The sequence below is a fragment of the Streptomyces sp. NPDC049954 genome (assembly GCF_040656295.1).
In the GTDB taxonomy this organism is placed as follows: Bacteria; Actinomycetota; Actinomycetes; order Streptomycetales; family Streptomycetaceae; genus Streptomyces.
The window spans coordinates 1-115,343 of sequence record NZ_JBFALS010000006.1 but is presented as its reverse complement, the minus strand read 5'-3'; the positions used below and the strand labels follow the sequence as shown (position 1 = coordinate 115,343).

The window sequence follows — 115,343 nt, the reverse complement described above, 5'->3', positions numbered from 1 at the left end:
ATGGCTGAACGTCGCGTCAACGTCGGCTGGGCAGAGGGCCTCCACGCCCGTCCCGCCTCCATCTTCGTCCGCGCGGCCACGGCCGCCGGGTTCCCGGTGACCATCGCGAAGGACGGGGGGCAGCCGGTCAACGCCGCTTCGATGCTCGCCGTCCTCGGCCTCGGCGTCGAGGGCGGCCAGGAGATCACGCTCCACGCCGACGCGGAGGGCGCCGAGGCCGCCCTCGACCGGCTCGCCAGGCTCGTCACCGAGGGGCTGGACGAACTGCCCGAGACGGTCTGAGCGGGCGGCTCCCCCTCTCGGGCGACGCTGCGGCGGACGCGGGCCCCCCGCGTCCGCCGCAGCGTTTTCCGTGCACGTTCCGCGCAGGGGTTTCCGTACGGCGTTTCCGCGCGGCGGCGGGACACTTTCCGGAAGAATTCGGGCACCGGCGACCACCACCCCGCACAAGAAGTCCGGGAAACACGGAAGAGCCCCCCGAAACCCCTTCGCATTCATCTCCGGAATTGCGGGCACAACAAAGAGACCCCCGCATTGCTCACCTTTGTATACGGCGCCATTGTTAATGTCGGCCGCCCACCGTGTTTACGGCATGTTGCGAAGACCTCACACGCTCCGTGCCGCGCAGCCGGTGGGCCTGCCGGGCCCGTTCCCCGTGCTGCGCGGTCAGCGTCCTGGCCCGCTCGGCGTCCCCGCGGGCCACCGCGTCGACGATCGCGCCGTGCTCCGCCCAGGACTCCTGGGGGCGGGCCGGGGAATCGACGGTCCACATCCAGACGATCTTGTGCCGGAGCTGGGTCAGCAGCGTGGTGAGCGCCTCGCTCCCGGAGGACTGCACGAGGGTCTCGTGGAACCAGCCGCCCAGGGACCGCAGATCCTCGTCCTGGCCGCGCCTGGCCCGCTCCTGACCGAGTCTGACCAGTCCGCGCAGCACCTTGAGGTGGGCGTCGGTGCGGCGCTGGGCGGCACGCGCCGCGCACAGCGGTTCCAGCAGCAGCCGCATCTCCAGCAGGTCGACGGCCTCCTGCTCGGAGGGCTCGGCCACGTGCGCGCCCGCGTGCCTGCGGGTCACGACGAAACCCTCGGCCTCCAAGGTGCGCAGCGACTCCCGCACCGGGACGCGCGAGACGCCGTACCGGCGGGCGAGCAATTCCTCGGTGAGCCGGCTGCCGCGCTCGTACACACCGGAGACGATGTCGTCCCGGATGGCGGTGCATACCGAGTGCGCCGGAATGCTCATGGACCGACCTCCGCTTTAATCCCCGCGAAACGTCGTCGATTGACGCCCGTTCAGTGACTCTATTAGAACAGGCGTGAATTTCCGATGGGAGACGGCATTCCATGGATATCTTTTGGCCGGAAAGCCACCCCGCGCACGCCGAAGGCCCCCGGGGTGACCGGGGGCCTTCGGCGGACGCGGGCTGTTGGTGGCGCCCTCGTCTCAGACGTTGACGCCGTGGGCGCGGAGGTAGGCGACGGGGTCCATGTCGGAGCCGTACTCCGGGCTCGTACGGGCCTCGAAGTGCAGGTGCGGTCCGGTCGAGTTGCCCGTCGAGCCGGAGATCGCGATCTGCCGGCCGGGGCCGACGCGCTGCCCGACGGAGACGGTCGCGGAGGTCAGGTGCCCGTACTGGGTGTAGGTGCCGTCGTCCATGCGCAGGACGACCTCGTTGCCGTAGGCCCCGCCCCAGTCGACCGCGACGACGGTGCCCGCGCCCACGGCGTGCACGCTGGTGCCGCTCGCCGCGTGGAAGTCGATACCGGTGTGGCTGCCGGAGGACCACAGCGAGCCGCCGGACTGGTACCCCGTGGACACGTACGAGCCGTCGACCGGCGCCACGAAGGCGTTGAGGCGCTCGCGCTCGGCGGCGCGGGCGGCGCGGGCGGCGCGCTCCTTGGCCTCGCGCTCCCGCTTGGCCCTGGCCTCCGCCTTGCGCTTGGCCTCCTCGGCTTCCTTCTTGGCCTGCGTGGCCGCCTTCTCCTGAGCCTCGGCCTGTTCGGCGGCGGCGTGCTGGAGGGCGGCCTGGGTGGCGATCTCCTCGGCGAGACCGTCGCCGAGGGTGATCGCGCGGGTCAGCCCGGTGTCGTGGGCGGCCGGGGCCTCGACGGCGGACGCGGAGGCGGCGAGACCGCCGACGACGCCGGTCGTGGTGAGAGCGGCGACCGAGGCGACCCGGGCGCCGGCCCGGCTCCCGCGGCGGGGACGACGGTGCTTGCCGGAGGGGCGCGTGAACGCCATGGAGTGGGTGATCCTTTCCTTCCCTCTCGCCTACCGGGTTAGCTGACGGGTTCGGAGCAGGAAGGTCTCCTACGGTCACCGCCGGGCGGTGGCCGATTCACCCCAGTGAAACCTGGGTCCCCGGCTCCCTCGGCTCGCGCCTCGGGACTCGGCGATGACTGCCCGGTGCCGCTGGTGCGACGGGTACCTGACGAACAGCCGGACCGACGCTAAACGGGACATCCGGGCCGCAACAAACGGAACCGGCGTTTTGTCGCGCATGCCACAGCGCAGACAGGGCGTCATACGGCATTCGGGACAAAGGTGGGAGAGGAGGGGAACGGAGGGAGGGCCGCCGGGGACGGAAGGGAGCCTGCGGCGGACGGCCCGTCACGCGGACGCGCCAGGGCCCCGGTGTCCCTCCGTCTTCGGAAGGCGCACCGGGGCCCTGAGACCGCGTCAGCGGGTTCGGCTCGCGCCGGGCGGGCCTCAGCCCTCGACGACGGTGACCTCGCCGATACCGAGGGCTCGGACCGGTTCGGCGATCTGCGCGGCGTCCCCGACCAGGACCGTCACGAGGTGGTCGACCGGGAAGGCGCTGACCACGGCGGCGGTGGCCTCGACGGTGCCGGTCTCGGCGAGCCGGCGGTACAGCTGGGCCTGGAAGTCGTCGGGCAGTTGCTGCTCCACCTGGTCGGCCAGGGTGCCCGCGACGGCGGCGGCCGTCTCGTACTTGAGCGGGGCGACGCCCACGAGGTTCTGCTCGGCGGTCTCGCGCTCGGCGTCGGTGAGCCCGTCCGCGGCGAGCACCCGCAGGACGTTCCACAGGTCCTCCAGCGCGGGACCGGTGGACTCGGTGTCCACCGAGCCGCTGATGGCGAGCATCGCGGCGCCGGGCGCGACCGAGCTGCCCGCGGCCGGAGCGGCCGAGCGCAGCACCTGGCCGAAGGCGCGCACCCCGTAGGTGTAGCCCTTCTCCTCGCGCAGGACCCGGTCCAGCCGCGAGGTCAGGGTGCCGCCGAGGCAGTACGTGCCGAGGACCTGCGCGGGCCAGACCCGGTCGTGCCGGTCCGCGCCGATCCGGCCGATGAGCAGCTGGGTCTGCACGGAACCGGGACGGTCGACGATGTAGACGCGGCCGGTGTCGTCGGCGGTGATCGGCGGCACGGGCAGCGGCTGCGCGGTGTTCCCGGTCCACGCGCCGAGGGTCTCGGCGAGCAGGGCGTCGAGGTCGACACCGGTGAGGTCACCGACCACGACGGCGGTCGAGGTGGCCGGGCGGACATGCCTCTCGTACAGCGCGCGGACGGCCGAGGAGTCGATCGCGGAGACCGTCTCCTCGGTGCCCTGGCGGGGGCGGGACATCCTGCTGTCGGCGGGGAAGAGCCGCTTCGACAGCTCCTTCGCCGCGCGCCGCGCCGGGTTCGCCGCCTCGTGCGGGATCTCGTCGAGACGGTTGGCCACGAGCCGCTCGATCTCGGCGTCCGCGAAGGCCGGGGAGCGCAGGGCGTCGGCGAGCAGGCCGAGCGCCTTGGGCAGCCGGGAGACCGGGACCTCCAGCGAGATGCGGACGCCGGGGTGGTCGGCGTGCGCGTCGAGGGACGCCCCGCAGCGCTCCAGCTCGGCCGCGTAGTCCTCGGCGGAGTGCTTGTCGGTGCCCTCGGTGAAGGCGCGGGCCATGATCGTGGCGACCCCGTCGAGACCGGCCGGTTCGGCGTCCAGCGGGACGTCGAGCAACACCTCCACGGCGACGATCTGCTGGCCGGGGCGGTCGCAGCGCAGCACGGTCAGCCCGTTGGGCAGGGTGCCGCGTTCGGGCGCGGGGAAGGCCCAGGGCTTCGCGGTGCCGGGCTGGGGCTGCGGGTGGAACTCCATGGTGCTCTGCACGGCGTCGCTCACTTCTGTGCCGCCTCCTCGTCCTGGTCGGTGTCCGCGGCGTCGTCCCGCGCGGCGGGGTCGCCCTCGGGGGCGGTGGGCTCGTAGACGAGGACGGCGCGGTTGTCGGGCCGCAGTCGGGCCGCCGCGATCTCGCGGACCTCGTCGGCGGTGATGTCGAGGACCCGCCCGACGGCGGTGAGCGCGAGCTGCGGGTCGCCGAAGAGGACGGCGTAGCGGCACAGTTCGTCGGCGCGGCCGGCCACGGTGCCGAGCCGGTCGAGCCACTCGCGCTCCAGCTGGGCCTGGGCGCGCTCCATCTCCTCGGCGGTGGGGCCCTCCTCGGCGAAGCGGGCCAGCTCCTCGTCGACGGCGGCCTCGATGGTGGGGATCTCGACGTCGGCGGAGGTCTTGACGTCGAGCCAGCCCAGCGAGGGGGCGCCGGCGAGCCGCAGCATGCCGAATCCGGCGGCCACGGCCGAACGGTCCCGGCGCACCAGGCGGTTGTAGAGCCGCGAGGACTCGCCGCCGCCGAGCACGGTGAGCGCGACATCGGCGGCGTCGGCGGCGCGACCGCCGTCCTCGGGCAGGCGGTAGGCGGCCATGAGGGCGCGGGCGGGCACCTCCTCGCGGACGACCTCGCGCAGTTCCTCGCCGATCACCTCGGGCAGCGAGCCGTCCCTCGGGGGCTGCTTGCCGTCGTGCGAGGGGAGGGAACCGAAGTACTTCTCGACCCAGGCCAGCGTCTGCTCAGGGTCGATGTCGCCGACGACGGAGAGCACCGCGTTGTTCGGCGCGTAGTACGTGCGGAAGAAGGCGCGGGCGTCCTCAAGGGTCGCGGCGTCCAGGTCGGCCATCGAGCCGATGGGGGTGTGGTGGTAGGGGTGGCCCTCCGGGTAGGAGAGCGCGGTGAGCTTCTCGAAGGCGGTGCCGTAGGGCACGTTGTCGTAACGCTGGCGGCGCTCGTTCTTCACGACCGCCCGCTGGTTGTCCAGGGACTCCAGGTCGAGGGCGGTGAGCAGGGAGCCCATCCGGTCGGCCTCCAGCCACAGGGCCAGTTCGAGCTGGTTGGAGGGCATCGTCTCGAAGTAGTTGGTGCGCTCGAAGCTCGTCGTGCCGTTGAGGGAGCCGCCGGCGCCCTGCACGAGTTCGAAGTGCCCGTTGCCCTTGACCTGGGCGGAGCCCTGGAACATCAGGTGCTCGAAGAGGTGGGCGAGACCGGTGCGGCCCTTCACCTCGTGGCGCGAGCCCACGTCGTACCAGAGGCAGACCGCGGCGACCGGGGTCAGATGGTCCTCGGAGAGCACCACCCGCAGGCCGTTGGCCAACCGGTGCTCGGTCGCTGTGAGGCCGCCGGAGCCGGCCCGGTCGGTGGCCGTGTGACCCATGGGCATGTACGTCCCTTCGCTCACCGGACCCCTCGCCGGCTGTCGCGCGGCGCCGGCGGGGGCGGCCGGTGATGTCCGTCGATGGTTGTCCGTCGATTCGTGCTGTCACTGTATGCAACCGCACGGACATCTGGCGAAGTTCCCCGTACTCCGAAGGTCTCGCGGCGTGCGCGGGCACCGGGCCGGTAGCCCGCCGACGGTCCCGCGATCACCCCTTGCGGGGCCTCGCGGCGGGCCGCGTCGGACGGGTCGAGGTCGGGCTTGTCGGTACGGCGGTCCACAATGGTCCGCGTCAGAAGCAGCCGATGCCGTGATCCACACGCGAAGGAGCCGCAGCAGCGATGGCCCGCCGCAGCACGAAATCCCCGTCTCGGGGCACCTCCCGGGCTGACGAAGGCGATTTCGAGGAGAAGATCCTCGACATCGACGTCGTCGACGAGATGCAGGCCTCCTACCTGGAGTACGCGTACTCCGTCATCTACTCCCGGGCCCTCCCCGACGCGCGGGACGGCATGAAGCCCGTGCAGCGCCGCATCGTCTACCAGATGAACGAGATGGGCCTGCGCCCCGACCGGGGCCACGTCAAGTGCGCCCGCGTCGTCGGCGAGGTCATGGGCAAGCTCCACCCGCACGGCGACGCGTCGATCTACGACGCGCTGGTGCGCATGGCGCAGCCGTTCTCCATGCGGGTCCCGCTGGTCGACGGCCACGGCAACTTCGGCTCGCTGGGCAACGACGACCCGCCTGCCGCGATGCGGTACACCGAGGCCAGGATGGCCGACGCGGCCTCCTTGATGACGGAGTCCATCGACGAGGACACCGTCGACTTCGCCGCGAACTACGACGGCCAGGAGCAGGAGCCGCTGACCCTCCCGGCGGCCTACCCGAACCTGCTGGTCAACGGCGCCTCGGGGATCGCGGTCGGCATGGCCACCAACATGGCCCCGCACAACCTGGCCGAGGTCGTCGCGGCGGCCCGCCACCTCATCAGGCACCCGGGCGCCGACCTGGAGACGCTGATGAAGTTCGTCCCGGGCCCCGATCTGCCCACCGGGGGGCGCATCGTGGGCCTCGCGGGCGTGCGGGACGCGTACGCGACGGGGCGCGGCAGCTTCAAGACCCGGGCGACCGTGGCGATCGAGAGCGTCACGCCCCGCCGCAAGGGCCTCGTGGTGACGGAACTGCCGTTCACCGTCGGCCCCGAGAAGGTCGTCGCCAAGATCAAGGACCTGGTCGGCTCGAAGAAGCTCCAGGGCATCGCGGACGTCAAGGACCTCACCGACCGCGAGCACGGTCTGCGGCTCGTCATCGAGATCAAGAACGGCTTCGTGCCCGAGGCCGTCCTGGAGCAGCTGTACAAACTGACGCCGATGGAGGAGTCCTTCGGCATCAACAACGTCGCGCTGGTCGACGGGCAGCCCCTGACCCTGGGTCTCAAGGAGATGCTGGAGGTCTACCTCGACCATCGCTTCTCCGTGGTGCGGCGGCGCAGCGCCTTCCGGCGCGGCAAGCGCAAGGACCGGCTGCACCTGGTCGAGGGCCTGCTCGTCGCGCTGCTCGACATCGACGAGGTCATCCGCATCATCCGCTCCAGCGACAACTCGGCGCAGGCCAAGGAGCGGCTCATCGCGCACTTCTCGCTCAGCGAGATCCAGACGCAGTACATCCTGGACACCCCGCTGCGCCGGCTCACCCGGTTCGACCGGATCGAGCTGGAGAGCGAGCGGGACCGGCTCAGCACCGAGATCGAGGAGCTGACCCGCATCCTGGACTCGGACGCGGAGCTGCGGAAGCTGGTCTCCTCCGAACTGGCCGCGGTGTCGAAGAAGTACGGGACCGAGCGGCGTACGGTGCTGCTGGAGTCGGCGGGCGCCCCGGTCGCGGCGGTGCCGCTCCAGGTGGCGGACGACCCCTGTCGTGTCCTGCTCTCCTCGACCGGTCTGGTGGCCCGTACCGCCAACGACGCCCCCTTCCAGGAGGGCGAGGACAAGCGCGCCAAGCACGACGTGATCGTCTCGGCGGTGCCGGCCACGGCCCGGGGCGAGGTCGGCGCCGTCACCTCCGCGGGCCGGCTGCTGCGTGTCGCGGTGGTCGACCTCCCGCAGCTGCCGGACACCAACTCCGCGCCCTCGCTGGCCGGAGGGGCCCCGGTGGCCGAGTTCGTCCGGCTGGAGGGGGACGAGTCCCTGGTGGGCCTGTGCACCCTCGACGAGTCCTCCCCCGGCCTCGCGCTCGGTACGGCGCACGGCGTGGTGAAGCGGGTCGTGCCGGACTATCCGGCCAACCGTGAGGAGCTGGAGGTCATCACCCTCAGGGACGGCGACCGCATCGTGGGCGCCGCCGAGTTGCGCACGGGCGAGGAGGACCTCGTGTTCATCACCGACGACGCCCAACTGCTGCGTTTCCAGGCGTCCGTGGTCCGCCCGCAGGGCCGTCCCGCGGGCGGGATGACGGGGGTGAAGCTCGCTCAGGGCGCGAAGGTGCTGTCCTTCCACGTGGTGGACCCGGCCGTCGAGGCCGCCGTGTTCACCGTCGCGGGCTCGCGGGGCACCCTGGACGACTCGGTGCAGACCACGGCGAAGATCACCCCGTTCGACCAGTTCCCGCGCAAGGGGCGGGCGACCGGTGGCGTGCGCTGCCAGCGGTTCCTGAAGGGCGAGGACTGCCTGAGCTTCGCGTGGGCCGGCCCCACCCCGGCGCGCGCCGCCCAGCGGACCGGGGTCCCGGCCGCCCTGCCCGAGCCCGACCCGCGCCGGGACGGCTCCGGTGTCTCCCTGGACAAGCCGGTCGCGGCGGTGGCGGGCCCGGCGGCCTAGGAACCCGGCGCCCCGGGGACGCGGGGGCGGTCCCGGCCGGGACCGCCCCCATGAGGTATTTCCTAGGAGAGGGCGGCGTCCCGCCGTTCGTCCGTCTCCTGCTCCTGCTCGGCCTCCGGCGGTGTCGACGGCTCCTGGACGTAGCGCAGGACGCCCCACATCCGGCGCTGGCCGTCCGCGTCGGCACCGCCGAGCAGGGCGGTCGCGTCAGCGGGGGCGACGGAGTCGGCGCGGCACCCGTCGAGGGCCGCGCGCAGCCCCTCGGCGTCGATTCCGGCGCCGATCAGGACCAGTTGGGTGCCGGGCACACCGCCGCTCGGCGGCCAGGGCTCCGGGTAGAACCGGAGGAACCGTCCTACGGCGTGCACGGCGTACCGGTTGAGGGGGTCGGCGGGGCCGAAGTCGACGTACCCCTTGATCCGGTAGAGCCCTTCGGGCCTGCGGTCGAGGAAGGACATCAGCCGCACCGGATCGAGCGGCTCCGCGCAGGCGAAGGACACGCTGTCGTAGCCGTCGTGCAGGTGGGAGTGGGGGCGCTTCGGCGAGCCCGCGCCGGCCGCGGCCTCCTCCCCCTCCGTCCGCTCGGCGCGCAGGTCGTCGAAGGACAGCTGTCCGACGCGCTCACGGGCGGGCCTGCGGTCGAACAGCAGGTCCGGGTCGATACGGCCGTGGGAGGCGGGTACGACGGCGGCGCCTCGTGCGGACGCCGTGATCTCGGCGAGGAGTCCGGCCCGGTCGGCGGGGGTCAGCCGGTCGGTCTTGTTGAGGACGACGAGATCGGCCACGCCGAGGTGCCGCTCGATCTCGGGGTGCCGCTGCCGGGTCGCGCGGAACTCGACCCCGTCCACGACCTCGACGAGCCCGCCGTAGACCAGGCCGGGGTTCTCACTCGCCAGGACCATGCGGACCAGCTCGGCGGGTTCGGCCAGCCCGCTGGCCTCGATCACGATGAGGTCGACGCGGTGCGCGGGCCGGGTGAGCAGGGCGAGCTGCTCGTCCAGCTCCTCGATGTCCACGGCGCAGCACAGGCAGCCGTTGCCGAGGGACACGGCGGAGCCGACCTGTCCGGCCACCGTCATGGCGTCGATCTCGATACTGCCGAAGTCGTTGACCAGCACGGCGATACGGCTGCCCCGGCTGCTGTGCAGCAGGTGGTTGAGCAAGGTCGTCTTACCCGCCCCGAGGAACCCGGCGAGGATCACGACCGGGATCTGCTGCCCGCGCAAGGATGGCCTTCCTCCCGTGACCGCCGGCCCTCCGCTCGGGCCGGTGAACCGGGCCAGCGTACTGGTCGCGGGCCGGCGGGGACGGCGCGGCCGGCGCGCCGCGAGCCGCGGCCGGGCGGGCGGACGGCGCGAGGCGGGCGCTACCGGGGGCGGGCGGACGGCCGCCGGACCGCGTACACCGTGACCGGCCCGCCGTCGAGGGTGTCCTGCCGCAACGGCGTGAAACCGAGCCGTTCGGCGACGCGCACCGAGGGGTCGTTGCCCGGTTTCATGAGCGCGGTGACGTGGTCGACCGGCAGGGTGGCGAAGCCCCACTCCAGACAGGCGCGGGCCGCCTCCGTCGCGTATCCGCGCCCCCAGTGCTCGGCCCGCAGGGTCCACCCCAGCTCGACCTCGTCGAACCGCTCCCAGTACTGGAGTCCGCTGCGGCCGACGAAGGTGCCGCTGTCGGCGAGTTCGACCGCGCACAGGCCGTGCCCGCGCTCGGCCCACTGCCGTTCGGCCTCGGTGAGGCGCGCCGTTGCCTGCTCCCGGGACCAGGCTCCGACGAACCGGTTGACACGGGGATCGGCGTGCAGTGCGACGCAGGCGTCGAGGTCGCAGAGGCCGAGGGGGCGCAGGAGCAGCCGTTGGGTCCGTAACACGCGCGGCAGCCTAACCGCCCCCGCGGCGGGGCCGGGAGGGCCGCGAGCGGACGCCAGCTCAGGACAGCGCCGGGACCGGGGCGGGGGCGGTGGGTCCGACGTAGCGCGCGCTGGGGCGGATGATCTTCGGATCGGCGGACTGCTCCAGGACCTGTGCGCTCCAGCCGACGACCCTGGCGCACGCGAAGGTCGGAGTGAACATCGCTCGGGGCAGCCCGCACAGTTCCATGACCACCCCGGCGTAGAACTCGACGTTGATGTGCAGCCGCCGCCCCGGCTTCAGTTCGGCGAGCAGTGCCTCGGTACGCCGCTCGACCTCCTTGGCGAACTCCACGCGCTCCCCGCCGAACTCCTCGGCGATCCGGCGCAGCAGACGGGACCTGGGGTCCTCGGTGCGGTAGACGGGGTGGCCGAACCCCATGATCCGGCCGCCCGCCGCGACCTGTTCGCGCACCCAGTCGTCGATCCGCCCGGCCGTGCCGATCGCGTCCAGCGTGTCCAGCGCCCGGCTCGGCGCCCCGCCGTGCAGCGGCCCGGACAGGGCGCCGACCCCGCCCACCAGGCACGCGGCGGCGTCCGCTCCCGTGGAGGCGATGACGCGGGAGGTGAAGGTCGAGGCGTTGAACCCGTGGTCGACGGTGGAGATCAGGTACCGCTCCACGGCGCGGGTCTCGCGCGGGCCGGGTTCCGCACCGGTCACCATGTGGAGGTAGTTGGCCGCGTGCGGCAGGTCCGCGCGCGGCTCGACCGGTTCCAGGCCCTGGCCGAGCCGGTACAGGGCGGCCACGAGAGTCGGCACCACGGCGACGGCAGCGAGCAGATCGGCGCGCCGCTCCTCGGGAGCGAGGTCGTACAGCGGACGGAAACCGCGAGCCGCGCCGAACAGGGACAGGGCGGTGCGCAGCCCGGCGAGCGGGCCCGAGGCCGAGGTCGCCCGGGCGAGGGCCGGCAGCGCGGCGGCCACCTCGTCGGGAAGGGTGCGCAGTCGGGCCGTCCCGGCGGTGAACCGCGCGCGTTCCTCCGCGTCCGGCAGCGCACCGAACAGCATCAGGTGGGCGACGTCCTCGAAGCCGCGGCTGTCCGCGAGTTCGACGGCCGAGTACTGCCGGTAGTGGTAGAACCCCTCCTCTCCCCGCACTTCGCCGAGGTGCGTGTCGGCCACGACCACCCCGGACAGGCCGCGCGGCGCGGCCGGGGACCCGGGAGTCGTGGTGGGGGCCGCTGCCGGTTCGGCCGGCTTCGTGCGGAAGTGCTCGGGCGGGACGGTACTCATGGCGACTCCTTTGCCGGATGGCCGGACACAGTGCGGCCACCCTCGACGGCCCGCCGAGTTCCGGGGACTCGATCAAGCAGGCCGGGAAAGCGGAAGTGGTGGAGGACGAACCTGACACGATCGACCGTGCATCATTGATCGATCATTAGTCAATGTTGATCGAATCAATATTGATAGCCTGGCCGCATGATCTCAGACGGGCCCGAGGACCAACGGCCGACGACGGCGAACGGGCGGCTCACGGCAACGGACGGACGACTCACGACGCGGGAGACCGCCGCCCGGCTCGGCGTGAAGCCCGCGACGGTCTACGCGTACGTGAGCCGGGGCCAGCTCACCCGCCTGCGGGGCCCGGGCGGCCGGGGCAGCACCTTCGACCCGGTGGAGGTGGACGCCCTGGCGGCCCGGTCCCGCCGCGAGGCGGCCACACCCGAAGGCGCCCTCGGCCGGTTGCGGACGGGGATCACGCTTCTCACTGAGGACGCCTGCTGCTACCGGGGCGTCGACAGCCGGGCGCTCGCCGGGCGGTACGGGTACGAGGAGGTCGCCGACTGGCTGTGGACCGGCGAGCTGCGGCCCGGTCTCCGGTTCCCCGCCCCTCCCCGCCTCCTGGCGGAGGCCCGCCGGTCCGTCGAGGCGCTGTCGGCGCACGCCGGGCCGACCGACCGGCTCCGGGCGGCGGTGGTCGCCGCGGGCGCGGCCGATCCCCTGCGCTTCCACCTGTCCCCCTCCGACGTGACCGGCACGGCACGCGAGCTGCTCGCCACCCTCGTGGACGTACTGCCGCTCCGTGGCCGCGAAAGGCCCGATCCGCAGGACGAACGAGGCGGTGAGGCCCGCAAACGCGGGAGCGACAGCCGCCCGGCCGCCGAGGCGGCCACGACCGGCACCGCGCCCGCTCCCCTCGCCGAGCGCCTGTGGACGCGGCTCACGGACCGGGAGCCCGATCCTGCGGGCGTCCGGGCGCTGGACACCGCTCTCGTGCTGCTGCTCGACCACGACCTGGCCGCCTCGACCCTGGCGGCCCGGGTCGCCGCCTCCGCACGCGCCCACCCCTACGCGGTGGTCTCGGCCGGGCTCGGCGCCCTGGACAGCCCGCTGCACGGCGCGGCGAGCGGCCTCGCGCACCGGATGCTGAGAGAGGTACTCGACCGGGGCGAGGCCGCGCCGGTCGTCGCCGGCCACCTGAGGGCCGGTCAGCAGGTCCCGGGCCTCGGGCACCGGCTCTACCGCGTCGGGGACCCCCGCGCGCAGGCCCTGTTCACCGCCCTGGCCCCGCTGCCGTACGCGCACGCGGCGCTGGAGGCGGCCCGCGCGGTGTCGCGGACGGCGGCGACCGAGGCCAACGTGGACCTGGCGCTCGCCGTCCTCTCCGTCGCCACGGGGATGCCGGCCGACGCCGGGGAGACCGTCTTCGCCGTGGCCCGCACGGGCGGCTGGATCGCCCACGCCCTGGAGGAGTACGCGGAGGCTCCGCTGCGGCTGCGGCCCCGGGGCACGTACACGGGGCCGGAGGCGGGTCAGCCGGTGCCGGAGCCGCGATGACCGTTCCCGTGGCGTCGGCCGGACCATGAGACGCGGCAGGATCGCAAAAATCCGCCAAGAAACGCAAAGAACGGACAACGGCGGAGCAGAGACGGACGGCCAGGACGCGGGACCGACGGCTCCGGCGGATCATCACCAGCCGTGCGGCTCCCTCGACCGACCGCGGCGGGGCTTCCGGCTGTTACGCGGAGGCCGTCCCCTCGGCGTACCGGGGGGCCTGGCCGGTGGAGCCGCGGACGACGAGTTCCGGTTCGAAGAGCAGTTCCTCGGAGGCGGCCGCACCGCCGCCGATCTGGACCGCGAGCAGGTCCACGGCCGCCCGCCCCATCGCCTCGATCGGCTGCCGCACCGTCGTGAGCGGCGGCTCGGTGCAGTTCATGAACGCCGAGTCGTCGAAGCCGACCACGGACACGTCCCCCGGAACCGAGAGCCCGCGCCGCTTCGCCGCCCTGACCACGCCGAGGGCGTACGGATCGCTCGCGCACACGAACCCGGTCACGCCCTGGTCGAGCAGCCGGGCCGCCGCGGCCTGACCGCCCTCCAGGGAGTACATCGCCCGCACCACACGGGAGTCGGGGAGTTCGCCTCCCGAGGCGGCCACCACGGCGCGAGCGGCGGCCAGCTTGCGCTGCGAGGGGATGTGGTCGGCGGGGCCGAGCACCAGACCGATGCGTTCGTGTCCGAGTGAGGCCAGATGCCGCCACGCCTGTTCGACGGCCACCGCGTCGTCGCAGGACACCCCGGGGAAGCCGAGCTGTTCTATGGCGGCGTTGATCAGCACCACCGGAATCCGGCGCTCCGCCAGGCGGCGGTAGTGGTCGTGCGGCGCCTCGGCCTGGGCGTAGAGCCCGCCGGCGAAGACCACCCCGGAGACCTGCTGCTGGAGCAGGAGATCCACGTAGTCGGCCTCCGACACCCCGCCCTTGGTCTGGGTGCACAGCACCGGGGTCAGCCCCTGCTGCGCCAGCGCTCCCCCGATGACCTCGGCGAACGCCGGGAAGATCGGGTTCTGCAGTTCCGGCAGGACCAGCCCGACCAGGCGGGCGCGTTCGCCGCGCAGCTGGGTGGGGCGCTCGTAGCCGAGGACGTCGAGCGCGGAGAGCACGGCCTGCCGGGTGCTCTCCGAGACCCCGGGCTTGCCGTTGAGGACCCGGCTGACCGTGGCCTCGCTGACTCCGACCTTCTGGGCCACTTGGGCGAGTCGACGCGTCATGTCTGCAAGATTAGCGCAAGGGGTGCAAGCGGCTTGCGATCCTCCGGAAATCCGCTGCCTGCCCGGTGTTCCGCAGCGCCCTCCCGCGAAGCGCATGGAACCCTCTCGGCGCGTACGAGGCCCCCTGACGTGTCCACGGCCGCCGTCAAGGAGTGGGCGCACGTCCCGGCCGGTGCCGTCGGCGCGGGCGCACGTCCCGGCCGGTGCAGTCGGCGCCGATCGGGCCGGTCCCGTCCCGGCCGGACCAACTCGCCCAAGCCCGCCGTTTCCGCTGCGGTTAGGCTCACCTGTGTGAGTACCTGCACCTCCGTCTCGCGGACCCTGGCCGAGCCGCTCGCCGGGACCGCGGCCACCGCCCGTACCTGGCTCCTGGTGGAACAGCCGGGCCCCTGGGGTGCCAAGGCGCTGACCGCCAGCCGCCTCGACCCCGGACTCGGGCGGGCCCTGGAGGAAGCGGCCAAGGGCACCGGCGTACGCGTGGCCCTGATCCGTCGTCCCGGGCGCAACGACCCGGCGGCAGCCCCGGCTCGACGTCGCGTCTACGCGGCGCACACGGTGCCCGGCCGGGCCTGGCTGCACACGGCGCTCGTGACCGATCCGGAACGCCTGCGCGCCCTCGACCTGGAGGCGCTGGGCGCGGGCGCCCCCGACTCCTTCGACACGGTGCTGCACGGCGCGCCGCACACCGGTGGCCCGCTCGTCTGCGTGTGCGCCAACGGCAAACGCGACCAGTGCTGCGCCCTTCTGGGACGCCCGCTGGCCGCCGACCTCGCGGCCCGGGGCACCGAGGACGTCTGGGAGACCACCCATCTGGGAGGCCACCGGTTCTCCCCCACCCTGCTCGTCCTGCCCCACGGGTACGCGTACGGGCGGGCGGACACCGCCTCGGTGCGCGCCGTGCTCGACGCGGCACGGTCCGGCCGCGTCCTGACGGACGGCTGCCGGGGTCTTTCCGCCTGGGAGCGGCCGGGCCAGGCCGCCGAACTCGCGGTGCGCGAGGCGAGTGGGGAGGACCGGGCCGGAGTGCTCAGCGTGGCCTCCGCCCCACCCGGTGAGGACCCGGCCCTGCACCACTTCACCGTCCGGCACGTGGACGGCGGGAGCTGGCACGTGGAGGTCGCACAGAGTATGCCGGGCCCCCCGCGCCCCGAGAGCTGCGGCGCCGCGCTCGGCACGCCGGCGCGCATGGAGGTCAGAAGCGTCACCCCGCAACCGCCGACCGCTGTGTAGGGCCCGGCCGGGCCTCGGCACACGTACGGCCGCCGGGCCACCAGGGCTCGGAGGGCTGGAACCGGTGCCGTACCTGCTGCTGGGACCACGGGGCGCTCAGACGGCGCCCGCCCCGGTGAGGGAACGCACCTCCGCCTCGGCGTGCTTCGTCTCGTCGGCGGTCTCCCGGGAGGTGACCGTGCCGAGCCAGCCCAGGAGGAACCCGAGCGGAATGGACACCAGTCCCGGGTTCTCCAAGGGGAACCAGTGGAAGTCGACGCCCGTCACGATGGCGCCGGGGCCGCCGGAGACCACGGGCGAGAAGACCACCAGCACGAGAGCCGGGATCAGCCCGCCGTAGACCGACCACACCGCGCCCCGCAGGGTGAAGCGACGCCAGAACAGCGAGTACAACAGCACCGGCAGATTGGCCGAAGCCGCCACGGCGAAGGCGAGACCCACCAGGAAGGCGACGTTGAGGTCACTGACCAGCAGGCTGAGCCCGATGGCGAGCACCCCGATGCCGACAGCCGCCCACCGTGCCACGGAGACCTCGCTGCGCCGGGTGCGCCCCGGTCGCCGCAGCGTCGCGTACAGGTCGTGGGCCACGGAGGCCGAGGAGGCCAGGGTGATGCCCGCGACCACCGCCAGGATCGTCGCGAAGGCCACGGCGGCGACCACGGCGAAGAGAACGGCGCCTCCGGTGGAGCCCGCACCGCCGCCGAGGTCGAGGGCAAGGAGCGGGATCGCCGTGTTGCCCGCCGCGTTGGAGCCGCGCACCGCGTCCGAGCCGACGATCGCGGCGGCCCCGAAGCCCAGCACGATCGTCATGAGGTAGAAGGCGCCGATGAGGCCGATCGACCAGACGACCGAGCGCCGGGCCGCCCGCGCCGTCGGTACGGTGTAGAAGCGCGACAGGATGTGCGGCAGGCCCGCCGTGCCCAGGACGAGCGCGAGCCCGAGGCTGACGAAGTCGAACCGCGCCGTCCAGGAACCGCCGTACTTGAGACCGGGGTTCAGGAAGTCGAGGCCGTGCCCACTGCGTTCGGCGGCCGATTTCAGCAGCAGGTTGACGTCCCCGTGGAAGCGGACCAGGACGAGAACGGTGAGCGCGAGAGCCCCGGCCATCAGCAGGACCGCCTTGACGATCTGGATCCAGGTCGTGGCCCGCATCCCGCCCATCGACACGTAGACGACCATGAGGGCGCCGACCCCGACAACCGTCCACGTCCGGGCCGCCGGTCCCGTCCCGCCGAGGAGCAGGGCGACCAGCGACCCGGCCCCCACCATCTGCGCGACCAGGTACAGCACCGAGACCGTGACCGAGGCGGTACCCGTGGCGATCCGCAGCCTCGGCTCACCCATCCGCGCCGCGACGACGTCCGCGAGGGTGAACCGGCCGCAGTTGCGGACCAGTTCGGCCACCAGCAGCAGGACGACCAGCCAGGCGACCAGGAAGCCCACCGAGTAGAGCAGGCCGTCGTAGCCGAACAGCGCGATGAGCCCGGCGATACCGAGGAAGGAGGCCGCGGACATGTAGTCGCCCGCGATGGCGAAACCATTCTCCATCGGGGAGAAGAGACGGCCGCCGGCATAGAACTCCTCGGCCGAGCCGTGCCGGTTGCGGCTCACCCAGGTGGTGATGGCGAGGGTGACGGCGACGAACGCGCTGAACAGCAGCAGCGCCAGCGTCTGGTGGTTGCCGCTCAAGGCCGCGCTCCCCGGGTCATTTCCTGTGTGTCCCAACGCAGTTCGAGCGCCGCGCGGTCCCTGCGCAGCCGGGCGTGCCGGGCATAGGCCCAGGTGAGCAGGAAAGTGGTGAGGAACTGGGCCAGCCCGGCGATCATCGCCACGTTGACCACTCCGGCCACCGGCCGGGCCATGAGGGCGGGCGCCATGGTGGCGGCGATGACATAGGCCACGTACCAGGTGAAGAAGGCCGCGCCGGCAGGCAGTACGAAGCGACGGTAACGGCGGCGCACCTCCTGGAAGGCGGCGCTGCGCTGGACCTCCAGGTAGATGTCGGCTGCGCGCGGGCCCGGCTCCGGCTCGGTGGCGGGCGCCGGAAGGGTGGGCACGGGCGCTCCGCTGCCGTCCCCTTCGCCCCAGCCGGAGGCGAGGGGGTCGCGCCAGGGGTCGTCGAGCCGGACCTGCCCGGCATCGGGACCGTCGTACTTCTTCACCGAACTCTCCTTGTCCGCGGTGAGATTGACCGCGCGCACAAGGATGGGCAGAAGGGGAAGATCCCCGACTCTTCACCCCAGGAACTTCACCCCTTCAGGTGATAGGCGGCCCTGGTGGCGTAACTATGCCGTGCTGATAGGCGTATCGGACGGCCTGGGCACGGTCCTTGAGACCCGCCTTCGCGAAGAGGTTGTTGATGTGGGTCTTCACGGTGGCCGCCGAGATGTGGAGGACGGAGGCGATCTCCTGGTTGGTCATGCCCTGACCGATCAGGGCCAGCACCTCCGTCTCGCGCGCCGTGAGTCCGTCCGGTGGCTCAGCCGCACGGGGCCCCTCGCCGCCGAACCCCTGCCCCTGCGGCTCCGACCCGGCGAGTCTCCGGGGGATCCCGGTGCCTTCGGTTACTCCGCCCGTAGCGCCGGTTCCACCTGCTCCGGACAAGCGGTCGAGCAGACGCCGCTGGATGGCCGGGGCGAGTCCGGCGGCTCCGGACATCACGTCCTCGACGGCGCGGACGATCTCTTCACCGCTGACATCCTTGGTGAGGTACCCCCGGGCACCTGCCTGGATCGCGGGGAAGAGGTCCTCGTCGTCCGCGTAGGTCGTGAGGACGACGACCTGGGTGCCCGGATACTGGTCCCGGACGCGACGGGTGGCCTCCACGCCGTCGCACCGCGGCATCCGCAGGTCCATGAGCACGACATCGGGAGCGAGTTCGGCGACGAGCCGGACAGCTTCCTCACCGTCCTTCGCCGCACCCACCACCTCGATCCCGGGCAGCAGACCGAGCAGCATGACGATGCCCTCACGCACCACGGACTGGTCGTCCGCCACCACCACACGCGCCGTCACGCCGGCACCCGCAGTCTCACCACGAACCCTCCCTCGCCCTCTCCCGGCGGCCCCGCCGTCAGTGCCCCGCCCAGCAACTCCGCCCTTTCCCGCATCCCCCGCAAACCGTATCCCGCACCGCTGCCCGCCAGTTCGGGCCGGGTCCCATTGGCGGGGCCGTTGTGCACCTCCAGCTCACAGACACCGGACAGGTAACTGAACCGGACCAGCACTTCGGCACCCGGGGCGTGCTTGCGCACGTTCGTCAACGCCTCCTGCGCGACGCGGCGCACGGTCTGCCCCGCCTCCGCCGACAGTGGCCGGGGATCGCCGTGGATCTCCAGGCGCGCGCCCTCCGTGTGCGCCAGGTCCTGGAGCACCTCGGCCACAGGGGCCATGTCGCCGCGCAGAGCGGACAGCGCCTGCCGGGTCTCGGCGAGACCGTCCTTGGCCATCCCTCTGGCAGCCACCACCCGCTCCAGGATCGTGGCCCGGTCGGCCCCCTGCTCGATCTGGAGGCGGGCGGCCTCCAGATGCACGAGCTGGGCCGAGAGGCTGTGGGCGAGCACGTCGTGGATCTCCCGCGCGATACGCGCCCGCTCCATGAGCGCCGCCGACTCCGCCCGGGCCGCGTGGGCCGCCCTTTCCTGGACCAGAAGACGCTGCGCGCCTCCGCGAGCCTCCGCGTCCAGCCGCAGCACGAACCCGGCCAGGGCGAGCCCCGCGCAGGTCGCCAGCGTCGCCAGCCAGTTCCCGTCGGCGAACAGTGCGTACGAGCCGAGCCCTCCGACGGCGAACGGTGCTCCCCAGGCCAAGGGCAGCCGCTCCAGTCCTATGACTGCCACCCCGCACCACATGACGAAGGAGAGGGTCGACCAGCCCAGCAGGAAGCTGAGGTACCCGCAGGCCAGGGCAGTGAGCAGGGCTCCCGTCGCGCCGAGAAGCCCACGGCGCCGGGTCGTCCGGAAGAAGTGGCGCACCGCCAGGACGCCGACCAGCACCGCGAGCAGGCCGCCGAGGAGGCTGAGGACCCCGGCCCGGGGGTGTTTGTGGAGGCTTCCCCACAGCAGAAGCAGCAGGAGAAAGAGACGCACTCCCCGGGTGGAGGCGGTCCTGGCCCTGCTCTGCACCGGCTTCCTGCTTTCCCGGGCGAGCGCTTCCCAGGAGGGCCAGGCGGTCCAGACGTCCTTGGTCACACACGGTCCTTCCACACCGACGGAGCCACCGCGGCGGCAGGGTCACCGTATGCCGGAGCAAGGAGTGCCGCGCGCCGGGACAGGACCGCGCCGCGAGCGAGCAGGGTGACGGCGAGGGCGAGGAGCAGAGTGGAGCTGTCCTGATGCAGGCCCAGCACCTCTCCAACTCCGAAAAGGGCTGCCCGGACCAGAATGCCCCCACCCCAGACGCCCGCGGAAGCGCTGGTGCCCTTCGCCCAGATCGTGCCGTCCTCGTCCGCCCAGACACGTGAGGTCCAGGCCCAGCCGGCGCCTATGCCGAGTCCCACCACCACCTCGGTCGCGAGCAGGGCGAGGGAAGCGCTCTCGTGGTGCGCGTCGACGAGGCCGGGTTTCCGCAGAGCGAGAAACGCGAGGACGACGGGCACGATCCACCACCGGCTCCCTCCCCCGACGGGCTGGGCGCGTAGAAGCCGCGTGGCGACGAGGACGACGGCCACGCCGACCAGCAGGATCTCGGTGAGCCCTGACATGAACTGCCTCCGCAGGTCGAAAGTGTTTGACGCCTTCGAAGCTACGGAGAATCGGGCCGGCGGACATCGGAGCACGGGTGGATCGCGGGTGGATTCCCCGTCTCCACCCTGGGGTGGAGAACCCCGAGAGCAGAACCCCGAGAGCGCCCCGGGAAGGCCTAGGAAGGCTCAAAAGACAAGGCTCTCCGAGCGGATCCGGACGAAATGCCCACGCCCTGCCTCGTTCCGCCGCTCAGGAGGCCGCGATGCGGCCCGGGCCACCCGCCGCGACCGCCGAACCGCTGCACGCACGCGGCGCATACGCAGAGGTCAGGAGGTCAGGCGGTCAGGCGGTCAGGCGGTCAGGCGGTCAGGCGGTCAGGCGGTCAGGCGGTCAGGCGGTCAGCGAGCAACACCGCATCGGCAGCGAGGCCTGGCGGCACGTAGGCGCACCACGGTACGGGCAGGGCGCCCGCGCCGTCTCAGGCGTCGATGCGCGAACGGTCCAGGGTCGCCGCCGAGCTGGTGATGAACTCCTTGCGCGGGGCCACCTCATTGCCCATGAGCAGGTCGAACACCTGCTCGGCCGAGTCCAGGTCGGTCATGTTGATCCGGCGCAGGGTGCGGTGACGCGGGTCCATCGTGGTCTCCGCGAGCTGGTCGGCGTCCATCTCCCCCAGGCCCTTGTAGCGCTGAATGGAGTCCTTGTAGCGGACGTTCTTGCGCTCGAACTCCAGCAGCGTCTCGCGCAGCTCCCGGTCGGAGTACGTGTAGACGTACTTCTCCTGCCCCTTCTTCGGCTGGGTCAGCTCGATGCGGTGCAGCGGCGGGACGGCAGCGAAGACCCGTCCGGCCTCGACCATGGGCCGCATGTACCGCTGGAAGAGGGTCAGCAACAGGCAGCGGATGTGCGCACCGTCCACATCGGCGTCGACGAGCAGGATGATCTTCCCGTAGCGGGCGGCGGCGATGTCGAAGGTCCGGCCCGAACCCGCCCCTATGACCTGGATGATCGCTCCGCACTCGGCGTTCTTGAGCATGTCCGAGACCGAGGACTTCTGCACATTGAGGATCTTGCCCCGGATCGGCAGCAGCGCCTGGAACTCGGAGTTGCGAGCGAGCTTCGCCGTGCCGAGCGCGGAGTCCCCCTCGACGATGAACAGCTCGCTGCGGTCCACTTCGTCGCTGCGGCAGTCGGCGAGCTTGGCGGGCAGGGAGGAGGACTCCAGCGCCGTCTTGCGCCGCTGGGCCTCCTTGTGCTGGCGGGCCGCGATGCGCGTGCGGGCAGCGGCGACGGCCTTGTCGAGCACTGCTCTGGCCTGGGCCTTGGCGTCCCTCTTGGTCGAGGTCAGGAACGCCTTGAGCTCCTTGGAGACGACGTTGGCCACGATCCGGTTGGCCGCCGAGGTGCCCAGCACCTCCTTGGTCTGCCCTTCGAACTGCGGCTCGGCCAGCCGGACGGTCACGACAGCCGTCATGCCCTCCAGGGCGTCGTCCTTGACGATGTCGTCCTCCGCCACACGCAGGAGCTTGGTGCTACGCAGGACCTCGTTGACCGTGCGGGTGACGGCCCGCTCGAAGCCCGAGACGTGGGTGCCGCCCTTGGGGGTGGCGATGATGTTGACGAAGGAGCGCAGCGTCGTGTCGTAGCCGGTGCCCCAGCGCAGGGCGATGTCGACGCCCAGATCCCGGGTGACCTCGGTGGGAGTCATCTGCCCCACCTCGTCGAGCACCGGCACCGTCTCCTTGAACGAGCCCTGACCGCTCAGCCGCACGACGTCGCACACCGGCTTGTCGTGGGCCAGGTACTCGCAGAACTCGCTGATGCCCCCGTCGAAGCGGAAGGACTCCTCCCCCTTGCTGCCGCCCTCCCCGAGGCCGTACTCGTCGCGGACGACGAGCGTGAGCCCGGGGACGAGGAACGCGGTCTGGCGGGCACGCTGGTGCAGGAAGTCCAGGGAGAGCTTGGCGTCCTTGAGGAAGATCTGCCGGTCCGCCCAGTAACGGATACGCGTACCGGTGCGGCCCTTCGGCACGCGCTTGCCCTTGCGCAGCCCGACGGAGGGGCGGAACGCGGCGTCGGGGCCCTCGCCGTCGAACTGGCCGGGGGTACCACGCCGGAAGCTGACCGAGTGGACGGTGTTGCGGTCCACCTCGACGTCGAGCCGGGCGGAGAGCGCGTTCACCACCGAGGCCCCGACACCGTGCAGACCGCCGGAGGCGGCGTAGGAGCCCCCACCGAACTTGCCGCCGGCGTGCAGTTTGGTCATGACGACCTCGACGCCGGACAGTCCGGTCTTCGGTTCGACGTCGACGGGGATGCCGCGCCCGTTGTCGCGGACCTCGACCGAGCCGTCCTCGTGGAGGATGACCTCGATGTGGTCGCAGTACCCGCCCAGGGCCTCGTCGACGGAGTTGTCGATGATCTCCCACAGGCAGTGCATGAGGCCGCGGCTGTCGGTCGACCCGATGTACATGCCAGGGCGCTTGCGAACTGCTTCGAGCCCCTCCAGGACGAGCAGGTGCCGCGCGGTGTAATTGGAGTCGTCGCGGTCTGCTCCTGCCAGCAGAGCTGTCGACGACACGGACGTCTCGGCGGTCACGCGGTTCGCTCCTCGCTGAATTTCTTGTGGGGCCTGAGAGCCCCCGGGCCCGGATCGGGTTGCCGCTCAGAGGGTACCGAGGCCAGGTAGAGCCGTTGTTACGCCACCCTCGCTTCAAACCCACCCTAGTGCAAAATCACACAGGCGTTCGAACATCGGGGGCGGTGCCTCCAATGTCACGTTCCCTTTCGCGCATGAACCATTTAGGCTCCGGGCACGTCCTCATGAACAACCGGCAAGCCAGCCGGGAGGACCACCCGACCCTGCACATCACGCGAAACCGTAAAGCACGCACGCTGTAATACGGCACATTCGCCGCCAACCGGCAACGGACAGCCCCCTCGTAAAGAACTTTTTTCGAGGAAAGGCCACGAGCGGGAACGTTTTGGGCCTGGTTGGATGTTGACCCTGGTACGACAGCTCGTCGAGCTAGAGAAGAGGCGACGTGACTACTGTTCTGACACCCGCGAGCCAGCTGACGGCCGCTGACCGCTGCGACCGGTGCGGCGCCCAGGCCTATCTGCGCGTTGTCCTGATCAGCGGCGGTGAACTGCTCTTCTGCGCCCACCACGGACGCAAGTTCGAGCCGGAACTCAAGAAGATCGCCGCTGAGATACAGGACGAGACGGAGCGGCTGACCGCTCCGAGCCCCGTAAGTGACGAGGACCGCTGACGCCTCGCACCCCTACGACGAGCCGGCACCGGTGAGACACCGGAAAGCGGGCGCCGCTCCCGATCCGTGGGCGCGGCGCCCGCTTTCGCTTGCTCGCCCTTCCTCCGCCCCTCCTTCCGGGGGAGCTGCCCCGTAGGGGCCCGCAACCACCAGAGGGCGGGTGCGAGGCGTGTGGAGGGCCTGAGAGGGCTCTGGCGAGCTTCTCAGTGCTCCCGCAGGCCCTCGGTGTCGGCGACACCGGAGATGCGGGTGTAGACGCCCGGGCTGCCCGCCTGGGCGCAGCCGCTGCCCCAGGAGACGAGGCCGATGAGCTTCCCCGCGGCGACCAGCGGACCTCCGCTGTCGCCCTGGCAGGCGTCCCGCCCTCCCTCCTTCTCCCCCGCGCACAGCATCGTCGCGGGCTGGTACGCGCCGTCCTTGTTGCCGGGATACGCCCGTGCGCAGTCGGTGTCGGGCAGCACGCTCACCGTGGCCGCGCGCAGCGTACGGGAGTAGGCGCCCGCCCCCGTCGTGTCTCCCCAGCCGTACACCTCCGCCTTGGTGCCGGGCTCATAGGCCGGGTCACCCGCCTGGGCCAGCGGCAGTACGTCGCTCTGTGGCAGAGCCTTGTCCAGGGTGAGGGTCGCGACGTCCCCGGCGTTGCTGCCCGGCTCGTACCCGGGGTTGATCCAGGTGTCCGCGATCGTGGCCTCGGTGCCACCCCGAGCCCCCAGATCGTCCCGCCCCACGAGCACCCGTAGATCACGCACTTGGTCCAGTGGAGCGCCCAGCACCCGGTTGCTGAGGCAGTGCGCCGCGGTGGCGACGGTCCTGGGGCCGATCAGCACGGCCCCGCAGTACTGGCCGGAACGCTCGGAGCCGAAGCGCTCGCGGCTCGCGAGGGCCACCACCCACGGATGGTCGCTCACGCTCACGGGCCGGCCGCCGACGACCACTCCGTCGGCCGATGCGGGCGCGGCGGCGAGGACGGGGACCAGTGCGGAGGCGGTGGCGAGAGCTCCTGCGCACAGCCGGGAGCGGAGGCTGCGAAGCGGCATGGATGTGCTCCTTCACTCAGAGTGTCGGTCTCCCACTCAGAGTCGTTCAGCGCGCAGTCACCCGCACGCCCAGACGGCGGCGGGCGCCCAGTCGGCGCAACCGGACACAGGAAGGGCCCGCCCCTCGACGGGGCGGGCCCTTCCCTCGGGCTCGAAACGAGCGGCCGCAGCGGGAGCCGGATGAGTCCAGGTACCGCGGCGGGAGCCGGATCAGTCCAGGTAGTCGCGCAGCACCTGGGACCGGGACGGGTGACGCAGCTTGGACATGGTCTTCGACTCGATCTGGCGGATGCGCTCACGCGTCACGCCGTAGACCTTGCCGATCTCGTCGAGGGTCTTCGGCTGACCGTCGGTGAGACCGAAACGCATGGAGACCACGCCCGCCTCACGCTCGGAGAGCGTGTCGAGCACGGAGTGCAGCTGCTCCTGGAGCAGGGTGAAGCTGACCGCGTCCGCCGGGACGACCGCCTCGGAGTCCTCGATGAGGTCACCGAACTCGCTGTCCCCGTCCTCACCGAGCGGGGTGTGCAGCGAGATGGGCTCGCGGCCGTACTTCTGGACCTCGATGACCTTCTCCGGGGTCATGTCGAGTTCCTTGGCCAGTTCCTCCGGGGTGGGCTCGCGGCCCAGGTCCTGGAGCATCTGCCGCTGCACACGGGCGAGCTTGTTGATGACCTCGACCATGTGCACCGGGATACGGATCGTGCGGGCCTGGTCCGCCATGGCACGGGTGATCGCCTGCCGGATCCACCAGGTCGCGTACGTCGAGAACTTGTAGCCCTTGGTGTAGTCGAACTTCTCGACCGCGCGGATCAGACCGAGGTTGCCCTCCTGGATCAGGTCCAGGAACAGCATGCCGCGGCCCGTGTAGCGCTTGGCCAGCGAGACCACGAGCCGGAGGTTGGCCTCCAGCAGGTGGTTCTTGGCCCGCCGGCCGTCCTCGGCGATGATCTCCAGCTCGCGCTGGAGCTTCGGGGCCAGCTTGTCGCTGCCCGCGAGCTTGTCCTCGGCGAAGAGACCGGCCTCGATGCGCTTGGCCAGCTCGACCTCCTGCTCCGCGTTGAGGAGCGGGACCTTGCCGATCTGCTTGAGGTAGTCCTTGACCGGGTCGGCGGTGGCGCCGGCCGCCGCGACCTGCTGCGCGGGGGCGTCGTCCTCGTCGTCGTCGGACAGGACGAATCCCTGGCTCTCGCCGCCGGTGCCCTCGGCGCCTTCCTCGGGCTTGCCCGCGGGACCGGTCTCCTCGGTCTCCTCGTCGACCAGGTCGTCGGCGCCCTTCTTGCCCGCCGCCTTCTTGGCCGCGGTCTTCTTCACCGCGGTCTTCTTGGCGGTGGCCTTGCGGGCCGTGGTCTTCTTGGCGGCGGTCTTCTTGTCCGCCTCGTCGTCCTCGCCGAGAAGCTCGGTCGCGGGGGCCGACGAGACCGCTGCGGCTGTGGTCGTCTTCTTCACCGTGGCGGTCTTCGCCGCGACGGTCTTGCTGGCGGTGCGCTTGACCGGGCTCTTCGCCGCGACGCTCTTACGCGTGCGCTTCGGCTCCGCGGCACTGACCATCAGCGTCACACCCTCTTCCTCGAGGATCTGATTGAGGCTGCGCAGAACGTTCTTCCACTGAGTGGCCGGAATCTGGTCAGCTTCGAAGGCCCGACGCACATCGTCACCGGCGATCTGCCCATTAGCCTTTCCCCGCTCGATGAGCGCCATGACAGACTCGGACTCGGCGATCTCCGGCGGGAGCGTACGGGATGTGCTGGCCGACACGAACAACCTCTCGGAACGTTGGAAAACGGCTTCCGGCCCCGTCCTGGACGGACCGGAGCCGACGACCGTCGGCTGGGGATGACCGACGACGCGGGCGGGTGTCGCAGGGGATCACAGCGCCGGACATGGCTGCCGTATTCCCTTCTCGACTCTCACCTCTTAGGTCATCGCACTGTTCCCCCGAGCGTTACGCGCAATCTGCGTGGCCCGAGTCACACCCCGAAAAGACGCGAGAGAAGACGTATCCGAGCATACGCGGACAGATCACGGAACGACGTGGTCGTCCGCAGGCCCCAGGACGCTCACGATCGCTCGTCCGGATGAGCGCACGCCCGGCGCACTGGCCGGTTCGCGCACGCCCTGCCCGTGCGACTCCCACGCCGTGCGCCGCGCTGCACCGCGCCCGCGTTCCCCGCGGCCCCGGCCCGTGCCCGGCGGGAGCGAACCGGGGGCAGCCGCGTGACCCGCACCCGGTGCCCGACGCGGGGGCACCCGCGGTCAGTGCTCGCGGGGCGCGGGCACCACGCGCTCCACCTCGGGGTGCACGGTGAGCAGCTGGCGCATGGCCGACTCCGCCCCCGCCTCGTCCCCCGAGGCCAGCGCGTCGACGATCCTGGCGTGGTGGGCGACCGCGGCCTCCGTGGGGCGCTCACAGCCGTTGGCCGGCCCTCCGGAGACCTGCAGGGCCGCCGCGACGATGCCCGAGAGATGCTCCAGCATGCGGTTGCCCGCGACCTGGATGAGCAGGGAGTGGAACTCGGAGTCGGCGCGGGAGAAGGTGATGCCGTCCCCCTGAGCGAGGGCGTGGCCCATGATCTCCACCATGTCGACCAGCCGCTGCTGGACGTCCTCGCGGCCGTGCCCCGCGGCGAGGCGCGCGGCCAGCGGTTCGATGGTCCAGCGCAACTCGTTCAGCTCCCTGCGCTGGTCGTCACGCTGCGGCCCGAAAGCACGCCATTCGATGATGTCGGGGTCCAGCAGATTCCAGTCACTCACCGGTCGCACCCGGGTCCCGACGTTCGGGCGGGCACTGACCAGACCCTTCGCCTCCAACACCCGCAGAGACTCACGTACGACGGTGCGGGAGACCTCGAAACGCTGCCCGATCTCCTCGGGCACGAGCGGACGATCCGCTCCCAGGTCTCCGGAGACGATCATCTGGCCGAGCTGCTGGACGAGTTGGCCGTGCAGTCCGCGGCCCCGGCTGCCGCCTGCCCGGCGTGACACCCTCCCTAGATCTGGTTCCGCGGCACTCCAGGAGGAAGGAGCCATCCGGCCCTGGGGGGTTTCCGCGTAGGGGTAGCGATCGATATCGCCCGAGCCGGCGAGACCGGAGTCGGTGGGGCGGGCGGTGGTCATCATGGTGTGCGCAACGGTACTCACGGAACCTTTGTCGGCGTCCCTCCCAACACCCTTGAGGTCTTTGGTGAAAAGCACACGAAAGGGTGATCGCCTACTTGTAGAGAATTGACGCCTTATCGGAAATACCCGGACGCCGCAGGGGTAGTTGTGCACATTTACCAGTCGAAAGAGATCGCGCCCTCTCGACCGGCCGCACCTCCACCAGAAGCCGCCCGCCTTTCGGCCACCCCGTGACGAGCACGTCAACTCGCTTGCAAGGAAGGCCGATTCACGCACCGCCCCGCACGACCAGGGCGTACTGTCGCCGCCGGTTCCGGCTTCACAGAGGGGCGAACGAGACCCCCTTCCCCCTTCCGCGCATGATCAGACTTCGGGACGCAACATGGGCGGGTTGAGCAGAGTTGCCCCACCGGCCCTGAACAACTGTGCGGGCCTGCCGCCCTGGCGGGTGGTGGTGCCGCCCGTGGGAACGAGGAACCCAGGGGTACCGGTCACCTTGCGATGAAAGTTGCGGGGGTCGAGCACGACGTCCCACACCGCCTCGTAAACCCGGCGCAGTTCCCCCACGGTGAACTCGGGTGGGCAGAACGCTGTCGCCAGTGAGGAGTACTCGATCTTCGAGCGGGCGCGTTCCACCCCGTCCGACAGGATCACGGAGTGGTCGAAGGCGAGCGGAACCGCCTGTTCACTGCCACGTCCGCGCCCGTCCCGGTCCAGGAGTTCGTCCACCGGAGCCCACCGGGCCCCGCTGGCGTCCCCACCAGGCCGCGGGCTGGGCAGATCGGGAGCCAGGGCGAGGTGCGCGACGCTCACGACACGCATCCGCGGGTCACGGCCCGGGGCTCCGTACGTCGCGAGCTGTTCGAGGTGGGCTCCGCCGCCCTCGCGGTGCTCCACAACCCCTGAGTCGACGGCCTGGGCGCACAGGCCGGTTTCCTCGCCGAGCTCCCGGGCGGCCGCCTCCGCCAAGTCCTCGCCCTCTCGCACGAACCCCCCGGGCAGGGCCCACCGCCCCTGATAGGGCGGCTCCCCCCGGCGGACCACCAGCGCCCAGAGCCCCTGCCGTCGCACGGTCAGCACGACCAGATCGACGGTGACGGCGAAGGGCGGGAAAGCGGAGGGGTTGTAGGGAGGCATGGGACAGATCATAGTCGTCTGCCTGACGATAAACACTCCCTTCGAGAGAAGCCGCACGGTGGACCGGCACCGGTGCTCGCTGCTCAGGCCCCCAGCTGAAGGGCCGGGGACGCCTCCTCCACCATCGCGACCCCTAGGCGGCTGACCCGCACCGCGAAAGCGTGCTCGGCCACCACGAGCCCGGTGAGCCCGAGCTCGCCGAGCGGAGCGCCACGCAGGGGGCACAGCGTCACGGACCGGGCGGGGACGTCGGGCCGGAGGCCGGCGAGGGCGACGAGGAGGTGGACGGCGGCCGCCGCGGGAAGAGCCGCCGGGCGGCAGGCGGCGGGGTGCGGCCACGGCAGGGCGCCCTCGGTTCGCTGTTCACCGGCGTACATCTCCGGCAACCGGTAGTCGAAGGACTCCGCGGCCGAGAGCAACCCTCTCAACAGTCCGTGCGCCTCCTTGTCGTATCCGGCGGCCGCCAGTCCCGTGACCGCGACCGCCGTCTCGTGCACGCGGACGGCGCCGCCCCGGTGCCCGAAGGGGTTGTATCGCGGCTCCCTCGCCGCGAGGCTGCGCAGTCCCCAGCCCGAGTCCATGGCCGGGCCGCCCAGGAGCCGGGCGAGTTGTCCGGTCTGCACCCGGTCGAGCAGCCCGGGCGCGGGGCGGCCCAAGCCGAGCAGCCCGGTGTCCAGCAAGTGGGCGGCAGCGCCGCACAGGTGAGGGACCGGCCGGTCGTCGGCGAGGAGTGCCGCTACGGGCCGTCCTCCGCCACGGTCCTCATTCCAGAAACTGCCGCGGAAGAGGGGAGCGAAGTCGGTCGCCCAGGCGCGGAGTTCGACTGCCCCGGGGCGGTCGAAGGCTTCGAGCAGATCCGCGCCGAGCAGTGCGGCACGGTAGGCGTGGGCCTGGGTCTCCACTCGCGCCGCGCCACCGGTCTCCCGGTCGCGCAGGAAGGGATCGGCGCGTGTCTCCCGACGCAGCCAGGCCAGGCAGCCCTCAGCGGCCGGGAGCAGTTCGGTCACCTCTCGTTCGCCGAGCCCCCAGCGGCGGGCCTCGGCCAGCAGAACCGGAAACAGCAGCGTGGCCTCCACGCCGGTACTGCCGGGCGGCAGATGAGGGCCGGCATCGCGCGGCGGCCCCGGCAGGCTGCCTCGTCGGGGGCCACTGCCGTACTGGGTCCGCGCCAGCGTGCGCAGGGTCCCGTGGGCGAGGGCGGTACCGAGCGGCAGAGCCATCCGGGCCGCGGCGAGCGCGTCGGCAGGGGCGAGCCCGCAGCGCCATGGCGCCCCCGCCGCGAGATGGACCTGGGTGGGATGAGCGAGGTCGCGCAGCAGCAGGGCCCGGAGATCCGCCGTCGCGGCCGCGAGCAGGGCCTGCGCCCTCGGATCGTCTCCCGTCGCCACCGCTTCGCCGATCACCGCCCCGCCCGTCGCACGCACCGGTCCGGCGGCACCTGACCGCTCGTGTCGCAACCGGAGTTCGACGGTGCGGCTGCCGCCCGCCGGAATCTCCAGGTCCCAGCGCAGCAAGCCGGCGGCGGCGACCACGTCCTCGGCGGGCGGCGCGGCGGTGATCGCCACCGGTCCGTGCGGGGAGGACCAGCGCAGCCCCGTGCCGTGCACGGCCGCGGGCACCTCGGGAACGGGCCGGCCGGCCGCCACCGTGCCCAGATCCGCGAAGTCCGTGCCCAGTGAGATCTCCACCGATACGCGTACGGGGCGCAAGGCCGAGCTGCGCAGGGTGATCCGCTCCACCCCTTCGGCCTGCCGCAGCCGCTCCACAACGAGATCGGGATCGGGCCCCTGACCCGCCGACGACCTGAGAACGCCCACGAACCTGGCCCGGTCGGAACCTTCCATCCTCGCCTGGACCGGGAGAGGTTCGCGTCCCTCGACCCGCAGCCGGCAGCGCGACAGGAGGCGTCGGCCCGCGTGGTAGAAACCGTCGAGCCCCTGACCGGTGAGCTGTCCGTGCCGCGCCGAGATGGCGAGTGCGGGTAGGGCCACACACATCAACGCATCGTGCGTGGAAGGGAGTTCCGCGGTACGGCGAGGGAGGGGTGGAGCGGGTCTGGTGGGGCGACGAGACGATATGGCGGCCGGACGGTGGTCCCGGCCACCGGGCGGCTGTGCGGTCAAAGGCATACGGGGGTCTTCTTCCACGCTGCGGGCGGTGGGGTGCCGGGCGGCTGAACGAAGGCGAGCCGCCCGGCACTCGGATGAACGGCGCCGAAGGCGCGCGGGTCACGGCTGTCCGGCCGTCAACTGGGCCGGGGGCGTGGGAGATCGACGTTCTCGCAGCACCTCGCTGCCCCGCCTTCCCGGCCCCGGCGCTCTCCGGATTGGGTCGGTGCGGGCACGAGCTTTCCTCCGCGCCGGGCTGGTCACCGCCCATGACTCCCGCTGTCCGCCGCTCGGGAGGAGGCCCCGCCCAGTACCGCTCGGGAAGGGCTGTCTCCCGTCACCGCCCACGAGAGCGTCTCCGCCACTCGTGTTCCTCACTGCTCCCGCTCTTCACTGCTGGGGTTCTTCACTGCTCGGGCTTCTTCATCTGTTCGCGAGTGCCCGCCCCTTTCCGCGGACCGGGTCGGGGCGGCGGCACGAGGTGAGGGGGCCCGCGTCTGCTCCGCCTGCCGCCTGCCGCCGACACACTCGGCCTCGGCAGCGCTCGTCTGCGGGGCCGGGCGCTGACCAGGCGGCCGCGGGGAGTCCTCCTCGCGTGCGTCCGCCGTTTCGAGCGGGCCCTGTCCGTCGCCGAACGCGTCGGGCCCGTTCCGCACCGTCCGTCCGGGCTGCGGTCCGCGCTCGACGCTGTGCACGGGTGAGGCGGTGGCGTCCGGGGTTTCGGACGTCGCGGCGCCGGCGAGCCCGGCAGCGGCGGCGTCGCAGTCGACCACGCCACGACGGACGCTTCGGCTGCCGCGGGAACCGGCGCCCCCCGCTGCCCGCCCTCCGGCGCCGCTCGCCTGTCCTGTCCCGCGACCACGGTTGCCGCCGCGTACGCCCGGCACTCCGGACGTGTCACGGCCCCCTCCTGAGGGACGGCGTCCGTCGGGACGGCGGGCTGTCGCAGGAGTACCGGGCGGACGGGTCGACGCCGTGCGCCGGGCACCCCGGGCCGTGCCGGTCGCCCCAGCGCGTACACGCCCGCGGGCGCCGAGCGGTGCGGCTTTCCCCTCCGGGGCCACGTCGTGTGTGAACGCGGGCCGAGCCGCCGGGTCGGCGGCTACTCCAAGGCCGTCGGCCGACATGGCGACCGTCACCTCGCTGTGGGCCCGGCGGAGGTATCCACGGATCGCCTCCACGTCCACTCCCTGATCGCAGGCCTCGTCGAGGAGCGCGGCGAAGAGATAGCGCGGGTCGACCGCCAGGGCGAGGTGGAAGGCGACACGGCCCTCCGAGACGTCTCCCAGCGACCAGGCGACCCAGCCCGCCAGCGTCAGCGCGGCGGCCGCGTGCTCCGAGTAGGCGCCCACGCACCGGCGTGCCAGGGCCCGCCACAGACGCAGTGCCGCCGGGGCGGAAGGGCCCTCCATCCAGGCGGCTGCGCAATCACGGGTGACGCGGTCCTGCAGTCCGAGGACGAGGGCGGCGGCCTCGTCGTGGGCCAGGAGTTCGTCGTCGCGCAGATCGCTCTCCAGGAGGCCTTCCGCAGGCGGGGCGGCGTGGAAGCGGGCGATCAGGAGATCGGCGAGGCCGAGGGTCAACGACCGCACCTCGGCCTTCTCGTCCGCGCTGCCGACCAGTCGCGGCAGCAGGGCGGGGACGGCGGCGTCGAGAGCCTGCTCCTGGTCCCGGGCGGCGGCTGTCTCCCAGGGCCGCAGTCGCCTTTCGATCGCGCCGATCCCTCGCGGTGCCGGCCGTCCCGCGTACACACTCGCCGCAGCCAGGACCGAAGTGCCCACCGGGGCGAGCGGCTCACCTTCCGGAGGGCAGCACACGCCCTCGGGGCAGAGGTAGGACCAGTGGCGTCCGGCGGAGACGCAGAGGGCCTCGAAGACAGGTACGTCGAGCCGACCGCACGCGACGCGCAGCGCCTGGGCCAGTGGACGCAGGTACTCCATCGGCTCGCGCCCCGGACTGCTCCCGGCCGGCCCCCGGCTCGGCCGCGAAGGAGAGGGGGACCGTTGCGCCGGGACGGTGGGGTCGGGCTCCTGGTACAGGAGGACCAGAACGCGGTCAGGGCGTCCGGTCGGGTCCAGGACCCCGTCAGCAGCGTGAGGCCCCTTGGAGTTGGCGGAGTCGCGGCCGCTGCCCGAACGAGCGCGCCCGCCGGTATTGGTTTCCTTACAGGGGACAGAGGGGCCGCTCGTCGCCGCACACCCTGCGGACACCACGTCCGCCACGGGTGCGGTCGCGCCCTCCTTCGTGTCCCTGCGGGCCTTGCCGGCCGGGTGCGCCCGGCGTGAGGCCGCCCTCATCTCCTTTACGCGGGTGTCTCCCCCGGCGTGCGGGGCGATCGGTGGAACGGACGGGTCCTGGAAGCGGTCGAGGAGACTGGCCGCGATCTGCTCGGCGGCGGCCGGCCAGTCCTGCTCCGTGGCGGGGATACCCACGCGAACATACCGCCCCACCCTGCCCTGTTCGCCGTGCACGGCGAGCAGAACGATGCTGTTCTCGGGCACGTAGCCGAGCAGGTGAGGCAGCGCGTCGACGAGTTCCGTGCGGGCACGGGCAGAGACGGAGTGGCGGCCGATGGGGGCACCGCTGGAGTCGATGGGAGAAGTCATGCGGAGACTGTGCACCAGATTTCCGTTTTCCGTCCTTGCCTGTGGATAACTCCCTTTCCACCCTTTTCCACAGCCTCACTAACTCATGTGACGATATGCAACGAGGGTGGTTATCCACAGGCGGGACACGGCCTGTTCGCCCGATGTCGGTGCTATCGGGTTGCATGGAGGCATGAACGAACAAGACCTGCGGACCACCGCCGACTCCGTCCTCGCCCGGCTCGTCGGTGACCCCACCGGCCGGGCCAGGCTGCGCGAGGACCAGTGGCACGCCATCGAGGCGCTCGTCGCCCACCAGCGCAGGGCTCTCGTCGTTCAGCGCACCGGTTGGGGGAAGTCCGCCGTCTACTTCGTGGCCACGGCACTCATCCGGCAACGTGGCGGCGGCCCCACCGTCATCGTCTCCCCTCTGCTCGCCCTCATGCGCAACCAGGTCGAGGCAGCCGCGCGAGCAGGTATCAGCGCCCGGACGATCAACTCGTCGAACACCGAGGAGTGGGAGACGGTTCAGGAGGAGATCCAGGCCGGCACCGTCGACGTGCTCCTCGTGAGCCCGGAGCGGCTCAACAATCCGGACTTCCGGGACGGGGTTCTGCCACGCCTCGCCGCCGCCACCGGCCTGCTCGTGGTGGACGAGGCCCACTGCATCTCCGACTGGGGACACGACTTCCGTCCGGACTACCGCAGGCTGCGGACCATGCTGGCCGACCTGCCCGAGGGCGTTCCCGTACTGGCGACGACTGCCACGGCCAACGCCCGGGTCACCGCGGACGTGGCGGAACAGCTGGGAACGGGCGGCGGCACCGACGCCCTGGTCCTGCGCGGACCGCTGGACCGGGAGAGCCTGAGCCTCGGGGTGGTGCGGCTGCCGGACGCGGCCCACCGGCTGGCCTGGCTCGCCGACCACCTCGACGAACTGCCTGGTTCCGGCATCATCTACACACTCACCGTGGCCGCGGCCGAGGAGGTCACGGCCTTCCTCCGGCAGTGCGGGCACACCGTGGCCTCGTACACCGGCCGCACCGAGAACGCGGACCGCCAGCAGGCGGAGGAGGATCTGCTCGCCAACCGGGTCAAGGCCCTCGTGGCCACGTCCGCACTCGGCATGGGCTTCGACAAGCCGGATCTCGGCTTCGTGGTCCATCTCGGTTCCCCGTCTTCTCCCATCGCCTACTACCAGCAGGTGGGCCGGGCGGGGCGTGGTGTCGACCACGCGGAGGTACTGCTGCTGCCCGGCCGGGAGGACGAGGCGATCTGGGAGTACTTCGCGTCCTTGGCCTTTCCGCCGGAGGAGCAGGTCCGGCGCACTCTCCAGGTCCTCGCGGACGCCGGGCGCCCCCTGTCGCTGCCCGCCCTCGAACCCCTGGTGGAGCTGCGCAGGTCCCGGCTGGAAACGATGCTCAAGGTGCTCGACGTGGACGGCGCCGTACGCCGGGTCAGGGGGGGGTGGACAGCGACCGGCGCACCGTGGTCGTACGACACGGAGCGGTACGCCTGGGTGGCGAAGCAGCGTGCCGCCGAACAGCAGTCGATGCGGGAGTACGTCACCACGACCAACTGCCGGATGGAGTTCCTGCGCAGCGAACTGGACGACGAGGCCGCCGAACCCTGCGGGCGCTGCGACAACTGTGCCGGAGCGCGTTTCCCGGACACGGTCTCCCCGGCCGCACTCGACGCCGCACGGGGCGAACTGGGGCGGCCCGGGGTGGAGGTGGAGGCACGCCGGATGTGGCCCACCGGCCTCGCCTCGGTCGGCATGGATCTCAAGGGCCGCATCCCGGCAGGCGAGCAGGCTGCTTCGGGCCGCGCACTGGGCCGGCTTTCCGACATCGGCTGGGGCAATCGGCTGCGGCCTCTGCTCGCGCCCCAGTCGGGGGACGCCCCGGTGCCCGACGACGTACTGGGGGCGGTGGTCGAGGTCCTGGCCGACTGGTCGAAGGGGCCGGGGGGCTGGGCGCCGTCGGCACCACAGGCGGGCCCACGGCCGGTGGGCGTCGTGACGCTCCCCTCCAGCACCCGGCCGCGACTGGTCGCCTCACTCGGCGAGCGCATCGCGGAGATCGGACGAATGCTCCTGCTCGGCGGGCTGACCTACACCGAAGGGGCGGAGCCGGGACGGATCTCCCGCAGCAACAGCGCTCAGCGCCTGCGGGCGCTCGACGGTGCTCTCGCGGTGCCCGCACCGCTCGCCGAGGCACTCACCCGGCAGAGCGGCCCGGTGCTGCTCGTGGACGACTTCTCCGACAGCGGCTGGACTCTCGCGGTGGCGGCGCGTCTGCTTCGCCGGGCCGGGGCGGAAGGGGTGATGCCGCTGGTGCTCGCCGTGCAGGGCTGAGCCCGGGCGTCGCCGGTGGACACGGCGGTATCGCCATCCGGTCGCCGGGGCAGGGATATAGGGAATGCTTCGTCAGATATGGGTCGGCGGCGTCAATTGCTCGTTGCCGCAAGTCCGCGCGGGGGCAAGAATTGGTGTTCGCTCCCCACACGGTTTCCCGTGGTCCGGCAGGGCCGTGCTGCGGTGCACTCCCCTACGTCCCGATCCCGCCCGCAGTGTGGGCGCGCAGCCGAAGGGAGGATCGTGACCTTCGGATTCGCTCCGTCCTCGGCGTCGAAGAAGACGCCGTCCGCAGTCACGTCGACCGTCCGCCCGGTCCCGTTCCATCTCGCCGATTCCGCGGCGGGGGCCGGCCGGGTCCTTGAACCGGCCCAGTGGACCGCCGCGGGGATACCGCTGCTGCGCGATCCGCGTGATGTCGTCAGCGGGCTCTACTCCCGTCATCTTCCGACACCTTCGACGGCGGTGATCGCGGTCCTCGATCCGGACGAACGGCTCAGGGCGAGCGCGTCCTTCGTGCGTCGTCCCGCCCCGGCCGACGGATGGCTGCTGCGCAACGCGCTGCTCGCGCAGTTGCGCCGTGTCATCCCCCACGACCTGCGGTTGCGGACCCCGGTGCGTACTGCGGTGCTGCTGTACTGCCGGGCGGGCGAGAGCCGTTGGACGGAGGAGGACGGCGCCTGGATGTGGGGGCTGCGGGACGCCTGCACCCTGCACGGGCTGCGCTGCGGGGCGTACATCACGCTGACGGAGACGGGCTGGCAGGTGGCCGGAGAGGGCCGTGGCGGCCGGCGCCCTCATGTGGGTTCACCGCCCGGGGTCATCGGGGAGGCGGTTCCCGAGGGGCTCCGCTCAGCGGTGGGCGCCCCGGAGGCTCTGCGGCGCAGCGCGGCTCGCTGATCCGCGGCTCCCGCCGGCTGAACCCCGCCCGAGGGAGGGGCGCGGAGGCGTGTCCGTCGCACAACCGGCAGGCGTCGATGAAAGACGCGGGCACAGACATGGCCACAGGCCCGAACGGTATGCACCGGCAGCGTGCGCGTAAGCGACGCTACGTGGCGGGGCGTGACGTGAAGACGAACGCGACCCCCGTGGGCCAGGGCATCCGCCCCCGCCCGGCCGTGACCGGCCGGGCGGGGGCGGCTGTCCTCGGTCAGACGCCCGCGCCCAGCGCCGTGTTGGCGAGCTGGGGATCGCCGCAGACGATCATCAGCACGCCGGCCCTGGTGCGGGTGACCGGGAGCGTCTGGGCGATCACGGCGTCACTGCCGCCGTTGACGGCGACCACGACGACCGGACGCGCCGAGGCACGGGCGGCCCGGGTGGCGTCGGTGTAGAAGACGTCGTCGCCCGCGTCGTGCTGGGCCCAGTAGGCGTCCTCGCCGAAGGACAGCTCGTGCGCTGCCCAGGGGTGGAGGTCGCCGGTGGTGACCAGCAGGATCTCGCCGGGCGCACGGCCCGAGTCGAGCAGGAGGTCGATGGCCTCCTCCGCGGCGTCCAGAGCGCCCTTCGCCGGGGCGGGGATGATCTGGAGCTGCGGGGCGGACGCCGGGGCGTCGGAGTCCTTGGAGACGGGCTTGGCCTGCTCACGCTGCGTGCGCTGGGCGGGAGCCGGTCGAGCGGGCCCCGGGTGACCGGGGCGTGGCGGCGCCGCGGGACGCGGGCCGGGTACGGGACGGGGGGTCTGCGCGCTGCGGCTGGGGGCCGGAGTCGTGCGGGGACCCTGGGCACTCTCGTGAATCTGAGGCTCCTCGGGAATGAGAGGCATGACGGGTTGTTTTTGCCACCGCCGGAGCACAGCGCTCCGGCGTGTGCACCTGCGTGCGGCCGGAAGTGTCAGAAGTCGAAACCTAGTTGTCCTTCGATCTCCGTCGGGCTTCCGTCCGTCCGGGTGCGGACCTTCTTGAGATGCCGCCACTGGGGCAGCGCATCGAGGTACGACCAGGAAAGCCGGTGGTACGGGGTGGGACCCCGTTCCGCCAGGGCCGCCTTGTGCACCGGCGAGGGATAGCCGGCGTTGGCGGCGAAGGCGAAGTCTGTGTGGTCGGAGCCGAGTTCGGCCATCATCCGGTCGCGGGTGACCTTGGCGATCACGGACGCGGCGGCGACCGATACGCAGGACTGGTCGCCCTTGATGACGGTGCGGACCTTCCACGGCGAGCCGAGGTAGTCGTGGTTGCCGTCCAGGATCACGGCGTCCGGACGGACGGGAAGGGCTTCGAGCGCGCGGACCGCGGCGAGCCGCAGCGCCGCGGTCATACCGAGTTCGTCGATCTCCTCCGGCGAGGCGTGCCCGAGGGCGTGCGCGCTCACCCAGCCCTCCAGCACCACGGCGAGAGTGTCGCGCCGCTTGGGGCTGAGGAGCTTGGAGTCGGTGAGGCCCTCAGGGGGGCGTCGGAGTCCGGTCACGGCCGCGCAGACCGAGACGGGTCCGGCCCAGGCGCCGCGGCCCACCTCGTCGACTCCGGCGACGATCTTCGCTCCGGTCGTGGCGCGCAGAGATCGCTCGACGCTGTGGGTGGGTGCTTCGTACGGCATAGCGGGTGACAGCGTACGCGCCCCGGTTCCCGTGCGACACCCCGGCTCCCCTCCTGGGCGGGAATGAGACCTACCGGAGACCTCGCGACGCTCGGAACCGCCTGCGGGCGGGCGGTTTCGGGGTACCCCGGCGGTGTCTCGGCGCCCGGCCGCCGCTACCGTGCGGGTGTTCAGGCCGCCCGTGTCCGGGCCCAGGCGGGCAGGGGCTCGGTGTGCTCCAGCCAGGTGGCGGGCGGAGCCCCTCGGACCCCACCGGCGGCGACCACCCCGCCCACGATGGCGCAGGTGGTGTCGATGTCGCCGCCGACCTGGGCGGTGGTCCAGAAGGCGGCCTCGAAGTCGTCCAGGTTGCGGGCCGCCGACCAGAGCGCGAAGGGCACGGTGTCGTGCGCGGAGGTACGTCGGCCGCAGCCCAGGACGGCGGCGACGGTGCCGGCGTCGTCGTAGTCGAGCATGCCGCTCGCCCGGCGCAGCCCGGCCTGCACGGCGCTGCGCGGCACGAGGTCGACGACGGTGTCCAGGAGCCGCACGGGATCGGGCGGCTGCGAGGCTCCGGCCACGAGGGCGGCGGCAGCGGCGACGGCCATGGCGCCGGCCACGGCCTCCCGGTGCTGGTGGGTGGGGTAGGCGGAGATCTCGGCCTGGTGGGTGGCCTGCTCGGGGTCCTGTGCGTACCAGGCGCCGAGCGGGGCGATGCGCATGGCGGCTCCGTTGCCCCAGGAGCCCTGTCCGTCGAAGAGGCCGCGCGACAGTTCGCGCCAGTCGCCGCCCTCCCGCACGAGCCGCAGGAGACGGCCCACACCCGGGCCGTATCCCCGGTCGAAGTCGTGGTGCTCGGCGAAGGAGGCGGCCAGCACGTCCTGGTCGACGCGGCGGCGCCCGGCGAGCACGGTCACGACCGAACAGGCCATCTCGGTGTCGTCGGTCCACTGCCACGGACCGGGCGGGAGCGCGCGGTGGCGCAGCAGCGGGTGGTTGGCGGGGACGAAGAACTGCGAACCGAGGGCGTCCCCGACGCGGAGCCCGGCCAGACTCGCGTGAGCGCGTTCCAGCGGTGAGACATGGGTGTTCTGTGCGGTCATGGCGGTAGCACTCTATCCGGTGATTCCGTACGGCTCGGGTTTGCGCCACTGGACGAAGGGCCGGTCGAGGCGGTAGCGGCCGTCGGCACCGAGTTCGAGGCAGCGGGTCTCCCCGTTGCCAGGGTTCGACAGCGACTCGAACTCGGCGACCGTCCAGTGGAACCAGCGCATGCAGAAGAGCCGCATCGTGAGCCCGTGGGTGACGAGCAGGACGTTCGGGGGGTGGTCGGGGTCCTCGAAGCTGCGGAACAGGCTCTCCAGGAAGGCCCCGACCCGGTCGTACACGTCGGCGCCCGACTCGCCCTGGGCGAAGCGGTAGAAGAAGTGCCCGTAGGCGTCGCGGTACGCCTTCTGGAGCCGTACGTCGTCGCGGTCCTGCCAGTTCCCCCAGTCCTGTTCGCGCAGCCGGGGCTCCTCGCGCACCCGCACCTGGGCGGGGTCGAGACCGAAGGCGCGGAAGGTCTCGTGGGTCCTGCGGTACGGGGAGACGTAGACGCTGACCCGTTCCTCCTGGAACAGGGAGCGCAGTTTCCTGCCGGTCGCGGCGGCCTGCGCGCGGCCCGCCGGGGTGAGGGGGAGCGCGTGGTCCGGCTCGCGCTCGTACACGCTGTCGTCAGCGTTTCCCTCGGACTCCCCGTGCCGGACTAGGACGATGCGCCGCGGACGTGCCATGCCCAAACCCTAGGCGGCCACCGCGCGGCCCCGACAACCGGCCGGGCTCCATCCGGAGCAGTCCCCCCGGGGGGCGCCGCGGATCGCCCGCGGTGTGCCGGGGACGACCCGTGGTGAGCGCGGGTGCTCACACCGTCCAGGACGGTTCCAGTTCCACGATGGCGCCCGACAGGTCGAGGAGGTCCTCGTCGGTCTGCGCTCGGGCCGACAGCCGGGTCAGTCCCTCGGGGCGGTACTTGCCGCGTTCGGCCGCCGCCCGCCACATCGAGAGCACCAGGAACTCGTGCCCCGGCCCCTCGCCGAAGAACCCGCGCACCATGCCCGGAGAGCCCGCCATCACGGGGTTCCAGATGTGCCGCTGCACGAGCGTGAAGTGCTCGACACGCTCCTCGTGCACCCGGGAGTGCGCGACCCTGACGAGGTCGACGTCGTGGAAGTACGGCTCGAAACCGGTCTTCACGTCGAAGCGGTGGTCGAAGAGAAGGACCTCGGTGTCCTTGAAGGTGCCGCTCTGCGCGGCGGCGAGCCGTTCGTGGGAACGTGCCATGAACGAGTCGTAGAACGCCCGGCTCTCCCAGAAGCCGAAGACGTGCGCCTGCCCCGGCCGCTCGCGGCTCCACCCCCCTGCCTGGGCCCGGAACCCCGGCTCCCCCACGAGCCCCGCCCATTTCCGCTGCCCCTGGTCGAACCTCTGACGGTCCGTCACTTCGCAGCGAATCCACTTGACCAGCACCGCGCCATCGTACGGCGCCGCGGCCGTGCCGGGTGGGGCCGTCCACGAGCCCGACAGATGTCCGTGGGGCGTGACACTATGGACAATCACCCTGTGCGCACGGCGACTTGCCGTCGACACGGGCCCGTCGCCGGTTGCCGGGAAAGAAGGGAAGACCGTGGACACCCTCAACAAAGGTCTGCGCAAGGTAGAGGCGGCTCTCAAGTGGGACCCGAGCCCGACCGGCTCGCCGCCCATGGACCTGGACCTCGTCGCCGCGGTCTACGCGGTGGACGATCCGCATCAACATCCGGTCTACGTCGTGCACTTCGACCAACGCGCCCCGGACGGGACGATCACGCTCAACCGCGACAGCCGCACCGGTCAGGGCTTCGGCTGGGACGAGGTGCTGACCCTGGAACTCGACCGGCTCTCGTCGGCGTACGGGCGGGTCGTCGTCGGGGTCGCCGTCCAGCAGCGCGAGGGCACGCGGACCTTCCGCGACGTGATCGGGCCGGAGGCCCGCCTCAGGGAGGGCTACGAGGAGTTGGGGACGACGGACTTCGCGGCGGTGCCCGACGCCGCGGCGGCCACCGTGGCCGAGTTCGTGCGCGCGGCGGACGGGGAGTGGACGTACCGTCCGCTGGTCCAGGGCTTCGACACGGATCTCACGGCGTTCACCGCCGCCATGGGGAACAAGCCGGCCTGAGCCGTCCTTTCCGCGCCGCCCGCGTGCGGCAACGCCTGGTCCTCGCTCACCCCTTAGGGCGATGATCACGCGCAGAACCGTTTCGGGCGCGAACCGGCCTGCCAGGATTGATTCCGCGAAGCCCCCTGCGCCGTAGCGGATGTTGCCATTCTCGCCATGGACACGGGGCTTCGCGTCATGTCCGCCCGAGGGGCCGGTCTCCTCGGCGACCCGCCGCGCCCCGTCACATGACAGCCGACGACGCCCGGCCGGGGAGAGCCCGGCCGGGCGTCGTCGCACGCTGATCACGCGGTCCGCGTCACCGGAGGCGACGCCTCACACGCGCCACGGCGGCGTGTGCGGTCAGCTGCAGCCGCTGGTCGAGCCGCAGCCCTCGCAGATGTAGCAGGAACCGGCGCGCTGCATCTTCGTCCCGCACGAGAAGCAGAGCGGGGCGTCGGCGTTGATACCGAGCTGCATCTCGACCAGCTCGGCGGAGGTGTGGGCCTCCCGCGGGGCGGGCTTCGCGGCCTCCTCGCTGCCCCCGATCACCGTCACCGGCGCGCTCTCCTGGACGGGAGCGACCGGGGCGGACTGGGCCAGCGAGTCGGTGTCCAGCTGCTCCTCGGGCTCGTAGGAGCCCGTCTCCAGGTGCCGCTGGCGCTCCTCGGCGGAGTGGATGCCAAGCGCCGAGCGGGTCTCGAAGGGCAGGAAGTCCAGCGCCAGGCGGCGGAAGATGTAGTCGACGATGGACTGGGCCAGCCGCACGTCCGGGTCGTCGGTCATCCCGGCCGGCTCGAAGCGCATGTTGGTGAACTTCGAGACGTAGGTCTCCAGCGGAACCCCGTACTGGAGGCCGACGGAGACGGCGATCGAGAAGGCGTCCATCATGCCCGCGAGGGTCGAGCCCTGCTTGGACATCTTGAGGAAGACCTCGCCCAGACCGTCGTCCGGGTAGGAGTTGGCCGTCATGTACCCCTCGGCGCCACCCACCGTGAAGGAGGTGGTGATGCCGGGACGGCCCTTGGGCAGGCGCTTGCGGACCGGACGGTACTCGACGACCTTCTCGACCGCGGTACGGATCGTGTCCTCGGTCTTCTCGGTGATCTCGGCCTTCTCCTCCTCCTTCTTCTTCGCGGAGAGGGGCTGGCCGACCTTGCAGTTGTCGCGGTAGATGGCGAGCGCCTTGACGCCCAGCTTCCACGCCTCGAAGTAGACCTCCTCGACGTCCTCGACGGTCGCCGACTCGGGGAGGTTGACCGTCTTGGACAGCGCGCCGGAGATCCACGGCTGGATCGCGGCCATCATGCGGACGTGTCCCATCGCGGAGATGGAACGCTCGCCCATGGCGCAGTCGAAGACCTCGTAGTGCTCCTCCTTGAGGCCGGGCGCACCGATCACATTGCCGTGCTCGGCGATGTGGGCGACGATCGCCTCGATCTGCTCCTCCTGGTAACCGAGGCGGCGCAGGGCCTGGGGCACGGTGCCGTTGACGATCTGCATGGAGCCGCCGCCGACCAGCTTCTTGAACTTGACCAGGGCGAGGTCGGGCTCCAGGCCGGTGGTGTCGCAGGACATCGCGAGACCGATGGTGCCGGTCGGGGCGATGACGGAGGCCTGCGCGTTGCGGAAGCCGTTCTTCTCCCCGAGGCGCAGTACGTCCTGCCAGGCCTCGGTGGCAGCGGCCCAGATCGGGCTGTCCAGATCGTCGACCCGCACGGCGGAGGTGTTGGCGTCGGCGTGCTGCTTCATGACGCGCTGGTGCGGGGCGGCGTTGCGGGCGTAGCCCTCGTACGGGCCGACCACCGCGGCCAGCTCGGCGGAGCGCCGGTAGGAGGCGCCGGTCATCAGCGAGGTGATGGCACCGGCCAGCGCGCGGCCGCCGTCCGAGTCGTAGGCGTGGCCGGTGGCCATCAGCAGGGCGCCGAGGTTGGCGTAGCCGATGCCGAGCTGGCGGAAGGCGCGGGTGTTCTCGCCGATCTTCTGGGTCGGAAAGTCCGCGAAGCAGATCGAGATGTCCATCGCGGTGATGACCAGCTCGACGACCTTGGCGAACCGCTCGATCTCGAAGGACTGGTGGCCGAGACCGTCGTCCTTGAGGAACTTCATGAGGTTGAGCGAGGCCAGGTTGCACGAGGTGTTGTCCAGGTGCATGTACTCGCTGCACGGGTTCGAGCCGTTGATCCGGCCGGACTCCGGGCAGGTGTGCCAGGCGTTGATGGTGTCGTCGTACTGGATGCCGGGGTCGGCGCAGGCCCAGGCGGCCTCGGCCATGGTGCGGAAGAGGCTCTTGGCCTCGACCTCCTCGATGACCTCGCCGGTCATCCGCGCCCGCAGCCCGAACTTGTCGCCGGCCTCGACGGCCTTCATGAACTCGTCGTTGACGCGGACGGAGTTGTTGGCGTTCTGATACTGGACGGAGGTGATGTCCTCGCCGCCGAGGTCCATGTCGAAGCCCGCGTCACGCAGGGCGCGGATCTTCTCCTCCTCGGTGACCTTGGTCTTGATGAAGTCCTCGATGTCGGGGTGGTCGACGTCGAGGATGACCATCTTCGCCGCCCGCCGGGTCGCCCCGCCGGACTTGATCGTCCCGGCGGAGGCGTCGGCGCCGCGCATGAAGGAGACCGGACCGGAGGCGTTGCCGCCGGAGGAGAGCAGTTCCTTCGAGGAACGGATGCGCGACAGGTTCAGGCCCGCCCCGGAACCGCCCTTGAAGATCATCCCCTCTTCCTTGTACCAGTCGAGGATCGACTCCATGGAGTCGTCGACGGACAGGATGAAGCACGCGGAGACCTGCTGCGGCTGGGTCGTGCCGACGTTGAACCACACCGGCGAGTTGAAGCTGAAGATCTGGTGCAGGAGGGCGTACGCCAGCTCGTGCTCGAAGATCTCGGCGTCGGCCGGGGAGGCGAAGTAGGCGTTCTGCTCGCCCGCCTTGCGGTACGTCTTCACGATGCGGTCGATGAGCTGCTTGAGCCCGGTCTCGCGCTGCGGAGTGCCCAGGGCGCCCCGGAAGTACTTGCTGGTGACGATGTTGACCGCGTTCACCGACCAGAAGTCGGGGAACTCGACGCCACGCTGTTCGAAGTTGACCGAACCGTCGCGCCAGTTGGTCATGACGACGTCACGGCGCTCCCAGGACACCTCGTCGTAGGGATGCACACCGGGGGTGGTGTGGATGCGCTCGATGTGCAGCCCCTTCGCGCCTTTGGAGCCCTTGCGGGTCCCTCGTGCCGAACCGCTCGCCGTCTCTGTCATGCCGCCTCCTCGTACCAGGCTAAAACGCCTCGCAGTGCCGCAAACTTCCCCTGCGGCACGCTGTGTCTGTGCAGACCGAAGGTGCTGCGCGCGCCTTCGGCCGGTTCTCGCGTCGACCGCTCCACCCGGCCGCCCGCGCATGTCGTTCCCGGCCCGTAGCGGGCCGCCCCTCAGTTGTTGTTCACCTGTTCACCCGCGGCCCGCCGGACCGCTCCTGCCGGTGACGTCACCGGCGCCGGACGCTCCCCGCGTCGTCACCGCCCCGTCGGGGGCGGCGGGTGCCGGTCCGGATCAGTCGGCCACGACGGTGGCCGCCACGGCCCGGTCTCCCTCGTCCTCCCGGCCGCACGCGCAGGGCGCGGGCCCGGTTCCGTCCGTCGCGTCCCCGGTCTGCTCGCGCAGTTCGGTGATGGCGGCGTCGAAGTCCTCCAGCGAGTCGAACGCCCGGTACACGGACGCGAACCGCAGGTAGGCGACGAGGTCCAGCTCCTGCAGGGGGCCGAGTATGGCGAGCCCGACGTCGTGCGTGGTCAGCTCGGCGCTGCCGGTCGCCCGCAGGGCCTCCTCGACGCGCTGGCCGAGCTTCGCCAGGGCGTCCTCGGTCACCGGACGGCCCTGGCACGCCTTGCGCACGCCGTTGATGACCTTGGTGCGGCTGAAGGGCTCGGTGACCCCGCTCCGCTTGATCACCATGAGTGAGCAGGTCTCGACGGTGGTGAACCGCCGGGAACAGTCGGGGCACTGCCGGCGCCGCCTGATCGCGGCCCCGTCGTCGGTCGTACGACTGTCGACAACCCGGCTGTCGGGATGCCTGCAGAAGGGACAGTGCATGGAACCCAACCCTCCTTCACGGCACGACACAATGGGCTCACCGGGCACTCCCTGACCAGGAGCCCCTCGAAGCAGCCCCCAGCATAGGCGATGGCCCGAACCCCGACCGACCCGGACCACAACTTGTGGGTAGCTTTGCCAATCCAACCACTAGATCTTGGGCCGGGCCGCGAATCTCGGTGAGCGCGTGTCGTGGCGAGAGCCGATACCCCGGACCGGAGGCCCACGCGGTGAGCCTGCATCCAGAGAGCTCCGGCGGCAGGCGCGGGGCCGGTCACGCACAGGCAGAGCACGCACGCTCCCGCGCGGTGCGGCCCGCTTCCGGCCGGCACGCTCGTGCCGCCCCGGACGGCGCCCCGCACCCCTGCCGAACGACGGCTCACGCTTGTCGCAACCGGCCGCCCACGCCTCCATAAGCGGCCACTCACGCTCCGGGGGCGAGGCTCGCCCTTCCGACGCGACGGCTGTCGACCCTACGAGACCGGAGGACGGCGCACACCGGGGGGTACCCGCCTCCCGCGCCACCGGCGGTGAAAGACTGTCGCGGTCGGCCCGTGCGCGCCGGACCTCCACCCAGGGAGCGCCCCGCTCGCACAAGCGGACACCGGCACGCCCGCGCGGGGCCGACGACTCACCGGGCGGACACCGGCCTTTCCAGGACTCCGGCAGCGCACCGAGCGGTCGAACACCCGGCCCCTCGGCGCGTGGGCACGCCCTGACAACACCGGTCCCATTGTGGCCTATTGCCCGCATAAGAGTCATCGCCCATACACCCGCACAGGCGATTTGAACAGGTAAGTGCCGGTTTTTCACTCGAACGTGTGTTTGGCGCAACCTTTCGAAAGCCACTACCGTTGACCGGCCAGGGAGACCATTCGAGAGGGGCCCAATGTGACCACCACCGCAGACAGCGCCACCATCACTGGCCAGGACCGCTCCCAGGGCCGATTCCAGCCGGCACGCGCCATCAGTGAAACAGCCACGCACCACGAGGGGGCCAAGCCCGCCCGCTCGTTGCCCGGACGTCCTCCAGGAATCCGTGCCGACAGTTCAGGGCTCACCGACCGGCAGCGGCGCGTCATCGAGGTCATCAGGGACTCCGTCCAGCGCCGTGGCTATCCCCCGTCGATGCGGGAGATCGGCCAGGCCGTCGGCCTGTCCAGCACCTCTTCGGTCGCCCATCAGCTCATGGCGCTCGAACGCAAGGGTTTCCTGCGCAGGGACCCGCACCGCCCCCGCGCCTACGAGGTGCGCGGCTCCGACCAGCCAAGCACCCAGCCCACGGACACCGCGGGAAAACCGGCCGCCTCCTACGTCCCCCTGGTCGGCCGCATCGCGGCCGGTGGACCGATCCTGGCCGAGGAGTCCGTCGAGGACGTCTTCCCTCTCCCCCGCCAGCTCGTGGGTGACGGTGAGCTGTTCGTACTCAAGGTGGTGGGCGACTCCATGATCGAGGCGGCCATCTGCGACGGCGACTGGGTCACCGTGCGCCGCCAGCCGGTCGCGGAGAACGGGGACATCGTGGCCGCGATGCTAGAGGGGGAAGCGACCGTCAAGCGCTTCAAGCGGGAGGACGGTCACGTGTGGCTGCTGCCGCACAACTCCGCGTACCAGCCGATCCCCGGCGACGAGGCGACGATCCTCGGCAAGGTCGTCGCCGTCCTCCGGCGGATCTGAAGGCCGCCGTCCTCAGCAGGGCCCTGAGACCCACTGCGCCGGGTTTCGGGGCCCGCAGTGCTGTCCGGAGCCCCTGCGCCTCCTTCCGCTCACCGGGACGGCCTGAGGGCTCCTCTCCCGCCGAGAGGGCCCCGTGCCCGGTCCGGGCGGGGCCCCTCCACGACGCCAGCGCTCCTGCTCCCATGCTCTAGCTCTCGCCTGCCGCCACGGCTGCCCCCTGCTCGCTCGCCTTGGCGCTCTCGTCGATCGCAGCGAGCGACCTGCGCACCTGATTGCGGTCCGTGGTGTACCAGAAGTCGGGCAGGGACGCGCGCAGGTAGCTCCCGTACCGGGCCGTGGCCAGACGCGGGTCGAGGACCGCGACCACGCCCCGGTCGCCGGAGGCCCGTACGAGGCGGCCCGCGCCCTGGGCCATGAGCAGCGCCGCGTGCGTGGCGGCCACCGCCATGAAGCCGTTGCCGCCGGCCTGCTCCACGGCCTTCTGGCGGGCGCTCATGAGGGGGTCGTCGGGCCGGGGGAAGGGGATGCGGTCCATGACGACCAGCTGGCAGCTGGGGCCCGGTACGTCGACGCCCTGCCACAGCGACAGCGTGCCGAACAAGCAGGTACGCGGGTCCTCGGCGAAGGTTCTGATCAGCTCGCCGAGGGTCTCCTCGCCCTGGAGCAGCACGGGCACGTCGAGACGTCCGCGCAGCTCCTCCGCCGCCGCCTGGGCGCCGCGCATCGAGGAGAACAGCCCGAGGGTGCGCCCGCCCGCCGCCTCGACCAGTTCGGCCAGTTCGTCGAACAGGTCCGTCCGGGTCCCCTCGCGGCCGGGCGGCGACAGATGCCGCGCGACGTACAGGATGCCCTGCTTGCGGTAGTCGAAGGGGGAGCCGACGTCGATGCCCTTCCACACCGGCAGTTCGTCCGTCTCCGGTGCGCCGGAGCCCGCGGTGCCCTCCGGGGCCAGCCCCAGCGAGGCGCCCACGCCGTTGAAGTCCCCGCCCAGCTTGAGCGTCGCCGAGGTCAGGGTGACCGAACGGTCGGTGAAGAGCTTCTCCCGCAGCAGGCCCGAGACCGACAGCGGCGCCACCCGCAGGGAGGCCCCGAAGCGGTCGTGCCGCTCGCACCACAGCACGTCGTACTCGGAGGACTCGCAGATCCGCTCGGCGACCCCGTGCACCGTCTCGACGGAAGCCAGGGCCTGCTTGCGGACCGCGTCCTCGTCGGGCACGGAGCGGTCGCGGGTGTTGCCGATCGCGGTGATGACCTGGCGGGCGGCGTCCCGCAGGGCGGCGAGGGCGTAGCCGAGGTCCTCGGGGAGCTCTTCGAGGCGGCCGGGCAGGGCCAGCTCCATGACGCGCTCGAAGCCCTCGGCCGCGGTCTGCAGCAGGTCGGCGGTCTTCTCGTCGGCGAGCTTCGCCGCCCGCCGCACCGCGCGGTTGACCTGCCCCGGACTCAGCTCCCCGGTGGCCACACCGGTGACCCGGGAGACCAGTTCGTGCGCCTCGTCCACGATCAGCACCTCGTGCGGGGGCAGCACGGGTGCCCCCTCGATCGCGTCGATCGCGAGGAGGGCGTGGTTGGTGACCACGACGTCGGCGAGCTTCGCGCGCTCCCTGGCCATCTCGGCGAAGCAGTCCGCCCCGTAGGCGCAGCGGCTCGCGCCGAGGCACTCCCGCGAGGACACCGACACCTGGGCCCAGGCCCGGTCGGAGACGCCGGGGGTGAGGCCGTCCCGGTCGCCGGTCTCCGTCTCGTCCGACCAGTCGCGCAGCCTCAGCAGGTCCTGGCCGAGCTTGCTGCTGGGCGCGGCGGCCTCGAACTGGTCGAAGAGCGCCTCCTCCTCGTCCTTCGGCATGCCCTCGTGCAGCCGGTGCAGACACAGGTAGTTGGAGCGGCCCTTGAGCATCGCGTACTCGGGGCGGCGCCGCATGAGGGGGTGCAGGGCGTCGACCGTACGGGGGAGGTCGCGTTCGACGAGCTGGCGCTGGAGGGCCAGGGTCGCGGTCGCCACGACGACGCGCTCCCCGTGGGCCAGGGCGGGCACCAGATAGCCGAGGGACTTGCCGGTACCGGTGCCGGCCTGCACGAGCAGGTGCGAGCCGTCGTCGATGGCGTCACCGACCGCTTGGGCCATGGTCACCTGTCCGGGCCGCTCCGAGCCGCCCACGGCGGTGACGGCGGCGTGCAGGAGATCGGGGAGTGAGGGCTTCGTCATAGCTCGACCACCCTACGACGCGCCACGGACAACGCGGGTCCTTCCCGAGTGGGCCGGCTCCGTCCCCGCGGGACGGGAGCGGCTCCGTCCCGCGGGAGCGGGCGGGACGGAGCCGCCCGGAGGTGCGGACGTGCTCCCCGCGCCCGGCGGTGGTCAGAGCGCGTGCAGCGGGTTGGGCACGGTGCCGTGCACGGCGGCGTGCGGGCGCTCGGAACGGTCGCGGTAACCGTCCAGGTGCAGTCTGTTGCGGTTGAGGCACAGCCGGTCGATCCGCGGCGTCAGCAGATCGAACAGCTCGTAGCGCTCCTTGAGCTCGGGGAAGCGGGCCTGGTGGGTGAGGACCTCGGACCGTACGAGCGACCAGAACACGGCGTCGTCCACGCCGAGCTGCTCACGGAAGAGCGGCGCCAGGTAGCGGAACACTCCGACGAACAGGCCGGAGTGGATGAACTGGGGCAGGAAGTCCGGCGATTCGGTGAGCAGCACCCGTCGTACGTCCTCGGGCATGCCCTCGTGCTCGGGCAGAGCCTGCGCGCTCAGGTTCACGTCGTCCACGAAGTCCTTCACGGCGAGCCGTACCGGGACGTCCTGTTCGTCGAAGACCACGATGGCGTTCTCCCCGTGCGGGGAGAAGACGGTTCCGTACCGGTAGAGGAAGCGCAGCAGGGGCGGGAGCAGGGCGGAGAACAGGCGGCGCAGCCAGACCTCCGGGGCGAGACCGGAGCGCCGCACCAGTTCCGCGACGAAGGCGCGGCCGGCCGGGTCGACGTGGATGAGGGAGGCCAGGGTTCTGGCCCGCTCCCCCGCGTCGAGCCGGGACCCGAGGGGTTCGCGCCAGATCGCGCCCAGCAGTTCCTTGTACTGGTACGGGACTTCGTCGAGACCGTCGTAGAGCGGATGTTCCACGGCCACCGAGGCCACCTCGCCGAGCAGGACGACGCGGCACTCCTCGCTGAGGAACGGATCGGCGTCCCGCAGTCCGTGCACCCACGCGGTGACCGCCGGAGCGGCGACCGTGCGGCGGGTGGGCAGCCCGCGCCACACCAGGGTGTTGAGGATCGACAGGGGCAGTTTGACGGTGTGCCGCTCGGGGCGGGAGACGTTGAGGAAGGTACGGATGGACTGCTGGGGGAGTCGGTGGTCCCCGTCGGAGGGCAGCGGCACGATGTCCTGGGCGGCGACCGAGGCGGCGAACAGGGGCAGGACCGTGCCGTCCCACTGCCAGGGGTGCACCGGCAGGTAGAGGTACGCGGTGGGCTCCAGCCCCCGGTCCCTTAAGGCGGCGTCGAAGGACTCCCGTACCGGTGCGTCGAGTTCGCGGGCGTAGAGCTGCTCGGCGGTGTCGAGTCCCGGGACGCCCCGGTAGGTGGCGAGGGCGGAGCGTACGGCGATCCAGGGGAGCCGGGCCTCGGTGCGGCCCTCGGGAGCCCAGCGCGCCGCGTCGCTCGCGGAGAAGCCCATGCGGCCCTTGTTGAGCACGATCCAGGGGTGACCGGTCTGGTGCCCCTCAAGGTGTGCGTAGTCGAGTTCGGCCAGGGCGGAGCCGGGGAGCCCGGTGTGTTCGAGCCGCGCGTCGGCGGCGAGGGTCGCGCTCAGTTCGCGCACGAGATGTCCCAGAGTGGCCCCGTCAAGACCGAGCACGGTGCGGGCCCGGGTCAGGAAACCCAACGGGTCGGTGAACGGGGCGGGAGCGGCGCCGTCCTCGACGAGCAGCAGGCTGTCGGGCTCGACCTCCCAGTGGCCGTACGCGCTGCGGCGCGCCCGGAAGCTGAGGTGCGGCCGTTCCGCCCGGTCACGGGGCTCTCCCGCCCCGTCACGGGACGGGAGAGCCCCGGTGCCCACGGAGCCGGTCGCGCCGCCGTGTCGGTCGGGGGCGCCGTGGACGGACGGCGTGCCCGGTCCGGAGAGCGTGCCACCGCCAGTGGGCGCGCCGGGCTCGCGCGGCGCGCCCCGCTCCCCCGGCGCGTCGAGTGCCAAGGTGTACTCGGCGTACGGATCGGACGGGTTCTCGTGAGCAGCGGCGCGGTGCACGGGCGCGTCGGTGACCGGGGAGGAGGCCGTCGTGGGCCTCCGTACGGGGACGAGGATCTCCTCGTACGCGAACTCCGCGATGGTCTTCGCGAGGAGCCGCCGACCGGCCCGCTGCCAGGCTCCGGGGTTCAGCTCCGGAGGGTCGTAGAGGGACGGGGCCGGCGCGGGGAGGGGTGCCGGGGGCGGGGCTGCCTGGGGGACGGTCTCTTGCGCGCTGTGTTCCGCGGCGGGGTGCGGCACGGGGAGGCTCCTTCGGTGAGTGCCGGTGAGGCTGCTGATCCGGGTGCTGAGCGGTACGTGCGAGGCGGTGGTGCTGAGCGGCGCCGGCCCGCTGTCCGTCCGGCTGTGCCGGGCACCGCGGTACGGGCCGGGTCCACGGACGGTGCGGTTCGGGCCCAGGCAGCGGTCCGCCGACGTCGCCCCGCCGGCGAAGGGCGAGGGCAACGGGGCGGGGACGGTGCGGGACAGGGCGGAGGGGCCGGACGGGGTCGCGTGGCGCCCTGGGGAGCGGGGCGATGACGGGGCGGCGTGGGCCGTGGGCGTCCCGGGCCACCGTCCCGCCGCCGCTGTACACGGGGCCACGGAGCACGGGGGCGGCGTGGCTCATACGGGGCGGGCGGGGCGCGGTGCTCCTGGAGAGTCACGCCCCGGCCGGTGCCGGTGCGGTCGGCCGTGCCGATGCGTTCGCGTCCGTCCCGAGAACGGCCGTGCCAGGAGCGTCCGTGCCAGGAGCGTCCGTGCCGAGAACGTCCGCGCGTGTCGTACTGAACCGGTCCACGCGCGCCGGCCCGTCGCCTGAGTCAGGGCCGGGTCCACGGCGCATCACGGCGTACCACTCGCGATCATGGCCGATCTGCCACCTGCCGATACGCCGATCGGTGGATTGCCGGGTCGGCGTGGCGCGGTGCGGATCTGCCGGCCCGTCACGCGTCGGTTTCCCCGTCGGCGGGCGGCCCCGTGCGGTGCCCGGGGGCGTCAGTGCGGCGGCGGGTGCGGCTGCCGGTCGCGGATCATCAGGGCCGCGCGCTTGTCGGGGAGGTTCAGCTCCGCCGTGCGCCGGAATCCGGCGCGGGCGAAGGCGGCGACGGAGCGGGCGTTGCGCACGTCGGGCTCGGCGACGACGCGGGTGCAGGTGGGACGGTGGTCGAAAATCAGGTCCGCGACGGCACGCAGCAGGACGGGACCGAGCCCCCGCCCCCGGTGGGCGGCGCCGCCGATCAGGAGGTGCACTCCGGTGTCCTCGGGGCGCGCCGCGTAGTACGGGGTGAGCACGTCGAGGTCGGCGCGGTAGATCTCCCAGTAGCTCAGCGGGGAGCCGTCCAGTTCGCCGACGCAGGGCACGCTGCGGCCGTCGCCTTCGAGTTGCGGACGCACATGGGCCTCGGTGACGGAGGGCGGCCCCGCCAGTTCCCAGAAGGCGGCCACCTCGGGCTCGTTCATCCAGCCGGACAGCAGCCGCAGATCGCGCGGCAGCCGGACAGGCACGAGGCGGAAGAAACCGTGCGCGGTGTCGACGCCGCCCCAGGAGGCCACCGAGTCGAGGAGGTCGGCGCCGAGCGGGCGATCCGGGAGGCCGACACCGCGGGCGCCGGGAACGGCGCCGGGGCCTGCGGGGGCCGCCCCGGCCGGGTGCGACGGGTTGTCCGGCGGCGGGCCGCCCCCGCCGTTCCGGCAGTCCCCGCCGGCTATGTCCTCGTCGGGGCGCGGGGACGGGTGGGGCGCGGTGGGATCAGTTGCTGGGGTGCGCGAGGAGGCTTCTGCTGCGGGCACGGACGTTCCTCTCGGTCGAGCGGCGGGCCAATCGACGGCGCGTGGTGCAGGGAGGCGGGGCCGGGGACAGCCCGTGGGCGCCCCCGGCCCCGGGCTCAGGGGGCGTGCAGCGGGTTGCTGATCGAGACGTAGACGGACTGGGTGTCGACGGGGCCGACGAGTTCGTCGAGACCGTGCAACCGGGTCAAAAGGTTGGCCTTGCACCGAAGCACCGGGGTGTCCAGCAGCAGCGCGGGCAGCGGGGAGCCGAGCCGGCCGGGCCCGGTGGCCGCGTCGCTCAGGAACCTCCGGAACGCGGCCAGCAGAAGACGCTCGTCGGCCAGGCCCTGCGAGCCGAACGCCCCGACGAGCCCCAGCACGTTGTTGATGGCCAGGTAGTACGCGAAGCGTTCGTCCGTCACCGCGTCCGGCACGAAGGTGTCGGAGGCATCCCCGATCCCCGGCAGCCGGGCCTCCAGCCGCTCACGGTGCGAGGTGCGGAAGTAGTACCCCTGGTTGTCGCGGTAGCGGCCGCCGACGGGCCAGCCGTGCCGGTCCAGCAGTACGAGGGTGTTCTGCTGATGGGCCTCCAGGGCCACGCCCGCGTGTCCGTCGAGCCAGAGGACGGGGCGCACGACCTGTTCGAGGTAGCGCAGGAACCACTCGGCCGCCACTGTGCCCCGGGGCCGGCCGGTGAGCCCGGCGAGCCGCGTCACGATCTCGGCGAGGCGCGAGCGCATCGGGTGGTGCTCCGCGACCGACGGTGCGCCGGGGACGGGGCGCGGGGACACCAGCCCGGCCACGCACGTGGCGTCGCTGTCGGGGCCGAAGGGGTTGTGCCGGATCATCACGTCCAGGCCCTGGACCGGCCGGCCATGGGTGTCGTCGACGGCGAGCCACGCGGGATCGCGCACGATGTCGAATCCGGGGTGTGCGGCGCGCCACTGCGTCGCCAGGCCGGTGCGCAGCAGCCGGTGCACCTCGACGCCCCGGTGCAGCTCCTTGCGGAGGTTCTCGCGGCGGGAGTTGGTGATCCGCAGCCCGAGCGAGAGCTTGAGCATGGCGTCGGCCTCGGGACGGTGGACGGTGCGCACCGAGGAGGTGGGCCACCAGGCGTCCCCGTAGGGGCCGAGCGGCGTGAGCAGTCCGGCGTCCATGAGCGCCACGGCCTCGGGCCTGCGGGCGAGGTCACGGGCCTGCCAGGGGTGCAGGGGCAGGGCACCGGTGCCCGGGGGCAGGGCGAGGCCGGAGCCGGCGAGCCGGGCGGTGAGCCGCTCGGCGCTCACCGTGCGGCCCCGCTCGGTCCACGCGGAGTCGGTGGCGAGCAGTTCGCGGTCCACGGCGATCCAGTGGAGCGGGAAGGCGCCGCGCAGTTCGGGCGAGTAGAGCCGGGTCTCCGCCTCGGACAGCCCTTCGCGGCTCTTCGGAGTCGGGTGCAGGGGGTGGCCGAGCAGGAGGGACTGTTCCGCCGCGAGGAAGCGCGCCGAGTGGTCGGCGGTATGACGCCGGCGGTCGGTGAGGAAGACGGCGGTCCTGCGGACCGAGTCCCGTACGCGGCCGACGAGGTCGTCGTCGCAGGGCGCGGGTGCCGTCGTGGCGTCCTGCTCCGGGACTCCTTCGCGGGTGGCCGGTACCGGGCCCGGGGCGGTGCCGGTGGTGTCGGACCACGGCGCGGTTTCGGTCGCCTTCCCCGGGGAGGCGCTCGCCGGGGAGCCACTCGTCGGGGAGGCCCCGCTCTCCCGGGGCGGACGGCGCACCTCTCCGTGGTCCGTCGCGCCGGCCGCTGCCTCCCGGCTCAGCAGGGCCGCGACGGTGGCCGCGTCGAGGGGGGTTCCGCCCTGGCCGACACGAGTGGAGGGCGCCTCCTCGCAGGGCGTGGCGCTCCGCGGTGGCTCCTCAGGACGGCGCCGCCCCTCGAACTCCAGCCGTGGCAGCCCGAAGCGGTGCCAGCCCGCGGCCGACCAGTACCGCACCGGCACGACCAGGGTGGCGCCCTGGGCGCTGAGCGGGATGCGCAGGGTGCCGCGCTCCGGGGCGCCGAGGCCCGTCTCGCGCACCCAGCAGCGCAGCAGGTTCTCCACGGCCGCCGCCTGGGCGGCGGTGCGGACGTCGGGGTGTTCCAGCAGGTCGGCCGCGGCGCCACCGAGCTGCTCGCCCTCGGGCGCACCGGAGTGCTGCCGGGGTACGGCCCTGGCCTCCCCGGTGTGCGGGGCGCGCGCGCCGTGCGCCTCGCGGGGGTGGAGCCGGGACCGGCCGTCGGGTGCGGTGTCGGGGTTCACGGGCGCTTCCTTGTGGACTGGCGGGTGCGGGGCCGGTTCTGCCGCGGACAGGACCGGCGGGGGCGGGGACTCATACGGGCAGGTCGCGGTGGACGGCGGCCAGCGCTTCGGCGAAGCGGTCCAGTACGGCGGAGGCCTGCTCGTCGGTGATCGTGAGCGGGGGCAGCAGGCGGACGACGGCGGAGTGCCGCCCTCCCAGTTCCACGATGAGCCCGCGCCGCAGGCATTCACGGCGTACGGCGGCCGCGCGCAAGGGGGCGGCGGGCGGCGGCGCGGAGGGCTCGGAGCGCGCCCCGTCGGGATCGACCAGTTCCACCCCGAGCATCAGCCCCCGGCCCCGTACGTCGCCCACCCACGGGTAGGCGACGGCCAGGGCCCGCAGGTGGCCGAGCATGCGGGCGCCCAGGTCGGCGGCGCGCCGCGCCAGGCCGTGCTCGCGGACGTAGGCGAGGGTGGCGGTGCCGGCCGCCATGGCGAGCTGGTTGCCCCGGAAGGTGCCCGCGTGCGCTCCGGGCTCCCACACGTCGAGGTCCTCGTGGTACACGATCACGGCGAGCGGAAGGCTGCCGCCGATGGCCTTGGAGAGGACCATGACGTCGGGGACGACGCCGCTGTGCTCGACGGCCCAGAACGCGCCGGTGCGGCCGACCCCGGTCTGCACCTCGTCGGCGATCAGGGGGATGCCGTGTTCACGGGTCAGCTCCCGCATCCTGCGCAGCCAACTGTCCGGGGCCGGGTGCACGCCCCCCTCGCCCTGGACGGGTTCGAGGATCATGCCGGCCGGGTCGGGGATGCCGGACTTCGGGTCCGTGAGGTAGCTCTCGGCCAGCCGGGACGCGAGGGTCGCCCCGGACTCCCCTCCGATGCCGAAGGGGCAGCGGTAGTCCTGCGGGTAGGGCAGCCGCGCGGCGCGCATCTCGGTGGCGCCCCCGGAGACGTCGAGGGCCCCCGCGCTCATCCCGTGGTAGGCGCCGGTGAAGGTCAGGACGGTCTGCCTGCCGGTCGCGCGACGGACCAGTTTGAGGGCCGCCTCGACCGCGTCGGTGCCGGCCGGTCCGCAGAACTGCACGCGGGCCCGGGAGGCGAGATCGCCCGGCAGGGAGCGGAACAGCTCGGTGACGAAGGCGTCCTTGACGGGGGTGGCCAGGTCCAGGACGTGCAGGGGCGCCTCGGAGTCCAGCACGGTGCGGATGGCGTCGAGGACCACCGGGTGGTTGTGTCCGAGGGCGAGCGTCCCGGCGCCGGAGAGACAGTCCAGGTAGCGCCGCCCGTCGGCCCCCTCGATCGTCAGGCCCCGCGCGCGTACGGGGACGATGGGCAGCGAGCGGGCGTAGGTCCTGGCCGCCGACTCGCGCGCCGACTGGCGGCGCAGCACGCCTTCGTGCGTGGTGGTCGGTGCGGCGGGAACGGACTCGGTCACGGCCAAGGCGGTTGGTCCTCCGGCGGTACGAGGGCAAGGTGACGGGGGTCTGCCCCGGACATGCCGATGGCCCCCGTACGTACCAACGACGCGGACCGCTCCGGATAACGGGTGGCCCGAAGATCCTTGCCGTGACCGAACTGTTGCCGTTCCGGGGTTCGTCGTGGAAGACGTGGCCATAGTGTGGGGGGCCGTCATGGCCGCCCCGTCCGAGCCGTGCCGGCCGGCCCGACCGGCTTCCCGGCAGGGCGGGGCGGCACGCTCCACGAGGCATCAGGGGGAACCACCCATGCGACCATTCCGTCCACGAAACGGCGTCAGGTCCACCGGCACGGGGCGCGCGGGGCGGCGGCCCCGTACCGCGGCGGCGGTCGCGGTGTGCGGCGTCCTCGCCCTGACCGCGACGGCCTGCGGGCCCGGCGACGACAGCGACGACGCGGGCGGCGGCAGTTCCTCCCCGGTGGCCTCGTCCTCGACGGACGGCGGGAAGATACATCTGCCCGACGGCCTCAAGGAACGTCTGCAGGAACACGGCATCGACCTCGACAAGTGGAAGGGCGGTGCCTGGAAGAACTGGGACAAGGACGAGTGGCTGCGCAAGGCCGAGGACTTCGTCAATCCCGTCATCGACGGGCTCTGGGACCCGGACCGCATGCGCAGGGCGGAGGACCCCGACAAGCCGGTGGACGGCGGTGACCTCCAGGGCGATCAGGGGGTGACCGACCCGGTGCCGGCCCCGGTGCCCGCGAAGGCCGCGGGGACGCCGTACCACGACTCGGTCCCGCAGGCGGGCAAGGTGCTCTTCGACTCCCCCGAGGGCTCGATGGTCTGCTCGGCCACGGTGGTCGAGGACCCCGCGCACCCGGGCAAGTCCAACCTCGTGTGGACGGCCGGGCACTGCGTGCACGCCGGCAAGAACGGCGGCTGGTACCGCAACATCGCCTTCGTCCCCGCCTACAACAACAAGGGCCTCAGTACGGCGCAGTTGCAGGGGGCGAGCAAGGAACAGGTCGCCCCGTACGGCGTGTGGTGGAGCGACTGGGCGCAGACCTCGCAGCAGTGGATCGCGGGCGGCGGCCCCACGGGCGGCCAGGGCGCCCCGTACGACTTCGCGGTGCTGCACGTGGCGCCCGAGGACGGCGGCGGCAAGTCGCTGGAGGAGACGGTGGGCGGCGCGCTGCCGGTGGACTTCGCGGCCCCGGCCGTACCGGAGATCCCGGCGCTGACGGCCACCGGCTATCCGGCGGCCCCGCCCTTCGACGGGCAGAAGCTGTACCAGTGCGGGGCGAAGCCGGGCCGGCTGTCGCTCGCCGGGTCGGCGCCCACGATGTACCGCCTCGGGTGCACGATGACCGGTGGGGCCTCCGGGGGCGGCTGGGTCGCCGAGGGTTCCGACGGGAAGCCGGCGCTGGTGTCCAACACCTCGATCGGCCCGGTGACGGGCGGCTGGCTGGCGGGGCCGCGCCTGGGCAAGGAGGCGGAGGCCGTCTACCGCGCGGTCAGCGCCAAGGCGGACAGCTCCTCCTGACACACGGGGCGGGGCGGCCGCAGGTTTGTCCCGCCCCCGGCCGAAGCGCCCGCGGGCCCGTGTCCCTGGAAGGGACACGGGCCCGCGGGCTGTGACCGTCGGGCGACCGGAGCCGCCGGACTGCTTATCGGACGGCCGGGACGAACCGGGCCAGTTCGGCGGCCAGTTCCTCGTGCACCCGGGCCTTGAGCAGGGTGCCCTCGGGCTTGTGCTCCTCGGAGAGGACCTCGCCCTCGGCGTGGGCGCGGGCGATGAACCTGCCCTCGGTGTAGGGCACGAGGACCTCGACGTCCACGGAGGGACGCGGCAGTTCCTCGTCGATCAGTTCCAGCAGCGCCTCGATGCCCTGGCCGGTCCGTGCGGAGACGGCCAGCGCGTGCTTCTCGGTGCGCAGCAGTCGCTGGAGGACCAGCGGGTCGGCGGCGTCCGCCTTGTTGATCACGACGATCTCCGGTACGCCGGTGGCGCCGACGTCCCTGATCACCTCGCGCACGGCGGCGAGCTGCTCCTCCGGGGCGGGGTGCGAGCCGTCCACGACGTGCAGGATCAGGTCAGAGTCCCCGACCTCCTCCATCGTGGAGCGGAACGCCTCGACCAGGTGGTGGGGCAGGTGCCGGACGAAGCCGACGGTGTCCGCGAGCGTGTAGAGCCGGCCGCTCGGCGTCTGGGCGCGGCGCACCGTGGGATCGAGGGTGGCGAACAGGCTGTTCTCCACCAGGACTCCGGCGCCGGTCAGACGGTTGAGCAGCGAGGACTTGCCCGCGTTGGTGTAGCCGGCGATGGCGACCGAGGGCACCTTGTTGCGGCGGCGCTCCTGGCGCTTGATCTCGCGGCCGGTCTTCATGTCCGCGATCTCCCGGCGCATCTTCGCCATCTTCTCGCGGATCCGGCGCCGGTCGGTCTCGATCTTGGTCTCACCGGGACCACGGGTGGCCATACCGCCACCGGAGGAACCGGAGCCACCGCCACCCATCTGCCGGGACAGCGACTGGCCCCAGCCGCGCAGCCTCGGGAGCATGTACTGCATCTGCGCGAGGGAGACCTGCGCCTTGCCCTCCCGCGACTTGGCGTGCTGGGCGAAGATGTCGAGGATCAGGGCCGTACGGTCCACGACCTTGACCTTGACCACGTCTTCGAGATGGATGAGCTGGCCGGGGCTGAGTTCACCGTCGCACACGACCGTGTCCGCGCCGGTCTCCAGCACGACGTCGCGCAGTTCGACGGCCTTGCCCGAACCGATGTACGTGGCGGGGTCCGGCTTGTCCCTGCGCTGGATGACGCCGTCGAGGACGAGGGCGCCCGCGGTCTCCGCGAGGGCGGCGAGCTCCGCGAGGGAGTTCTCCGCGTCGTGCACGGTGCCCGAGGTCCAGACGCCGACGAGGACGACCCGCTCCAGCCGCAGCTGGCGGTACTCGACCTCGGTGACGTCCTCCAGTTCGGTGGACAGGCCCGCGACCCGGCGCAGCGCGGCGCGCTCGGAACGGTCGAGTTGTTCGCCGTCACGCGCTCCGTCGGCCGCGTGGCTCCAGGCGACGTCCTCTTCCATCAGGGCATCGGCCTTGAGGCCGTCCGCGTGCAACGGGGAGGAGTCCCGCGTGTTCTTGGGGTCCGAAGCGGCGTTCGCCGCGGTCGGCGCGTCCTGGGAAAAGGAAGAGGAGTGGGTCATTTGGTCCTTACGTCGAGGATCGGATGGTGACGGTCTCGTTCCGTCATCTGTGGCAACGCTCCCGCCCTCCCGAAGATTCCCTCCGGGCCCGGCGGAGCGGGCGGACGGCGTGCCGACCACAGGATGGTGCCACGGGGCCTCGCGCGGCGTCATCCGAGTTATGCCGGTGCGCCGCGCTGCCGCTCCGCGGGACGTCCGCGCGCCTCGCCGCGGGGCCCGGCGCGGTCATTTCGCGGCGTCGTGGGCGGGGTGCGGTCCCGGGCGGGTGGCGGCCTTGGGCTCGTCGGCCGTCTGCTTCCAGTCCGGGTGGCCCGGCATCGGCGGGGTCTTCGCTCCGTACAGCCAGGGAGTGAGGAAGCCGTCGAGGTCACGTCCGGCGGTCCGGGAGGCGAGCCGGACGAAGTCGGCGGTGGTCGCGGTGGAGTCACGGTGCTCACGCACCCAGGCGCGCTCCACCTGCTCGAAGGCCGGGGCCCCGATCTCCTGGCGCAGGGCGTAGAGCACCAGGGCGCTGCCGTCGTAGACGACGGGGCGGAAGATGCTGATCTTCCCGCTGCCCGGCTTCTTCGGGCCGGCCGGGGCGCCTCCGGACGCGCGCCAGGCGTCGGACTGTCCGTAGGCCGCCCGCATGCGCCTCTCCAGGGGCTCGCCGCCCTTCTCGGCGGCGTAAAGGGCCTCGTACCAGCTCGCGTGTCCCTCGTTGAGCCAGAGGTCGGACCACGTGCGGGGGCTGACGCTGTCGCCGAACCACTGGTGGGACAGCTCGTGCACCATCACCGAGTCGACGTACCCCTTGGGGTAGCCCTTCGCGGTGAACATGCGGCGTTCGAACAGGGACAGGGTCTGGGTCTCCAGCTCGAAGCCGGTCGTGGCCCCGGCGGCGAGGACGCCGTAGGTCTCGAAGGGATAGCGCCCGACCTTCCGCTCCATCCAGGCGATCTGCTCGGGGGTCTTGGCGAGCCACGGTTCGAGGGCGGCGCGGTCCGCCTCGGGGACCACGTCGCGCACCGTCAGACCGTGCGGGCCGGTGCGGTGCAGGACTGCGGAGCGGCCGATGGAGACCTGCGCGAGCTCGGTCGCCATCGGATGGGCGGTGCGGTACGACCAGGTCGTACCGCCGTCCGCTGCGCGTGTGTGCCCCGTGGGCAGGCCGTTCGCCACGGCGGTGAGGCCCTTGGGCACCGTGACGTGGAACGTGAAGCGGGCCTTGTCCGAGGGGTGGTCGCTGCCCGGGAACACGCGGTGGGCGGCGTCGGCCTGGTTGGCCATGGCGAGGCCGTCCTCCGTAGGCACCCAGCCGCCCTCCCCGAGGCTCTCGGCCGGGGGCCTCGGGTCGCTCGTGTGCCGGACGGTGATGCGCAGCGGTTCTCCCGCCTCCAGGGACCGGCTCGGGGTGAGGACGAGGTCCTGGCCCGCCGCGACGTGCCCCGCGGGCGCCCCGTTGACGGTGACGGAGCGGACCGTGCCGTGGGCGAAGTCGAGATTGACCCGGTCCAGCGGCTCGGTGACTCGCGCGTCGATCGTCGTCACGACGTCGAGCGGCTTCTTGTTGTCGCCGGAGTAGGTGAACGCGAGGTCGTAGGCGGTGACGTCGAAACCGGGATTCCCGAGACTCGGGAAGAGCCGGTCCCCGATGCCGCGCGCCTCGGGGGCCGGGGCGGCGCCGACCAGGAGGCTCAGGCATACGGCGGCGAGCGCCCCGCCGCGCAGCCGACGCACGGTGCGGGAGGACACGGGCCGACGGGCGCGGGGCGAGCCGGCCGTCGCGGAACCCGTGGACGGGTCGTGGGCGGGGTTCGCGGAACGGGGCGACGGAGCCGGAGCGGCGTTCGCGGAACGCGCCGACGGGGCGGTCTGGGAGCGGGGCGTGAGCTGCATGACTCACGGTTACCAGGGCGTGACCACACCGCGTGGCGGACCGCCGCCAGTCCACCCGAACGTGTCGCGTCGGCCTGGTTTCGCGAGCCGTCCGCACAGAAGCGCCACCGTGCCCCGGGGGTGCTCGCCGCGCCCCGTGTCAGGGCGCGGCGGGGGCCGCGTGCCGGCCCGTCTCCGTCACGTCGTAGACGCCGGGCACGGACCGCATCGCGCGCACGAGCGCGGGCAGCTTAGCGATGTCGGGAAGTTCCAGGGTGTAGGTGTGGCACACGCCGTGCTCACTGGGCGGTTCGACGGTGGCGGCGACGACGGCGACGCCCTGTCTGGCGATCGCCTCGGTGAGGTCGGCGAGCAGATGGGGGCGGCCGAAGGACTCGGCGTGCAGGGTGACCCGGTGGTCCCCCGAGTCGCCCCACCGCGCTCCGACCGTGCGGCGCCCCGTCGAGGCCATGCGGTCCGCGCGCGCGCAGTCGGCCCGGTGCACGGTGACGGCGCCGCCGCGCACGGAGAAGCCGGTGATCTCGTCGGGCGGGGCGGGAAGGCAGCAGCCGGCCAGCCGCACGGTCGCCCCCGCCTCGTCGACGGTGACCCCGGCGGCGGGCCGGGCGGCCGGGGCGGGCAGCGCGGGCGCACCTGCCTCGCCAGTACGCTGCGTGACGGCCGGGTCCGTGTGGTCGGCGCCGGAGCCGGCGTCCTTGCCGTCCTCCGGATGCGCGGCCAGCCAGCGGCGGATGGCGATGCGCGCCGCCGGCGTACGGGCGTTTTCGAGCCAGTCCGGCGAAGGTCCGGCCCCCGGGTCCTGGCCCATGAGCAGTTGCACCGTGTCGCCGTCCTCCAGGACGGTGCCGAGGGTCGCGAGGCGGCCGTTGACGGCCGCGCCCATACAGGAGTGGGCGTCCTCCCCGTACTGCGCGTACGCGGCGTCCACGCAGGTCGCCCCGCCCGGCAGGCCGAGAGCCCCGCCGTCGGGCCGGAAGACGGTGATTTCCCGGTCCTGGGCGAGGTCGGCCCGCAGCGTGGACCAGAAGATGTCGGAGTCGGGAGCGGACTGCTGCCATTCGAGGAACCGCGAGAGCCAGCCAGGACGGGTCGGGTCGCTGCGCTCGCCCTCGGACCGCTCCCCGGCCTGCTCGGCGGCAGTGGGAGGCGTGGGGGCCGCGGGGGCGTAGGGATTGCCCAGGGCGACGACACCGGCCTCGGCGACCTTGTGCATCCGGTGGGTGCGGATGAGGACTTCGGCGATCTCCCCGTCGGCCGTCGCAAGTGCGGTGTGCAGCGACTGGTACAGGTTGAACTTGGGGACCGCGATGAAGTCCTTGAACTCCGCGACGACCGGGGTCAGGCAGGTGTGCAGCTCCCCGAGGACGCCGTAACAGTCGGCGTCCTCCGCCACGAGGACGAGCAGACGTCCGAAGTGGGTGCCGTGGAGCTGCCCCCGTTTCCTGCGCACCCGGTGGACGGAGACGAAGTGCCGGGGCCTGATGTGCACCTCGGCGGCGATTCCGGACTCGCGCAGTACCTCGCGCACCCGGTCGGCGACAGCGGCGAGCGGATCGGGTGCGGCGAAGTGATCGATGATGAGCTGCCTGGTCTCGGCGTACTCCTCGGGGTGCAGGATGGCGAAGACGCGGTCCTCCAGCTCCGTCTTGAGCGCCTGGACGCCGAGGCGTTCCGCGAGCGGGATGAGGACGTCGCGGGTGACCTTCGCGATGCGTACCTGCTTCTCGGGGCGCATGACGCCGAGCGTGCGGACGTTGTGCAGCCGGTCGGCGAGTTTGATCGACATGACGCGGACGTCGTTGCCGGTGGCGACGAGCATCTTGCGGAAGGTCTCGGGTTCCGCGGCCGCCCCGTACTCGACCTTCTCGAGCTTCGTCACACCGTCGACGAGGTAGCTCACCTCCTCGCCGAACTCGCGGCGTACCTGGTCGAGGGTGACGTCGGTGTCCTCGACGGTGTCGTGCAGCAGCGAGGCGGTCAGGGTGGTGGTCTCGGCGCCGAGTTCGGCGAGGATCAGGGTCACGGCGAGGGGGTGCGTGATGAAGGGCTCGCCGCTCTTGCGTTTCTGGCCGCGGTGCGAGGACTCGGCGAGCACGTAGGCGCGGCGCAGGATCTCCAGGTCCGCCTCGGGATGGTGGGCGCGGTGCGCCTCCACGACGTGGCTGATGGCGTCCGGGAGGCGGTCGCGGCTCGCCGAGCCGAGCAGTGCGGCCCGGCCGAGGCGTCGCAGGTCGATGCGGTGCCGTGAGCGCTTGCGGACGGGCGCGGCGGGCCGGGGCTCCGCCGCGGCCAGGACTTGGGGGGGGCTCCCCGGCGTCACGGGGTTCATTGCCTCCGCACTCATGGCACCTCCGGCTGCGTCGACCGGTCGACGGGGCACCCCAGGCCGCTGAAGCGCTGAGGGGGAGAGCGGGCTCCCCGTCCGGGCCGGTGCTTGATGCTACCGAGCCCACCACGCCGCGTCGGCCCGCTCTCGCCGAGCGTGAAACGGATCACCCATTCGAGCGATGCGTGGTGTGTCGCTCCACGGGGTTCGGCGGTCAGTCCGGCAGGGCGGCCACCCAGTCGGCGTCCAGTTCCCCCTCGGCGACGATGACGGCCTCACCGGTCATCTCGATCTCCCCGTCAGGATGCTCCGTCACGGTGAGGGTGCCGCCGGGCAGGTCGATCACGTACGTCGCCGGCCTGCCGGTCAGCGCCGGGTCCGCGCCGTCCCTGCGGGCGGCGGCCACGGCCACGGCGCACGCCCCGGTGCCGCAGGAGCGCGTCTCCCCGGAGCCCCGCTCGTGGACCCGCATCGCGAGACGGCCGGGGCCCCGGTCCACGACGAACTCGACGTTGACCCCGTCGGGGTAGGCCGTGGCGGGGTGCACCTGCGGGGCGGCGAAGAGATCCCCCGCCTCCGCGAGGTCGTCCACGAAGGTGACAGCGTGCGGGTTGCCCATGTTGACGTGGGCGGCCGGCCGGTGCTCGGTGCCCACCAGGACGCTGACGTCGCCCTCGGGGAACAGAGCGCGCCCCATCCCGACCGTGATGGCACCTCGCCCGGCCGCTGCCTCGCCGTGGGCCGTCTCGTCGTCCTTGGCGATGTGGACGGTCTTGACGCCCCCGCGGGTGGCGATCGCGAGGTCGCCGGCGCCGACGTGACCGGCGTGCTGGAGGTAGCGGGCGAAGACCCGGACGCCGTTCCCGCACATCTCGGCGATCGAGCCGTCGCCGTTGCGGTAGTCCATGAACCACTCGGCCTCGCCCGCGAGGGCACGGGCCTCGGGGTGGGCGGCGGAGCGCACGACGTGCAGGACCCCGTCGGCGCCGATCCCGGCCCGCCGGTCGCACAGCGCGGCGACGGCGGCCGGGCTCAGGTCGAGGTCGTTGCCCGGGTCGGGGACGATCACGAAGTCGTTCTGAGTCCCGTGTCCCTTGAGGAAGGCGATCCGCGTGGTCATACCTCGATCGTACGGGCAGGCGCCGACAGCGCGCCGCACAGGGATCGCGACGGTCAGCGCAGCCGCGCGACCCGCCACACGGCCAGCACGGCGGCCCCGAGGACGATCAGCGCGTAGACGGCGAGGACCCGCCACCGGGGCCCGCGTTCCGTCCCGGTCGTGGACAGTCCCGGCCAGTGGTAGCCCACCCGGCGCGCCGCCATGACGGCGCCGCCCGCCGCCGAGGAGCTGAGCAGCAGCCCGAGCATCGCGACGACGGCCCCGCCATCGCCGATCTCGAAGGCGAGGGGGAAGGCGAACATGAGCGAGCCGACGGCGGCCAGGAGGACGATCGGGGCGATCTGCCACCACCGCATCCGGCGTTGCGGACGCAGCTCGACCTCGACCTCGGGGGCCTCGTGACCGGCCTGGAGAGCGGCCAGTTCCTCGACGCTCGCCCCGTCGGGTACGACACCGTCCGAGTCCTCGGGGCCGTCCTGGACGAGCTGCTCACGTTCTCCGTGTCCGGTGTCACGAGGGCCGGCCTCCATCGCCACTGTGCCCTCCCACTCGGACTACGCCAGGTCGATCGATGGTCGATGATGGCACGGAGCGAAGGGCCGACATGGCGGCCGGAGCGTCCCGATGCCATGACGTGATCAGGCTGTGACCGACCGTTCGACCAAGGCCAGCGCCCGCCCGGGAAGCTCCCCCCGTTCGGCGATTCCACCGGGCAGCCACGTGATTCTGGGGTCGCGGCGGAACCACGTGTCCTGACGCCGGGCGAAGCGCTTGGTGGCCCGCACCGTCTCCGCGCGCGCCGCCTCCTCGGCGCACTCGCCGGCGAGCGCCGTGAGCACCTGCTGGTAGCCGAGCGCGCGGGAAGCCGTACGCCCTTCCCGCAGCCCCTGGCTCTCCAGGGTCCGCACCTCGTCCACGAGGCCCTGGCCCCACATCCGGTCGACGCGGTCGGCGATGCGCGCGTCGAGTTCGGGGCGCGCCACGTCCACGCCGATCTGAAGGGTCGCGTAATGGGACTGGTGGCCCGGGAGATTGGCGGTGAAGGGTTTGCCGGTGATCTCGATGACCTCAAGGGCGCGGACGATGCGGCGTCCGTTGCTCGCCAGGATCGCGCGGGCCGCCTCGGGATCGGCGACGGCCAGCCGCGCGTGCAGCGCCCCAGGACCGGATGCGGCCAGCTCCCCCTCCAGGCGTGCCCGGACGACGGGGTCGGTGCCGGGAAACTCCATCTGGTCGACCACGCCGCGCACATACAGTCCGGAGCCGCCCACGAGGACCGGGACGCGCCCCTGGTCGAGCAGCCGGTCGATCTCAGCGCGGGCGAGGGCCTGGTACTCGGCGACGCTCGCTGTCCGGGTCACGTCCCAGATGTCCAGCAGGTGGTGCGGGACGCCGCCGCGCTCCTCCTGCGTCAACTTGGCGGTTCCGATGTCCATCCCCCGGTACAGCTGCATGGAGTCCGCGTTGACGACCTCCCCGCCCAGGCGCTGGGCGAGGAAGACGCCGAGATCGGACTTGCCGGCCGCGGTGGGACCGACGACGGCGATGACCCGGTGGGTGGGGGGTGCGGTGCTCACTCACCAAGTCTCCCAAACCGTGGAGCACTGCTCGAACGAGTTACGTGACGAAGCGGCGGTGGCTTCGTTTCCAGTTGCGAGGTCCCGGCCGTCGGCTTCGGGTTCCCCGGACCCCGAACACACCACCGGACACACCGGAACGGGCGGGGTCTCATCCTCATGAGCCAGCTCTTGGAGTAGTTATGGGCGTATTTTCGCTGTTCCGCAGGAAGCCGAAGACCACGGAGGAGGCGTCCACCGCCGAGGCTCCCGGAACCGCCCGGACGGCGCAGGACGAGGCCGCCACGCATGAGGTGGCCGAGACGGCGGATTCGGCGGCGGCACGTGTCACCGGGGCCGGTGAGGACGTGGCGAAGGAAACGGCCACCAGCGCGACGTCCTCCTCGGCAGGAGACTCCGTCGACACGGCCGGGGACGAAGCGAAGCCGGCTCCCGAGGCGAGCCGCCCCTCCGCCGAGGCCGAAGAGGCGGGTGAGGACAGCGGAGCCGCTTCCGGCACGAAGGCCACTGCCACGGGCGAGGAGGCCGCCCCCGAGGCCGTGGAGATTCCCCAGCAGCAGTCGGCGGGCCGGGCCGTGGCGGGTGAACCCGCCGGGGAGGGCGTCTCGAAGTAGCGCCACGGGGCACGCCGAGGGGGCGGCACGGTCCTTCGAGGGGCGCGGCCGGCCATTCCGTAGTAAGCCAGCAGTAGGACAGCGGCAGCAGACGCACGCGTCCTTTTTGCGAGGAGGGTGTGACCCTATGGGCTTCCTGGACAACATGAAAGCGCGTCTTTCCCCCGCCAAGGACAAGGTCGCGGACCTCGCCCAGCAGCACGGCGACAAGGTCGGGCAAGGGCTGGACAAGGCGGCCAAGACGGTGGACGAGCGCACCAAGGGCAAGTACTCGGACCGCATTCAGTCGGGTACCGAGAAGGCCAAGGACGCGGTCGACAAGATGGGGACCGACAAGAACAAGGGTGAGGGTGGCGGCGGTACGCCCCCGCCCTCACCGCCGCCCGTCGGCTGACCGGCCCCGGGGACCGCGTACGGCACAGCGGTGGCCCCTGTGCGGGTGGTGCGTGCGCTTTCCCGCACCGCGCCACCCGCACGTCCGCGTCGTGGGCGTGCTCGGTCCCCGGGGAGCCGGCTGAGCGGTGCGGTCAGGACCAGACCGCGACGAAGTAGCCGACGCCGTACGGCGCCTCCTCGTACAGCAGCTCGCCGCGCAGTCCGGCCCCCGAGGCCGCGCCGGAGAGCACCTGCCACGGTGCGCGGCCGGTGGCGTGCAGGTCCCGTGCGAGGTCCGCGTCGAGCGCCGCGAGCGCCTGGGGGTCGGCGGTGCGCAGGGCACGGGCCGCCTCCGAGTCGAAGGGCTCGGCCCGGTCGTCGAGGTAGCCGGGGGCCTTCACCGTGCGGGAGGCGCTGCCGTCCCCCATCACGAGCAGGGCCGTCCGTCCGGCGCCGGCCACCGCCGTACGTCCCGTTTCGAGGCAGTCCGCGGACTGTCGCGCCGCTCCGACGCTGAGACCGTCGACGGGGCAGGTGGTCCATCCGGCGGCGGTCAGGAGCGAGGCCGCCACGGTGAGCGACGGGGGGAGCGGGACGCCCTGTCCTGAGCCCCCCGCCCGGCCCAGTCGTACGTCGAGCGGTAGCCCGTAGCCCCGGAAGGTGCCCGTGGCTCCTTCGGGGTGCCGCACGGCCTCCGAAGAGGCCGCGTCGGACGCGGCACCGATCACCAGCAGCCTGGTGGGGCGCGCCGCGGCGAGGATCCCCAGCGCGTCGGCGCAGGCCGCGCGGAGGGTGTCCAACTCGGGAGCGGCGCCCGCCGCCACCTCGGGGACGAGCAGGGGCGGGCACGGGCACACGGCGGCGGCGACAAGCATGATCCGCAGCGTAACGCGCACGCCCGTCGGCGCACGGGCGGAGTGTCGGGACACGGGGCGGAGTGCGGGCGCCGGGCGCGACGACGGCCGGACCGCGCCGGGCTCTGTCGGCCGGCCGGACCGCCTGCGAGGCGGATGCCCCGGCTTCCCCGGTCAGTCGCAGCCGCAGCCCTGGGCGACCGGCAGCGGTGCGGGGGCGCCCACGCCGGGCAGTCCCAGCAGCACGCCCGCGGGCTTCTTCGTCTCCGGTGCGTTGCGCCTGTCCCACGCGTCACCGGCCCGAGTGCGGCGCACGGCGAGCGGCGTGCCTTCGGCGAGGAGGTGGTGGGGCGCGGCGTAGGTGATGTCCACCGTCACGACGTCTCCGGGCCGTACCGGCTCGTCCGGCTTCGTGAAGTGGACGAGCCGGTTGTCGGGGGCCCGGCCGGAGAGCCGGTGGGTGGCGCCGTCCTTGCGGCCCTCTCCTTCGGCGACCATGACGTCGAGGGTGCGGCCCACCTGCTTCTTGTTCTCCTCCCAGGAGATCTCCTCCTGGAGGGCGACGAGCCGCTCGTAGCGGGCCTGGACGACCGCCTTCGGGATCTGGTCGTCCATGTCCGCCGCGGGGGTGCCGGGCCGCTTGGAGTACTGGAAGGTGAAGGCCTGGGCGAAGCGCGCCTCCCGTACGACGTGCATGGTCTGCTCGAAGTCCTCCTCGGTCTCGCCGGGGAAGCCCACGATGATGTCGGTGGTGATCGCGGCGTCCGGGATCGCGGCGCGGACCTTCTCGATGATCCCGAGGTAGCGGTCCTGCCGGTACGAACGGCGCATCGCCCTGAGCACCTTGTCGGAGCCGGACTGGAGCGGCATGTGGAGCTGGGGCATGACGTTCGGGGTCTCGGCCATCGCGGCGATCACGTCGTCGGTGAAGTCTCGGGGATGCGGGGAGGTGAACCGCACCCGCTCCAGGCCCTCGACCGGGCCGCAGGCCCGCAGCAGTTTGCTGAACGCCTCGCGGTCGCCCATGTCGCTGCCGTAGGCGTTGACGTTCTGGCCGAGCAGGGTGATCTCGCTGACCCCTTCGCCGACGAGCGCCTCGACCTCGGCGAGGACGTCGCCCGGCCGGCGGTCCTTCTCCTTGCCGCGCAGGGCGGGGACGATGCAGAAGGTGCAGGTGTTGTTGCAGCCGACGGAGACCGAGACCCACGCGGCGTACGCCGATTCGCGGCGGGTCGGCAGGGTGGACGGGAACGCTTCCAGCGATTCGGCGATCTCGACCTGCGCCTCCTCCTGGACGCGGGCGCGCTCCAGGAGGACGGGGAGCTTGCCGATGTTATGCGTCCCGAACACGACGTCGACCCACGGGGCGCGGTTCACGATCGTCTCGCGGTCCTTCTGCGCGAGGCAGCCGCCGACGGCGATCTGCATACCGGGCCGCTTCGTCTTCATGGGGGCGAGCCGCCCGAGGTTGCCGTACAGCCGGTTGTCAGCATTCTCCCGTACCGCGCAGGTGTTGAAGACGACGACGTCGGCGTCCCCGTCCTCGGCGTTCTCGGGCGCACGTACGTAGCCGGCGTCCTCCAGCAGGCCGGAAAGCCGCTCGGAGTCGTGGACGTTCATCTGGCAGCCGTAGGTCTTGACGGCGTACGTGCGGGGAAGCTCGGTCATGATCAACAACGTTCCAGACGAGACGGTGGCGGCGTGCGCCCGGCACAACCTGGCAGAGCGGCTGACGAGACAGTCTACGGTTTCGCGCCCCGCACCGGCCTCCCCGTCTCCCTCGTCCTTGGGGGCCCGGGTTCCCATGGCATCCCTTAGGGGATGGGCGGGCGCGGGGGCGGAGCAACTCGTGATCGCGGCGATCGTGGGAGCCGTGACCCGGAGGAAACCCTGATCAAGGCGCTCGGCTCTGGTGCCGACCGTGCGCGCGCTGGCAGGATCTGCGGCATGTCGGAGACTCTCGCCCGGTTCGGCCGGCGTCGCGCGCTCCAGGTCTCGGCGGCACTGGCCGTCGTCCTGGCGCTGCTGCTGTGGTGGCTGCTCCCGCTGGGCGAGGACTCCCCGCACGGCACAGTCGTCTTCAGTACGGGCGTCAAGAAGGGCGTGTACCAGCGGTACGGGCACCTGCTGAAGACCGCCGTGGACGAGGACCTGCCGAACGTGCGGGTCGAACTGCTCAGCAGCGAGGGCTCGCAGCAGAACGTACGGCGAGTGGCCACCGGCGAGGCCGACTTCACCATCGCGGCGGCCGACGCCGTGGAGAAGTACAAGGAGGAGGGCGGCCCGGGGGCGCAGCGGCTGCGCGGCTGCGCCCGTCTGTACGACGACTACCTGCAGCTCGTGGTGGCCCGGGACTCGACCGTGCGCAAAGTGGCGGACCTGCGGGGGAAGCGGGTCGCGGTGGGGCAGCTCGGCTCGGGCGTCCGGCTCATAGCGAACCGCCTGCTGACGACGGCGGGCCTGGACCCGCAGCAGGACATCGTCCCGGTCTCCATCGGCATCGACACGATGGACAAGAAGCTGGAGAGCGGCGAGATAGACGCCTTCTTCTGGTCGGGTGGCGTACCGACGTCCTCCGTGAAGGGTCTCTCCCAGCGGTTCGGCATACGCCTCGTGCCCCTGGGCGATCTCGTCGACAAGCTCCATCGTGCGGGCGGGGTGGGCCACTACTACCGCACGGCGGTGATGCCGGTCGCCGCGTATCCGGCTGCCGAGCCGGCTGTCCCGGTCACGACCCTCGCGGTGGCGAACCTGCTGGTGACCCGGGACACGGTGGACACCGGGCTGACCGAGGGGCTGACGCGGACCGTGATAGCCAGCAGGGACGGGATAGGCCGCAAGGTGCACGCCGCCCAGCGTGTGGACCTGCGGACGGCGATCTACACCGACCCGCTGGAGCTGCACAAGGGAGCACGGGAGTACTACCGGTCGGTCAAACCGTAGGCCGGCGCGAAGCCGCCGGGCCGAGCGGGGACGTCACCGGTCACCGCGCGAAGGGCGGGTGGTTTCCGGGACGTGGCGGTTTCCGGCTCCCCCGGTGCCTGAAGTGTGGGCTCACCGGGGGCCGGGGTGGGCGGGCGGTGACTGGCGCGGCACGGTGAGGTCCACGCACAGGCCCCGGGGTGTGTGGTGGCGGTAGGCGATGCCGCCGCCGCCCGCGGTGAGCAGCGCGCGGCTGATCGACAGGCCGAGCCCGGAGCCCCGTACGTTCTGGTGGCGGCCGCTGCGCCAGAACCGGTCGCCGACCCGGGACAGCTCCTCCTCGGTCAGTCCCGGCCCCTCGTCGGCCACGGTGACGGTGACCTGTTCGCCGCGACGGGCGACGCGGACCGTGACGCCCGCTCCCCGGGGCGTGAACTTCAGGGCGTTGTCGATCACGGCGTCCAGGGCGCTGGAGAGGGCGACGGGATCGGCCCACCCGGTGACGGCGGGGCAGTCACCGCTCAGACGTACGCCCTGCTCGTCGGCGGTCGGCCGCCAGGAGGCAACGCGTTCCTCGGCGAGCGCCCCGATGTCGGTCAGGGCCAGATCCGCCTCGGTGTGCTCGGCGAGGGCGAGACCGAGGAGGTCGTCGAGCACGCGGGCGAGGCGCTTGCCCTCAGTACGGACCGCGGCGATCTCCTCGTTGTCCTCGGGGAGTTCGAGTGCCAGCAGTTCGATGCGCAGGAGCAGCGCGGAAAGGGGGTTGCGCAGTTGGTGGGAGGCGTCGGCGACGAAGGCGCGCTGCTGTTCCAGCACTTCCTCCACGTTGTCGGCCATCTCGTTGAAGGAGTCGGCCAGGCGCCGCAGTTCGGGGGGCCCGCCGGCGGCGGCGACCCGGGACTTGAGCCGGCCGGTGGCGATGTCGTGGGTCGTCGCGTCCAGGACCCGGACGGGGCGCAGGACCCAGCCGGTCAGTCGCAGGGCCGCGCCCACGGCGAGGAGCATCGCCGCACCCTCACCGGCGGCAACGAGGAGCCAGCGGTGCAGGATCACGGAGCGCAGGTGTCCGGTGGGCGAGTCGGTGACGACCACGGCGATGACGTCGCCGTCCCGGATGACCGGGGAGGCGACGACGAGGCGGCGCCGCTCCCAGGGCCAGACCTGCCGCGGATCGGGGCTTCGCCGTCCGTTGAGGGCCTCGCTGTAGGCGGCGCGCGCCTCCTCCCCCGCCACCTCCACGGGGGCGGTGGCACCGGCGCGCACGGAGGCGCCGAGCCCCTTCGGGCCGGTCGTGACAGTGACGGAGGTCAAGTCCGTGGCAGAGGACGTGCCGGCCGGTCCCTGCGGGCCGGTCGCCGCCACGGTGCTCGCCTTCCTCTCCGGGCTCTCCTCCCCCTTGTCCGGGCTGCTCTCCTCTTCGGTACTCGTCGTCCCCCGGAGACTGCTCGTCCCCTGAGGGGCCGAGGCGTCTTCGGCTCCGTCGGCGGCCTGCGGATCCGGGGGCAGCCGCCAGCCTTCGGGAGCGGCCGCCATGGAGCTTCCGAGGGGGTTGAAGACACCGGCCCGGATGTCGTACAGGCTGTGGTAGCGGCGCAGTTCGGTCTTCAGGGTGCTCAGGCGCTCGCCGCCGTCGTCGGCGCCGGGCCACCCGTCGTCCTCGGTGATGAACTGGGCGAGGGAGGCGAAGCGCGCGGAGTCGTCGATGCGGTCGACGATGACCTTCTGCTGCTCGGCCGCCGCCTCACTGACCGCGAGTGGGAAGCCGAGGGCGAGCAGCACCCCCGCGAGCAGGATGATGAGAAGAGGAAGAAGCCGGCCGCGCACCTGTCCTCGCTAGGCGGTCGGGACGACGAGCTTGTAGCCGACGCCGCGAACGGTCTCGATGAGTGCGGGCACCCCGAGCTTGGCGCGCAGCGAGGCCACGTGGACCTCCAGGGTCCGCCCGGTGCCTTCCCAACTGGTGCGCCAGACCTCGCTGATGATCTGTTCGCGGCGGTAGACCACTCCCGGCCGCTGGGCGAGCAGCGCGAGCAGGTCGAACTCCTTGCGGGTGAGCTGTACGGGCCGGCCCTCGACGCAGACCTCCCGGGTCGCCGGGGCGATGGAGACGGGGCCGAGTGCGGTGCGGGACTCCTCGGCGGCGGGTTCGGCGTGCGGGGTGCGCCGGGCGACGGCGTGGATGCGGGCGAGGAGTTCCCCGGTGTCGTACGGCTTCACGACGTAGTCGTCCGCGCCGAGGTTGAGCCCGTGGATGCGCGAGCGCACGTCGGCCCGCGCCGTGACCATGATGACGGGCACGGAGGAACGCTTGCGGATCTTTCCGCACACCTCGTAGCCGTCCTGGTCGGGCAGTCCGAGGTCGAGGAGGACGACGGCGAAGGGTTCGGACTCCACGTGGTCGGGGAGCAGGGCGCGCAGGGCCTCCTCGCCACTGCGCGCGTGCACGACGCGCAGTCCGTGCCGGCCGAGCACCGCGGAGAGTGCCGCCGCCACGTGCTGATCGTCCTCCACGAGCAACAGCCTCATCCCCGCCACCTCCTTCGCATACCGGTCACGTGCGCCCCCGCGCCCTGGCATGGGCCCAGTCGGCCCCGTACGGTCTCCTGTCGGGTGCCGCCCAGGGGGAGAACACCGGGCATCGCGCGCGCAGGCGCGCGAGAGCGCGAGAGAACGTGAAAAGCCGCCCTCGCATGAACGCCGATGGCCGGGCAGGGAGTCAAGGCCGTTCGTGCCACGGCCTTGTTCCGTTACCCACCCGGTACGCGGCGCGGACGCCCTGTTCACGCGGCGTGTCCGGACGAGGCCGGATCGTTATGCTCAATTTCAGCTCAGATGTAATGACGCTGATCGCCACGCGTCACTACTGTCCTCCTCAACCGAGGAGGACGGAGCAACAAGCAGATGACCGATGTGTCGGTGTCCAAGGACGCCGTATCCGCGGCCGAGGACCTGGTCGTGCTGAAGAACGTCAACAAGCACTTCGGCGCGCTGCATGTGCTTCAGGACATCGACCTGACCATCGCCCGGGGCGAAGTGGTCGTGGTGATCGGCCCCTCCGGGTCGGGCAAGTCGACGCTCTGTCGCACCATCAACCGCCTGGAGACGATCGATTCCGGCGCCATCACGATCGACGGGAAGCCGCTGCCCCAGGAGGGCAAGGAACTGGCCCGGCTCCGTGCCGACGTCGGCATGGTCTTCCAGTCGTTCAATCTTTTCGCGCACAAGACGGTGCTGCAGAACGTGATGCTCGGCCAGATCAAGGTCCGCAAGGCGGACAAGCAGGCGGCCGAGGAGAAGGCGCGTTCCCTGCTGGACCGCGTCGGGGTCAGTTCCCAGGCCGACAAGTACCCGGCGCAGTTGTCGGGCGGGCAGCAGCAGCGGGTGGCGATCGCCCGGGCCCTCGCGATGGACCCGAAGGTCATGCTCTTCGACGAGCCGACCTCCGCGCTGGACCCCGAAATGATCAACGAGGTGCTGGAGGTCATGCAGCAGCTCGCCCGCGACGGTATGACCATGATCGTCGTGACGCACGAGATGGGCTTCGCCCGCTCGGCGGCCAACAGGGTCGTCTTCATGGCGGACGGCCGGATCGTCGAAGAGGCCGTGCCGGACAAGTTCTTCAGCAATCCGCGCAGCGACCGGGCCAAGGACTTCCTCTCGAAGATCCTGCACCACTGAGAGCCCGGGCCCTCATCAGTTCCGGCACCCGCGCCGCCCTTTCCGTCACCGTTCTCTCCTGACACCGAAGGACATTCACCATGAAGCTCCGCAAGGTCTCCGCGGCCGCCGCCGCTGTCCTGGCCCTCTCGCTGGCCGCCACCGCCTGTGGCTCCGACGACGACAGCGGCGACAAGGGCGACTCCGGCAGCGGGGGCGGCAAGAAGATCACCATCGGCATCAAGATCGACCAGCCGGGTCTGGGCCAGAAACTGCCGAGCGGCAAGTACGCCGGTTTCGACGTCGACGTCGCCACCTACGTCGCCAAGGCTCTCGGTTACAAGACGAACCAGATCCAGTGGAAGGAAGCGAAGAGCGCCGACCGCGAGACGATGCTGGAGCGTGGCGACGTCCAGTTCATCGCCGCCTCGTACTCCATCACCGACGAGCGTGAGCAGAAGGTCGACTTCGCCGGCCCGTACCTGCTCGCCCACCAGGACATCCTGGTCCGCGCGGACGAGGCCGGGATCAAGGACCCGAAGGACCTCAACAGCAAGACGCTGTGTTCCGTGACGGGTTCGACCTCGGCGCAGAACATCCACGACAAGCTCGCCCCCAAGGCGCAGCTGCAGGAGTACGGCGGCTACTCGGAGTGCCTCACCGGCCTGGAGAACAAGGCTGTCGACGCGCTGACCACCGATGACTCCATCCTCGCCGGTTACGCCGCGCAGAAGGAGTTCCAGGGCAAGTTCAAGCTGGCCGGCTTCAAGATGACGAACGAGAACTACGGCATCGGCGTCAAGAAGGGCAGCGACCTGAAGGCGAAGATCAACGACGCCCTCAAGAAGATGGTCGACGACGGTTCCTGGGAGAAGGCCGTGAAGGACAACTTCGGCCCGGCCAACTACAAGAACGAGCCGGCCCCCGCGATCGGCGACGTCGTCAAGTAGTCGCTCGCGGTGCCCTCGGGCAGGTTCGCGCCGCACTCCGCACAGGCGGGGCAACGGCACCAGAGGCAAGGCAGGGTCTGACCGGCACGCCGCCGAGGCGGCGTGCCGCACCCTCCCCAACGCGGAAGCACGGGAGATCGTGTTCGACTTTCTTGAAGGTTACGACCTGCTCGGGGCGTTCTGGGTGACGGTGAAACTCGCCGCACTCTCCGCCGTGGGCTCCCTGATATGGGGGACCGTGCTGGCCGGCATGCGCGTCGGCCCCGTGCCCCTGCTGCGCGGTTTCGGTACCGCGTACGTCAACGTGGTGCGCAACATCCCGCTCACTGTCATCATCATCTTCACCTCGCTGGGCCTTTACCAGACACTGGGTGTCACTCTGGGTTCGGACCAGATCGTGACGATCAACTTCCGTCTCTCGGTCCTCGGACTGACCCTGTACACGGCCTCGTTCGTGTGTGAGGCGGTCCGCTCCGGCATCAACACCGTGCCGATGGGGCAGGCGGAGGCGGCCCGCGCTCTGGGCCTGAACTTCGGCCAGGTACTCGTCCTCATCGTGCTGCCGCAGGCCTTCCGTTCCGTGATCGGCCCGCTGACGAACGTTCTCATCGCTCTCACCAAGAACACGACCGTCGCGGCGGCCATCGGGGTCGCCGAGGCGGCCGCGCTGATGAAGACGATGATCGAGAACGAGGCGGCGACCTTCCTGATCGGACTGGTCTTCGCGTTCGGCTTCGTCTGCCTGACGCTCCCCATGGGCCTCATCCTCGGCTGGGTCGGCAAAAAGGTGGCGGTGAAGCGATGACCTCGGTCCTGTACGACGCCGCGGGCCCCCGGGCCAAGCGGCGCAACATCCTCTATTCCTTCGCCTTCCTCGTGGTCGTCGTGGCGGCCGGTTGGTGGTTCGTCAACAAGCTGAACGAGAAGAACCAGCTCGACTGGATCAAGTGGAAGCCGTTCCTCACGGACTCCCAGTCCTGGACGACGTATCTTCTGCCGGGTCTGCAGAACACGCTGATCGCGGCGGCCATCTCCATGGTGATCGCGCTGCCGCTCGGCGCCGTGTTCGGCATCGCGAGGCTCTCGGACCACCGCTGGGTGCGCGTCCCGTCCGCGGTCGTCGTCGAGTTCTTCCGCTCGATCCCCGTGCTGATCCTGATGCTCATCGCGGACGAGCTGTACTCGAAGTCCACGGCGATCTCCACGGACGACCGGCCGCTGTACGCCGTGGTCACCGGGCTCGTGCTCTACAACGCCTCGGTGCTCGCCGAGGTGGTGCGGGCCGGCATCCTCTCGCTGCCCAAGGGACAGACCGAGGCCGCACACGCCATCGGTCTGCGCAAGGGGCAGACGATGCGGTCGATCCTGCTGCCGCAGTCCGTCACCGCGATGCTCCCGGCGATCGTGAGCCAGCTCGTGGTCATCGTGAAGGACACCGCGCTCGGTGGCGCTCTGCTGAGCTTCTCCGAGCTGCTCGCCGCCGTCCGCCCGCTCAGCGCGGCGTACGGAGCCAACACCATCGCGAGCTTCACTGTCGTCGCGCTCATGTTCATCGCGGTGAACTTCTCGCTGACGACCTTCGCCTCGTGGCTCGAACGCCGGCTGCGCCGGGGCAAGAAGTCGACCGGCGCGACCGTGAACCTCGAGGATGTGAACGCCGGTGGTGTAGCCGGCGCTCCCGCCTCCTAGGCGGGCGTCCTCCCGCTGTTGACGGCCCGACCGCGGCCCCGGGTGCCCCGTGCTTACCTCCGCACGGGGCACCCGGGGCCGCGGCGTACGGAAACGGGTCCGCGGTCTGGGAGGGGTGGGACCCCGGCGGGGGCTGAGTGTCTGCTCGCCACCGGGCCGGGAAGTGCGGCCTGACGGGGGCGTGCCCGGGAGCGTGTGCCGCGCGTGGGAGCGTCCCAGCGCACGGTCGGCGCGTTCCGTGCTTCCTTCTCCCCCCGGGTCTACGTCCCGTGCCGGTCCCGGAACCCGGCGCCGGACCAGGAACCGCACGTGAGACCCGGTGTCGCTTGACGCGGGCACCCGCAGTGGGTTGCATACGTTCTGTGATCACGCACCGGGTATGTTTCGCACGTTCTGCCGAGTCCGGCCGGTCCGTCGGCACGAAGGGGGCAGCGCCGTGGACCCGGTGATCGTCGTCGGCGCCGGCCCGGTGGGGCTCACTCTGGCACTGGCACTGGCCCGGCACGGGGTCCCCTGCCTGGTCCTGGACGAAGGGCCGGGACCCGAGGAACGACGTCTCGCCCGCACCGTCCTCCTGCGGTCCGACACTGCCGCGCTGGTGGAGCGCCTGACCGGCACGTCCCTGTCCTGCGCCACGTCGGGGCCCGAGAGCGGCCAGGAGTACGACCTGCGGACCGCCCCGGAGACCACCGCCACGCGCGACGAGAGCGGCCTCGCGCGGCGGGAAGCTCCCGGCGTCCGCCTGGTCGGCTGGCGCCACCTGCGACGCAAGCAGACCCAGCGTCACGCTCTGTTCGCGTCCACCGGACCCTTCGGCCCCGGCGGCTCCCGGGACGGGAGCGACGCACCGTACGGCGACGAGGCCGAGCCCGCGACGGCCCCGGAGCCGGCAGGGGCGCCGGAAGCCCCGTTGCACCTGCCGCAGCACGCGCTGGACGAGGCGCTGAGGCGCGCCCTGGCGGAGGAACGCCTCGTCAAGATCGTCCCGAACAGCCGGCTGGACGACCTGGAGCAGGACGACACCGGGATCAGGGCGCACACACAGGGACGTACGACGTGGTGGCGCGGCAGCTACCTGGTGGGCTGCGACGGCCCCCGGTCCACCGTGCGCAAGCTCCTCGACCTCCGCTTCCCCGGGCGTTCCGGCGTGGAGCGGCACGCCGTCGCCGCTCTGCGCACCGAACTGCCGTGGCCCGGGGAGGCCGTGCTGCACCGGGCCCCTCCGTGGCACGGTGCGGGCGCCGAGATCATCGCCCGCCCCCTGCCGCGGAACATCTGGCGGCTGGACTGGCTCGTGCCCTCACCGACCGAACTGGTCACCCCGGACGCCCTGGTGACCCGGGTGCGCGACACCCTGGCCGGCTGGTGCGACGGTGCCACGCCGCCCTACGAACTGCTCGACACAGGCGTGTACACGGTGCACCACAGGGTGGCCAGGCGCTGGCGCGCGGGGCGGGCCTTCCTCGCGGGCGACGCCGCCCACGTGATGGGCGCACTCGGCACCCAGGGGGTCGACGAGGGGCTGCGGGACGCCGACAACCTCGCCTGGAAACTCGCCCTCGCCTGGCACCACGGCGCTTCGGAGACGCTCCTCGACAGCTACCAGGCGGAACGCCGGGCGGCGGTCACGGGACGGCTGCGCGCCGCCGACCAGTCCCTGCCGATACTGCGCGGAGGCGGTGGCCTGCGCTCACTCGTTCCCGGCACCTCGCGCGGCCACGACGTCCTGCTGAGCGACGCCCATCTCGGGACGGGGCCTCTGGGCGCCGCACCGTCCTACCACCGGTCTCCCCTCTCCCCCCTGGCCGACGACTGCGTGCTCGATGTCGGCACCCCTCCGGGACAGCCGGTGGCGGACGGGCTGATCACCGCCGAGGACGGTACGTCCGTCCCCCTGTCGGAGCGCCTCGGACGTACCGCGTTCCTCGTCGTGCTCGTCGCCCCGGGCACCGGAGTGTGGGAGCGGCGGCACTGGATGACCGCAGGCCTGATGCCGCGTCTGGCAGCGGCGGTGAAGGCTCTGCCCTGCCCCGCGGAACTCCTCGTGGCCGAGAGCTACCCCGGAGCGCCCGCCCACACGGTCCTGCTGATCCGTCCCGACGGTCACCTCGTGACGGCTCTCGGCGGGGTGCGCCCCGCCGAGTTGTACGGTGCGGCGGACACGGCGCGCGGCGGCGACCCGGGAACACCTCCCCGCCCCCCGCGCCCCACCGTCCCCGGGACGACGGCGGCACCGGCCGCGGGTGCCGCCCGCACTCCGCAGCAGGCGTCCGCCACCCCGAGGCGGGCGCTGCCCCCCGCGGAACACGCCACGACCGGCGCCGCCCGGCGGTCCGTCCCACCCGGAGGAGCCACGGGCGGGGAAACCGACGCCTGAGGGCTGTCGCGAGCCAGACGGTCGGGCCGGAGGAAGCCGAAGCCGCGCGTCAGGAACCTGTAGGGGCCCGGAACCGGGAATGTGTACCGGGAATGTGTACGGGCCCGGGACACGGAGAGCCCGCTGAAGCAGCCGGTACGGCCTGCTGCGTCGACTTCCCCTCCCGAACGGGGCCGGTGCGGAGTCCGTCGAGGCCCGCGCCCACCTCCCCATTCGTCCGGCCGTCTGCCGCCGTCCGGCCGGCCGCGACGACGACGGCCGAGGGAGCCCGTGAGCGCGAGCACGCCCCAGCGGCGCCCTCCGGCGCTCGCCGAATGCCGCGCTCCCCCTCCCACCGTCCGTCGGCGGAGCCCCTGTTGACGCCTCCCTGCCCACATGGTGTACTCCGGATCATGACCGACACCGATGTGCGCCTGTGGCGACGGGTCCATATGGACCTGCTCCGCTACGCAGGCTGCGTGTGTCGCCGTTCTCGCTGACCTCTCTCCTCTCCGGCGCTCGTACGCCGGCTCTCCCCCGCGTCTGCGGGCCTGCCGTGGCTCCCGCGCGACTCAGCGATGCTCAGGACGGTTCCATGTCTGTCTCCCCGCCCTCCACTCCTGTCTCCCCGCCCGCCGCCGCGTCTGCCGACCTCCCGGGCTCCTCCTCCGCCAGCTCCCGGCGGCCTCCGACAGCCACCGAACTGCTCGACTTCGTCCGCACCAGTGCGGCGGACACCGCGCTGATCGCCTCGCTGCCCCGTGATCCCGAAGGGCGGACCTGGGTACGCCTGGAGGGGCCCGGCGGAAGCGAGGCGTGGCTCATCGGCTGGCCGCCCGGGGCCGGCACCGGCTGGCACGACCACGGTGGCTCGCAGGGCGCCTTCGCGACGGCCGAGGGCACGCTACGGGAGGACTCCCTGGCCGTCCGGCTGCCCACCGAGGGATGGCGGACCCTCGAACTGAACGCCGACGTCGACCGACGACGCGAACTGACCGACGGGCAGGGCAGGGCCTTCGGTCCCCACCACGTCCATCAGGTGATCAACGAGTCCGCCACGGAACACGCCGTGTCCGTCCACGCCTACTACCCGCCGCTCCCCCTCATGCGCCGCTACAGCCGCAGCGGCCCCGTGCTGCGGCTGGAGCAGGTCGAGCGCCCCGAGGACTGGCAGTGAGCACGGACTCCCCCGCCGCCCCGACCGGCATCGACGAACTGCTGGACCGCGTACGCGCCGGCCTCGACCGGCTCACTCCGCAACAGGCGTGTGCCGCCGCAGACGAGGGCGCTCTCCTCGTGGACATCCGGTACGCCGCGCTGCGGGACCGGGACGGGCTGATACCGGGCGCCCTCGTGGTCGAACGCAATGAACTGGAGTGGCGTCTCGACCCACGGGGCAGCCACCGGGCCCCCCAGGCCACCGGCCACGAACTGCGGGTCGTGGTCATCTGCAACGAGGGCTACGCGTCCAGCCTCGCGGCGGAGTCCCTGCACCGCCTGGGCCTGCGAAGGGCCACCGACCTCATAGGCGGCTTCCAGGCATGGCGAGCTGCGGGCCTCCCCGTCACCGGGACGGAGGCGCCCCATACGGACGACGTATCGACAGCCGCCCAGTGACGACGCCCCGCCGCCGACCGGTCGGCGCACGCAGCCGCTGTCGGTAGTGGCTGGAGGAGGGCGGCGAGCAGAGGAGAGGCAGCCGGAGGCGGCGGCGTGAGCGGGACGGACAAGACCGGGCCGACTGGCCGGGATCATCGCGCTGTGCTCAACAAGGCGACGGCGGGCCGGAGTACGGGCCGTCGACGGCTTCCGTCGTGCGGCCCCTTCGCTCTTCCCGCTTCTGTTCGCGGCTGCTGTCCACTTCTGGTCGTGGCGGCTTTCGGCTGCCGCTCCGCGAGCGGCTGACCGACTTTCACTCCATGGCCTGTCGCGCTGGTCCGCATCCACTTCTCGCGATTCCGTCGGCCGATTCCAGCGACTTCCGTCGCCGCTCTCGCGACATCTGTCGTCCCGTTCCCGCGTCCCGCGTTCGTCCCGGACGGTCTCCGGCTGGTGCTAGTCGAAGTTCTCCTCCAGATACTCCCCCTCCTCCTGCATCGCCTGCCTGACCACCTTGAGCGCCATGCCCTGGGAGTAGCCCTTGCGTGCGAGCATCCCGGCGAGGCGGCGCAGCCGTTTGTCCCGGTCGAGACCGCGGGTACTACGGAGCTTTCGGTCGACCAACTCCCGTGCGGTCGCCTCCTCCTGCTCCGTGTCCAGTTGCCCCATCGCCTCGTCGATGAGTTCGGCGTCGACTCCCTTGGTCCTGAGTTCCTGCACCAGAGCACGACGGGCCAGCCCCCTGCTGTGATGCCGTGACTCCACCCAGGCTTCGGCGAAGGCACCGTCGTTGATCAGTCCGACCTCCTCGAACCGGGACAGCACCTCTTCCGCGGCCTCGTCCGGGACCTCCCGCTTCCGTAGCGCGTCGGCAAGTTGCTTGCGGGTGCGCGGGGTTCCGGTGAGAAGACGGAGGCAGATCGCTCTGGCCCGCTCCACCGGGTCCTGCGGTTCGCTGTCCTTGTTCCGCCTTCGCCGGGGAGAGGGGTCCGGAACTCCTCCCCCCGGCATCTGCTCGGACGCCGGTCCGGCGGAAGCAGCGGGCGGTGTCTCGTGCCAGTCCGTTCGCCGCGTCACGGGCTAGCTCTTGGCCGCCGCGGCCTTGGCTCCCCGGGGCGCCTTGGCCGCCGCGGGGGCGGGAACCGTCTTCGTGGCCGCGCCGGTCTCCGCGGTCGCGGCCGCCACCTCGGCCACTGCCTCCGGTGCGGTCTCCGCGGCCGCCTCGGGCTTCACTCCGACGCCGAGCTTCTCCTTGATCTTCCGCTCGATCTCGTCGGCGAGGTCGGGGTTGTCCTTGAGGAAGTTGCGCGCGTTCTCCTTGCCCTGACCGAGCTGGTCGCCCTCGTACGTGTACCAGGCACCCGCCTTGCGCACGAATCCATGCTCGACGCCCATGTCGATCAGGCCGCCCTCACGGCTGATGCCGTGGCCGTAGAGGATGTCGAACTCGGCCTGCTTGAACGGCGGCGCGACCTTGTTCTTCACCACCTTGCAGCGGGTGCGGTTGCCCACCGCGTCCGTACCGTCCTTCAGGGTCTCGATACGACGGATGTCGATACGCACCGAGGCGTAGAACTTCAGCGCCCGGCCACCGGTCGTGGTCTCCGGGGAGCCGAACATGACGCCGATCTTCTCGCGGAGCTGGTTGATGAAGATGGCCGTCGTCTTGGACTGGTTGAGCGCGCTCGTGATCTTCCGCAGCGCCTGGCTCATCAGACGGGCCTGGAGACCCACGTGCGAGTCGCCCATCTCGCCCTCGATCTCCGCACGGGGCACGAGGGCGGCCACGGAGTCGATGACGATCAGGTCGAGCGCACCGGAGCGGATCAGCATGTCCACGATCTCCAGCGCCTGCTCGCCGTTGTCCGGCTGGGACAGGATGAGGTTGTCGATGTCGACGCCGAGCTTCTTGGCGTACTCGGGGTCGAGTGCGTGCTCCGCGTCGATGAACGCGACCGAACCGCCGGCCTTCTGCGCGTTGGCCACGGCGTGCAGGGTCAGGGTCGTCTTCCCGGAGGACTCCGGTCCGTAGACCTCCACCACACGGCCACGTGGCAGACCACCGACACCGAGCGCGATGTCGAGGGCGGTCGACCCGGTCGGGATGACCTCGATGGGTTCGTTCGGCCGCTCGCCCATGCGCATGACCGCGCCTTTGCCGAACTGCCGTTCAATCTGTGCGAGTGCGGCGTCCAGCGCCTTCTCGCGGTCGGTACCTGCTGCCATGGGTTCCACCCGGTTTGCTTGAGTCGATCGCTTCACGTCAAAGACGCTAACGCCTGCCACTGACAATGCGCCCCGACGCCCTCCCGACCTGTGGATAACTCCTCGTCCACCAGAAGAAACGCGCGCACCGGATACCCCATAAGAATAGATGTTCGATTTTCGTGTCAAGTGCGACACACCACACCCCACGAGCCACCGGGGCGGTGTCCCGTCTCAGCGCGTCTTGCTCATTGCGGCCCAAGCCTGCTCACGGGACTCGGCGCACGCCCGGAACCGGGAAGCCCTCCCCGTATGGGCAGCAGGACGGGTCGGGGGGGCGGGTGGCGACGACGTTCCACCGTGAGGCGACGCCGCGCCTGGGGCGACGCCCGGTTCCGCGGACGGAACCCGGTCGCCTCACTCGTCCCGCTGGTTCCCCCGCGTCTCCGCCCCGTCCCCACCGGATTCGTCATCGCCCTCGGTGGCGTCTCCCGCCGCGCCGTCCTGCGCGGCAGGAGGGCGCACCGCTTCCTGCACGGGTGTCGCGGTGGCCCCGGGGGCGTCGGCGGACGGGGCGGTACGGGGCTCGTTGGGGCCGTGCAGCGCGCCACGCATCCGGGCGAGCGCCGGCATGCCTTCGTGGGATCTGCGTCCCATGACGCGCGGATCGTCCGTGACGTCGTAGCGCTTCACGTAGGCGGAGAGGAACGCCTGCAGCGTGGCCACGGCCGGAATCGCGATCAGGGCTCCCACCGCACCCAGCAGCGCCGTCCCCGCGATGACCGAGCCGAAGGCGACGGCGGGGTGGATGTCGACGGTGCGCGCGGTCAGTTTCGGCTGCAGCAGGTAGTTCTCGAACTGCTGGTAGACGACCACGAAGATCAGCACCCACACCGCGTACCAGGGATCGACGGTGAAGGCGATCAGCATGGGCAGCGCCCCCGCCAGGTACGTCCCGATGGTGGGGATGAACTGCGACACCAGCCCTACCCACACGCCGAGAGCCGGAGCGTACGGCACCCCGAGGGCCTGGAGCAGGATGTAGTGCGCGACGCCCGAGATGAGCGCCATCAGCCCGCGCGAGTAGAGGTAGCCGCCCGTCTTGTCCACCGCGATCTCCCAGGCGCGCAGCACCTCGGCCTGCCTCGTCGGAGGCAGCACGGAGCACAGTGCCCGCCTCAGCCGGGGACCGTCCGCGGCGAAGTAGAACGAGAACAGCAGCAGCGTCAGCAACTGGAAGAGGCCGCCCAGGACCTGGGCCGAGATGTTCAGTACACCGGTCGCGCTGTTCTGCACGTACCGCTGGAGCCAGTCGGAATGCACCAGGCTGTCCTGGATCTCCAGCCGGGACAGGTCGGTGCGGAAGGTGCCGTTGACCCAGTTGATCACCGAGTCGAGGTACTTCGGGAAGTCCTCGACCATCGTCTGGATCTGCCCCGCGAGCATCGAGCCGAGCAAGGTGACGAACCCGGCCGCGACGACGATCACTCCCAGGAAGACCACTCCGGTCGCCGCGCCCCGGCGCATGCCGTGTGCGGACATCCAGCTCACCGCCGGCTCGATGGCGAGAGCGAGGAAGAAGGCGATCAGGACGTTGATCAGCAGACCGGTCAGCTGGTGAAAGGCCCACGTCGCCAGTTGGAAGGCGGCGATCAGCAGCAGGGCGGACACCATGGCGCGCGGCAACCAGCGGGGCATGCGGCTGTTCCGCCCGTCCCCGGCTCCGGGCCCGGCCGGTCGCGGGGTGTCCGCCCCCGGCGGAACGGCGTCTTGCGCGGTCTCGTCTGTCGCTGCCACAGAGACAGTCTCGCCCACGCCACGGACATCCGGGCACCCGCTCCACGGCTGCGGAAACCCTCCCCGCCCCGTGCCCTCGGACCCCTCGGTCGACAGGGCCCGGACGGGGCGCACGGGACACCTCGACCGCGGGGCGACGGGGCGAGTGGGGCGAAGCTGTCAGGTGTTGCCCCGTGACGCGTCAGACCCGTGACACATCAGCGCCGGGACGCCGGTACGTCCACGGCCTCGCAGACCGCCCGCCACACGTCCCTGGCCTCCCAGCCCGCGTCCAGCGCCTGCTCCACCGTCATGCCGTCCAGTTGGGACATCACGTGGTCGTGGGCGAAGGAGCCGGCATAACCGGGGCCGAAATGATCCGCCATCTTCTGCCAGAAGACTGTCAACCGCATGCCTCCAGTATCGCGCGCTCGTGTGAGCAGCGACGAGCGAAGGGGGGACGACGTGCTCAGGCCCCCGGACCGGGGCATAGGCCGAGGCTCCCACGCCCATGGGCTTTCGCGCCGTGGGCCTGCGCGCCCTCGGCAGAGGAGCGGCAACGGATACACAGAGGGAACGGCAACGGAGCGGTGGACGGGACCGAGGGGTGCACCCGCGCTGCGTGCACCGTCGGGTGCCCCGAGCCGCCCCCGCACACCGCCGCCGAGTGGCGGCGTCACATCCTCAGCCGGACACCGCCCGCAGTCCAGCGGTGACGACGACCGCTGCCGCGATCACCACCAGGAACGGGGCACGAAGAAGCAGCGCCACGGCGGCGGCGGCCACGCCCGCCCCCCTGGCGTCCACGACCAGGGTGGTCCCGTCGGCGAAGGTCTGCTGGGCGGTGAGCGCCGCGAGCAGGGCCACGGGCAACAGGGCAGCCAGACGGCGTACGGCGGGCCGTTCCAGCGCACCGGCGGGTACGAGCAGCCCGATCAGCTTGGCGGCGTAGCACCCGACAGCGGTGAGCCCGACCGCGATCCAGACGTTCATCGTCCCTCTCCGTCCCTCTGCGACGTCCCGGGGCGTCCGCGCGCCGCCGCTCGCTTTTCTGGCGTCCGCTGCTCTTCGTGCGTTCGCCGTTCTCTGTGTGTTCGGTGGTCTCTGTGCGTTCGGTGCTCTTCGCGTGCCGTCCGGCCGTCGCTGCCGTCGTCGGGGCGGTGCCCGCCCTTCTCGGGTTCCGCCTCGTCAACGGCGTCCGTGTCCTCGGCGCGGTCCGCGACGTCGGCGACCCGGACATCACTGCCCGGGCCGACCGGGGCGTCGCCCGGTTCACGACCGGGGGCACGACCTCGCGCCCACAGCACCACCGGTGCGGCGAGTGCCGCGACGAGCACCGGCACCCCGGCGGGCAGGACGGGCAGCAGCCCCAGTCCCAGGAGCACCGCCAGCCCCGCCACGGCGCGTTCCGTCGTGCCTTTCAGCATCGGGGCCAGCAGGGCCAGGAAGACCGCGGGGCCGGCGGCGTCCAGCCCCCAGGCGTTCGTGTCCCCGAGCGCCTCCGCCCCCAGTGCCCCGGCGAGCGTGGTCAGGTTCCACAGGAGGTAGAGCGTGGCCCCGGTGACGGTGAAGCCGATCCGTACACCGCGTCTCGTCGACTGTGCGAAGGACACCGCCGAGGTCTCGTCGATGACCCAGTGCGCCGCGAACGGGCGTATCCCGCGCGGCAGATCGAGCAGCTGCGACAGCCGCAGCCCGTAGAAGGCGTTGCGCACCCCCAGGAAGAACGCTCCGGCCGCGGCCGTGTACGGGTTCCCGCCACCCGCCAGCGCACCGACGAGCGCGAACTGCGAGGCCCCGGTGAACACCAGGAGGCTGAGCGCGCAGGTCTGTAGGATGCCCAGCCCCGAACCCGCCGAGGTGACTCCGAAAGCGAAGCCGGAAAGACCCACCGCCACGCCAACGCCCAGGGCGTCACGCACGACAGCGGCATCGGCGGCCCGCGTCGTGTCCGTCGCAGGCAGCCCCGCCGCTTCCGCCGTGTGTCGTTCCGCCCCGTCCAGTGGGGACGCCGGGCCCGAGCGACCGGTCAGGCCCGGCGTCCCCAGCCCCGTCGCCCCGTCCGGCGCGCCGGGCCCCGTTGCCCCGTCCGCCGCTGCCACCGCTTCCGGCCCACCTCGCTCCGGCGCTCCGTCTCCTTCAGATGCCCCGTCTCCTCCAAGGGCATCGGACGTCGCGCCGTGCGGCGGGTGCGCGGCGTGCGTGTCCGGCGGCCCCGTCCGAGTCGCCCCAGGGGACGGCGCGGCCCTGTGTGCCCCGGCTCCGGCTTCCGGCGCGGGCGGTGACTCTGTCCGCCCCGTCTGGTTTGTTGATCGTTCTCCCACGCTGGCGACGTTAGACGGAAGGGCGCCGCGCCGTCTTGTACGTTCTTGCGCTCGCGAGGGTGCTTGTCACCCGCCCCGTGTCCGCCCCGTCCGCGACCTCGGCGGGGTGCGCTCCCGTTGGTAGGCGCCGGGCGGAACGCCGACGATCCGGGTGAAGTGCCGGTTCAGGTGCGGCTGATCGGTGAAGCCGACGGACAATGCCGCGTCCGCCGGGGCGACACCGGAGTCCAGAAGCCTTCGGGCCTCGCGGACCCGGGCGTCCGTGAGCCAGGCGTGCGGCGGCATGCCGTACGCCTCGCGGAAGGCACGCAGCAGGGCGTAGGGGCCAGTCCGCAGTTCCCGGGCGAGTTGCTCCAGAGAGGGCGGTGCGACGAGTCGCCCCTGCAGGACGGTGCGGGCGCGTGCCGCGACGTCGCCGCCCGCGCTGCGCACCGTTCGCGGGGCGAGCGGCCCGCCGTTGCGTCGGAGCAGGCGGGTGACGGTGGCCCGCAGCAGCGTGTCCGCGGCGAGGGCGTTGCCCTCTTCCGTGGCGCGCAGGACGTGGTGGACGAGGCGGGTGGCGTAGACGTCGTCGAGTACCGGCGTCGCGAAGCCGGGCGTCCCTCGGACGGTGGTGGTCTCGCGCGCAATCTCCTCGACGAGGTCAGGCGCCGGGTAGACCGCCCCGTACCGCCAGCCCTCGGGCCCCAGCGCCCGCCCCGTGTGGGATGTGTCGGGATTCACGAGCGCCAGGGAGCCCGGTCCCGCGTACTGGTCCGCGCCACCGTGGCGGAAGACCTCCACGCCGTCCGTGACCGCGGCGATGACGTAGTGCTCGTGCGTGTGCCGGGCGAAGCTCTGACGTACGTAGTGGGCTCGGAGCAGGTCGACCCCCGGCAGTTCCGCGTACCGCCAGTGTCGTGCTCGCTCGCTCCGTGGTCCCTCCATGCCGCCATTGTGGGACATCGCCGGTTCCGCACGACGCTGCCCGCCACCTCGTCGCCCCCGCACCACTCGCCACTCGCCACTCGCCACTCGCCACTCGCCACTCGCGGCGCGTACGCCCCGTAGGCCACGTCTCATGCACCGCTGCCTCTGCCGCCCCGCCCCCCCTTCAGTCCCCTCCTCCCCGGCCCTCGCAGACGCACCGCGCCCCGTCCTCGCCCGGAGGCGACCTCTGCCCCCAAGACAATCCGGGGAGCGGAAACCGGCCGTTGTCAGTGCCGAGGTGCACGATGGGGACATGGTCAGCAGCTCTGCCCTGGACGGCTTCTCCTCCGCGACCCGAGGTTGGTTCACGGGGGCCTTCTCCGCGCCCACCGCGGCACAGGAGGGCGCCTGGCGTGCCATCCAGGAGGACTCGGACGTCCTGGTCGTGGCGCCGACCGGTTCGGGCAAGACGCTGGCCGCCTTCCTCGCCGCACTCGACGGTCTGGCCTCCTCGCCGCCTCCGGCCGAGGCCGAGAAGCGCTGCCGGGTGCTGTACGTGTCGCCGCTCAAGGCCCTCGCGGTCGACGTCGAACGCAACCTGCGCAGTCCGCTCACCGGCATTCGCCAGGAGTCGGTGCGACGCGGCTTGCCGGAACCGGAGATCAAGGTCGGCATCCGCTCCGGGGACACCCCCGCCGCGGAGCGACGCTCACTGGTCGCCCGGCCCCCCGACATCCTCATCACGACTCCCGAGTCGCTGTTCCTGATGCTGACCTCGGCCGCCCGGGAGGCACTGGCCGGGGTGGAGACGGTGATTCTGGACGAGGTGCACGCGGTCGCCGGAACCAAGCGCGGAGCGCACCTGGCGCTGTCCTTGGAGCGGCTGGACGAACTCCTGCCCCGTCCGGCCCGCCGCATCGGCCTGTCGGCGACGGTGCGGCCGGTGGACGAGGTCGCGCGCTTCCTGTCGCCGCGCGGCAAGGCGCAGGTCGTGCAGCCCGAGTCGGGCAAGGAGTTCGACCTGTCGGTCGTTGTTCCGGTGCCCGACCTCGGTGAGCTGGGCGGCTCCCCGGTGACCGACGGGGACGGCGCCGCCCAGGACAAGCCCTCCGTGTGGCCGCAGGTCGAGGAGCGGATCACCGATCTCGTCCAGTCCCACCGCTCGACGATCGTCTTCGCGAACTCGCGGCGGCTGGCCGAGCGGCTGTGCAACCGGCTCAACGAGATCGCGTACGAGCGGGCGACCGGGGAGGAGCTTCCCGAGGACCACGCCGCGGCCGAGCTGATGGGCGGGGCGGGGCCGGCCAAGGGCGCGCCGCCCGTGCTGGCCCGTGCCCACCACGGTTCGGTGTCGAAGGAGCAGCGCGCGCAGGTCGAGGAGGACCTGAAGGCGGGGCGGCTGCCCGCCGTCGTGGCGACGTCCAGTCTGGAGCTGGGGATCGACATGGGCGCGGTCGACCTCGTCATCCAGGTCGAGTCCCCGCCGTCCGTCGCGTCCGGTCTCCAGCGGGTCGGCCGGGCCGGACACCAGGTCGGCGCGGTGTCCACCGGCGTGGTCTTCCCGAAGTACCGTGGCGACCTGGTCCAGGCCGCCGTGGTCACGGAGCGCATGCGCTCGGGGCGGATCGAGGCGCTTCGGGTGCCGGCGAATCCGCTCGACGTACTCGCCCAGCAGCTCGTCGCCATGACGTCGATGGACACGTGGCAGTTCGACGAGCTGCTGACCCTCGTGCGGCGGGCCGCCCCGTTCGCCTCGTTGCCCGAGTCGGCGTTCACCGCGGTACTGGACATGCTGGCGGGCCGCTACCCCTCGGACGCCTTCGCGGAGCTGCGGCCCCGAGTGGTGTGGGACCGCGTGGCGGGGACGATCACGGGGCGACCCGGGGCGCAGCGTCTGGCGGTCACGTCGGGCGGCACGATCCCGGACCGTGGCCTGTTCGGGGTGTTCCTCGCGGGTGCCGATCCCAAGAAGGGCGGCGGCCGGGTCGGTGAGCTGGACGAGGAGATGGTCTACGAGTCACGGGTGGGCGACGTCTTCACCCTGGGCACGAGTTCCTGGCGGATCGAGGACATCACCCGGGACCGGGTCCTGGTCTCCCCCGCCCCCGGCGTACCGGGGCGGCTGCCTTTCTGGAAGGGCGACCAGTTGGGCCGCCCCCTGGAACTGGGGCGGGCGCTCGGTGCGTTCCTGCGGGAGGTCGGCTCCCTGCCGGAGGACGACGCGCGGCTGCGGCTTTCCTCCGCCGGCCTGGACGCCTGGGCCACCGACAATCTTCTGACGTACCTGGACGAGCAGCGCCGTGCCTGCGGCCACGTTCCCGACGACCGGACCATCGTGGTGGAGCGCTTCCGCGACGAACTGGGCGACTGGCGTGTCGTGATCCACTCGCCGTTCGGGGCGCAGGTGCACGCCCCGTGGGCCCTGGCGCTCGGCGCGCGGCTGACGGAGCGGTACGGCATGGACGCCCAGGTCATGCACGCGGACGACGGGATCGTGCTGCGGCTGCCCGACGCGGACCTCATGGGCCTGGACCTCCTCGACATGGACGCGCCACCGAAGGACCGGGGCACCGAGTACGACAGTGAGCAGGCCCCGGTCGGGGCAGCCGACACGGTCTTCGAGGCGGGGGAGATCGAGCGCGTCGTCACCGACGAGGTCGGCGGTTCCGCGCTCTTCGCCTCACGCTTCCGGGAGTGCGCGGCCCGTGCCCTGCTGCTCCCGCGCCGCAGTCCGGGCAAGCGCACCCCGCTGTGGCAGCAGCGCCAGCGCGCGGCGCAGTTGCTCCAGGTGGCGAGCGAGTTCGGCTCCTTCCCGATCGTCCTCGAGGCGGTCCGCGAGTGTCTGCAGGACGTGTTCGACGTACCCGGTCTCCAGGAGTTGATGGGAGACATCGGGTCGCGCAAGGTGCGGCTCGTGGAGGTCACCACGCCGGAGGCGTCTCCCTTCGCGCGCTCCCTCCTGTTCGGCTACGTCGCGCAGTTCCTGTACGAGGGGGACTCACCGCTGGCGGAGCGGCGGGCCGCCGCTCTCTCGCTCGACTCGCGGCTCCTGGCCGAGTTGCTGGGCCGCGCGGAGCTGCGGGAACTGCTCGATCCCGAAGTCCTCACCGAGCTGGAACGCGAAGTGCGGTGGCTCACCGAGGACCGCCGCATCAAGGATGTCGAGGGCGTCGCGGACCGGCTGCGTCTCCTCGGTCCGCTGACCGGCCCGGAACTCGAAGAACGGGGCGCGCAGCCCGAGTGGGCGCGAGAACTGGAGTCCGCGCGCCGTGCCGTACGGGTACGTATCGCCGGCGTCGAGCACTGGGCGGCCGTGGAGGACTCCGGGCGGCTGCGCGACGCTCTGGGCACCGCTCTGCCGGTGGGCGTGCCCGAGGCGTTCACCGAGCCGGTCAAGGACCCCCTGGGCGATCTCCTCGCGCGCTACGCCCGCACCCACGGCCCGTTCACGACGCAGTCGGCGGCGGCGCGCTTCGGCCTGGGTACGGCGGTGACGGAGGGCGCGCTGCAGAGACTGGGTGCGAGCGGCCGCGTCGTGCAGGGGGAGTTCCATCCGGCGGGCCGGGGCCAGGAGTGGTGCGACGCCACGGTGCTGCGCAGACTGCGGCGTCGTTCGCTGGCCGCTCTGCGCGAGGAGCTGGAACCGGTCCCTCCGGCGGCGTTCGCCGCTTTCCTGCCGCAGTGGCAGCACCTGGACGGGCACGGTCTGCGCGGCGTCGACGGGTTGCTGCGCGCCGTCGAACAGCTCCAGGGGGCCTCCGTGCCGGCCTCCGCGCTGGAACGTCTCGTCCTGCCGTCCCGGATGACCGGGTACTCACCGGCCGTGCTGGACGAGCTGACGTCGGCCGGCGAGGTCCTGTGGGCGGGCGCGGGAGCGCTGCCCGGCAAGGACGGCTGGATCAGCCTCTATCCGGCCGACTCCGCCCCCTTGCTGCTCCCGGCACCGCATCCGCTGGAGCTGTCGCCGCTGCACCAGTCGATCCTGACGGCGCTGTCCGGCGGTTACGGCCTGTTCTTCCGGCAGATCGCCGAGCAGGTGCGCGCCACGACGCATCCGGAGGCCGCCGACCCCCAGCTCGCCGACGCCCTGTGGGACCTCGCGTGGTCGGGGCGGCTCACCAACGACACGCTGGCGCCCCTGCGGGCGCTGCTCGGGTCCGGTCGCACGGCGGGCTCCACGGCGCACCGTGCGCGGCGCACCGTGCCACGGGGCAGATACGGCTCCCTGACGGCGGCGGCGCGCACCGCCTCCCGGTCCGGGCCTCCGACGGTCGCGGGCCGCTGGTCCCTGCTGCCGCACCAGGAGGCGGACGAGACCGTGCGGGCACACGCCCTGGCACGCACTCTCCTCGACCGCTACGGGGTGGTCACCCGCGGCGCGGTGTCCGCAGAGGGCGTGGAAGGCGGATTCTCCGCCGTGTACCGCGTCCTGTCGGCCTTCGAGGACAACGGCCAGGCGCGCAGGGGCTACGTCGTCGAGGGGCTCGGCGCGGCCCAGTTCGCCATGGACGGGGCGGTGGACCGGCTCCGTGCGACGGCGAACGCGGCGGAGCGCGCGGAGGGTGAGTCCTCCCCCCGCGCGGTGGTCCTCGCGGCGGCCGACCCGGCCAACGCGTACGGCGCCGCGCTCCCGTGGCCGGAGCCGCCCGCCGGGTCGCAGCACAAGGCGGGGCGCAAGGCCGGCTCGCTGGTCGTCCTCGTGGACGGGACACTGGTGCTCTACATGGAGCGTGGTGGCAAGACGCTGCTGGTGTGGCCGACCCGCCCGGAGGACGAGCTGAGTCCGGACGATGAGCGGATCGCCGCCGCCACCGGGGCCCTGGCGAACGCGGCTACTGCCGGGGCCCTGGGCACCGTCACCGTCGAGCGCGTCAACGGCGGCTCCGCGCTCACGTCCCCGCTGGGCCCGCTGCTGGAGACTGCGGGCTTCCACGCCACGCCGAAGGGGCTACGTCTGCGCCCCTGACCCTGAGAACCGACCGGGCGGTCCGCCCCCCGTCTCCCTCACGTCCGTCCGCCACGTTCACCGCGGCTATCGCACCCACCCCCGCCCATCTCGCCCATCATTCAGTCACACCGCCGGGAGCACGGATACTCCACCGCCCCGGCCACGGCACCATGAGGAGGCCCCGTGCCCGAGGGCGACACGGTCTATCACGCCGCGCACCGCCTCGACGACGTGCTCGCCGGACGTCGGCTCACCGTGGCCGACCTGCGGGTGCCGAGGTTCGCGACGGCCGACCTCACCGGCCGCGAGATCCTGAACGTCACGCCTCGTGGCAAACATCTGATGACGAGGATCGCGGGAGGTCTGACCCTCCACTCCCATCTGCGGATGGACGGGGCCTGGCGGGTGTACCGCACGGGGGAGCGCTGGCGGGGTGGCCCCGGCCACCAGATCCGGGCGGTGCTCGGTACGACGGACCACACGGCGGTCGGGTACCGGCTTCCGGTCCTGGAGCTGCTGCGGTCCAGTGAAGAGGACCGCGTAGTCGGCCACCTGGGCCCCGATCTCCTGGGCCCCGACTGGGACGATGCCACCGCCCTGCGACGTCTGCTCGCGGACCCCGCCCGCCCCCTCGGGGAGGCGCTCCTCGACCAGCGCGTTATGGCGGGCGTCGGCAATGTCTACAAGAGCGAGATCTGCTTTCTCCTGCGCGTCACCCCCTGGACGGCCGTCGGCGAGACGCCGGACCCGGAACGGGTCACGCTGCTCGCGCACCGTCTGCTGAACGCCAACCGTGACCGGTTCCGCCGCAACACGACGGGCCGTCGCGACCATGATCTGTACGTCTACGGCCGCGCGCCCCGCCCGTGCCTGCGGTGCGGTACGTCCGTCCGGGTGGCCGACCAGGGCGACAGCACCAGGGCGCGGCCCACCTACTGGTGCCCCCGGTGCCAGAGCGGCCCCACACCCGCCTGACGCGTAGGCGACGCGGCAGCCAGTTGCCGCAACGGCGACCACACAGCAGCCGCACGCCGCCTCCGCTGCGTCCACCCACCGTGCCAGGACATCTCGGCGTACCAGGACGTCTCGGCGTACCAGGACGTCTCGGCGTGCCCAGACGTCTCGGCTAAGGCTCCCGCCCCGGAAAAGACCGCCCCGTCGCATATGCGCCGTGGCCACGGGCCCAGCGCAGGCAGCGCACCGGCAGGAGGCTGCTCACAGCCCCGTCCCCAGGCGAGAACCGAGTCCGCCGACGTCCTTCCGCCGGACGGAGCGAACGCGGGCCGCGGGCGCTTCACCACCAGAGCCCAGGGGCGCTTCACCACCACCATCACCCGCCACCAGAGCCGTCCCGGACACAACGGTGCCCCCATACCTTCGCGGGCATGAGGGCAGAGTCGTCAGGCGGCGGGGGCCCGAACGGGCGGCGCGGGAGCCGTCACTCGTTGTTCGAGGCCTGGAACATCCAGTGGTGCTTCTCCAGGTCGGCCGTGATGGCGATGAGCAGGTCCTGCGTGACCGGGTCCGGGGTCTCGGTCGCGGAGACTCGCTCGCGCAGCCGCCCGATCGCCGCGGCGAGCGCGTCCACCATGGAGCCCACCGCGTCGTTGTCCTTGATCCAGCCGTCGTTCAGCTTGCCGATTCCGCTGGACTGGGCCACTGTCCCGGCGCGGCCGTCCGGCGAGACTCCCAGCGTCGAGAGGCGCTCCGCCACCGTGTCCATGTGGGTACGGGCGGAATCCACGACCTCGTCCAGCTGGAGGTGCACCGACCGGAACCGCGGGCCGATCACGTTCCAGTGGATCTGCTTGGCCACCAGGGAAAGGTCAACCAAGTCCACCAGAGTGCCCTGCAGAGCGTCGGAAACGATCTTGAGGTCAGCTTCAGCCAAGGGGCTCTTCACCACGTACATCCGAATTCCTCCATCTCACTCATGACTCAGGTGCCCCCGATCCACTCTTCCAACCATGACATATGCGAGTGAATCGGGTCACACAGGCTTTCGTCGCATCGACTCCTCCGCCCGTGCGAGGCAGGCACGACCCCTGCACGGCCGCTCCTCCCGAGCAAAACTGCCGGAGCGGAACGCCGGCGCCCGTCCGCCCCCGCGACGCGGGTCGGCGCGCGGGCACGGAAACACCTGAGCCCCCTCCGGGTACCCGGAGGGGGCTCAGGCATACGTACTGGTCAAGCAGCGACGACGTCGACTGCCTCGGCAGGTGCCTTGATGGTGACCCGTTCGGGCGGGACACCGGTGACAGAGACCGAATTGAGCACGGGGCGCCGGACCGGTGCGGGCACCGGGTCCGCGGCCGCCGACACCGCCAGTTCCGCAAGGGCCAGTTCGTCGCTGACTTCATGCATCAGCTCGGACATCCGTACGTCTAGCGCGTCGCAGATAGCGGAGAGCAGTTCGGATGATGCCTCCTTCTGCCCCCGCTCCACCTCGGAGAGATAGCCGAGCGAGACCCGGGCGGACGAGGAGACTTCGCGCAGAGTACGGCCCTGGCGCTGGCGCTGCCGACGCAGCACGTCACCCAGCAGGCGACGGAGCAGAATCATCGGTGGCTCCCTCCTCGGACCGCGTAGCCGCATCCTTCTCGCCCCACCGTACCGCCTGGGGCCGTGGCCGTGCGGGGAGCGAAGACGTGTTCACTCAGGGCTGCAAACATCAAGTCCCCCCGTTTTGTTCCGTATCCTGTGCGCGCGCGTTTCTGATCAGTTCTTCGCGGAGCAGTGCGAGGGCGCTCCGCACGCTCTCTTTACGGATTTCCTCACGGCCACCGTTCAACCTCAGTGCGAGGGTTCTCTCCGCACCGCGACCGGACAAACCCCCGCCCGGAAGATCGGCCGGATCGGAACCGGGACGCACCGGGGCGGCGGGCCCGGCGACCGCGACGAAGACCGTACCGACAGCCTTACCGTCCTGGGGCTCGGGGCCGGCCACTCCGGTCGTGGCGAGTCCCCAGTCCGCCCCGAGAATGCGACGCACGCCTTCGGCCATCTGCGCGGCGACCTCCGCGTCCACCGCCCCGTTGCGCTCCAGGAGCGCCGCGTCGACCCCGAGGACCCGGTGCTTGAGATCTGTGGCGTACGCCGTGACCGAGCCCCGGAAGGCACGCGAGGCGCCGGAGACGGCGGTGATCTCGGCGGCGACGAGTCCACCGGTCAGCGATTCGGCGACGGCCAGCGTCCGGCCGGTGGCACGCAGCAGGCGCAGTGCCTCCTCCGCCTGGGCCCCGGGCTCGTTCGGCCGGTCGGTACCGGACGTCACGTTCCGCGCTCCTGCTCCGTCACAGGGCGCTCGACCTCACCCCGTCCGCCGGCCCGCGCCGCGGAGGAACGTTTCGCACGCGCCCCGTCCGCACCGGGACCCGCCGCCCCGTCCGCACCGTCGCCGTATCGCCCCACCGCCCCGTCGCCCCCGGAACCCGGCGCGCTGCCGGCCCCGCAGGAGTCCTGAGACATCTGCGCCCCGTCCCCGCCGACGCGATCCTGCCGTGCGGAGGCCGGCTGCCCGGCCGCGGCGGCCGGCTCCTGCGTCCCCGTTCGTCCCGTGCCGGTGTCGACCGACTGCGGCGCGGTGCCCCGTACGGCGGCCTGCACCCGGTCGCCGGGCTCCAGGTGCTCCGCCCCGTCCAGGACGACGGCGCGGCGCGCGGCGATGCCCTGACGCCGCAGGACGACGGCCTGCTTGATGTAGTCGAGCCCGGTCACGACGGTGAGCGCCACCGCCGCCGCCATGACCCAGAACCGCAGCGAGGCGAGCGGCCCCGTCAGCGCCAGGACGTACATGCCGACCGCGACCCCCTGGGTGAGGGTCTTGAGCTTGCCGCCCCGGCTCGCCGGGATCACGCCGTAGCGGATCACCACGAAGCGCAGCAGGGTGATGCCCAGCTCCCGGCCGAGGATGACGCCCGTGACCCACCAGGGCAGGTCGCCGAGGACCGAGAGGCAGACGAGGGCGGCGCCCATGATCGCCTTGTCGGCGATCGGGTCGGCGATCTTCCCGAAGTCGGTGACCAGGTCGTAGGCGCGCGCGAGGTGACCGTCGAAGAGGTCGGTGATCATCGCGACGGAGAAAGCCGCCCACGCGAAGGAGCGCCAGGCCGGGTCGTAGCCCCCGTCCGCGAACATGAGGGCGACGAAGCCCGGCACCAGGACGAGGCGGATCATCGTGAGAATGTTCGCGATGTTCCAGATACGGGGCTTTCCGGGGGCCGATCCCTGCTCTCCCGCACGGGGCGGACGCGGGCCGGAGGCGCCGGTGCCGCTCGCCGCGGGTGCCGGGGCTCCCGTCATCTGCCTGCCTCCTCAAGACACTCCGCCACCAGGTCGACGCCTTCGGTGCCGACCACCTTGGCCACGACCATACGGCCGACGGCGAGCGCCGCACCGTCCGGGAACGAGGCGTCGCGGGTGAAGATGATCTGGCCGTCGGTCTCGGGAGCCTGGTGGGCGGCGCGGCCGGTGGCCGGTTCGTCGGCGGTGCCGGCCGATTCGACCAGCACCTCCAGGGTCTCGCCGATCCGCTCTTCCGCACGTTGGGCGGTCAGTTCCTCGGCGAGCCGGGAGATCCGGGCGAGGCGTTCGGCGACGACCTCCTCGTCCACCTTGGCGTCGTACGTCGCGGCCTCGGTGCCGTCCTCGTCCGAGTAGCCGAAGACGCCGATCGCGTCGAGCCGGGCATGCGTGAGGAAGCGCTCCAGCTCCGCGACGTCCTCCTCGGTCTCCCCGGGGAAGCCGACGATGAAGTTTGAGCGCACGCCCGCCTGCGGCGCCTTGGCGCGGATCTGCTCCAGCAGCCCGAGGAACCGGTCGGTGTCGCCGAAACGGCGCATGGCCCGCAGCACGGCCGGGGCGGAGTGCTGGAAGGACAGGTCGAAGTACGGGGCGACGTCCGGCGTCGACGTCAGGACGTCGATCAGCCCCGGGCGCATCTCCGCGGGCTGCAGGTAGCTCACCCGCACGCGGCGGATGCCGTCGAGCGCCGCGATCTCCGGGAGCAGCGTCTCCAGCAGCCGGATGTCGCCGAGGTCCTTGCCGTAGGAGGTGTTGTTCTCCGAGACCAGCATCACCTCGCTGACGCCCTGGTCGGCGAGCCAGCGCGCCTCGCCCAGGACGTCGGAGGGGCGGCGCGAGACGAAGGAGCCGCGGAAGGAGGGGATCGCGCAGAAGGAGCAGCGGCGGTCGCAGCCGGAGGCCAGCTTGACGGAGGCGACGGGGCTGCTGCCCAGTCTGCGGCGCAGCGGGGCGCGCGGCCCGGAGGCGGGCGCAAGGCCCTCCGGAAGATCGGCGGGGGCGCTCTCGGCGGCCTCCTCGTCACCGGCAGACGCCGAAGGCGCGGTCGGCTCGGCCACCTGGGCGTGGCCCGGCAGTGCGACGTCGGCGGCCTGACGCTGCGCCGGGCTGACCGGGAGCAGCTTGCGCCGGTCGCGCGGCGTGTGCGAGGCGTGGATGCCGCCGCTCAGGATGGTCTGGAGCCGGTCGGAGATGTCGGCGTAGTCGTCGAAGCCGAGGACTCCGTCCGCCTCGGGCAGCGCCTCGGCAAGCTCCTTGCCGTACCGCTCGGCCATGCAGCCGACGGCGACCACCGCCTGGGTCCGGCCGTGGTCCTTCAGGTCGTTGGCCTCAAGGAGGGCGTCGACGGAGTCCTTCTTGGCGGCTTCGACGAATCCACAGGTGTTGACCACGGCGACGTCCGCGTTCTCGGCGTTCTCGACGAGCTGCCAGCCGTCCGCCTCCAAGCGGCCTGCGAGCTCCTCCGAGTCCACCTCGTTACGGGCGCAGCCAAGAGTGACAAGGGCGACGGTGCGGCGTTCGGGCATGGGCTCAAGACTACTTCGTCCCTGCCCGCCACCTTCCGCCCAGGTGCGCGGGCCGTCTCAGCCTGCCTCGGGATCGCCCTTGGTGTACGAGAGCCGCTCGACCTGTCCGGCCCTGAAGCGGTCCTCGATCTCCTTGCCGTTGACGAAGAGCTGGACGGCTCCCGCGTCACCGAGGACGAGGTCGACCTGCTTCTTGTCGGTGAACGTCTTGTCCTGACCGCGCTCCAGCACGCCGTCGAAGAGGCTGCGCCCGCTGTGGTCCTTGACCGAGATCCAGGACCGGCCCTGCGGGGCGCTGATCTTCACGGTGACCTTGTCGGCGGGCGCCGCGGCGACGGCGCTCTCGGAGGAATCGGACTTGCCCGACGGAGTCGGCTTGCCGGTACTGGGGCCCGGGCTCGGTGTGCGCTCGCCCGGTGCTCCCCCGGCGAGGTGCTTTCCGCTCGCCTCCTGTTCCCCGCCGGTGAACAGTGTGAAGCCGACGAATCCGACCACGGCGACGATGGCCGCGACCATGGCCGCGGTCCAGTTCGGACGGCGCCGTTCGGGTCTGATGCGTTCGGCCTCGAACAGCGGGGCGGCGGGGGTGGGGGCTGGCGCCCCTCCGTGCTCCGCGTCGAACTGTTCGAGCAGCGGGGCGGGGTCGACTCCGGCCGCGCGCGCCAGGGCGCGGATGTGGCCCCGCGCGTAGACGGTGCCGCCGCAGCGCGAGAAGTCGTCCTGTTCGATCGCCTGGACGATGGGACTGCGCACCCGGGTCGAGGTACTGACGTCGTCGATGCTCAGCCCGGCCCGCGTACGGGCCTGCTGGAGAGTCCGGCCGATGGAGGGGCGTTCGTCTTCAGGGGAGTTGCCGATGGACACGAGGGTGCCTTTCGAGCGTGTAGCCACCTGCTGGAGGTTCAGTCTAGGGGGGCTGCGAAAGGGTCGGGCAACCTGGCGGACGAGGATTTACGCCATCGGAATGGCCTCTCGCCCACCTGGCGGCGACGCCGCGCACAGCGGAGTGCTTACGGGGGTCCGCGGGCGCCGCGGCGCTCCGCACACGACCCGTGTGCCTCCTTCTACCCCTCTTGACGTAAGAGAAAGAAAAAGGGTTGCTCCACTTCGGGGACCCGCCCGGCGCCGGTCCGGTCAGGACTGGTCCGGCTCGCCGCCCCGGATGATGTCCAGCACCCCGTCCAGCTCGTCCGGTTTCACGAGGACGTCGCGAGCCTTGGACCCCTCGCTGGGGCCGACGATGCTGCGGGACTCCATCAGGTCCATGAGCCGGCCGGCTTTGGCGAAGCCGACGCGCAGCTTGCGCTGGAGCATGGACGTGGAGCCGAACTGTGTCGAGACGACCAGTTCGACGGCCTGGCACAGCAGGTCGAGATCGTCGCCGATCTCCTCGTCGATCTCCTTCTTCTGCTTGGTGCCGACCACGACGTCGTCGCGGAAGACCGGCGTCATCTGCTCCTTGCAGTGCCGTACGACGGCGGAGATCTCCGCCTCGGTGACGAAGGCTCCCTGTATGCGGGTGGGCTTGTTGTCGCCCATGGGCAGGAACAGGCCGTCGCCCTTGCCGATCAGCTTCTCCGCCCCGGCCTGGTCGAGGATGACGCGGCTGTCGGCGAGCGAGGAGGTGGCGAAGGCGAGCCGGGAGGGCACGTTCGCCTTGATCAGCCCGGTCACGACGTCCACCGAGGGCCGCTGGGTGGCGAGCACGAGGTGGATACCGGCGGCCCGCGCGAGCTGGGTGATGCGCACGATGGCGTCCTCGACGTCGCGTGGGGCGACCATCATCAGGTCGGCCAGCTCGTCGACGATGACCAGGAGGTACGGGTACGGCTGGATGTCCCGTTCGCTGCCCTCCGGCGCGGTGACCTCTCCGGCGCGCACCGCCTTGTTGAAGTCGTCGATGTGGCGGTAGCCGTACGCGGCCAGGTCGTCGTAGCGCAGGTCCATCTCGCGGACCACCCACTGGAGCGCCTCGGCGGCCTTCTTCGGATTGGTGATGATGGGCGTGATGAGGTGCGGGATGCCCTCGTAGGCGGTCAGCTCGACGCGCTTGGGGTCGACCAGGACGAGCCGCACGTCCTCCGGCGTGGCCCGCATCATGATCGAGGTGATGAGGCAGTTGATGCACGAGGACTTGCCGGAACCGGTGGCTCCGGCGACCAGGACGTGCGGCATCTTGGCGAGGCTGTGCATCACGTAGCCGCCCTCGACGTCCTTGCCGAAGGCGACCAGCATCGGGTCGTCGTCCTCGGCGGCCTCCGCGAGGCGCAGGACGTCGCCGAGGTTGACCATCTCGCGGTCGGTGTTGGGGATCTCGATGCCCACGGCCGACTTGCCCGGGATGGGGCTGATGATGCGCACGTCGGGGCTGGCGACGGCGTAGGCGATGTTCTTGGTCAGCGCGGTGATGCGCTCGACCTTCACGGCGGGGCCGAGTTCCACCTCGTAGCGCGTGACCGTGGGCCCGCGCGTGAACCCGGTGACCCGGGCGTCCACCTTGAACTCGCTGAACACGGTCGTGAGCGAGGCGACCACCGCGTCGTTGGCCGCGCTGCGGGCCTTGCCGGGTCCGCCGCGCTCCAGGAGGTCGAGCCGCGGCAGGGAGTACGTGATGTCGCCGGCGAGCTGGAGCTGTTCGGCACGGGGCGGTAGTTCGCGCGGCTTCTCGGGCGCCTTCTTCGTCAGGTCGGGCACCCCGCCGGTCGCCGTGTCGCGCCGCACCCCGGGCGGCGGGCCCATCCGCGGCGCGGCCGTCTCCTCCTGCGCCCCCTCGCGGTCCGCGTCGGCCCCGTTCTCCGGTCGCGGCGTCGGCACCGGCGTCGTCGACTCGGCGCCCTGCCGCTTCGAGCCGACCCCTTGTGAGAGGTCGGCGACGAGGGAGGAGGGCGGCAGTCCGTGCAGTACGGCGCCGTCCAGGGCCGCGGCCGCGGCGGCGGCCACGTCCACGGGGTCGAGATCGCGGTCCTCGAAGGCGCGGGCGCCCTCGCGCCTTCGGGCGAGTGCCGCCTCCTCCGCGTCCACGTCGTACGGTGCCTGCCCGCGTCTCCGTGCGCCGGGACCGCGGCGTACGGGCCTGGCGGGCGCCTCGTCCTCGTCCAGGTCGCCGGGCAGGGGCGCGGCGTACTCCTCCGCGTCGTGCGGACGGAAGACACCGAGACGTACGCCGAGTTGCCGCAACCGCTCCGGAATGGCGTTGACCGGCGTCGCCGTGACCACGAGCAGGCCGAACACGGTGAGCAGGAGCAGCAGAGGTACGGCGAGCACCTCACCCATGGTGAAGATCAGCGGGCTCGCGGCACTCCAGCCGATGAGGCCGCCCGCGTCCTGCAAGGGCCCCATCCCGGCGCTGCGGCGCGGGGCGCCGCACGCGATGTGCACCTGTCCGAGCACCCCGACGGCGAGGGCTGACAGCCCGATCACGATGCGCCCGTTGGCCTCGGGCTGCTCGGGGTGCCGGATGAGCCGTACGGCGATGACCGCGAGCAGTATCGGCACCAGCAGGTCGAGCCGGCCGAAGGCGCCCGTCACGAGCATCTCGACGAGGTCGCCGACCGGGCCCTTCAGGTTCGACCAGGTACCGGCCGCCACGACGAGCGCGACGCCGAGCAGGAGCAGCGCGAGGCCGTCCTTGCGGTGGGCCGGATCGAGTCCCCTGGCCCCGCGCCCCACGCCGCGCAGTATGGCGCCGACGCTGTGCGCGACGCCGAGCCACACGGCGCGCACGAGCCGGTAGACGCCGGCCGTGGGGCTGGGAGCGGTTCTGGGCGGCGCCTTCTTCGCGGCCGCTTTTTTGGCGGGCGCCTTGGCGCCGGCCTTCTTCGGTGCCGGGCCCTTCTTGGCGGGCGGCTTCGCGGCGGCTTTCTTGACGGGAGCCTTCTTGGCCTGGCCCCCGGCGCGCGGTCGCGCGGGACCCGGTGTGCTCGGGGAACCCTTGCCGGACGTACGAGAGGCCATGGGCTTGAGGTTACCGGGGTTGGCCACGGAGGACACGCGTGACCATCGCTTCACCCGTTCGTGTCGGCCCTGCGGTCAAGCGAAATTGACGCGCCCTCATCGGCCACGGGAACCACACCCGCTCCGGCCGATTCCCCGTCAGCATCGAGGCAGATCCGGTACGCCGACGGTCCGCAAGCACCGCCTGCCGGCCGACCTCAGCCGCCCCCCGAACCCTCGCTTACGGAAGCCGCGAAGGCCGCGAGGCCTTTAAAGGCGGCGAAGCCCCTGAAGTCAGGAAAGGCACGTGGACCACCACCTGAGCGGCCGCCCCGTCCCAGCCGGGCGGCGCACCGTCAGGCGTTGCACGGGGCCGAACGGAGTCCACCGCCCAGCCCCTTGGTCCGGCGGGCGCGCCGTGCAACGGCCGGGCGGCGGTCCCGCCGCTCAGCCCTGGGCGGGAAGGGTGCTCGCCGCGGTACCGGCGCCGGTGCCGGGTTCCAGGGCGTCCAGCGCCCGCCGCAGCCCGGTGAGTTTCCGCTCCAGGTGTGCGGCGGTCGCCACGGCGGCGGCGTCGGCAGCGTCGTCGTCGAGTTGCTTGGACAGTGCCTCGGCCTGTTCCTCGACGGCCGCGAGCCGTGCGGACAGCTCCGCCACCACGCCCGTGGACTCCGAGCCCTTCTGGCCGTCGGGTCCGCTGTCGCCCTCCAACTGGAGCCGCAGGAGCGCCGCCTGCTCCTTCAGCTGGCAGTTCTTCATGTACAGCTCGACGAACACGGACACCTTCGCCCGCAGCACCCACGGGTCGAAGGGTTTCGAGATGTAGTCCACCGCGCCCGCCGCGTATCCGCGGAAGGTGTGGTGCGGTCCGTGATTGATCGCGGTCAGGAAGATGATCGGGATGTCACGGGTCCGCTCGCGCCGCTTGATGTGCGCGGCGGTCTCGAACCCGTCCATCCCCGGCATCTGCACATCCAGCAGGATGACCGCGAAATCGTCCGTCAACAGCGCTTTGAGCGCTTCCTCCCCTGACGATGCCCTGACCAGCGTCTGATCGAGCGCAGAGAGGATGGCCTCCAGCGCGAGCAGATTCTCCGGCCGGTCATCGACCAGGAGGATCTTGGCCTTCTGCACCATGGCCCGCCCTCCTCGCCCCGGCATTGCACGGGGCGCCGCCCCGGACGGGGGCCCTGTCTCGCCGCCCGTCCTTGTGCCGGTCATGGTAGCCGCACCCCACCTGTCGCCACACCCAGTCACCGCCATGTCACGGTGCACACAGCGGAAACGGAGGGGCAGAGCGGAAAGTTCCCCGAATCCCGCCCCGTACACCCCTGGCCGCCAGTGGGTGGAACCGCTTTCCCGACCGGACCGCCCCCGTCGACCAGCGGCCCCGTCCCCGTCGCCCCCGCAGGCGTCGCCCGGCGTACGACGGGGCGCGTCCGGGGGCGCACGGCAGCACGTCCCACGGCGCACCGCCGCCCGCTCCCCCTGCGCCACCACCGCACCGCAGACCCGCCCCGGCCCCTCCGCGGCCGCCCCGTCGCCCATCGCCCCGTCGCCCGCCGCACCCGCATCCGCCCCGTACTGGTTCGGCGGCAGCCCCGCCCTCGCCCCGTCACCGCCCCGCCCCCACCGCCCCGTCGAATATGCCAATGCAATATGCGCGTGCCCCTGGCGCCGGGCCGGAGCACGACGACAGGGGCACGACGACAGGGACACAGCCACAGAGACACGACGACGCGCCAACCGAAGCCGAAGGAGCACCGAGGGCTAAAACACCCGCATCACTTGTCGCCCCGCATCCACTCCTCCATCACCGAGAGCAGATGGTCGGGGTCGACCGGTTTGGTCACGTAGTCGGAGGCGCCCGACTCGATGGCCTTCTCCCGGTCGCCCTTCATCGCCTTGGCGGTCAGCGCGACGATCGGCAGCCCCGCGAACTGCGGCATCCGCCGGATCGCCGTGGTCGTGGCGTAGCCATCCATCTCGGGCATCATGATGTCCATCAGCACGACCCGGACGTCGTCGTGCTGTTCGAGCACCTCGATGCCCTCCCGGCCGTTCTCCGCGTACAGCACCGCCAGGCCGTTCTGCTCCAGCACACTGGTGAGGGCGAACACGTTGCGCACGTCGTCGTCGACGATCAGCACCTTCTCGTCGCGGAAGGAGAAGGTGCGCCGCTGCCGGGGCGCCTCCTGCTCCTGCCCTTCCGTGCCCCCGGGCTCCGTCCGCTCCCTCTGCGGGGCCGGCACGGTCTCGGTGCGCCGCTGGGCGGCCTGCTGGTCCTTGCGCCGCCGACGGAACAGTTCGGCCGGACCGTTGTGCGTGTCGCGCAGCGGCGTGGCGGTCGTCTCCAGGGGCGGCAGTTGCAGCGGCTGCTGCAGTTCGGCCAGCCCGTCCCCCGGCTCGATGCTCGGCGCCAGTTCGGCGTACTCCTGCGGCGGGACGTCGTGCGGGCGCACCGGCAGGTACAGCGTGAACGTCGACCCGCGCCCCGGCTCGCTCGCGGCGTGGATCTCCCCGCCGAGCAGCCGGGCGATCTCACGGCTGATGGACAGGCCCAGGCCCGTACCGCCGTACTTGCGGCTCGTCGTCCCGTCCGCCTGCTTGAACGCCTCGAAGATGACGCGCATCTTCCCGGCGGCGATCCCGATGCCGGTGTCAGTGACGGAGAAGGCGATCATCTCGCCGTCCGCCTCGCGCAGAGAGCCCACTTCCAGGAGCTGTTCGCGGATCGCGTCCGGGACGTCGGCACCGGCCGGCCGGATGACCAGCTCCACGGCGCCGCTGTCGGTGAACTTCACCGCGTTCGACAGGAGATTGCGCAGCACCTGGAGCAGCCGCTGCTCGTCGGTGTGCAGGGTCGCGGGCAGTTCGGGCGAGACCCGTACCGAGAAGTCCAGGCCCTTCTCCGCCGTCAGCGGGCGGAACGTCGCCTCCACGTAGTCGACGAGCTGGACCAGGGCGATCCTGGTCGGCGAGACGTCCATCTTGCCCGCCTCGACCTTGGACAGATCGAGGATGTCGTTGATGAGCTGGAGCAGGTCGGAACCCGCCCCGTGGATGGTCTCGGCGAACTCGACCTGCTTGGGCGACAGGTTGCTCTCCGCGTTGTCCGCGAGCAGCTTCGCGAGGATCAGCAGCGAGTTGAGCGGGGTGCGCAACTCGTGCGACATGTTCGCCAGGAACTCCGACTTGTAGCGCATCGAGACGGCGAGCTGCTCGGCCCTCTCCTCCAGGACCTGCCGCGCCTCCTCGATCTCGGTGTTCTTGACCTCGATGTCGCGGTTCTGCCGGGCCAGCAGGGCGGCCTTGTCCTCCAGTTCGGCGTTGGACTCCTGAAGTGCCTTCTGCCGCTGCTCCAGTTCGGCCGAGCGCTCCCGCAACTGCTCGGTCAGCTCCTGCGACTGGGCCAGCAGCACCTCGGTCTTGGTGTTCACGCTGATCGTGTTGACGCTCGTCGCGATCATCTCCGCGATCTGCCCGAGGAAGTCCTTCTGGATCTGCGTGAACTTCTGGAAGGAGGCGAGTTCGATCACGCCGAGGACCGTGTCCTCGAACAGCAGCGGCAGCACGATCACATGGGCCGGCCGCGCCTCCCCGAGTCCCGAGGAGATCTTGAGGTAGCCCTCGGGGACCTGCTCGACGAGGATCGTGCGTTTCTCCTTCGCCGCGGTGCCCACCAGGGTCTCCCCGGGTCGGAAGGAGGTCGGCATCGAGCCGCGCGTATAGCCGTACCCCCCCGTCATCCGCAGTTCGTACGCCTCCTGCGGCTCCAGCCCCTCCTCGGCCCCGTCCTCCAGCGGCTGGGCGAGGAAGAAGGCCCCGTGCTGCGCCGCGACGACCGGGGTCAGCTCGCTCATGATGAGCGAGGCGACGTCGGCGAGGTCACGGCGGCCCTGCATGAGACCGGAGATACGCGCGAGGTTGCCCTTGAGCCAGTCCTGCTCCTCGTTGGCGAGGGTGGTGTCGCGCAGGTTGACGATCATCGTGTTGATGTTGTCCTGGAGCGCGAGGATCTCGCCCGCCGCGTCCACGTCGACCTTGACGTTGAGGTCCCCCGCGGTGACCGCGGTGGCCACGGAGGACATCGCGCGTACCTGCCGGGTGAGGTTCTGTCCCATCTCGTTGACGGATTCGGTCAGTTCGCGCCAGGTGCCGTCCACGTCGCGCACCCGCGCCAGACCGCCCAGGATGCCGTCCGTGCCGACCTCGCGCGCGACCCGGGTGACCTGCTCGGCGAAGCTGGAGAGCTGGTCGACCATCGTGTTGATGGTCGTCTTGAGCTCCAGGATCTCGCCACGCGCGTCGATGTCGATCTTCTTGGTCAGATCGCCCTTGGCGATGGCGGTCGTGACCATCGCGATGTTGCGGACCTGGCCCGTCAGATTCGAGGCCATCGAGTTCACCGACTCGGTGAGGTCCTTCCAGGTCCCCGAGACGCCTGGCACCCGCGCCTGGCCCCCGAGGATGCCGTCAGTGCCCACCTCACGCGCCACCCGCGTCACCTGCTCGGCGAAGGCGGACAGCGTCGTGACCATGGTGTTGACGGTGTCCGCGAGTTGCGCGACCTCGCCGCGCGCCTCGACGGTGACCTTCTTGGTGAGGTCGCCGTTGGCGACGGCCGCCGAGACCTGCGAGATGTTGCGCACCTGCGAGGTCAGGTTGTTGGCCATCAGGTTGACGTTGTCGCTGAGGTCCTTCCAGATGCCCGTCACACCCGGCACCCGTGCCTGCCCGCCGAGGTTGCCCTCGGTGCCCACCTCACGCGCCACCCGCGTCACCTCGTCGGCGAACGCGGACAGCTGGTCCACCATCGTGTTGACGGTCGTGACGAGTTCGAGGATCTCGCCCTTCGCGTCGACCGTGATCTTCTTCGACAGGTCGCCACGCGCGACGGCCGTCGTGACCTCGGCGATGTTGCGCACCTGAAGCGTCAGGTTGTTGGCCATGCCGTTGACGGACTGCGTCAGGTCCTTCCAGGTGCCCGACACCCCCTGGACCTCGGCCTGACCGCCGAGCATCCCGTCGGTGCCGACCTCCTGGGCGACCCGGGTGACCTGCTCCGCGAAACTGGAGAGCTGGTCGACCATCGTGTTCAGGACGTCCTTCAGCTCCAGGATCTCGCCCCGGGCGTCCACGTCGATCTTCTGCGACAGGTCGCCCCGGGCGACCGCCGTGGCGACCTGAGCGATATTGCGCACCTGCGCCGTCAGGTTCCCGGCCATGCCGTTCACCGAGTCGGTCAGATCCCGCCACACCCCGGCGACACCCGGCACCTGGGCCTGTCCGCCGAGCCGTCCGTCGGTCCCGACCTCGCGCGCCACCCGGGTGACCTGGTCGGCGAAGGCCGAGAGCTGGTCGACCATCGTGTTGATGGTGTTCTTGAGCTCCAGGATCTCGCCGCGCGCGTCCACGTCGATCTTCTGCGACAGGTCACCGCGGGCGACCGCGGTCGTGACCTGGGCGATCTGCCGTACCTGCGAGGTCAGGTTGCCGGCCATGAAGTTGACCGAGTCGGTCAGCTCCCGCCAGGTACCGGAGACCCCGTCCACCTTCGCCTGACCGCCGAGGCGGCCCTCGGTCCCCACGTCGCGCGCCATCCGCGTCACCTGATCGGCGAACGAGGAGAGCTGGTCGACCATGGTGTTGACGGTGTTCTTCAGTTCGAGCATCTCGCCGGAGACGTCGACGGTGACCTTCTGCGAGAGGTCACCGTTGGCCACCGCCGTCGTCACCTGCGCGATGTTGCGCACCTGGCCGGTGAGGTTGCGGAAGGCGGTGTTCACGGAGTCCGTGAGGTCCTTCCACGTTCCCGCCGCCCCGGGCACGGCCGCCTGTCCGCCGAGTTCGCCCTCGACCCCGACCTCCCGGGCCACGCGCGTGACCTCGGAGCCGAAGGCCTGGAGCTGGTCCACCATCGTGTTGACGGTGTTCTTCAGTTCGAGCATCTCGCCCGCGACGTCCACCGTGACCTTCTGCGACAGGTCGCCACTGGCCACCGCCGTCGTCACGGTCGCGATGTCGCGCACCTGCGTCGTCAGGTTGCGGAACACGGTGTTGACCGAGTCCGTCAGGTCCTTCCAGGTGCCGGCCGCGCCCGGCACGTTGGCCTGACCGCCGAGTTGCCCCTCGAAGCCGACCTCGCGCGCCACCCGCGTGACCTCGTCCGCGAAGGTGCGCAGCGTCTCGGTCATCTGGTTGATCGTCTCGGCGAGCTGAGCGACCTCGCCGCGCGCGCTCACCTGGACCTTCTGCGACAGGTCACCGTTGGCCACCGCCGTCGTGACCGTCGCGATCCCGCGTACCTGGGCCGTGAGGTTGCCCGCCATGAGGTTCACGGAGTCCGTGAGGTCCTTCCAGACCCCCGCGACGCCGGGCACCTGGGCCTGGCCCCCCAGCTCGCCCTCGGTACCGACCTCCCGGGCGACCCGGGTGACCTCCGAGGAGAACGAGGACAGTTGGTCGACCATGGTGTTGACGGTGTTCTTCAGCTCCGCCATCTCACCGGCGACGTGCACCGTCACCTTGCGCGACAGGTCGCCCTTGGCGACCGCCGTCGTCACCAGCGCGATGTCCCTGACCTGCGCGGTCAGCCGGTACGCCATCGTGTTGACGGAGTCCGTGAGGTCCTTCCACGAACCCGACATGCCGCGCACCTTGGCCTGCCCGCCGAGCTTGCCCTCGGTACCGACCTCGCTGGCCACCCGCGTCACCTCGTCGGTGAACGTCGAGAGCATGTCGACCAGGTTGTTGACGGTCCGGCCGACCTTGAGGAACTCCCCGCGCAGCGGATACCAGGCCCCCTCAGGGGTCTGCGACCGCACCTCCATACGCTGTTCCAGATCCCCGTCGGACACCGCCGACAGCACCCGCCCGACTTCCGAGACGGGGCGTACGAGATCGTCGACCAGCGCGTTGGAGGCGGTGACGGCCGAGGCCCACGAGCCCTCCAGTACGCCGGTCTCCAGCCGTTCCGTGAGTTTTCCCTCACGTCCCACCACGCGCCGCACCCGCGAGAGTTCGCCGGTGAGATGCAGATTGCGGTCGGCGACCTCGTTGAAGACGGCCGCGATCTCCGCCATGACCCCGTCGCCGGAGACCGTGAGCCGTTTACGGAAGTTGCCGTCCCGCATCGACTCCAGGGCCCCCAGCAGCCGGTTCAGGGCCGCTGTGTCCACTTCGGTCGTACCACCGCCCCGGGACCTGTTCCGAGACGGCTGTCCGCCTTTCGCGCGCGTGCCGGTGCTTCGCGTCGCTGCGCCAGACTCCACCGTGTCCCTCCCGCGGGGATTCGACCTCGTGCCGGACATCACATACGGACACCCGACTGTCTTCTGACAGCCTGCCCAGTGTTTCACCCTGGCCGAACCAGTCAGAACAGTTCGGCAGCTTCGTACACGCTCCGCACCCCTCACGGGCACTCCATGACCCCCGCAAGGGCGGAATCACCCGCAACCGGCCTCCATGGGGTCCCCGAAGGTAAGTAACCTGGCCTACGGCTGTCCCACCGTCCAGGTCCGCCCGACCCGGGCGGTGGCACGAATCGAGCGGGCGGCAAAGGGGCGGCCGACATATGGGACTGCGTTTCGCCGGGGACACCTCCCCGGAATCCGGGCCCGGGAACCATCAGGACCGGCCGAACCCGCCCGTCGTGCCCCGGGCCGCCGAGACCGTGACAGGGAGTGCTGTGATCACCGCGCGGGCGTCCGCCATCTTCGAGCCCGTCGGACGTTCCGTCGCGACGGCCCGTTCCTTCGTCCGCGACACCCTCCAGGGCTGGGGCTTCTCGGACATCATCGACGACGCCACCGTGCTGACCAGTGAACTCGTCACCAACGCCGTCGTCCACGCCGGCACCGCCGCCGAAGTCCACTGCCTGCGCACGGAGTCCGGTGTCCGCATCGAGGTCGCCGACCAGTACCCCGAGCGCGAGGTGCCGCTCCAGCACGGCGAACCCACCTTCGGGAACCTGGAACGGGAGGGCGGTCGCGGCCTCCAGCTGTGCGGGGCGCTCGCCTCTCGCTGGGGCGTCGAGTACACCCCGAGGCAGAAGCAGGTCTGGTTCCAGCTCGACCTGCCCGACCGTGCCGTCGGCACCCGCAGCGCCGGCCCGCTGCTACCGGACGCGCTGCTTCCGCTGACCGACGGCCGGGTGCGGGTCGCCGTCGTCCAGATCGACGAGGGCGGCACCATCAGCGCGTGGAACGAGGACGCGGAGTCCGTTTTCGGCTACACCGCGTCCCAGGTCACGGGCAAGCTGCTCACCGACCTCGCGGCCTGGCCGCACACGCCGGGGACGAGCACCGGCGTCGCTGAGGCGCTGCGTCTGTCGCGCTGGGAGGGCAGCTACGGACTGCGCGCCGCCGACGGCCACGTCGTCCCCGTCTACGCCTCGCACCTGCGCGTACGGGACAGCGACGGGGCGGCGTCCACCGTCTGCCTCCTGGTCCGCGACGACGAGCGCGCCGTCCTGCAGACGCCGCTGCGCGGTCCCGGCCCCGAGCCGGGTTCCCTGGGCGGCGACGCGCCTCCCGCCGACGCCTTCGAGACTTTCATCGGCACCCCGGCTCCCGAGGACCTCGACGGTCTCCTGCAGCGCACCGTGGAACGTGCCAGGGACATGCTCGACGGGGACGCCGCCTTCCTGCTGCTGGCCACCGACGACGAGACGGAACTCGAAGTACGCGCTTCCACCGGGCTCCCCTCGGCGCGGCAGCGTTTCGCCCGTGTCCAGGTCGAGGCCGGCCCGGGCCGCTACGGTTCGGCCCGGATGCCCGCCGTGCACGAGGACCTCACCGACGTGCCGGGCGCCGTCCCGCTCCTCTCGGGCACGGGGATGCGTTCGGTGGTGACGGTGCCCCTGAAGGTCGAGGGCCGGCTGACCGGTTCGCTCGGCGTCGCCGCGGAGGCACCGGAGCGCTACTCGAACGAGGAGGCGCTGCGTCTCCAGTTCGCCGCGGACCGTATCGCGCTGGCCGTGGAGTCGGCGCGCCTGGGCGAGCTGGAGAAGCTGCGCCGCGGCTCCCTGTCCTTCCTCGTGGAGGCCTCGGACCTGTTGGCCGGGACGCTCGACCGGGACCAGACGCTCGCCCTGATGGCGCAGATGACGGTGCCGACCCTCGCGACCTGGTGCGCGGTCTACACGACCGGCGACCAGGCTTCCGACCCCTACCTCTCCTACGTGCTGCACGAGGACGAGGACCGCATCGACGGTCTCAAGGCCCTGCTGTCCCGCCTCGCTCCGCCGGAGCCGGTGACGACGCCGGGCGCACGCGCGTGGACCGCCCCGTCCGAGTCCGCGCACCAGGCGGCGCTGCGCACGTCCATGCGCAACCTGGGTCTCGGCGAGCCGACCGTGGTGGGCTCCGGTATCGGTACGACGCTGGCGACGGCCGCGGCGGTCGGCGGCGACACCGTCGTCCTGCCGCTCGTGGCCCGCAACCGTGTCATCGGCATGCTCGTCCTCGGCAAGCCCTCCGACGAGCACTTCCGCCAGGAGAACCTGGAGCTGGCCGAGGACCTCTCGCGTCGTGCCGCGCTCGCCCTGGACAACGCTCGCCTGTACTCGGAGCGCGTCTCCAACAGCCAGTCCCTGCAGCGCAGTCTGCTGCCCCCGGAGCTGCCGAAGGTGCCCGGTGTCGAGGTGGAGGTCATCTACCGCGCGGCCGGCGAGGGCAACGAGGTGGGCGGCGACTTCTACGACCTCTTCCCCATCCGCGAGGGCGTCTACGGCTTCGCCATCGGCGACGTGTGCGGTACGGGTCCGGAGGCGGCGGCCGTGACGGGACTGGCCCGGCACGCGCTGCGTCTGCTCGCCAGGGAGGGCTTCACGGGCCCGGCGGTCCTGGAACGCCTGAACGCGGCCATCCTCGACGAGGGCGCCCGCAGCCGCTTCCTGACCCTCCTGTACGGGGAGATGGTGCCGCAGGAGGACGGGAGCGCCGCCCTGAAGGTCGTGTGCGCGGGACACCCCCTGCCCTTGCGGCTGCGCCAGGACGGCACGGTGGAGCCGGCGGCGGACCCGCAGCCGCTGCTCGGGGTCATGGACGACCTGGAGTTGTACGAGCAGTCCGTGACGCTCGACCCGGGCGATGTCCTGCTGTGTGTGACGGACGGCGTCACGGAGCGGCGTGAGGGCACGCGCATGCTCGGGGACGACGGCCTCGCCGATGTCCTAAAGACGTGCACGGGGCTGACGGCGGGCGCCGTGGCGGCCCGCATCATGCGTGCCGTGGAGCGCTTCGCCGCGGACGCCCCGTCCGACGACATGGCAATCCTGTCGATGCGCCTCCCGGGCCCGCAGACCGACTGAGCCCCGGTGACCGCTCCCGGACCCATGCATGGGAAAGGCCCCCGCCGATACGGCGGGGGCCTTTCCCATGCATGACTCAACTGAATTTCGCTGAGCCCCAAAACGGAATCGAACCGTTGACCTTCTCCTTACCATGGAGACGCTCTGCCGACTGAGCTATTGGGGCCTGTCCTTCACGCGGTTTCCCGCGTTGCGACGAAAGAAATCATACCCCGAACTGAGGACCGCTCCGCACCATCAGCCGGCCTGTTCCGAACTCTCAGAGAACCGCGGCGTGCAGGATGCCGCCGAGCGCGTTGCACGCCGCTACGGTGCGCTGCAGTTCTCGTTTGGTCAGCCGCTCACCTATCGGCAGGGAGAGCGTCTCTTCCGCGGCCTGTTCGGTCGCCGGCAAGTGGACGTCACGGCGGAACCGGGGCAGCCGGTGCACGGGGGTCGGTACCGGCACTCTGCAGTCGATGCCCTTGCTGCGGGCGGCGCGGGCGAACGCGTCCCGGTCGGGCCGGCCGTTCCCTCGTACGCGGACGACGTACTGCTGGTAGGTGTGCCGTGCCCCGGCGTCCGGCGTGCCCACTCCCTTGAGCCGGCTGTCGAGGTACTTGGCGCACTGGAGGCGTTGGCGCTCCGCTTCGGACGGGGCCTCGCTCTCCTGATGTTGGAGCACGAGGAGCCCTCGGCGCGCGCCGAGTTCCGTCAGCGGGGCGAGCTGGGGTGTCCGCCCGAACCGGTGGACGACGACAACAGCGGCCGAATCGGGGGTCAGGACGGATTCGACGGACGCCGGGTCGAGACAGTACGTGGCGGGGTCGATGTCGGCGAACACAGGCCGGGCTCCGAGTTCGGCGACGGCCTGGGCCACTTCGACGTTTCCGAAAGCGGGGACGACCACTTCGTCGCCGACGCCGATTCCTGCGGCGCGCAGCATGAGTGCTGTCTTCATGCCTGCATGGTGGCCGGGCCGCGTGAACGGAAGATGACGCACAAAAGAAAAAGGGTGGTCCCCGAGCCGAAGCTCAGGGACCACCCTTTTGAATAATTGTTCGGCGGCGTCCTACTCTCCCACAGGGTCCCCCCTGCAGTACCATCGGCGCTACGAGGCTTAGCTTCCGGGTTCGGAATGTAACCGGGC

At 71.8% G+C, this 115,343-nt stretch carries 83 protein-coding genes, 1 tRNA gene, 1 rRNA gene, 1 pseudogene and 1 riboswitch; of the genes and pseudogenes, 25 read left to right on the top strand and 61 right to left on the bottom strand.

Annotated elements, in window-relative coordinates; translation table 11 throughout:
* The gene (locus tag AB0J21_RS14920; RefSeq protein WP_363146346.1) at positions 1 to 282 is read left to right on the top strand and encodes an HPr family phosphocarrier protein; all 282 of its coding nucleotides are present in this window, start codon (positions 1 to 3) and stop codon (positions 280 to 282) included.
* Positions 283 to 562: 280 nt separating this feature from the next.
* Here the strand turns inward: AB0J21_RS14920 and AB0J21_RS14915 are convergent, their stop codons facing one another.
* From AB0J21_RS14915 to AB0J21_RS14900, 4 genes are all read right to left on the bottom strand, one after another.
* Positions 563 to 1,240 (bottom strand): GntR family transcriptional regulator, encoded by a 678-nt coding sequence (locus tag AB0J21_RS14915; RefSeq protein ID WP_363146345.1) that lies wholly within the window; start codon positions 1,238 to 1,240, stop codon positions 563 to 565.
* A gap of 201 nt (positions 1,241 to 1,441) precedes the next feature.
* Complete coding sequence (locus AB0J21_RS14910; RefSeq protein ID WP_363146344.1) at positions 1,442 to 2,239, bottom strand: M23 family metallopeptidase; 798 nt, start codon at positions 2,237 to 2,239, stop codon at positions 1,442 to 1,444.
* A 12-nt stretch (positions 2,240 to 2,251) separates the two neighbouring features.
* Positions 2,252 to 2,403, bottom strand: a riboswitch (cyclic di-AMP (ydaO/yuaA leader).
* A gap of 304 nt (positions 2,404 to 2,707) precedes the next feature.
* Positions 2,708 to 4,093 carry a pitrilysin family protein gene (locus AB0J21_RS14905; protein ID WP_363146720.1) on the bottom strand — a complete coding sequence of 462 codons (1,386 nt, stop codon included), beginning with the start codon at positions 4,091 to 4,093 and terminating at the stop codon, positions 2,708 to 2,710.
* Positions 4,094 to 4,113: 20 nt separating this feature from the next.
* Positions 4,114 to 5,487 (bottom strand): pitrilysin family protein, encoded by a 1,374-nt coding sequence (locus AB0J21_RS14900; RefSeq protein ID WP_363146342.1) that lies wholly within the window; start codon positions 5,485 to 5,487, stop codon positions 4,114 to 4,116.
* A 335-nt stretch (positions 5,488 to 5,822) separates the two neighbouring features.
* Here AB0J21_RS14900 and AB0J21_RS14895 point away from each other — a divergent pair, with 335 nt between their 5' ends.
* Positions 5,823 to 8,297, top strand: coding sequence for a DNA topoisomerase IV subunit A (locus AB0J21_RS14895; protein ID WP_363146341.1), 2,475 nt, complete (start codon positions 5,823 to 5,825; stop codon positions 8,295 to 8,297).
* Positions 8,298 to 8,359: 62 nt separating this feature from the next.
* On the opposite strand, the gene AB0J21_RS14890 is transcribed toward AB0J21_RS14895, so the two are convergent.
* The 3 genes from AB0J21_RS14890 to AB0J21_RS14880 form a co-directional block, all read right to left on the bottom strand.
* Positions 8,360 to 9,523, bottom strand: coding sequence for a GTP-binding protein (locus AB0J21_RS14890; protein WP_363146340.1), 1,164 nt, complete (start codon positions 9,521 to 9,523; stop codon positions 8,360 to 8,362).
* Between the two features lie 140 nt (positions 9,524 to 9,663).
* A complete protein-coding gene (locus tag AB0J21_RS14885) occupies positions 9,664 to 10,167 on the bottom strand; it encodes a GNAT family N-acetyltransferase (protein WP_363146339.1) in 504 nt (167 codons plus the stop codon).
* A 58-nt stretch (positions 10,168 to 10,225) separates the two neighbouring features.
* Positions 10,226 to 11,440: a citrate synthase gene (locus AB0J21_RS14880; protein WP_363146338.1), complete on the bottom strand. Its 1,215-nt coding sequence runs from the start codon at positions 11,438 to 11,440 to the stop codon at positions 10,226 to 10,228.
* A 186-nt stretch (positions 11,441 to 11,626) separates the two neighbouring features.
* Between AB0J21_RS14880 and AB0J21_RS14875 the strand changes: the two genes are divergently transcribed.
* The gene (locus tag AB0J21_RS14875) at positions 11,627 to 12,985 is read left to right on the top strand and encodes a citrate synthase (protein WP_363146337.1); all 1,359 of its coding nucleotides are present in this window, start codon (positions 11,627 to 11,629) and stop codon (positions 12,983 to 12,985) included.
* A 181-nt stretch (positions 12,986 to 13,166) separates the two neighbouring features.
* On the opposite strand, the gene AB0J21_RS14870 is transcribed toward AB0J21_RS14875, so the two are convergent.
* On the bottom strand, positions 13,167 to 14,198 hold the full coding sequence (locus tag AB0J21_RS14870; protein ID WP_363146336.1) for a LacI family DNA-binding transcriptional regulator: 1,032 nt from the start codon (positions 14,196 to 14,198) through the stop codon (positions 13,167 to 13,169).
* A 291-nt stretch (positions 14,199 to 14,489) separates the two neighbouring features.
* Between AB0J21_RS14870 and AB0J21_RS14865 the strand changes: the two genes are divergently transcribed.
* Complete coding sequence (locus tag AB0J21_RS14865) at positions 14,490 to 15,428, top strand: sucrase ferredoxin (RefSeq protein WP_363146335.1); 939 nt, start codon at positions 14,490 to 14,492, stop codon at positions 15,426 to 15,428.
* Between the two features lie 96 nt (positions 15,429 to 15,524).
* On the opposite strand, the gene AB0J21_RS14860 is transcribed toward AB0J21_RS14865, so the two are convergent.
* The 6 genes from AB0J21_RS14860 to AB0J21_RS14835 form a co-directional block, all read right to left on the bottom strand.
* Positions 15,525 to 17,117, bottom strand: coding sequence for a cation acetate symporter (locus tag AB0J21_RS14860; protein WP_363146334.1), 1,593 nt, complete (start codon positions 17,115 to 17,117; stop codon positions 15,525 to 15,527).
* Entirely contained in the window at positions 17,114 to 17,590 is a 477-nt protein-coding gene (locus tag AB0J21_RS14855; RefSeq protein ID WP_363146332.1) for a DUF485 domain-containing protein, read from the bottom strand. Before AB0J21_RS14855 ends, AB0J21_RS14860 begins: the two co-directional genes overlap by 4 nt.
* Before the next feature lie 94 nt (positions 17,591 to 17,684).
* Positions 17,685 to 18,443 (bottom strand): response regulator transcription factor, encoded by a 759-nt coding sequence (locus AB0J21_RS14850; protein ID WP_363146331.1) that lies wholly within the window; start codon positions 18,441 to 18,443, stop codon positions 17,685 to 17,687.
* Entirely contained in the window at positions 18,440 to 19,618 is a 1,179-nt protein-coding gene (locus AB0J21_RS14845; protein ID WP_363146330.1) for a histidine kinase, read from the bottom strand. The genes AB0J21_RS14850 and AB0J21_RS14845 overlap by 4 nt, the downstream gene beginning before the upstream one ends.
* Positions 19,615 to 20,130: a DUF1453 domain-containing protein gene (locus AB0J21_RS14840; protein ID WP_363146329.1), complete on the bottom strand. Its 516-nt coding sequence runs from the start codon at positions 20,128 to 20,130 to the stop codon at positions 19,615 to 19,617. Before AB0J21_RS14840 ends, AB0J21_RS14845 begins: the two co-directional genes overlap by 4 nt.
* A gap of 461 nt (positions 20,131 to 20,591) precedes the next feature.
* On the bottom strand, positions 20,592 to 22,712 hold the full coding sequence (locus AB0J21_RS14835; RefSeq protein WP_363146328.1) for a DNA topoisomerase IV subunit B: 2,121 nt from the start codon (positions 22,710 to 22,712) through the stop codon (positions 20,592 to 20,594).
* A gap of 445 nt (positions 22,713 to 23,157) precedes the next feature.
* Here AB0J21_RS14835 and AB0J21_RS14830 point away from each other — a divergent pair, with 445 nt between their 5' ends.
* Entirely contained in the window at positions 23,158 to 23,385 is a 228-nt protein-coding gene (locus AB0J21_RS14830; protein ID WP_363146327.1) for a hypothetical protein, read from the top strand.
* A 203-nt stretch (positions 23,386 to 23,588) separates the two neighbouring features.
* On the opposite strand, the gene AB0J21_RS14825 is transcribed toward AB0J21_RS14830, so the two are convergent.
* Together AB0J21_RS14825 and AB0J21_RS14820 are read right to left on the bottom strand one after the other, a co-directional pair.
* Positions 23,589 to 24,422: a serine protease gene (locus AB0J21_RS14825; protein ID WP_363146326.1), complete on the bottom strand. Its 834-nt coding sequence runs from the start codon at positions 24,420 to 24,422 to the stop codon at positions 23,589 to 23,591.
* A gap of 210 nt (positions 24,423 to 24,632) precedes the next feature.
* Positions 24,633 to 26,180: an RNA polymerase sigma factor gene (locus AB0J21_RS14820; protein WP_363146325.1), complete on the bottom strand. Its 1,548-nt coding sequence runs from the start codon at positions 26,178 to 26,180 to the stop codon at positions 24,633 to 24,635.
* Here AB0J21_RS14820 and AB0J21_RS14815 point away from each other — a divergent pair.
* Positions 26,122 to 26,262 (top strand): hypothetical protein, encoded by a 141-nt coding sequence (locus tag AB0J21_RS14815; RefSeq protein ID WP_363146741.1) that lies wholly within the window; start codon positions 26,122 to 26,124, stop codon positions 26,260 to 26,262. The two genes, AB0J21_RS14820 and AB0J21_RS14815, sit on opposite strands and share 59 nt — an antisense overlap.
* 416 nt (positions 26,263 to 26,678) lie before the next feature.
* Here the strand turns inward: AB0J21_RS14815 and AB0J21_RS14810 are convergent, their stop codons facing one another.
* From AB0J21_RS14810 to AB0J21_RS14795, 4 genes are all read right to left on the bottom strand, one after another.
* Positions 26,679 to 27,617, bottom strand: coding sequence for a FadR/GntR family transcriptional regulator (locus AB0J21_RS14810; RefSeq protein ID WP_363146324.1), 939 nt, complete (start codon positions 27,615 to 27,617; stop codon positions 26,679 to 26,681).
* Positions 27,618 to 27,905: 288 nt separating this feature from the next.
* Positions 27,906 to 28,679 carry an NUDIX domain-containing protein gene (locus tag AB0J21_RS14805; protein ID WP_363146322.1) on the bottom strand — a complete coding sequence of 258 codons (774 nt, stop codon included), beginning with the start codon at positions 28,677 to 28,679 and terminating at the stop codon, positions 27,906 to 27,908.
* A gap of 83 nt (positions 28,680 to 28,762) precedes the next feature.
* Positions 28,763 to 30,679 (bottom strand): glycogen debranching N-terminal domain-containing protein, encoded by a 1,917-nt coding sequence (locus AB0J21_RS14800; protein ID WP_363146321.1) that lies wholly within the window; start codon positions 30,677 to 30,679, stop codon positions 28,763 to 28,765.
* A 482-nt stretch (positions 30,680 to 31,161) separates the two neighbouring features.
* Positions 31,162 to 33,393 (bottom strand): DUF4192 family protein, encoded by a 2,232-nt coding sequence (locus tag AB0J21_RS14795; protein ID WP_363146319.1) that lies wholly within the window; start codon positions 33,391 to 33,393, stop codon positions 31,162 to 31,164.
* 172 nt (positions 33,394 to 33,565) lie between these two features.
* On the opposite strand from AB0J21_RS14795, the gene AB0J21_RS14790 reads away from it, so the two are divergent.
* Positions 33,566 to 35,728, top strand: coding sequence for a RecQ family ATP-dependent DNA helicase (locus AB0J21_RS14790; RefSeq protein ID WP_363146318.1), 2,163 nt, complete (start codon positions 33,566 to 33,568; stop codon positions 35,726 to 35,728).
* A 243-nt stretch (positions 35,729 to 35,971) separates the two neighbouring features.
* Positions 35,972 to 36,628, top strand: a complete 657-nt coding sequence (locus AB0J21_RS14785; RefSeq protein WP_363146317.1) for a hypothetical protein — start codon at positions 35,972 to 35,974, stop codon at positions 36,626 to 36,628.
* 250 nt (positions 36,629 to 36,878) lie between these two features.
* On the opposite strand, the gene AB0J21_RS14780 is transcribed toward AB0J21_RS14785, so the two are convergent.
* The 5 genes from AB0J21_RS14780 to AB0J21_RS14760 all read right to left on the bottom strand — a co-directional run bounded on the left by AB0J21_RS14780 (position 36,879) and on the right by AB0J21_RS14760 (position 40,750).
* A complete protein-coding gene (locus AB0J21_RS14780) occupies positions 36,879 to 37,493 on the bottom strand; it encodes a hypothetical protein (protein WP_363146316.1) in 615 nt (204 codons plus the stop codon).
* 68 nt (positions 37,494 to 37,561) lie between these two features.
* Complete coding sequence (locus AB0J21_RS14775) at positions 37,562 to 38,263, bottom strand: ribonuclease HII (protein WP_363146315.1); 702 nt, start codon at positions 38,261 to 38,263, stop codon at positions 37,562 to 37,564.
* Between the two features lie 170 nt (positions 38,264 to 38,433).
* Positions 38,434 to 39,345: an ADP-ribosylglycohydrolase family protein gene (locus AB0J21_RS14770; protein WP_363146314.1), complete on the bottom strand. Its 912-nt coding sequence runs from the start codon at positions 39,343 to 39,345 to the stop codon at positions 38,434 to 38,436.
* Positions 39,346 to 39,357: 12 nt separating this feature from the next.
* Positions 39,358 to 40,017: a histidine phosphatase family protein gene (locus AB0J21_RS14765; RefSeq protein WP_363146313.1), complete on the bottom strand. Its 660-nt coding sequence runs from the start codon at positions 40,015 to 40,017 to the stop codon at positions 39,358 to 39,360.
* 127 nt (positions 40,018 to 40,144) lie between these two features.
* Positions 40,145 to 40,750: a YdbC family protein gene (locus AB0J21_RS14760; protein WP_363146312.1), complete on the bottom strand. Its 606-nt coding sequence runs from the start codon at positions 40,748 to 40,750 to the stop codon at positions 40,145 to 40,147.
* A gap of 157 nt (positions 40,751 to 40,907) precedes the next feature.
* On the opposite strand from AB0J21_RS14760, the gene AB0J21_RS14755 reads away from it, so the two are divergent.
* Positions 40,908 to 41,438, top strand: a complete 531-nt coding sequence (locus AB0J21_RS14755) for a TerD family protein (protein WP_363146311.1) — start codon at positions 40,908 to 40,910, stop codon at positions 41,436 to 41,438.
* Between the two features lie 342 nt (positions 41,439 to 41,780).
* On the opposite strand, the gene AB0J21_RS14750 is transcribed toward AB0J21_RS14755, so the two are convergent.
* Both AB0J21_RS14750 and nrdR read right to left on the bottom strand, forming a co-directional pair.
* A complete protein-coding gene (locus AB0J21_RS14750) occupies positions 41,781 to 44,675 on the bottom strand; it encodes a vitamin B12-dependent ribonucleotide reductase (protein WP_363146310.1) in 2,895 nt (964 codons plus the stop codon).
* Positions 44,676 to 44,966: 291 nt separating this feature from the next.
* Complete coding sequence (gene nrdR, locus AB0J21_RS14745) at positions 44,967 to 45,506, bottom strand: transcriptional regulator NrdR (RefSeq protein WP_363146309.1); 540 nt, start codon at positions 45,504 to 45,506, stop codon at positions 44,967 to 44,969.
* Between the two features lie 891 nt (positions 45,507 to 46,397).
* Here nrdR and lexA point away from each other — a divergent pair.
* Positions 46,398 to 47,183 (top strand): transcriptional repressor LexA, encoded by a 786-nt coding sequence (gene lexA / locus AB0J21_RS14740; protein WP_363146308.1) that lies wholly within the window; start codon positions 46,398 to 46,400, stop codon positions 47,181 to 47,183.
* 187 nt (positions 47,184 to 47,370) lie between these two features.
* On the opposite strand, the gene AB0J21_RS14735 is transcribed toward lexA, so the two are convergent.
* From AB0J21_RS14735 to AB0J21_RS14715, 5 genes are all read right to left on the bottom strand, one after another.
* Positions 47,371 to 49,386, bottom strand: coding sequence for an ATP-dependent DNA helicase (locus AB0J21_RS14735; RefSeq protein ID WP_363146307.1), 2,016 nt, complete (start codon positions 49,384 to 49,386; stop codon positions 47,371 to 47,373).
* A 153-nt stretch (positions 49,387 to 49,539) separates the two neighbouring features.
* Positions 49,540 to 51,657: an IucA/IucC family siderophore biosynthesis protein gene (locus AB0J21_RS14730; protein ID WP_363146306.1), complete on the bottom strand. Its 2,118-nt coding sequence runs from the start codon at positions 51,655 to 51,657 to the stop codon at positions 49,540 to 49,542.
* Between the two features lie 735 nt (positions 51,658 to 52,392).
* Positions 52,393 to 53,187, bottom strand: a complete 795-nt coding sequence (locus AB0J21_RS14725; protein ID WP_363146305.1) for a GNAT family N-acetyltransferase — start codon at positions 53,185 to 53,187, stop codon at positions 52,393 to 52,395.
* Positions 53,188 to 53,282: 95 nt separating this feature from the next.
* A complete protein-coding gene (locus AB0J21_RS14720) occupies positions 53,283 to 55,445 on the bottom strand; it encodes an IucA/IucC family protein (RefSeq protein WP_363146304.1) in 2,163 nt (720 codons plus the stop codon).
* A 70-nt stretch (positions 55,446 to 55,515) separates the two neighbouring features.
* Positions 55,516 to 56,871 carry a diaminobutyrate--2-oxoglutarate transaminase family protein gene (locus AB0J21_RS14715; protein WP_363146303.1) on the bottom strand — a complete coding sequence of 452 codons (1,356 nt, stop codon included), beginning with the start codon at positions 56,869 to 56,871 and terminating at the stop codon, positions 55,516 to 55,518.
* 283 nt (positions 56,872 to 57,154) lie between these two features.
* Between AB0J21_RS14715 and AB0J21_RS14710 the strand changes: the two genes are divergently transcribed.
* Positions 57,155 to 58,393 (top strand): hypothetical protein, encoded by a 1,239-nt coding sequence (locus AB0J21_RS14710; RefSeq protein WP_363146302.1) that lies wholly within the window; start codon positions 57,155 to 57,157, stop codon positions 58,391 to 58,393.
* Positions 58,394 to 58,517: 124 nt separating this feature from the next.
* Here AB0J21_RS14710 and hflX read toward each other — a convergent pair whose 3' ends face one another.
* From hflX to miaA, 6 genes are all read right to left on the bottom strand, one after another.
* Positions 58,518 to 60,059: a GTPase HflX gene (hflX, locus tag AB0J21_RS14705; RefSeq protein WP_363146301.1), complete on the bottom strand. Its 1,542-nt coding sequence runs from the start codon at positions 60,057 to 60,059 to the stop codon at positions 58,518 to 58,520.
* 225 nt (positions 60,060 to 60,284) lie between these two features.
* Positions 60,285 to 61,937: a M1 family metallopeptidase gene (locus AB0J21_RS14700; RefSeq protein ID WP_363146300.1), complete on the bottom strand. Its 1,653-nt coding sequence runs from the start codon at positions 61,935 to 61,937 to the stop codon at positions 60,285 to 60,287.
* Positions 61,938 to 62,076: 139 nt separating this feature from the next.
* On the bottom strand, positions 62,077 to 64,281 hold the full coding sequence (locus AB0J21_RS14695) for an HD domain-containing protein (RefSeq protein ID WP_363146299.1): 2,205 nt from the start codon (positions 64,279 to 64,281) through the stop codon (positions 62,077 to 62,079).
* A gap of 196 nt (positions 64,282 to 64,477) precedes the next feature.
* Entirely contained in the window at positions 64,478 to 65,383 is a 906-nt protein-coding gene (gene dapF, locus AB0J21_RS14690) for a diaminopimelate epimerase (protein WP_363146298.1), read from the bottom strand.
* Between the two features lie 53 nt (positions 65,384 to 65,436).
* Positions 65,437 to 65,913, bottom strand: a complete 477-nt coding sequence (locus AB0J21_RS14685; protein ID WP_363146719.1) for a hypothetical protein — start codon at positions 65,911 to 65,913, stop codon at positions 65,437 to 65,439.
* 108 nt (positions 65,914 to 66,021) lie between these two features.
* The gene (miaA, locus tag AB0J21_RS14680; protein WP_363146297.1) at positions 66,022 to 66,960 is read right to left on the bottom strand and encodes a tRNA (adenosine(37)-N6)-dimethylallyltransferase MiaA; all 939 of its coding nucleotides are present in this window, start codon (positions 66,958 to 66,960) and stop codon (positions 66,022 to 66,024) included.
* Positions 66,961 to 67,142: 182 nt separating this feature from the next.
* Between miaA and AB0J21_RS14675 the strand changes: the two genes are divergently transcribed.
* Both AB0J21_RS14675 and AB0J21_RS14670 read left to right on the top strand, forming a co-directional pair.
* Positions 67,143 to 67,574, top strand: a complete 432-nt coding sequence (locus AB0J21_RS14675; protein ID WP_363146296.1) for a hypothetical protein — start codon at positions 67,143 to 67,145, stop codon at positions 67,572 to 67,574.
* Positions 67,575 to 67,701: 127 nt separating this feature from the next.
* The gene (locus AB0J21_RS14670; protein ID WP_363146295.1) at positions 67,702 to 67,968 is read left to right on the top strand and encodes an antitoxin; all 267 of its coding nucleotides are present in this window, start codon (positions 67,702 to 67,704) and stop codon (positions 67,966 to 67,968) included.
* Positions 67,969 to 68,101: 133 nt separating this feature from the next.
* Here AB0J21_RS14670 and AB0J21_RS14665 read toward each other — a convergent pair whose 3' ends face one another.
* Together AB0J21_RS14665 and miaB are read right to left on the bottom strand one after the other, a co-directional pair.
* Positions 68,102 to 68,824 carry a class III extradiol dioxygenase subunit B-like domain-containing protein gene (locus AB0J21_RS14665; RefSeq protein ID WP_363146294.1) on the bottom strand — a complete coding sequence of 241 codons (723 nt, stop codon included), beginning with the start codon at positions 68,822 to 68,824 and terminating at the stop codon, positions 68,102 to 68,104.
* A gap of 153 nt (positions 68,825 to 68,977) precedes the next feature.
* Positions 68,978 to 70,471 (bottom strand): tRNA (N6-isopentenyl adenosine(37)-C2)-methylthiotransferase MiaB, encoded by a 1,494-nt coding sequence (miaB, locus tag AB0J21_RS14660; protein WP_363146293.1) that lies wholly within the window; start codon positions 70,469 to 70,471, stop codon positions 68,978 to 68,980.
* Positions 70,472 to 70,750: 279 nt separating this feature from the next.
* Here miaB and AB0J21_RS14655 point away from each other — a divergent pair, with 279 nt between their 5' ends.
* Entirely contained in the window at positions 70,751 to 71,746 is a 996-nt protein-coding gene (locus AB0J21_RS14655) for a TAXI family TRAP transporter solute-binding subunit (protein ID WP_363146292.1), read from the top strand.
* Between the two features lie 111 nt (positions 71,747 to 71,857).
* On the opposite strand, the gene AB0J21_RS14650 is transcribed toward AB0J21_RS14655, so the two are convergent.
* Entirely contained in the window at positions 71,858 to 73,549 is a 1,692-nt protein-coding gene (locus AB0J21_RS14650) for a HAMP domain-containing sensor histidine kinase (protein WP_363146291.1), read from the bottom strand.
* Between the two features lie 9 nt (positions 73,550 to 73,558).
* On the bottom strand, positions 73,559 to 74,251 hold the full coding sequence (locus AB0J21_RS14645; RefSeq protein WP_363146290.1) for a response regulator transcription factor: 693 nt from the start codon (positions 74,249 to 74,251) through the stop codon (positions 73,559 to 73,561).
* A gap of 375 nt (positions 74,252 to 74,626) precedes the next feature.
* Here AB0J21_RS14645 and AB0J21_RS14640 point away from each other — a divergent pair, with 375 nt between their 5' ends.
* The 8 genes from AB0J21_RS14640 (at position 74,627) to AB0J21_RS14605 (ending at position 81,994) form a co-directional block, all read left to right on the top strand.
* Positions 74,627 to 75,403, top strand: coding sequence for an amino acid ABC transporter ATP-binding protein (locus AB0J21_RS14640; protein ID WP_363146289.1), 777 nt, complete (start codon positions 74,627 to 74,629; stop codon positions 75,401 to 75,403).
* A gap of 80 nt (positions 75,404 to 75,483) precedes the next feature.
* Positions 75,484 to 76,332 carry a glutamate ABC transporter substrate-binding protein gene (locus AB0J21_RS14635; RefSeq protein ID WP_363146288.1) on the top strand — a complete coding sequence of 283 codons (849 nt, stop codon included), beginning with the start codon at positions 75,484 to 75,486 and terminating at the stop codon, positions 76,330 to 76,332.
* A 139-nt stretch (positions 76,333 to 76,471) separates the two neighbouring features.
* Positions 76,472 to 77,137: an amino acid ABC transporter permease gene (locus AB0J21_RS14630; RefSeq protein WP_363146287.1), complete on the top strand. Its 666-nt coding sequence runs from the start codon at positions 76,472 to 76,474 to the stop codon at positions 77,135 to 77,137.
* The gene (locus tag AB0J21_RS14625; RefSeq protein WP_363146286.1) at positions 77,134 to 78,021 is read left to right on the top strand and encodes an amino acid ABC transporter permease; all 888 of its coding nucleotides are present in this window, start codon (positions 77,134 to 77,136) and stop codon (positions 78,019 to 78,021) included. The genes AB0J21_RS14630 and AB0J21_RS14625 overlap by 4 nt, the downstream gene beginning before the upstream one ends.
* Before the next feature lie 436 nt (positions 78,022 to 78,457).
* Entirely contained in the window at positions 78,458 to 80,398 is a 1,941-nt protein-coding gene (locus AB0J21_RS14620; RefSeq protein ID WP_363146285.1) for an FAD-dependent monooxygenase, read from the top strand.
* 92 nt (positions 80,399 to 80,490) lie between these two features.
* Positions 80,491 to 80,877 (top strand): putative leader peptide, encoded by a 387-nt coding sequence (locus AB0J21_RS14615; protein WP_363146284.1) that lies wholly within the window; start codon positions 80,491 to 80,493, stop codon positions 80,875 to 80,877.
* A gap of 95 nt (positions 80,878 to 80,972) precedes the next feature.
* Entirely contained in the window at positions 80,973 to 81,554 is a 582-nt protein-coding gene (locus AB0J21_RS14610) for a cysteine dioxygenase (protein WP_363146283.1), read from the top strand.
* On the top strand, positions 81,551 to 81,994 hold the full coding sequence (locus AB0J21_RS14605) for a rhodanese-like domain-containing protein (protein WP_363146282.1): 444 nt from the start codon (positions 81,551 to 81,553) through the stop codon (positions 81,992 to 81,994). Before AB0J21_RS14610 ends, AB0J21_RS14605 begins: the two co-directional genes overlap by 4 nt.
* A gap of 438 nt (positions 81,995 to 82,432) precedes the next feature.
* On the opposite strand, the gene recX is transcribed toward AB0J21_RS14605, so the two are convergent.
* The 7 genes and pseudogenes from recX to AB0J21_RS14570 all read right to left on the bottom strand — a co-directional run bounded on the left by recX (position 82,433) and on the right by AB0J21_RS14570 (position 89,208).
* The gene (gene recX / locus AB0J21_RS14600) at positions 82,433 to 83,053 is read right to left on the bottom strand and encodes a recombination regulator RecX (protein ID WP_363146281.1); all 621 of its coding nucleotides are present in this window, start codon (positions 83,051 to 83,053) and stop codon (positions 82,433 to 82,435) included.
* Positions 83,054 to 83,056: 3 nt separating this feature from the next.
* On the bottom strand, positions 83,057 to 84,202 hold the full coding sequence (gene recA / locus AB0J21_RS14595; protein ID WP_363146280.1) for a recombinase RecA: 1,146 nt from the start codon (positions 84,200 to 84,202) through the stop codon (positions 83,057 to 83,059).
* 396 nt (positions 84,203 to 84,598) lie between these two features.
* A complete protein-coding gene (locus AB0J21_RS14590) occupies positions 84,599 to 85,879 on the bottom strand; it encodes an AI-2E family transporter (protein WP_363146718.1) in 1,281 nt (426 codons plus the stop codon).
* A 296-nt stretch (positions 85,880 to 86,175) separates the two neighbouring features.
* On the bottom strand, positions 86,176 to 86,370 hold the full coding sequence (locus tag AB0J21_RS14585; protein ID WP_363146279.1) for a DUF3046 domain-containing protein: 195 nt from the start codon (positions 86,368 to 86,370) through the stop codon (positions 86,176 to 86,178).
* 271 nt (positions 86,371 to 86,641) lie between these two features.
* The gene (locus AB0J21_RS14580) at positions 86,642 to 86,950 is read right to left on the bottom strand and encodes an AzlD domain-containing protein (RefSeq protein WP_363146278.1); all 309 of its coding nucleotides are present in this window, start codon (positions 86,948 to 86,950) and stop codon (positions 86,642 to 86,644) included.
* A 293-nt stretch (positions 86,951 to 87,243) separates the two neighbouring features.
* Positions 87,244 to 87,921, bottom strand: a pseudogene (locus AB0J21_RS14575) (AzlC family ABC transporter permease); the annotation flags it as partial.
* A 426-nt stretch (positions 87,922 to 88,347) separates the two neighbouring features.
* Positions 88,348 to 89,208: an AraC family transcriptional regulator gene (locus AB0J21_RS14570; RefSeq protein WP_363146277.1), complete on the bottom strand. Its 861-nt coding sequence runs from the start codon at positions 89,206 to 89,208 to the stop codon at positions 88,348 to 88,350.
* A 295-nt stretch (positions 89,209 to 89,503) separates the two neighbouring features.
* Here AB0J21_RS14570 and AB0J21_RS14565 point away from each other — a divergent pair, with 295 nt between their 5' ends.
* The gene (locus AB0J21_RS14565) at positions 89,504 to 94,156 is read left to right on the top strand and encodes an ATP-dependent helicase (protein WP_363146276.1); all 4,653 of its coding nucleotides are present in this window, start codon (positions 89,504 to 89,506) and stop codon (positions 94,154 to 94,156) included.
* Between the two features lie 165 nt (positions 94,157 to 94,321).
* Positions 94,322 to 95,113, top strand: coding sequence for a DNA-formamidopyrimidine glycosylase family protein (locus AB0J21_RS14560; protein WP_363146274.1), 792 nt, complete (start codon positions 94,322 to 94,324; stop codon positions 95,111 to 95,113).
* A 463-nt stretch (positions 95,114 to 95,576) separates the two neighbouring features.
* On the opposite strand, the gene AB0J21_RS14555 is transcribed toward AB0J21_RS14560, so the two are convergent.
* The 9 genes from AB0J21_RS14555 to AB0J21_RS14515 all read right to left on the bottom strand — a co-directional run bounded on the left by AB0J21_RS14555 (position 95,577) and on the right by AB0J21_RS14515 (position 111,080).
* A complete protein-coding gene (locus AB0J21_RS14555) occupies positions 95,577 to 96,050 on the bottom strand; it encodes a DNA starvation/stationary phase protection protein (protein ID WP_363146273.1) in 474 nt (157 codons plus the stop codon).
* A 275-nt stretch (positions 96,051 to 96,325) separates the two neighbouring features.
* The gene (locus tag AB0J21_RS14550) at positions 96,326 to 96,700 is read right to left on the bottom strand and encodes a helix-turn-helix transcriptional regulator (protein ID WP_363146272.1); all 375 of its coding nucleotides are present in this window, start codon (positions 96,698 to 96,700) and stop codon (positions 96,326 to 96,328) included.
* Positions 96,701 to 96,809: 109 nt separating this feature from the next.
* Entirely contained in the window at positions 96,810 to 97,358 is a 549-nt protein-coding gene (locus AB0J21_RS14545) for a CinA family protein (RefSeq protein ID WP_363146717.1), read from the bottom strand.
* A gap of 50 nt (positions 97,359 to 97,408) precedes the next feature.
* Positions 97,409 to 98,440, bottom strand: coding sequence for a CDP-diacylglycerol--glycerol-3-phosphate 3-phosphatidyltransferase (gene pgsA, locus AB0J21_RS14540; RefSeq protein ID WP_363146271.1), 1,032 nt, complete (start codon positions 98,438 to 98,440; stop codon positions 97,409 to 97,411).
* A complete protein-coding gene (gene rimO, locus AB0J21_RS14535) occupies positions 98,437 to 99,966 on the bottom strand; it encodes a 30S ribosomal protein S12 methylthiotransferase RimO (protein ID WP_363146270.1) in 1,530 nt (509 codons plus the stop codon). The genes pgsA and rimO overlap by 4 nt, the downstream gene beginning before the upstream one ends.
* A 57-nt stretch (positions 99,967 to 100,023) precedes the next feature.
* Positions 100,024 to 100,830 carry a helix-turn-helix domain-containing protein gene (locus AB0J21_RS14530; RefSeq protein ID WP_363146716.1) on the bottom strand — a complete coding sequence of 269 codons (807 nt, stop codon included), beginning with the start codon at positions 100,828 to 100,830 and terminating at the stop codon, positions 100,024 to 100,026.
* Positions 100,831 to 101,100: 270 nt separating this feature from the next.
* On the bottom strand, positions 101,101 to 103,920 hold the full coding sequence (locus AB0J21_RS14525; protein ID WP_363146269.1) for a DNA translocase FtsK: 2,820 nt from the start codon (positions 103,918 to 103,920) through the stop codon (positions 101,101 to 101,103).
* A gap of 426 nt (positions 103,921 to 104,346) precedes the next feature.
* Entirely contained in the window at positions 104,347 to 105,036 is a 690-nt protein-coding gene (locus AB0J21_RS14520; RefSeq protein ID WP_363146268.1) for a response regulator, read from the bottom strand.
* A gap of 647 nt (positions 105,037 to 105,683) precedes the next feature.
* Entirely contained in the window at positions 105,684 to 111,080 is a 5,397-nt protein-coding gene (locus tag AB0J21_RS14515; RefSeq protein ID WP_363146267.1) for a HAMP domain-containing protein, read from the bottom strand.
* Between the two features lie 509 nt (positions 111,081 to 111,589).
* Here AB0J21_RS14515 and AB0J21_RS14510 point away from each other — a divergent pair.
* Positions 111,590 to 114,214, top strand: a complete 2,625-nt coding sequence (locus AB0J21_RS14510; RefSeq protein ID WP_363146715.1) for a SpoIIE family protein phosphatase — start codon at positions 111,590 to 111,592, stop codon at positions 114,212 to 114,214.
* Between the two features lie 93 nt (positions 114,215 to 114,307).
* Here AB0J21_RS14510 and AB0J21_RS14505 read toward each other — a convergent pair.
* From AB0J21_RS14505 to rrf, 3 genes are all read right to left on the bottom strand, one after another.
* Positions 114,308 to 114,380: transfer RNA gene (locus AB0J21_RS14505), tRNA-Thr, on the bottom strand.
* 93 nt (positions 114,381 to 114,473) lie between these two features.
* Entirely contained in the window at positions 114,474 to 115,154 is a 681-nt protein-coding gene (locus AB0J21_RS14500) for a DegT/DnrJ/EryC1/StrS family aminotransferase (RefSeq protein WP_363146266.1), read from the bottom strand.
* Positions 115,155 to 115,252: 98 nt separating this feature from the next.
* A 5S ribosomal RNA gene (rrf, locus tag AB0J21_RS14495) occupies positions 115,253 to 115,343 on the bottom strand; the annotation flags it as partial.

Excerpts from the sequence above, each read along its gene's own strand:
- AB0J21_RS14555 (WP_363146273.1), bottom strand. The coding sequence starts at position 96,050 with ATGTACGTGGTGAAGAGCCCCTTGGCTGAAGCTGACCTCAAGATCGTT.
- AB0J21_RS14525 (WP_363146269.1), bottom strand. The coding sequence starts at position 103,920 with ATGGCCTCTCGTACGTCCGGCAAGGGTTCCCCGAGCACACCGGGTCCC.
- AB0J21_RS14920 (WP_363146346.1), top strand. The coding sequence starts at position 1 with ATGGCTGAACGTCGCGTCAACGTCGGCTGGGCAGAGGGCCTCCACGCC.
- AB0J21_RS14915 (WP_363146345.1), bottom strand. The coding sequence starts at position 1,240 with ATGAGCATTCCGGCGCACTCGGTATGCACCGCCATCCGGGACGACATC.
- AB0J21_RS14640 (WP_363146289.1), top strand. The coding sequence starts at position 74,627 with ATGACCGATGTGTCGGTGTCCAAGGACGCCGTATCCGCGGCCGAGGAC.
- AB0J21_RS14665 (WP_363146294.1), bottom strand. The coding sequence starts at position 68,824 with ATGCTTGTCGCCGCCGCCGTGTGCCCGTGCCCGCCCCTGCTCGTCCCC.
- recA (WP_363146280.1), bottom strand. The coding sequence starts at position 84,202 with ATGGCAGCAGGTACCGACCGCGAGAAGGCGCTGGACGCCGCACTCGCA.
- AB0J21_RS14570 (WP_363146277.1), bottom strand. The coding sequence starts at position 89,208 with ATGGAGGGACCACGGAGCGAGCGAGCACGACACTGGCGGTACGCGGAA.
- nrdR (WP_363146309.1), bottom strand. The coding sequence starts at position 45,506 with ATGCACTGTCCCTTCTGCAGGCATCCCGACAGCCGGGTTGTCGACAGT.
- AB0J21_RS14625 (WP_363146286.1), top strand. The coding sequence starts at position 77,134 with ATGACCTCGGTCCTGTACGACGCCGCGGGCCCCCGGGCCAAGCGGCGC.
- AB0J21_RS14635 (WP_363146288.1), top strand. The coding sequence starts at position 75,484 with ATGAAGCTCCGCAAGGTCTCCGCGGCCGCCGCCGCTGTCCTGGCCCTC.
- AB0J21_RS14775 (WP_363146315.1), bottom strand. The coding sequence starts at position 38,263 with ATGCCGTACGAAGCACCCACCCACAGCGTCGAGCGATCTCTGCGCGCC.
- AB0J21_RS14905 (WP_363146720.1), bottom strand. The coding sequence starts at position 4,093 with ATGGAGTTCCACCCGCAGCCCCAGCCCGGCACCGCGAAGCCCTGGGCC.
- AB0J21_RS14840 (WP_363146329.1), bottom strand. The coding sequence starts at position 20,130 with ATGTCAGGGCTCACCGAGATCCTGCTGGTCGGCGTGGCCGTCGTCCTC.
- AB0J21_RS14825 (WP_363146326.1), bottom strand. The coding sequence starts at position 24,422 with ATGCCGCTTCGCAGCCTCCGCTCCCGGCTGTGCGCAGGAGCTCTCGCC.
- AB0J21_RS14590 (WP_363146718.1), bottom strand. The coding sequence starts at position 85,879 with ATGCCCCGCTGGTTGCCGCGCGCCATGGTGTCCGCCCTGCTGCTGATC.
- AB0J21_RS14815 (WP_363146741.1), top strand. The coding sequence starts at position 26,122 with ATGACAGACTCGGACTCGGCGATCTCCGGCGGGAGCGTACGGGATGTG.
- AB0J21_RS14610 (WP_363146283.1), top strand. The coding sequence starts at position 80,973 with ATGTCTGTCTCCCCGCCCTCCACTCCTGTCTCCCCGCCCGCCGCCGCG.
- AB0J21_RS14780 (WP_363146316.1), bottom strand. The coding sequence starts at position 37,493 with ATGCCTCTCATTCCCGAGGAGCCTCAGATTCACGAGAGTGCCCAGGGT.
- AB0J21_RS14805 (WP_363146322.1), bottom strand. The coding sequence starts at position 28,679 with ATGCCTCCCTACAACCCCTCCGCTTTCCCGCCCTTCGCCGTCACCGTC.
- AB0J21_RS14585 (WP_363146279.1), bottom strand. The coding sequence starts at position 86,370 with ATGCGGTTGACAGTCTTCTGGCAGAAGATGGCGGATCATTTCGGCCCC.
- AB0J21_RS14765 (WP_363146313.1), bottom strand. The coding sequence starts at position 40,017 with ATGGCACGTCCGCGGCGCATCGTCCTAGTCCGGCACGGGGAGTCCGAG.
- AB0J21_RS14880 (WP_363146338.1), bottom strand. The coding sequence starts at position 11,440 with ATGAGTACCGTCCCGCCCGAGCACTTCCGCACGAAGCCGGCCGAACCG.
- AB0J21_RS14795 (WP_363146319.1), bottom strand. The coding sequence starts at position 33,393 with ATGACTTCTCCCATCGACTCCAGCGGTGCCCCCATCGGCCGCCACTCC.
- AB0J21_RS14750 (WP_363146310.1), bottom strand. The coding sequence starts at position 44,675 with ATGACAGAGACGGCGAGCGGTTCGGCACGAGGGACCCGCAAGGGCTCC.
- AB0J21_RS14685 (WP_363146719.1), bottom strand. The coding sequence starts at position 65,913 with ATGGAGGCCGGCCCTCGTGACACCGGACACGGAGAACGTGAGCAGCTC.
- AB0J21_RS14710 (WP_363146302.1), top strand. The coding sequence starts at position 57,155 with ATGCGACCATTCCGTCCACGAAACGGCGTCAGGTCCACCGGCACGGGG.
- pgsA (WP_363146271.1), bottom strand. The coding sequence starts at position 98,440 with ATGACGGGAGCCCCGGCACCCGCGGCGAGCGGCACCGGCGCCTCCGGC.
- AB0J21_RS14520 (WP_363146268.1), bottom strand. The coding sequence starts at position 105,036 with ATGGTGCAGAAGGCCAAGATCCTCCTGGTCGATGACCGGCCGGAGAAT.
- AB0J21_RS14870 (WP_363146336.1), bottom strand. The coding sequence starts at position 14,198 with ATGACGCGTCGACTCGCCCAAGTGGCCCAGAAGGTCGGAGTCAGCGAG.
- dapF (WP_363146298.1), bottom strand. The coding sequence starts at position 65,383 with ATGACCACGCGGATCGCCTTCCTCAAGGGACACGGGACTCAGAACGAC.
- AB0J21_RS14550 (WP_363146272.1), bottom strand. The coding sequence starts at position 96,700 with ATGATTCTGCTCCGTCGCCTGCTGGGTGACGTGCTGCGTCGGCAGCGC.
- AB0J21_RS14500 (WP_363146266.1), bottom strand. The coding sequence starts at position 115,154 with ATGAAGACAGCACTCATGCTGCGCGCCGCAGGAATCGGCGTCGGCGAC.
- AB0J21_RS14770 (WP_363146314.1), bottom strand. The coding sequence starts at position 39,345 with ATGACCGCACAGAACACCCATGTCTCACCGCTGGAACGCGCTCACGCG.
- AB0J21_RS14895 (WP_363146341.1), top strand. The coding sequence starts at position 5,823 with ATGGCCCGCCGCAGCACGAAATCCCCGTCTCGGGGCACCTCCCGGGCT.
- AB0J21_RS14670 (WP_363146295.1), top strand. The coding sequence starts at position 67,702 with ATGGGCTTCCTGGACAACATGAAAGCGCGTCTTTCCCCCGCCAAGGAC.
- AB0J21_RS14615 (WP_363146284.1), top strand. The coding sequence starts at position 80,491 with ATGTGTACGGGCCCGGGACACGGAGAGCCCGCTGAAGCAGCCGGTACG.
- AB0J21_RS14565 (WP_363146276.1), top strand. The coding sequence starts at position 89,504 with ATGGTCAGCAGCTCTGCCCTGGACGGCTTCTCCTCCGCGACCCGAGGT.
- AB0J21_RS14695 (WP_363146299.1), bottom strand. The coding sequence starts at position 64,281 with ATGAGTGCGGAGGCAATGAACCCCGTGACGCCGGGGAGCCCCCCCCAA.
- hflX (WP_363146301.1), bottom strand. The coding sequence starts at position 60,059 with ATGACCCACTCCTCTTCCTTTTCCCAGGACGCGCCGACCGCGGCGAAC.
- AB0J21_RS14790 (WP_363146318.1), top strand. The coding sequence starts at position 33,566 with ATGAACGAACAAGACCTGCGGACCACCGCCGACTCCGTCCTCGCCCGG.
- AB0J21_RS14900 (WP_363146342.1), bottom strand. The coding sequence starts at position 5,487 with ATGCCCATGGGTCACACGGCCACCGACCGGGCCGGCTCCGGCGGCCTC.
- AB0J21_RS14910 (WP_363146344.1), bottom strand. The coding sequence starts at position 2,239 with ATGGCGTTCACGCGCCCCTCCGGCAAGCACCGTCGTCCCCGCCGCGGG.
- rimO (WP_363146270.1), bottom strand. The coding sequence starts at position 99,966 with ATGCCCGAACGCCGCACCGTCGCCCTTGTCACTCTTGGCTGCGCCCGT.
- AB0J21_RS14735 (WP_363146307.1), bottom strand. The coding sequence starts at position 49,386 with ATGACGAAGCCCTCACTCCCCGATCTCCTGCACGCCGCCGTCACCGCC.
- AB0J21_RS14580 (WP_363146278.1), bottom strand. The coding sequence starts at position 86,950 with ATGAACGTCTGGATCGCGGTCGGGCTCACCGCTGTCGGGTGCTACGCC.
- AB0J21_RS14875 (WP_363146337.1), top strand. The coding sequence starts at position 11,627 with ATGATCTCAGACGGGCCCGAGGACCAACGGCCGACGACGGCGAACGGG.
- AB0J21_RS14675 (WP_363146296.1), top strand. The coding sequence starts at position 67,143 with ATGGGCGTATTTTCGCTGTTCCGCAGGAAGCCGAAGACCACGGAGGAG.
- AB0J21_RS14655 (WP_363146292.1), top strand. The coding sequence starts at position 70,751 with ATGTCGGAGACTCTCGCCCGGTTCGGCCGGCGTCGCGCGCTCCAGGTC.
- AB0J21_RS14700 (WP_363146300.1), bottom strand. The coding sequence starts at position 61,937 with ATGCAGCTCACGCCCCGCTCCCAGACCGCCCCGTCGGCGCGTTCCGCG.
- AB0J21_RS14645 (WP_363146290.1), bottom strand. The coding sequence starts at position 74,251 with ATGAGGCTGTTGCTCGTGGAGGACGATCAGCACGTGGCGGCGGCACTC.
- miaB (WP_363146293.1), bottom strand. The coding sequence starts at position 70,471 with ATGACCGAGCTTCCCCGCACGTACGCCGTCAAGACCTACGGCTGCCAG.